Source organism: Bacteroides cellulolyticus (genome assembly GCF_025567135.1).
GTDB lineage: Bacteria > Bacteroidota > Bacteroidia > Bacteroidales > Bacteroidaceae > Phocaeicola > Phocaeicola cellulolyticus.
This window is the reverse complement of the sequence record NZ_JAOQJJ010000002.1, coordinates 230,685-346,027: the sequence shown is the minus strand read 5'-3', so window position 1 is coordinate 346,027 and position 115,343 is coordinate 230,685. Positions and strand designations below refer to the sequence as shown.

The 115,343-nt window shown below is 39.3% G+C and carries 92 protein-coding genes and 2 tRNA genes (2 of these 94 cut by a window edge); 32 read left to right on the top strand and 62 right to left on the bottom strand.

Annotated elements, in window-relative coordinates; translation table 11 throughout:
• The 18 genes from OCV82_RS04635 to OCV82_RS04550 all read right to left on the bottom strand — a co-directional run.
• Positions 1-735 carry the 5' portion of a sialate O-acetylesterase gene (locus tag OCV82_RS04635; RefSeq protein WP_262542952.1) on the bottom strand. The gene continues 594 nt to the left of window position 1, outside the view, so only the first 735 of its 1,329 coding nucleotides appear in the window; its start codon is at positions 733-735; its stop codon lies beyond the left edge, outside the window.
• A gap of 114 nt (positions 736-849) precedes the next feature.
• Positions 850-2,682: an amylo-alpha-1,6-glucosidase gene (locus OCV82_RS04630; protein ID WP_154043340.1), complete on the bottom strand. Its 1,833-nt coding sequence runs from the start codon at positions 2,680-2,682 to the stop codon at positions 850-852.
• Positions 2,683-2,708: 26 nt separating this feature from the next.
• Complete coding sequence (locus OCV82_RS04625; protein WP_154043339.1) at positions 2,709-3,695, bottom strand: aldose epimerase family protein; 987 nt, start codon at positions 3,693-3,695, stop codon at positions 2,709-2,711.
• Between the two features lie 37 nt (positions 3,696-3,732).
• Entirely contained in the window at positions 3,733-5,274 is a 1,542-nt protein-coding gene (locus tag OCV82_RS04620; RefSeq protein ID WP_154043338.1) for a GH39 family glycosyl hydrolase, read from the bottom strand.
• A 1-nt stretch (position 5,275) separates the two neighbouring features.
• Positions 5,276-7,087 carry a DUF4962 domain-containing protein gene (locus OCV82_RS04615; RefSeq protein ID WP_154043337.1) on the bottom strand — a complete coding sequence of 604 codons (1,812 nt, stop codon included), beginning with the start codon at positions 7,085-7,087 and terminating at the stop codon, positions 5,276-5,278.
• 20 nt (positions 7,088-7,107) lie between these two features.
• On the bottom strand, positions 7,108-8,778 hold the full coding sequence (locus OCV82_RS04610) for a heparinase II/III domain-containing protein (protein WP_262542951.1): 1,671 nt from the start codon (positions 8,776-8,778) through the stop codon (positions 7,108-7,110).
• 113 nt (positions 8,779-8,891) lie between these two features.
• Positions 8,892-10,763 (bottom strand): heparinase II/III domain-containing protein, encoded by a 1,872-nt coding sequence (locus tag OCV82_RS04605; protein ID WP_262542950.1) that lies wholly within the window; start codon positions 10,761-10,763, stop codon positions 8,892-8,894.
• Positions 10,764-10,856: 93 nt separating this feature from the next.
• Positions 10,857-12,674 carry a RagB/SusD family nutrient uptake outer membrane protein gene (locus OCV82_RS04600; protein ID WP_154043334.1) on the bottom strand — a complete coding sequence of 606 codons (1,818 nt, stop codon included), beginning with the start codon at positions 12,672-12,674 and terminating at the stop codon, positions 10,857-10,859.
• A gap of 19 nt (positions 12,675-12,693) precedes the next feature.
• Positions 12,694-16,218, bottom strand: a complete 3,525-nt coding sequence (locus OCV82_RS04595) for a TonB-dependent receptor (protein ID WP_154043333.1) — start codon at positions 16,216-16,218, stop codon at positions 12,694-12,696.
• A 234-nt stretch (positions 16,219-16,452) separates the two neighbouring features.
• Positions 16,453-17,478, bottom strand: a complete 1,026-nt coding sequence (locus tag OCV82_RS04590) for a FecR family protein (RefSeq protein WP_154043332.1) — start codon at positions 17,476-17,478, stop codon at positions 16,453-16,455.
• Between the two features lie 72 nt (positions 17,479-17,550).
• Positions 17,551-18,144, bottom strand: coding sequence for an RNA polymerase sigma-70 factor (locus OCV82_RS04585; protein WP_154043331.1), 594 nt, complete (start codon positions 18,142-18,144; stop codon positions 17,551-17,553).
• Positions 18,145-18,276: 132 nt separating this feature from the next.
• Positions 18,277-19,722: a group II intron reverse transcriptase/maturase gene (ltrA, locus tag OCV82_RS04580; protein ID WP_154043330.1), complete on the bottom strand. Its 1,446-nt coding sequence runs from the start codon at positions 19,720-19,722 to the stop codon at positions 18,277-18,279.
• 494 nt (positions 19,723-20,216) lie between these two features.
• Positions 20,217-22,799, bottom strand: a complete 2,583-nt coding sequence (locus tag OCV82_RS04575) for a beta-mannosidase (protein ID WP_154043329.1) — start codon at positions 22,797-22,799, stop codon at positions 20,217-20,219.
• A gap of 43 nt (positions 22,800-22,842) precedes the next feature.
• Positions 22,843-23,715, bottom strand: coding sequence for a helix-turn-helix domain-containing protein (locus OCV82_RS04570; protein WP_154043328.1), 873 nt, complete (start codon positions 23,713-23,715; stop codon positions 22,843-22,845).
• A 152-nt stretch (positions 23,716-23,867) separates the two neighbouring features.
• A complete protein-coding gene (locus OCV82_RS04565; protein ID WP_154043327.1) occupies positions 23,868-25,499 on the bottom strand; it encodes an MFS transporter in 1,632 nt (543 codons plus the stop codon).
• Positions 25,500-25,502: 3 nt separating this feature from the next.
• Positions 25,503-26,594 carry an HlyD family secretion protein gene (locus tag OCV82_RS04560; RefSeq protein ID WP_154043326.1) on the bottom strand — a complete coding sequence of 364 codons (1,092 nt, stop codon included), beginning with the start codon at positions 26,592-26,594 and terminating at the stop codon, positions 25,503-25,505.
• Between the two features lie 105 nt (positions 26,595-26,699).
• Positions 26,700-28,022: a TolC family protein gene (locus OCV82_RS04555; RefSeq protein WP_154043325.1), complete on the bottom strand. Its 1,323-nt coding sequence runs from the start codon at positions 28,020-28,022 to the stop codon at positions 26,700-26,702.
• Between the two features lie 260 nt (positions 28,023-28,282).
• Complete coding sequence (locus tag OCV82_RS04550) at positions 28,283-30,493, bottom strand: heavy metal translocating P-type ATPase (protein ID WP_394802647.1); 2,211 nt, start codon at positions 30,491-30,493, stop codon at positions 28,283-28,285.
• A gap of 157 nt (positions 30,494-30,650) precedes the next feature.
• Here OCV82_RS04550 and OCV82_RS04545 point away from each other — a divergent pair, with 157 nt between their 5' ends.
• Entirely contained in the window at positions 30,651-31,823 is a 1,173-nt protein-coding gene (locus OCV82_RS04545) for an iron-containing alcohol dehydrogenase (RefSeq protein ID WP_154043323.1), read from the top strand.
• 87 nt (positions 31,824-31,910) lie between these two features.
• Entirely contained in the window at positions 31,911-33,443 is a 1,533-nt protein-coding gene (locus tag OCV82_RS04540) for a carbon-nitrogen hydrolase family protein (protein ID WP_154043322.1), read from the top strand.
• A 50-nt stretch (positions 33,444-33,493) separates the two neighbouring features.
• Here the strand turns inward: OCV82_RS04540 and OCV82_RS04535 are convergent, their stop codons facing one another.
• Positions 33,494-33,940: an acyl-CoA thioesterase gene (locus OCV82_RS04535; protein WP_154043321.1), complete on the bottom strand. Its 447-nt coding sequence runs from the start codon at positions 33,938-33,940 to the stop codon at positions 33,494-33,496.
• A gap of 127 nt (positions 33,941-34,067) precedes the next feature.
• On the opposite strand from OCV82_RS04535, the gene OCV82_RS04530 reads away from it, so the two are divergent.
• Entirely contained in the window at positions 34,068-35,354 is a 1,287-nt protein-coding gene (locus OCV82_RS04530) for an O-acetylhomoserine aminocarboxypropyltransferase/cysteine synthase family protein (RefSeq protein WP_154043320.1), read from the top strand.
• 100 nt (positions 35,355-35,454) lie between these two features.
• Here the strand turns inward: OCV82_RS04530 and OCV82_RS04525 are convergent, their stop codons facing one another.
• The 4 genes from OCV82_RS04525 to OCV82_RS04510 form a co-directional block, all read right to left on the bottom strand.
• Positions 35,455-35,979, bottom strand: coding sequence for a hypothetical protein (locus OCV82_RS04525; RefSeq protein WP_154043319.1), 525 nt, complete (start codon positions 35,977-35,979; stop codon positions 35,455-35,457).
• 125 nt (positions 35,980-36,104) lie between these two features.
• Complete coding sequence (locus OCV82_RS04520; RefSeq protein ID WP_154043318.1) at positions 36,105-36,536, bottom strand: hypothetical protein; 432 nt, start codon at positions 36,534-36,536, stop codon at positions 36,105-36,107.
• Positions 36,537-36,650: 114 nt separating this feature from the next.
• Entirely contained in the window at positions 36,651-36,815 is a 165-nt protein-coding gene (gene rd / locus OCV82_RS04515) for a rubredoxin (protein WP_154043317.1), read from the bottom strand.
• Between the two features lie 82 nt (positions 36,816-36,897).
• Positions 36,898-37,602 (bottom strand): SIR2 family NAD-dependent protein deacylase, encoded by a 705-nt coding sequence (locus tag OCV82_RS04510; protein ID WP_154043316.1) that lies wholly within the window; start codon positions 37,600-37,602, stop codon positions 36,898-36,900.
• A 131-nt stretch (positions 37,603-37,733) separates the two neighbouring features.
• Between OCV82_RS04510 and OCV82_RS04505 the strand changes: the two genes are divergently transcribed.
• A complete protein-coding gene (locus OCV82_RS04505) occupies positions 37,734-38,318 on the top strand; it encodes an FKBP-type peptidyl-prolyl cis-trans isomerase (RefSeq protein WP_154043315.1) in 585 nt (194 codons plus the stop codon).
• Positions 38,319-38,368: 50 nt separating this feature from the next.
• On the top strand, positions 38,369-39,235 hold the full coding sequence (locus OCV82_RS04500) for an FKBP-type peptidyl-prolyl cis-trans isomerase (RefSeq protein WP_154043314.1): 867 nt from the start codon (positions 38,369-38,371) through the stop codon (positions 39,233-39,235).
• Positions 39,236-39,309: 74 nt separating this feature from the next.
• Here OCV82_RS04500 and OCV82_RS04495 read toward each other — a convergent pair whose 3' ends face one another.
• Positions 39,310-41,004 (bottom strand): Na/Pi cotransporter family protein, encoded by a 1,695-nt coding sequence (locus OCV82_RS04495; protein ID WP_154043313.1) that lies wholly within the window; start codon positions 41,002-41,004, stop codon positions 39,310-39,312.
• A 90-nt stretch (positions 41,005-41,094) separates the two neighbouring features.
• Here OCV82_RS04495 and OCV82_RS04490 point away from each other — a divergent pair, with 90 nt between their 5' ends.
• Positions 41,095-42,759 carry a nucleoside kinase gene (locus OCV82_RS04490; RefSeq protein WP_154043312.1) on the top strand — a complete coding sequence of 555 codons (1,665 nt, stop codon included), beginning with the start codon at positions 41,095-41,097 and terminating at the stop codon, positions 42,757-42,759.
• 125 nt (positions 42,760-42,884) lie between these two features.
• On the opposite strand, the gene OCV82_RS04485 is transcribed toward OCV82_RS04490, so the two are convergent.
• From OCV82_RS04485 to OCV82_RS04470, 4 genes are all read right to left on the bottom strand, one after another.
• On the bottom strand, positions 42,885-43,250 hold the full coding sequence (locus tag OCV82_RS04485; protein WP_154043311.1) for a helix-turn-helix domain-containing protein: 366 nt from the start codon (positions 43,248-43,250) through the stop codon (positions 42,885-42,887).
• Between the two features lies 1 nt (position 43,251).
• A complete protein-coding gene (locus tag OCV82_RS04480; protein ID WP_154043310.1) occupies positions 43,252-43,545 on the bottom strand; it encodes a type II toxin-antitoxin system HigB family toxin in 294 nt (97 codons plus the stop codon).
• A 139-nt stretch (positions 43,546-43,684) separates the two neighbouring features.
• A tRNA-Met gene (locus OCV82_RS04475) sits at positions 43,685-43,758 on the bottom strand.
• Positions 43,759-43,817: 59 nt separating this feature from the next.
• Positions 43,818-43,891, bottom strand: a tRNA-Met gene (locus OCV82_RS04470).
• 304 nt (positions 43,892-44,195) lie between these two features.
• On the opposite strand from OCV82_RS04470, the gene OCV82_RS04465 reads away from it, so the two are divergent.
• The 5 genes from OCV82_RS04465 (at position 44,196) to OCV82_RS04445 (ending at position 49,828) form a co-directional block, all read left to right on the top strand.
• The gene (locus OCV82_RS04465; protein WP_154043309.1) at positions 44,196-44,579 is read left to right on the top strand and encodes an START-like domain-containing protein; all 384 of its coding nucleotides are present in this window, start codon (positions 44,196-44,198) and stop codon (positions 44,577-44,579) included.
• 84 nt (positions 44,580-44,663) lie between these two features.
• Positions 44,664-46,562: an LptF/LptG family permease gene (locus OCV82_RS04460; RefSeq protein ID WP_154043365.1), complete on the top strand. Its 1,899-nt coding sequence runs from the start codon at positions 44,664-44,666 to the stop codon at positions 46,560-46,562.
• A gap of 11 nt (positions 46,563-46,573) precedes the next feature.
• Positions 46,574-47,788 (top strand): bifunctional 3,4-dihydroxy-2-butanone-4-phosphate synthase/GTP cyclohydrolase II, encoded by a 1,215-nt coding sequence (locus OCV82_RS04455; protein WP_154043308.1) that lies wholly within the window; start codon positions 46,574-46,576, stop codon positions 47,786-47,788.
• An 18-nt stretch (positions 47,789-47,806) separates the two neighbouring features.
• Entirely contained in the window at positions 47,807-48,520 is a 714-nt protein-coding gene (locus tag OCV82_RS04450; RefSeq protein ID WP_154043307.1) for a Bax inhibitor-1/YccA family protein, read from the top strand.
• Between the two features lie 114 nt (positions 48,521-48,634).
• Entirely contained in the window at positions 48,635-49,828 is a 1,194-nt protein-coding gene (locus tag OCV82_RS04445) for a pyridoxal phosphate-dependent aminotransferase (RefSeq protein WP_154043306.1), read from the top strand.
• 160 nt (positions 49,829-49,988) lie between these two features.
• On the opposite strand, the gene OCV82_RS04440 is transcribed toward OCV82_RS04445, so the two are convergent.
• Both OCV82_RS04440 and OCV82_RS04435 read right to left on the bottom strand, forming a co-directional pair.
• On the bottom strand, positions 49,989-50,156 hold the full coding sequence (locus OCV82_RS04440; RefSeq protein WP_154043305.1) for a DUF362 domain-containing protein: 168 nt from the start codon (positions 50,154-50,156) through the stop codon (positions 49,989-49,991).
• Positions 50,157-50,276: 120 nt separating this feature from the next.
• Positions 50,277-53,240: a glycoside hydrolase family 3 N-terminal domain-containing protein gene (locus OCV82_RS04435; RefSeq protein WP_154043304.1), complete on the bottom strand. Its 2,964-nt coding sequence runs from the start codon at positions 53,238-53,240 to the stop codon at positions 50,277-50,279.
• Positions 53,241-53,452: 212 nt separating this feature from the next.
• Between OCV82_RS04435 and rplS the strand changes: the two genes are divergently transcribed.
• A complete protein-coding gene (gene rplS, locus OCV82_RS04430; RefSeq protein ID WP_022352866.1) occupies positions 53,453-53,806 on the top strand; it encodes a 50S ribosomal protein L19 in 354 nt (117 codons plus the stop codon).
• 72 nt (positions 53,807-53,878) lie between these two features.
• On the opposite strand, the gene OCV82_RS04425 is transcribed toward rplS, so the two are convergent.
• The 5 genes from OCV82_RS04425 to OCV82_RS04405 all read right to left on the bottom strand — a co-directional run bounded on the left by OCV82_RS04425 (position 53,879) and on the right by OCV82_RS04405 (position 58,286).
• Positions 53,879-54,382 (bottom strand): RNA polymerase sigma factor, encoded by a 504-nt coding sequence (locus OCV82_RS04425; RefSeq protein ID WP_154043303.1) that lies wholly within the window; start codon positions 54,380-54,382, stop codon positions 53,879-53,881.
• Between the two features lie 143 nt (positions 54,383-54,525).
• Positions 54,526-54,999, bottom strand: coding sequence for a CYTH domain-containing protein (locus OCV82_RS04420; protein ID WP_154043302.1), 474 nt, complete (start codon positions 54,997-54,999; stop codon positions 54,526-54,528).
• 87 nt (positions 55,000-55,086) lie between these two features.
• On the bottom strand, positions 55,087-55,227 hold the full coding sequence (locus tag OCV82_RS04415; protein WP_204393864.1) for a hypothetical protein: 141 nt from the start codon (positions 55,225-55,227) through the stop codon (positions 55,087-55,089).
• Between the two features lie 84 nt (positions 55,228-55,311).
• Positions 55,312-56,427 carry a peptide chain release factor 2 gene (gene prfB / locus OCV82_RS04410; protein ID WP_154043301.1) on the bottom strand — a complete coding sequence of 372 codons (1,116 nt, stop codon included), beginning with the start codon at positions 56,425-56,427 and terminating at the stop codon, positions 55,312-55,314.
• A 53-nt stretch (positions 56,428-56,480) separates the two neighbouring features.
• On the bottom strand, positions 56,481-58,286 hold the full coding sequence (locus OCV82_RS04405) for an AMP-dependent synthetase/ligase (protein ID WP_154043300.1): 1,806 nt from the start codon (positions 58,284-58,286) through the stop codon (positions 56,481-56,483).
• Between the two features lie 122 nt (positions 58,287-58,408).
• Between OCV82_RS04405 and OCV82_RS04400 the strand changes: the two genes are divergently transcribed.
• Complete coding sequence (locus tag OCV82_RS04400) at positions 58,409-59,473, top strand: M20 family metallo-hydrolase (protein WP_154043364.1); 1,065 nt, start codon at positions 58,409-58,411, stop codon at positions 59,471-59,473.
• 24 nt (positions 59,474-59,497) lie between these two features.
• Here OCV82_RS04400 and OCV82_RS04395 read toward each other — a convergent pair whose 3' ends face one another.
• The 3 genes from OCV82_RS04395 to OCV82_RS04385 all read right to left on the bottom strand — a co-directional run bounded on the left by OCV82_RS04395 (position 59,498) and on the right by OCV82_RS04385 (position 63,695).
• Positions 59,498-60,049: a beta-class carbonic anhydrase gene (locus OCV82_RS04395; protein WP_154043299.1), complete on the bottom strand. Its 552-nt coding sequence runs from the start codon at positions 60,047-60,049 to the stop codon at positions 59,498-59,500.
• A 118-nt stretch (positions 60,050-60,167) separates the two neighbouring features.
• Entirely contained in the window at positions 60,168-62,576 is a 2,409-nt protein-coding gene (locus tag OCV82_RS04390) for a glycoside hydrolase family 95 protein (protein ID WP_154043298.1), read from the bottom strand.
• A 30-nt stretch (positions 62,577-62,606) separates the two neighbouring features.
• Positions 62,607-63,695: a glycoside hydrolase family protein gene (locus tag OCV82_RS04385; protein WP_394802646.1), complete on the bottom strand. Its 1,089-nt coding sequence runs from the start codon at positions 63,693-63,695 to the stop codon at positions 62,607-62,609.
• A gap of 239 nt (positions 63,696-63,934) precedes the next feature.
• Here OCV82_RS04385 and OCV82_RS04380 point away from each other — a divergent pair, with 239 nt between their 5' ends.
• Positions 63,935-65,113 (top strand): phosphoribosylaminoimidazolecarboxamide formyltransferase, encoded by a 1,179-nt coding sequence (locus tag OCV82_RS04380; RefSeq protein ID WP_154043296.1) that lies wholly within the window; start codon positions 63,935-63,937, stop codon positions 65,111-65,113.
• Between the two features lie 93 nt (positions 65,114-65,206).
• Here OCV82_RS04380 and OCV82_RS04375 read toward each other — a convergent pair whose 3' ends face one another.
• The 8 genes from OCV82_RS04375 to hpt all read right to left on the bottom strand — a co-directional run bounded on the left by OCV82_RS04375 (position 65,207) and on the right by hpt (position 70,962).
• Positions 65,207-65,851 (bottom strand): porin family protein, encoded by a 645-nt coding sequence (locus tag OCV82_RS04375; protein ID WP_154043295.1) that lies wholly within the window; start codon positions 65,849-65,851, stop codon positions 65,207-65,209.
• Between the two features lie 162 nt (positions 65,852-66,013).
• Positions 66,014-66,532, bottom strand: a complete 519-nt coding sequence (locus OCV82_RS04370) for an outer membrane beta-barrel protein (protein ID WP_154043294.1) — start codon at positions 66,530-66,532, stop codon at positions 66,014-66,016.
• 121 nt (positions 66,533-66,653) lie between these two features.
• Positions 66,654-66,845, bottom strand: a complete 192-nt coding sequence (locus OCV82_RS04365; protein WP_154043293.1) for a hypothetical protein — start codon at positions 66,843-66,845, stop codon at positions 66,654-66,656.
• 50 nt (positions 66,846-66,895) lie between these two features.
• Positions 66,896-67,558 carry a B3/B4 domain-containing protein gene (locus OCV82_RS04360; RefSeq protein ID WP_154043363.1) on the bottom strand — a complete coding sequence of 221 codons (663 nt, stop codon included), beginning with the start codon at positions 67,556-67,558 and terminating at the stop codon, positions 66,896-66,898.
• Between the two features lie 68 nt (positions 67,559-67,626).
• The gene (gene pgeF, locus OCV82_RS04355; RefSeq protein ID WP_154043292.1) at positions 67,627-68,436 is read right to left on the bottom strand and encodes a peptidoglycan editing factor PgeF; all 810 of its coding nucleotides are present in this window, start codon (positions 68,434-68,436) and stop codon (positions 67,627-67,629) included.
• Positions 68,436-69,617 (bottom strand): GTPase ObgE, encoded by a 1,182-nt coding sequence (gene obgE, locus OCV82_RS04350; RefSeq protein ID WP_154043291.1) that lies wholly within the window; start codon positions 69,615-69,617, stop codon positions 68,436-68,438. The genes pgeF and obgE overlap by 1 nt, the downstream gene beginning before the upstream one ends.
• A gap of 129 nt (positions 69,618-69,746) precedes the next feature.
• Positions 69,747-70,316 carry an adenylate kinase gene (locus OCV82_RS04345; RefSeq protein ID WP_154043290.1) on the bottom strand — a complete coding sequence of 190 codons (570 nt, stop codon included), beginning with the start codon at positions 70,314-70,316 and terminating at the stop codon, positions 69,747-69,749.
• A gap of 106 nt (positions 70,317-70,422) precedes the next feature.
• A complete protein-coding gene (gene hpt, locus OCV82_RS04340; protein ID WP_154043289.1) occupies positions 70,423-70,962 on the bottom strand; it encodes a hypoxanthine phosphoribosyltransferase in 540 nt (179 codons plus the stop codon).
• 156 nt (positions 70,963-71,118) lie between these two features.
• Here hpt and OCV82_RS04335 point away from each other — a divergent pair, with 156 nt between their 5' ends.
• The 3 genes from OCV82_RS04335 (at position 71,119) to OCV82_RS04325 (ending at position 74,368) form a co-directional block, all read left to right on the top strand.
• A complete protein-coding gene (locus OCV82_RS04335; protein WP_154043288.1) occupies positions 71,119-72,636 on the top strand; it encodes an NAD(P)H-hydrate dehydratase in 1,518 nt (505 codons plus the stop codon).
• A 19-nt stretch (positions 72,637-72,655) separates the two neighbouring features.
• Positions 72,656-73,720, top strand: coding sequence for a DUF4831 family protein (locus OCV82_RS04330; RefSeq protein WP_154043287.1), 1,065 nt, complete (start codon positions 72,656-72,658; stop codon positions 73,718-73,720).
• 90 nt (positions 73,721-73,810) lie between these two features.
• Positions 73,811-74,368 carry a DUF3332 domain-containing protein gene (locus OCV82_RS04325; RefSeq protein WP_154043286.1) on the top strand — a complete coding sequence of 186 codons (558 nt, stop codon included), beginning with the start codon at positions 73,811-73,813 and terminating at the stop codon, positions 74,366-74,368.
• A gap of 95 nt (positions 74,369-74,463) precedes the next feature.
• On the opposite strand, the gene OCV82_RS04320 is transcribed toward OCV82_RS04325, so the two are convergent.
• Positions 74,464-74,775 carry a hypothetical protein gene (locus OCV82_RS04320; protein ID WP_154043285.1) on the bottom strand — a complete coding sequence of 104 codons (312 nt, stop codon included), beginning with the start codon at positions 74,773-74,775 and terminating at the stop codon, positions 74,464-74,466.
• 81 nt (positions 74,776-74,856) lie between these two features.
• Positions 74,857-77,658: a TonB-dependent receptor gene (locus tag OCV82_RS04315; protein ID WP_154043284.1), complete on the bottom strand. Its 2,802-nt coding sequence runs from the start codon at positions 77,656-77,658 to the stop codon at positions 74,857-74,859.
• A 186-nt stretch (positions 77,659-77,844) separates the two neighbouring features.
• Between OCV82_RS04315 and OCV82_RS04310 the strand changes: the two genes are divergently transcribed.
• Together OCV82_RS04310 and OCV82_RS04305 are read left to right on the top strand one after the other, a co-directional pair.
• Positions 77,845-78,891, top strand: coding sequence for a sensor histidine kinase (locus OCV82_RS04310; protein ID WP_262542931.1), 1,047 nt, complete (start codon positions 77,845-77,847; stop codon positions 78,889-78,891).
• A gap of 2 nt (positions 78,892-78,893) precedes the next feature.
• Positions 78,894-79,607: a LytR/AlgR family response regulator transcription factor gene (locus OCV82_RS04305; RefSeq protein ID WP_262542928.1), complete on the top strand. Its 714-nt coding sequence runs from the start codon at positions 78,894-78,896 to the stop codon at positions 79,605-79,607.
• A gap of 7 nt (positions 79,608-79,614) precedes the next feature.
• On the opposite strand, the gene OCV82_RS04300 is transcribed toward OCV82_RS04305, so the two are convergent.
• Positions 79,615-80,193 (bottom strand): Crp/Fnr family transcriptional regulator, encoded by a 579-nt coding sequence (locus tag OCV82_RS04300; protein ID WP_154043282.1) that lies wholly within the window; start codon positions 80,191-80,193, stop codon positions 79,615-79,617.
• 52 nt (positions 80,194-80,245) lie between these two features.
• Complete coding sequence (locus OCV82_RS04295) at positions 80,246-81,586, bottom strand: MATE family efflux transporter (protein ID WP_154043281.1); 1,341 nt, start codon at positions 81,584-81,586, stop codon at positions 80,246-80,248.
• Positions 81,587-81,797: 211 nt separating this feature from the next.
• Here OCV82_RS04295 and OCV82_RS04290 point away from each other — a divergent pair, with 211 nt between their 5' ends.
• From OCV82_RS04290 to OCV82_RS04260, 7 genes are all read left to right on the top strand, one after another.
• Positions 81,798-82,223: a PaaI family thioesterase gene (locus tag OCV82_RS04290; RefSeq protein WP_235340805.1), complete on the top strand. Its 426-nt coding sequence runs from the start codon at positions 81,798-81,800 to the stop codon at positions 82,221-82,223.
• Positions 82,220-83,335: an isochorismate synthase gene (locus OCV82_RS04285; RefSeq protein ID WP_154043280.1), complete on the top strand. Its 1,116-nt coding sequence runs from the start codon at positions 82,220-82,222 to the stop codon at positions 83,333-83,335. Before OCV82_RS04290 ends, OCV82_RS04285 begins: the two co-directional genes overlap by 4 nt.
• 49 nt (positions 83,336-83,384) lie before the next feature.
• Complete coding sequence (gene menD, locus OCV82_RS04280; protein ID WP_154043279.1) at positions 83,385-85,049, top strand: 2-succinyl-5-enolpyruvyl-6-hydroxy-3-cyclohexene-1-carboxylic-acid synthase; 1,665 nt, start codon at positions 83,385-83,387, stop codon at positions 85,047-85,049.
• Positions 85,050-85,056: 7 nt separating this feature from the next.
• Positions 85,057-85,878: a 1,4-dihydroxy-2-naphthoyl-CoA synthase gene (menB, locus tag OCV82_RS04275; RefSeq protein ID WP_154043278.1), complete on the top strand. Its 822-nt coding sequence runs from the start codon at positions 85,057-85,059 to the stop codon at positions 85,876-85,878.
• A gap of 169 nt (positions 85,879-86,047) precedes the next feature.
• Positions 86,048-87,091 carry an o-succinylbenzoate synthase gene (locus tag OCV82_RS04270; protein WP_154043277.1) on the top strand — a complete coding sequence of 348 codons (1,044 nt, stop codon included), beginning with the start codon at positions 86,048-86,050 and terminating at the stop codon, positions 87,089-87,091.
• A gap of 8 nt (positions 87,092-87,099) precedes the next feature.
• Positions 87,100-88,167: an AMP-binding protein gene (locus tag OCV82_RS04265; protein WP_154043276.1), complete on the top strand. Its 1,068-nt coding sequence runs from the start codon at positions 87,100-87,102 to the stop codon at positions 88,165-88,167.
• A 196-nt stretch (positions 88,168-88,363) separates the two neighbouring features.
• Positions 88,364-90,502 carry a cation:proton antiporter domain-containing protein gene (locus tag OCV82_RS04260; protein ID WP_154043275.1) on the top strand — a complete coding sequence of 713 codons (2,139 nt, stop codon included), beginning with the start codon at positions 88,364-88,366 and terminating at the stop codon, positions 90,500-90,502.
• Between the two features lie 95 nt (positions 90,503-90,597).
• Here the strand turns inward: OCV82_RS04260 and OCV82_RS04255 are convergent, their stop codons facing one another.
• From OCV82_RS04255 to OCV82_RS04245, 3 genes are all read right to left on the bottom strand, one after another.
• Positions 90,598-92,949 (bottom strand): family 20 glycosylhydrolase, encoded by a 2,352-nt coding sequence (locus OCV82_RS04255; protein ID WP_154043274.1) that lies wholly within the window; start codon positions 92,947-92,949, stop codon positions 90,598-90,600.
• Positions 92,950-92,982: 33 nt separating this feature from the next.
• Positions 92,983-93,981, bottom strand: coding sequence for a metallophosphoesterase family protein (locus tag OCV82_RS04250; RefSeq protein ID WP_154043273.1), 999 nt, complete (start codon positions 93,979-93,981; stop codon positions 92,983-92,985).
• 125 nt (positions 93,982-94,106) lie between these two features.
• The gene (locus OCV82_RS04245; protein ID WP_154043272.1) at positions 94,107-94,649 is read right to left on the bottom strand and encodes a methylated-DNA--[protein]-cysteine S-methyltransferase; all 543 of its coding nucleotides are present in this window, start codon (positions 94,647-94,649) and stop codon (positions 94,107-94,109) included.
• 109 nt (positions 94,650-94,758) lie between these two features.
• On the opposite strand from OCV82_RS04245, the gene OCV82_RS04240 reads away from it, so the two are divergent.
• Together OCV82_RS04240 and OCV82_RS04235 are read left to right on the top strand one after the other, a co-directional pair.
• Complete coding sequence (locus OCV82_RS04240) at positions 94,759-96,561, top strand: MutS family DNA mismatch repair protein (RefSeq protein ID WP_154043271.1); 1,803 nt, start codon at positions 94,759-94,761, stop codon at positions 96,559-96,561.
• A gap of 67 nt (positions 96,562-96,628) precedes the next feature.
• Positions 96,629-96,817 (top strand): DUF6722 family protein, encoded by a 189-nt coding sequence (locus OCV82_RS04235; RefSeq protein ID WP_154043270.1) that lies wholly within the window; start codon positions 96,629-96,631, stop codon positions 96,815-96,817.
• 130 nt (positions 96,818-96,947) lie between these two features.
• Here OCV82_RS04235 and OCV82_RS04230 read toward each other — a convergent pair whose 3' ends face one another.
• Complete coding sequence (locus OCV82_RS04230) at positions 96,948-97,253, bottom strand: GNAT family N-acetyltransferase (protein ID WP_154043269.1); 306 nt, start codon at positions 97,251-97,253, stop codon at positions 96,948-96,950.
• Positions 97,254-97,626: 373 nt separating this feature from the next.
• On the opposite strand from OCV82_RS04230, the gene OCV82_RS04225 reads away from it, so the two are divergent.
• The 3 genes from OCV82_RS04225 to OCV82_RS04215 all read left to right on the top strand — a co-directional run bounded on the left by OCV82_RS04225 (position 97,627) and on the right by OCV82_RS04215 (position 102,317).
• Entirely contained in the window at positions 97,627-98,733 is a 1,107-nt protein-coding gene (locus tag OCV82_RS04225; RefSeq protein ID WP_262542918.1) for a DUF3575 domain-containing protein, read from the top strand.
• The gene (locus OCV82_RS04220; RefSeq protein WP_154043267.1) at positions 98,730-99,803 is read left to right on the top strand and encodes a DUF5119 domain-containing protein; all 1,074 of its coding nucleotides are present in this window, start codon (positions 98,730-98,732) and stop codon (positions 99,801-99,803) included. Before OCV82_RS04225 ends, OCV82_RS04220 begins: the two co-directional genes overlap by 4 nt.
• Positions 99,804-99,866: 63 nt before the next feature.
• The gene (locus OCV82_RS04215; protein WP_154043266.1) at positions 99,867-102,317 is read left to right on the top strand and encodes a glycosyl hydrolase family 18 protein; all 2,451 of its coding nucleotides are present in this window, start codon (positions 99,867-99,869) and stop codon (positions 102,315-102,317) included.
• Between the two features lie 96 nt (positions 102,318-102,413).
• On the opposite strand, the gene OCV82_RS04210 is transcribed toward OCV82_RS04215, so the two are convergent.
• The 8 genes from OCV82_RS04210 to OCV82_RS04175 all read right to left on the bottom strand — a co-directional run bounded on the left by OCV82_RS04210 (position 102,414) and on the right by OCV82_RS04175 (position 112,406).
• Entirely contained in the window at positions 102,414-105,806 is a 3,393-nt protein-coding gene (locus OCV82_RS04210; protein WP_154043265.1) for an ATP-binding protein, read from the bottom strand.
• The gene (locus OCV82_RS04205) at positions 105,790-106,368 is read right to left on the bottom strand and encodes a DUF4194 domain-containing protein (RefSeq protein ID WP_154043264.1); all 579 of its coding nucleotides are present in this window, start codon (positions 106,366-106,368) and stop codon (positions 105,790-105,792) included. The genes OCV82_RS04210 and OCV82_RS04205 overlap by 17 nt, the downstream gene beginning before the upstream one ends.
• Positions 106,365-107,825: a DUF3375 domain-containing protein gene (locus OCV82_RS04200; RefSeq protein WP_154043263.1), complete on the bottom strand. Its 1,461-nt coding sequence runs from the start codon at positions 107,823-107,825 to the stop codon at positions 106,365-106,367. The genes OCV82_RS04205 and OCV82_RS04200 overlap by 4 nt, the downstream gene beginning before the upstream one ends.
• 285 nt (positions 107,826-108,110) lie before the next feature.
• Positions 108,111-108,419, bottom strand: coding sequence for a hypothetical protein (locus OCV82_RS04195; RefSeq protein WP_154043262.1), 309 nt, complete (start codon positions 108,417-108,419; stop codon positions 108,111-108,113).
• A gap of 273 nt (positions 108,420-108,692) precedes the next feature.
• Positions 108,693-110,261, bottom strand: coding sequence for a peptide chain release factor 3 (locus OCV82_RS04190; RefSeq protein ID WP_154043261.1), 1,569 nt, complete (start codon positions 110,259-110,261; stop codon positions 108,693-108,695).
• A gap of 85 nt (positions 110,262-110,346) precedes the next feature.
• Positions 110,347-111,204, bottom strand: coding sequence for a dTDP-4-dehydrorhamnose reductase (rfbD, locus tag OCV82_RS04185; protein ID WP_154043260.1), 858 nt, complete (start codon positions 111,202-111,204; stop codon positions 110,347-110,349).
• Complete coding sequence (locus tag OCV82_RS04180) at positions 111,201-111,743, bottom strand: DUF4924 family protein (RefSeq protein ID WP_154043259.1); 543 nt, start codon at positions 111,741-111,743, stop codon at positions 111,201-111,203. Before OCV82_RS04180 ends, rfbD begins: the two co-directional genes overlap by 4 nt.
• A gap of 3 nt (positions 111,744-111,746) precedes the next feature.
• A complete protein-coding gene (locus OCV82_RS04175) occupies positions 111,747-112,406 on the bottom strand; it encodes a LysE family translocator (RefSeq protein WP_154043258.1) in 660 nt (219 codons plus the stop codon).
• 158 nt (positions 112,407-112,564) lie between these two features.
• Here OCV82_RS04175 and purL point away from each other — a divergent pair, with 158 nt between their 5' ends.
• Positions 112,565-115,343 carry the 5' portion of a phosphoribosylformylglycinamidine synthase gene (purL, locus tag OCV82_RS04170; protein ID WP_154043257.1) on the top strand. Its footprint extends 926 nt past the window's final position, so 2,779 of the gene's 3,705 nt are visible here — the first part of the coding sequence; its start codon is at positions 112,565-112,567; its stop codon lies beyond the right edge, outside the window.

Genomic DNA, 115,343 nt, shown 5'->3' with positions numbered 1-115,343 from the left:
AAGGGATTCATATTGAACAGCATCATATCTGTTAGATTCTCCTTGATACCATATCACTCCTTTAAAAGTATACTTCTTTATTGGATTGATCATTCCGTTATAGAGCATAGAGGCTACAGAATGAGGATTCTTTACTTCAGAATTATCTGTCAAATGATTTTGTGAAATTTCCGGATATTGTTTAAGAACTTCGGAATCCATCCACGACTGTATAGCAGAACCACCCCAACTTGAATTTACCAATCCTACAGGCACATTCAAAGAGCGCTGTAACTGAAGCCCGAAAAAATATGCAGTCGCACTAAAGTTTGCTACATTCTCGGGAACATTAATCATCCATTCTCCAGGACAATCTTCAAGTGATACCTTTGAAGGGTTTCTCTTAACAGTAAAAAGACGTATAGGAGTTGATGCTGTAGCATCAGCTATCACTTCAGAAGAATGCTCAACAGGCTGTCCGAAAAAACCTTTCATTGGCATTTCCATATTTGACTGTCCGGAGCATAACCACACTTCTCCTAAAAAAATATCATTAAGTTCTACAGTATCACCATCATTTATGACAATTTTATAAGGTCCGCCAGCCTTCGCTGTCTCAATTATTATTTCCCATTTTCCTTCAGAATCTGATTTCGTTTTGTAAACCTTATCATTCCATGATGTAGATACCTTTATATCCGTTTTCTTACTTGATGTACCCCATAACTTAACTCTTGTCTGTTGTTGCAATACCATATTATCTGAAATTATAGATGGTAATTTCACTTTTGCAATTAATGCAACACAAAAAACAGAATATAATAGAAACAATAAAAATCTTTTCTTTTCCATAAATTATATCATAAAAATTTATTTTAAATACTCATGAGCTAAAACCAGGAAAACACTGGACGTCCACGTATAACTGACATCTCTTAATGCTTCTCCGGTTAATGCATCAAAATTTTCAGCAAACCCTGATTTCATACATGTATCACAGAAACGTTTTGCTATTTCTTTTGCCAGTCCTACCTCTCCGCATTGTTTCAATCCGTCTATTACTATCAGTGTAGTAGGAGCCCATATGGGACCTCTCCAATAGCCGTCAGATTCATAAAGTAAACTTTTGGGACTTTCAGATGCTAAGCCATAAGGAGTAAGTAAGAAACCTTCCTTTTTCAAATCCGAAATCATTTTCTCACGTATATCTTTGGGCAGCCTTTTTCCTAAAACTATAGGTAAATAACTCATTAGACTTTGACTGTTTGGATTAACCTCATGAGTACCTGTTCTACGAGTTATAAATTTCTCTCCATTCCAAAATTCTTTTATGAGTCTATCAAGCATTGTTTTGCTGCATTCATTCCATTTCTTTGCCGCTAAACTATCAGATAACTTTTCTGCCAAATTTGACAGGACTTCCATTTGTAATACCAAAAAAGCTGCCAGATCAGGACCTTCCGCAGGCATTCCAACATCAAAACAAGTACCGTTATCCCAACCCGAATCCATTCCATGATAATATTGTGGAAGTCCATTTCCATCATCATCACGACAATTCAACCAGTAGTTGGTCCAGTTTGACAATTTATTATAGACTTCTTCCAGTTTATCTTTTTCAGGAACATATTGTTGTAACAATAATGATAAGGTCCATCCATGAATTGGAGGTTTCTTAACTGTCCATAATTTATTGTTTGCGCCAATATAATCAGGTAAAGCCCCGGTCCGATTATCCTGATGGTCAAACATAATCATAAATTGATCCCATGATAATTTGGGATGACTGTAACTTAATCCCAATGCATTAAAGCAATGGTCCCAACTCCATATATAAAGCATAAATCCTTTAGACATAGACATTCCATATCTGGTGATATTTCCTCTTGGTTCATACATACAGGACCAACTCATATAACTTGCCAGTTTACGTCCTTCTTCATATTCAGGACTTACAGATGCTATCTTGTTTTCCCATTCACTATATTCTTTTTTCAATCTATCCAGAATTATCTCTTTTGATGTTGTATAGTGTTTAGGAATCCAATCACCGAAATATTGTTCAACAACAACTTCTATCTTCCTTTTACTGTCCTTTTTCAATAAAAAGCAATTATTATTGTAGCTCAATATGCCTGATTTTACTGTAATTGCTATTCCTTTATCACGGACTATAAATGTATTATTATATTGTCCATTCAAATGGAATACATCTTCTTGAAAAGGAAATGAATATGCGTTACCCTCATATCTACCTGAAAATTGTAAATCTAGATTATCTGAGCATATATGAAGAACTTGAGGAGATTCAAAAAAGATGCTTATATTTCCGTCTTTCGTCTTACCTCTTAATTCGATTGGAGTTGCTGTATAATGTACTTTTTCATGTTTATTATTGACATTTACCGGATTTATCTGAAACAAAAGTTTATCCGCCTCTCTGCCTTTTGTCAAATCTGTCAATATAAGAGAATCTGTACCCAATACATCATCATAACTACATAAGAGAGACATGTGTGAACCAAAACAGCTAAAAGGATTTTTATACAGATTAAAAGTAAAATCCGATGTTTTGGATATAGCAGCCGATACCTGTAAATTATTGTCACATGAAAATGAATTAATATGGCTGTTTTTACTTGATAATCTTCCGCAAAAAGCTACCATTAAAAATATGGTTCCAAAAACAACTTCTTTTTTCATATTATAATTTTAAAAAATATGTTCAATCACTTAATAGGAATAAATGAATATTCAAAAGACCATGAAAAATCTTTTTCCGGCAAAACTTCTACCATAATCCAATGCTCGGGACAATATGCATTCTGCCAGAACCAAAGTCCTATTGAAACTACAGGTTCCGAAGATGCCACTGTTACAGACATGTTCGTTCTTGAATTAAATAAAGTGAAATTGCCAATGGGTGGTTCCAAATCAAGATTACCGCAACAACGCTTAAAATCATCTAATGGATGATTTACATATAATTCGTTATGTCCGAATATCATTCTTTCCTTATTAACCCATTCAATATTCTCTGGTATCGAAATTTTACTGTTCAAGAAACGTAAAACCATATCAGAGTCAGTCTTTCTGTAATTAAATTGGAAAAAATTATGAGAAAACATTCTGGTCTTAATAACTTTCTTCCCTTTATTTTCCAGTCTATGATTTACTATTAATTTATTACCTTCCAGTTTGTATTCACGTGTCAGGATATAATGATAACCGATATCTGTTTTCAAAGAATGAATTACTTGAATACTATTATTATCAAAATGTAATGTTCTCTCTCCTGCATCTATTATATCATAATATTTTGCAGGGTCATATTCGGAATCACCATCTTTTTTCAATAGTCCAACACCTATCTTTACAAAATATCCGTTATTCGTTTTATCATCATATCCCTGTGGATCATTAAATTCTTCAGCAAGTCCTGTTCCTGTATTAGGTATCAGGGGATCGTGATTTCCAACCGGCGGTCTTCCACTATATCCTCTCCAATCCTGTAAAAACAAACAATCCTTATACTCAATCTGTGCCAACATGCTTCCCCAATCAAATTTTGAAGATCTGTAATAACCTTTATTATTATCTGGCAACAGATACGTAATTTTCATATCACCATTATATAAAACATGAGTTGGATATGTATCTGCAAATACTAACATCGAATTTATCAATGTAACGAATATAAAGACGAACTTTTTCATATCCGTTTTTTTTATTGTTATAAAAACACAAAATGAATTACATTACAGACAATTTGATAAAATACATCATATTGGAACGCCAATCAAGATCAAGTTCAAACAATCCATTATTCAATTCTACACTAAATACTTCAGGTTTTATTCTTGACACTTCCTTCAAAGCCTCAATTTGTTGTAAACTCAACTGAGAAGGTCTTCCCATATCTATATATGTCGAATTTGCATCACAATGTCTATACCCAACTTTATAAATATAAAGTATATATTTACCATCTCTGACTCCATCAAGCTTTAATTGAATTTTACCCTTTGATGTATCGGGCCTGTCTTTTATAAAATAACTTCTGTTAGTATCAAACTTTTCAAATTCAGGCATTGTAAAATCATAAATTAAAGCTGCATAGTTTCCTTTTTCATCTTTTGTTATCCAAGATGATTTGTCTGAATTCTGGATTTCAGATTTGTATAACTTATTTAAAAATGAATATGCATAAAAAGTAGGTTTCTTTATACTATGCCAATTTACCAGACCAAATCCACCATGGAACGCGTCTCCTACAGTACCGGCTTCTTCAAATATATCAGTAAAAGTCCAATATGACATTGAAGTAACATAATCTTGACTCTTTCTCAATGTATTCAAAATATATGTTGCATTTTGATAGGTATCATGTATAAGGTCATGACTGGAAAAAGAACTGCTAAACTCGGTATAATGAAGTTCCATATCTTTTTTCCCTAATTCTGTCATTGCATTCCTTACTTTGGATACATCTTTTACCATACAGTCATAATCAGAATTGAGTCCCAATTTTTTTACTCCATACTCATCGAAAAAACCTTTCAAACCATAGGTATGAGTAGAAATAAAGTCCAATGGTATTGTATTTTTATCACAAAATTTTATCATATCCTCTACCCAGGCATTACCAGCGGTAGCAGGTCCTCCAACTTTTAGTTTATCCGAAACCTTTTTTACCGCAGTCGCAGCTATTTTATACATTTCGAAATAATCATCCTGGGTTCCTGTAAAAAAGCCTTTATGGTTAGGCTCATTCCAGATTTCAAAATACCATTTCTTTACTTCATCTATTCCATATCTGTCAACAAAATGCTTGACAACCTCATATATTAACGAAGCATACTTCTCTTTATTAGATGGAGGGGTCTTATTACCTTTCCACCAAAAAACAGTCTCCTCGCCTGATTTTAAAGCATCCGGCATAAAACTCAGTTCCACAAAGGGTCTGACGTCTATACTTAACAGGAAATCATAAAGTGCATCTATATAATGAAAATTATAAACAGGTTTTCCATTCTTTTCTTTATACACTCCCATATCATCGTGCAGAAGTCCATGAAAACGGATATATCTAAATCCGCATTCTTTTTTAATTTCTGCCAATTGTTTCTGCCATTCCGCTCTTAAGCCTTCATGCGCCCTTCCTGCTCCTACACAAAAATTATAATATCTGGATATTGGGGTTGATTTATTTACATCAACATCTATTACTCTAATGTTTTCTGAATGAATTAAAGTTGTTAATGTAAGTACAATGAATAAAAAAAATATTCTCATATCATTCTTTATCTTTTAGTTCAACATTGAAAATATTTTTAGAGTTAGAAGGCAATTTACATTTGAATCCAACCCTTAATGTACCTGGATTATCCTGATCATAATAATGAACAGGCTTATTATCCCAAATATTCATTTCAACAGGTAATTCTGAGTGAACAGTCATAATCATCTCTTTACCATCCTTTTTCAATAAGATTTGATTCTTATTTAATATCGTCGCTTCAGCCGGAGTAACCATTACCCACATTACATCAGCTACAGAGTCATTAGTTTCAATTACATCTTCAATATTAAGTACATCATCTTTGTCAAGGGTTATTTTTCTTATTGAACTTTTGACACTTTGAGAGAAAATTGAACTCAAGTCCACTTTTGCTCCTTTCAAATTATCTTTCATGTAAGTCTCCACAATTGGAGGATTCCCGTCAACCAAATGATGTTTCCCGTTTATGGTTAAAGTTGAATGTCCTGTATTGCCGTAACGGAATACATCCCATCTTTGGCCATTTTGAGATGAGTTCCATAAATCAACACCTTCCTTTTCTAAAGAATAATAAGACTGGAGTCCCAGTTCCATTGACCATCTTACACCATTCTTTTCAAAAACGAATGATCCTGCATCCATATGCCCGTGTGGAGCTTTTGCTGAACCACCGACTATACCTAAATAAGTATCATCCGGATTATCCCAACCGCTTCTATAGACATACAAAGGTTTTATTCCACGGCTAAACCAAAAATTACCAGAAGGCTTTTTTATTTCATCAATTGCTATATCTTTCGCATTTATCAAAATATTAGGTAAAAGCCTATCTTTTGATAAATGATTCTTTTTTTCATTTAATTTAGGTAATTCAAACCACAACAAAGAGCTATCACCTATTTTTTTAGCAAACCAGAACAATGCCTGATTAATTCCTACAGAGGAGCCAGCATCAGAATAATTATAGCACTTTCCTGAAGGAGCCAATGTATATAACAAGAAATATGCCGATTTCATAAAGTTTTTATCTTTAGTCAGACCATAATCTGTACCTAATGCAGATTCTAATGCAGAAATCATTATAGCCTCATATCCAGTACCATATCCCCAATATGCAGAACCCTCCTGATATGCACCGTCAGGACCATATGCTTCCATAGCCAATGGAACACTTTCTACAGATGATTTTATAATTTTCTGTGACAATTTCGGATTTTTTTCATAAATGGCTAATGCTCCCATTACCAGACCAGCATTACATACCTGATTCCAGTTATTCGTCCTTTTATAGAAACCATTATATCTGTCGTCTTTAGCAGGAGTAAAGCCTTTCTCTATAATAGCTTTTTCTATCAAATCCAAAGTTTCTTTTGAAAGAGCATCATATAGCCAATCGTAACCTATAGAAACAGCCATTAACATATCTGCGACATCTAAAAAATGTTGCGGATTCCAATCTTTGAATTTACATACAGTTATTAATTCCTTTTCTGCTCTTTTCAAATATCTCTCATTATTTGTCAATCTATAAGCATATGAAAGATAAAAAACACGTTGAAAAGCTAAATTAGATTTAGCCAGTAGTCTTTTTCCCTGTAAAACATGTTCTACAGGAGGCTCATTTATAGCCTTATTACAATAATCTATAATCGCATTATGTACTAAAGCCATATTAACATCCTCATTAATCATTTTTTCTATTTTTTTTTCTTCATCTGCCTTTAATAGTAAACGCGGATGAGAAGCTATATTATCTTGAGAAAAAACATTAACAGATGATACTATAGTAATAATTGTCAGTAATAATCTTTGTAAAAGCATATTCATATCATATAATAGTTAAACAATCATTCTTTTACAGTAACTTTAAATTTAAATATATCATTTGATGACAAATCAGCCGTAAAACCAACTCTTACAGTTCCTGGGTTATCCTGATCATAATGATGGACAGGTTTATTATCCCATATTTTCAGATTAATATCTATAGGCGCTTCAACGTGAAATCTCATCTTTTTTCCATTTTTAGATAATTCTATTATATTATCCTTTATTATTTTAGCCTGAGCAGATGTAACCATTGTCCACATTATTTCTGCATTATTGTCATTTGTTTGAATTTCATCAATAATATTTAAATCATCATTTCTATCAAGATATACACTTCGTAAGACATTATTTACATCATCACCATACAACGATGTCATATCTATTTTAGCGCCTTTATAATCTGATTTTTGGTAAGTTTCAATAAATTCAGGATTGCCTGTTACCAAATGTTTTTTACCATTTATAGTGATTGTAGTATGACCTGTATTTCCCAAACGGAATACATCCCAACGTTGACCATTTTGTGAGCTATTCCATAAATCAACACCTTCTTTTTCCAATGTATAATATGATTGAAGTCCAAGATCTATAGCCCACCTTTCACCTTTTTTTTCATATACAAAAGATCCGGAATCCATATGTCCATGTGGTATTGATGGTGAACCTGCAACCACACCTAAATAAGAATCGGTTTTATTAGACCAACCACTTCTATATATAAATACTGGTTTAATGCCTTTTCCTGAAAAAAATTTTCCTTTTGGCTCTTTTAAATTAGCTAAATCAATATCTTTAGAAAAAATTAAAATATTTGGCAATAAACGATCTATATCATTGCCAGTATATTTATTCAATCTTTTCAAATAATAACATTCATACCATAGCAATGATGTATCTTTGTTTTTTGATGCAAACCAATACATAGCCTGATTCAAATCAATTTTTCTACCAGAATCACAAAAATTATAACACCATCCAGATGGAGCAGTCATATATAACATAAAATAAGGTGACTTCAAGAAACCATAATTGTCAGACAATCCAAAGTCTGTCCCTAAAGCACTCTCCATTGCAGCCAACATAGTAACTTGAAATCCTGTTCCATATCCCCAATAAGAGAATCCTTCCGGATATATTCCATCAGGAGAATAACTCTCCATAGCCAAAGGAACAGTCTTAACAGCTTTATCTATTATATAATCTGACTTTTCTTTTTCTTCTTCATATATAGCTAAAGCAGCTAAAACCAAACCTGCATTACAAACTTGATTCCAATTATTTGTTCTATCATAGAAACCTCCTATCTCTGCAGTATTAAAAGCTTTCTCAACTATCGCTTTTCTTAACTTCATTTTAACATTTTCAGATAAGTAATCGTAAAGCCAATCATAGCCTATTGCTACAGCCATTGCCATTTCACCAACATCTAAATAATGAGAAGGATTCCAATCCTGAAAATTACACACAGCTAGCAACTCTTGTTTTGCACGCTCTGCATACTTTATATTTTTTGTCATTCTATAAGAATATGATAGAAAATATATTCGTTGTAATGCAATTCTAGAAACAGCCAACAAACGTTTACCCTGCTTTATCCTATTAACAGGAGACTCGCCAATAGTTTTATCAGAATATTTTATTATATAATCATGAACTGTTTTCATCTGTTCATGCTCAATTATCATCATCTTTATTCTGTTTTCTTCGTCTCTTTTCAATAAAAGTCTAGGATGACTTTCTATTGGAAATAAATTATTCACAAAACAAACGAAAATAAATAAAAAAATAAATCTAAACATAGTTATTTAATAGTTTCCAATAAAACTTTAAATTCATAATTTGTATTAATTGCAGCTTCATCTATTTCAAATCCAACTCTACAAGTTCCAGGATTATCTTGATCATAATCATGCAATTCATTAGTATCTGTTTTATTATTTCCCCAAATCATTAACTTATAATCTACTTTAGGAGTGATATTAACTGTTAAAGACATTTCATGACCATTTTTAAACAATACTATACCGTTTCCATCAATCCTAGCATCTGTTTGAGAAACCATTTGCCATCTTATTTTTGCATGCTTGCTATTTGTTAAGACACTATCAATAACAATTAAGTCGTTATTACGATTTAAAATTATTTTTCTAATAGCTTTATTTAAGTTATTTGAGAAAAGAGAAGACAAATCTAATTTTGCACCTTTTTCTTCTGCTGTCTCGAATGTCTGAATTATTTGGGGAGCTCCATTTACATTTGGCTTGTCATCATTTATTATTAAAGTAGAATGTCCTCTATTCCCTAAACGAAATACATCCCAACGCTGCCCTGTTTGTGAATAATTCCACAAATCAACACCTTTGCTCTCTAGAGTTGAATATGATTGAAGCCCTAATTCATGAGCCCACCTAACCTGATTTTTCTCAAATAAAAATGATCCTGCATCCATATGTCCATGTGAAACATTTGCAGCACCACCTACAATTCCCAAATAAACATCATCTTTACTATTCCATCCACCCCTATATATATAAATAGGTTTAACCCCTTCACTAATCCAATAATTACGTTTAGGACTAGACATATTATTTAGATCTATATTTTTTGAAAAAATCAACACATTTGGCAATAATCTATCTACATCATTTTTCAAATATTTGTCCAGATTCAGCAAATGAGAATATTCATGAAATAATAATGATTCATCTTTTAATTTGGAAGCAAACCAAAACATTGCAGACTCTAAATTAACCCCCGTTCCAGAATCTCCATAATTATAACAAAATCCTGTAGGAGTCATCATAAGTAACATAAAATAGGGTGAATGCATAAAATTAATATTATTACACATTCCATAGTCATTAGATAAAGCAGTTAGAAGCGCCTCTATCATAGTTACTTGGAAACCAGTTCCACCACCCCAATAAGTATATCCTTCAGGATAGGCTCCATCTGGTTCAAAGACTTTCATTCCATAATTATTAATAGATTCCAAACTTTTATTTATTGTTTCCTGGGCCATTTGCGGTTGATCCTCATAAATAGCCAAGGCACCTATTATTAATCCAGAATTACAAAATTGGTTCCAATTTGATTCTGAATTATAAAACCAACTATTCTTTGTATTTCTTGCCGGTAATATACCTTTTTCTATTATAGCGTTTCTAATTTTTTTTCTTATTTCATCTGGTAAATAATCATATAACCAATCATATCCGATTGCAACTCCAGTTATCATTTCCGCAATATCCAAAAAATGTTGAGGATTCCAATCTTTAAAATTACATACAGACAATAACTCTTTTTTTGCACGTTCGGCATATTTTTTATCTTCTGTCATCCTATACGTATATGACAAAAAATAAATACGTCTCAATGCTTCCCTAGAAACCGCTAAAAGCCTTTTACCTTCCAAAACTCTCTCTACAGGCTCTAAATCTAATATTTTATCTGATGAATTCAATATATATTGATGTACATTATTAAATTCTTCAGAATTATTTATTAATTGCTTTATATTTTTCTCTTCCCCTTCTTTTAACAATATTCTTGGATGTGAGACTATTTTAACTGTATCTATATCCTGTTTATCACCATTATTATTAAACGTATCATCATTACATGACATACTTAAAATTATAAAGAAAAAAAGAAAAAAATTAAAAACCTTCATATACATATTACTATAAAAAAAACAATTAAAAAGTCCTATAATAAAACAAAGGCTACAAATAAATTATTTATAGCCTTTGTTTTATTATAAAATTTAATAAGCCCACCCTTCTCTTCTTGTAAGATTTGGATTCTTTTGAATTTCAGTCAAAGGAGCGGACCAAGGCCACATATAATCCTCATAATACCAACGTTCTTGAACGATATCACCCCACCAAGATTTACCTCCATTCTCATTCTTTCCTTGAAATTTTGATTCTTTTAACGTACCCCATCTTATTTCATCAAAGAAATTAATAGCCTCAACAGGAAATTCTACCCTTTTCTCATAACGTATCCTTTCAAGCATATCATCCTTACCATTAACTCCATTAGGTCCAGAACCTCCATTAGTTAAAGATGGCATATTAGCACGACTACGAACTTGATTTACCAAATTTATAGCGCCATCAATATCATTCAACTCTGTTAATGCCTCTGCCAACTGTAATAATACATCAGTATATCTAATTAAAGGCCAATCTGTTTCACAATGATCTCTGTCTACTATTGCTCCCTTTTCAAACTCATTATACTTTTTATACATATAAAAAGCAGATGTTCTCTTGTCAAGCCACAAATCACCTCCATCACCACCTTGAGAAATAGCAGGCCATCTTAGCTCTTTACCTTTCTGAACATTATTATTATTATAGTTAGGTTTATAACAATCTATTGGTTCATAAGGAGTTGCAATAGTCTGTTTCAAGCGTGGATCTCTATTATCATATGCTTTTTTAATACGCTCTTCATTACCATCATTCAAATAATACTTATCATATACATCCTGTCCAATTCTATTTATTACTGCTTTTTTCCATTTAGGATCCAAAGTTTCCAGCCCATTTCTACAGAAGAAAACCTCCCTCTGTTTTACTGTTAGTTTATTCCAATCTTCTAACCCTGGAACTTCCTCCCAATTAAATTTACTACCATCACTATTTTGATAATAGTCAACAAAATCAACAGAAGGTTTTATCTCAGTCCAACTATCATAATTATCACGAGCACCTACCATATGTACAATATTATCACAAAATCCAGTCTCAGCATCAAACTGAACGGTAAAGATCATTTCTGGATTTTTTTCATTTTTTTTCGTGAAAAGATCTATATATTTTCCTTGATATAAACTATAACCACAATCTTTCACTTTATTAAAGTCTTTAACTGCTTCGGAATACATTTTTTTCCACATATAAACCATTCCTCTTAAAGCATAAGCAGCACCTTTTGACGGACGACCATAATTTTCTTTTAATGTATTATCTGGGAAATTCTCATTTTCAATACAAAACTTCAGATCATCTAAGACATAGTTCCACACCTCTTCTGCTGAAGATTGTCCTTTTGTACACTCTGCATTAGATATAGGCTCTAAATAAACTGGAACTCCTTGATACAACATATTTAGACGATGATATGACCATGCTCTCAAAAAACGAGCCTCACAATAATATCTTTCAAGCGTATTCTTGTCTAAACCTGCTTTATGAAGATTTGCTATAGCATCATTACATGCATGAATTATGGTATAGCAGAACTGCCATTCCCTTTTAATTTGAAAATCATTAGCACCCTTAGTTGCATTAGTCAACAAAGTTGAAGGACTACTATTTGAATAATAAGCTGTTTGAAAGCTCAAAGATTCTATCCCTTGTCTATTTAAGCCAGATTCTTGACGCCCAAGCTGCGTATTGCCTAAATCCCTACAATAGAATTCATCCATCAAACCATTCATACCTCTTTGGGCTAAATCAGGTGAAGTCCACATCGTTCCACTAGAAATTTGATTATGAGGATTTAAGTCCAAATCTACACACGAACTAAACACACTACAATAAATTGTAGCCATTAATAAATATTTTTTCATATATAACCTCCTAGTTTAATTAAAATGACGCCTGCAGGCCAAAAGTAACTTGAGTCATCAAAGGATATTTAATATCAACACCAGCTTCAGGATCTTGTCCTGGATAATTTGTTATTGTAAGAATATTATCCATTGAAACGAACAAACGAAGTTTACTCAAAAGAATTTTATTTATATACCTTTTAGGTAATGAATAACCCAATTGAATATTTTTCAATTTTAAATAATCTCCACGATACTCATACCAGGTACTTGTAATTGTATTATCATAACCCGTACCAAAAGTATATCTTGGATATTTACCATTAATATTCGTTCTAGGATCATCTGGTTTATCCGGATCATAGAAATAATGATCATCGGCTACATGAAGTGCCAAAGCCTGACCATGTGAAGCTATAGATCTGTTCCATACATTATTCCAATTTAAATGAAAACCTAATGCAGCAACCCATAACATAGAAAAGTCTATACCTTTCCATTCAAATGAAGCATTCAGTCCAGCATTTACAGCAGGAATATTTGAATGACCAGTAAAAGCAAAATCATTTCCATCTCCATAATTACCATCTCCATTTATATCTTGGTAAATTAAATCTCCATACCATAGTTTATCTTTACCAACTGAATTCTTGCCATTAAATTTATAACCAGCATCCATCATTGCTTTAACCCATTCCATATCAGCTTCAGTTCTTATCATTCCATCCTTTGGACCAGCATTAGGATCAACAGTTCCTTCTCCTGAATATCCTGCACCTGTACCATTGTACGGAAATCTCATTGAAGTCTCTCCTAATTCATGGCCTTCACAAATAAGACCACCAAATCCCCCCTGTGTTACTTCACCTTTATTTGTAAAATATTGATCCTTATTACCATCTTTATCATATGTCCAATATTCCTCTAATTTTCCCTTAAATTTCATTACCTTATTTTTATTGAAACCCCAATTAGTTGTAACAGAGAAAGAAAAATCTTCACCAATTTTATCATTATATGTTAAACTAAACTCAATTCCTCTATTTCTTATCTCTGCTAAATTCTGAGTAGATGCTCCAATAGTACCCATAGTTAAATACAAAGAAGGCTTATACAAAATACCATCAGTATATTTATTATAAACATCTAATGATCCAGATAATTTATTTCCCCATAATCCAAAATCTATACCTAAATTTGTAGTAGTTGTTCTTTCCCATTGAAGCAATGAATTCGACAACGTTGTTTGTGCTATACCTTTAACTGGATTACCTCCAATTACAACATTCACAGGAGAATAAAGAGCCTGCCAATCATAATTTCCAGAAGCATTATTACCCATTTGTCCCCACGAAGCACGAATCTTTAAATTGGATAGATTACTAAACTTTTTCATAAAATTCTCTTCAGAAATTCTCCAACCAGCAGATAATGAAGGGAAATAACCATATCTACTTTCTTTTGCAAACCTAGAAGAGCCATCTATTCTCAAATTTGCCTCAAATAAATAACGGTCCTTAAATACATAATTAGCACGACCAAAATAAGAACGTAAAGCCCACTCACCAAAACCGCTTCCAGAATTTATCAACAACTCATAAGTTGACAATTCATTAAGAGTCCAATCTGTTGCTCCTTGTTTCTGCACATTAAAATTACTTGACTCATAATGAGTTGTTGTATATCCAAACAAAACTCCTAAATCATGATCTGAATTATTAAAATCAGTATTATATCTAGCCAACAGTTCAGTATTTACTGTTAATGATTTATTAGTAGAATTTGTAATTTTAGCATTTTCCAAAGAAGTGGTAGAATGAACTTCATTTGTATTGTAATTCCAATCACCATTAGGACGACCATAGCTAGATTTATAACCGAAACCAGCTACCATATTTGCTTTAGCTTCAATTGACAATCCTTTAAATGGAGTTATAGCACCATAAAATGTTCCATTAATATTATAATTCTTATCATAACCATCAGAACCATACATAGAACGCATAATATTGTTAGCACCAATAGATTCTTCTGCTTCATTAGCAATCATACCCCATTTATTAGGTTCACCAACATATATTCCAGGAGTAGTAATATATAAATACTTAAATGCATTATCAATATTAGCCATTCCTTTATCCTTATATTGTCCAAAAATACGTGTTCCTACTTTTAGCCAATTGAAAGGATTAGCCTCAACATTTGCGCGAAAATTCATTTTTTTAATTCCTGAATTAACACCATAAGCAGAAATCACTCCTCTATTATCTAAATATCCAGCAGACACTAAATATCTTACTTTTTTACTTCCTCCAGAAATAGACAAATTATGCTCTTGTGAGAATCCTGTAGAAAATAATTCATCAAACCAATTGGTGTTAGGGTACACCATATAATTCGGTAATCCATTATCCGCTAATCCATAAGGATTTTGCGCTGCTTCAGCCCATTTTTCTATATTATAATCAGAAAATATTCTATTTGTTCCTATATTATCACAAGCCTCATTTACAAGTGACATATATCTTGAATAATCATTTACAGTTTCAATATTAGTATATGCCTTCTGAACTATACCTGAAAAGCTATAATTCACCGTAGTCTTTTCCTCTGAACCATTTTTTGTTGTTACAAGTATAACACCATTAGCTGCACGAGATCCATAAATAGCTGTTGATCCTGCATCTTTTAATACAGAAATAGAAGCTATATCATTAGGATTTAAAGAGCCTAAATCACATTCCATACCATCAACAATAACCAAAGGAGCGTTGGAATTCAATGATGTATTACCGCGTACACGAATAGTAGCATTATCATCACCTGGTCGTCCTGATCCTTGAGTAACCTGAAGGCCAGCAGACATACCTGCCAGTGATGTACCAACATTAATAATAGGTCTCTTATCTACTTGTGAAGCATAATCTATAGACGATACTGCACCGGTAAGATTTACTTTCTTTTGTACTCCATATCCAACTACAACAACTTCCTCAAGTAATTCTGAATCTTCTTTCATTTTAACAGATAAAAGCTTACCAGAAGTAGCCTTAATGGTTTGTGTCTGGTAACCGACATACGAAATTTCAAGTTCCCCATTACGTGATACATTCAAAGAGAAATTTCCATCAAAATCACTTACCGTACCATTGGTCGTTCCTTTCTCTAATATAGTTGCTCCAATAATTGGTTCTCCGTTATTATCGGTTATTTTTCCAATGACTTTATTATCCTCACTTTTTAACTGTTTAACCACCGGCTGTGTTTTCCTTAAAACAATCTTTTTACCCTGAATTTCATAGTCTAGACCTTGCTGTCCCTTTAATATCTGTTTAATTACCTCCTCAATTGATGCATCACTTACTGATACCGATACACGCTTACTAGTATTTACATCTTTTGATGAAAATACAAATGAATATCCTGTGTCTTTCTTTACGCGCTCCATTGCCTCTTTCACTGTTACATTATTGATTTTCAGTGATATATCTTGAGAATATGCAGATAAATTTAGGCAAAGCGCTGCCGAGGCTACTAACATAGCCTTACTGAAATATCTCATAATTAAATGGTTTTAGATTTAAACTTTTATAATTTATTTTTCTGAATGGTATAGAATTGCTAGATTTGCAATCTATAATTGATGGTGTCTTTCATAAGGTATCTGATTTTATTGAGGAGGATGTGGCCGCATTCTCCTTTATTTTTTACAGACACCCAAATTTATTAACTGGTAGATGTCGTCATAGGCTATAATATTTTTAGGTTATACATAAAGTTAATAATTCTCCAAATATCAATATACTACATACCTATTGTTTTCGTATTTATATTTCATTCTGTTAGTTGATGATATTGTTTCCAATATTTTCTCAATTGAATTGCCTACAATCCTGAAACTGCCATAAAAACGTTGATTTTTCAACGAATCGGCAACTTCTATTTTTACATTAAAACTTCTGGATAATTGTTTGGCTATATCTTCCAATAACAGTTCATCAAAATACAACTCATCTTTTGTCCATAAATTGGAATTGGATGTATTTATCTTGGTTTTTACCATACGGCCTGTTTCTTTAGAAAGAATTACTTTCTCATTAGGCGACATATATACATCTGCAGAAGCAACCAACTCATTTCTCAACTTCACCTTTCCTTCAAGAAGGTTTACTACGACTTCTTCATCATCTTCATAATTTCTGAAATTAAATTTAGTACCCAAAACTGTCAAATCCAATTCTTTTGTACTTATTTCAAATGGTACCTCCTCATTCCTCTTAACCTCAAAATAACCTTCTCCTTCAAGAGTCAGATCTCTATTATCAACACCAAACCCCTGTGAGTAGGTAATTTTTGAACCGGCGTTAAGCCAAACCAATGTACCGTCAGGAAGATAAAGTTTGGTACGTGCCCCCATTGGCGCTTCTACCACTATATCAGAAAATCCGCTCTTGACAGTTTCCATACCACCCCAATAACCGGCAAGTGGAAGTAATATAATAAGTATTGCTGCTGCCACACGATAGAAGATCTTCAAGCTGCGCGATTTTGTAAAACGTTGCTTCTGTTCTTCTGCTATAGTAGCTTTTTCAATGCGGTTCTTAAATCTTTCGAAAGCTTTTTCCTTATCGAAAGGAGTTACACTTCCTGCCACTCCTGATGAAAACCATATTTCTATCTTGTTTCTTACATAAAGACTATTCTCTGACGACTCCTTACTCCAGGCAACAAGAGTCTTCAAAGACTGAGTATCTATATTTCCTGTAAGGTACATAGATATCAGATTATCTATTTCTTCTTTATGTATTTCTTTTCTTTCCATATATTTTATTGGTGGCTTTATAGGTTAGACAAAATAATAGATTTATAGGGTAGTGGAAAAATGAACTTTTTTTCATTTTTCTATAAAAATATATATCAGAATGAGTTTTAGATATTCCGCAAGATGAGTATTAAGGTATGCTAATGCGTTCTTAATGTGATATTTAACCGTATTAACAGAGATATTCAATTCTTGAGCGATTTCTTCATATTTTTTTTGTTCGAAACGGCTTTTCTTGAAAACTTTACGACATTCATCGGGCAATGAATTGATACAATGCATCAACTCATCTTCCAATTCCTGTTCTATCAGGGTTCCCAAAGGATGATTTTCATCGGCAAAAAGTGTATCGAGAAATTCCAGATTATCATCAGAGAGATAGGTGGAAAAGCTATGTTCTGTACGGTGTGACAATGAATTCAGTTCGTTAAGACAACGGTTGCGTACAGATTTCATCAAATATGCGCGGATAGTATGTGTGATTTCAATATCCGCACGGTGTTCCCAAAGATAGAAAATGGCATCATCCACTATCTCTTCGGCCAAAGAAGTATCATTTAATATCTGATTTGCAAAGCGACATAGGAGTGTATAATAGCGGTCAAATATATGTTTGAACGCCTTTTCATCTCCTTGTCTAAGTCTTTCCAAAATCAGTTCTTCCATAATATTAAAAATTTTTAATCAGACAAATGTACAAAAAATGTTTTACCATTAACCATCAAAAGAAAAAAAATCGAGTAGGAGGTAAACACTAATCATAGGTGTTTATCTCCTATTTTCGTGTTTACCGACCTCTCACACCACCGTACGTGCCGTTCGGCATACGGCGGTTCCTATTTTTGGGTGCCATTCGAGATACGAACCCATTAAGGTGGAATATCCTACTTTTCTCAAGCTATCGTTATTTATCGCCACTTTCAGTATAGGACTATCAGCAATACGCCAATAACCTTTGCGAGTGTTACCCCATTCACATGCCTTGTATTTTTCTATACCACATTTAATGAGGTTTGCCACCTTGGTCTTAGGTTTCTTCCAAGCTTTCCATATACACATGCGTATTCTACGTCTTAACCACTCATCAATATCAAGAAGAAAACGTTTCATATCGGCAAGATGATAATATCCAATCCATCCTCGTATGTAATCTTTCAGTTTCTGTTTCCTCTTGACGTATCCCCAACCATTGCTACGATTCGTCAGCTCTTTGAGTCTAGATTTCATCTTAGCTTTGGATTTCGGGTGTACTGTAAGGCGACATTTGCCTTTCGTTACATAAAAGGAATAACCGAGATATTTCACTCCTTGAACATACGATACTACAGTCTTTTCTTTATTGACTTTAAGATATAGAGTTTCCTCTATAAATCGGGTTATGGACTCTTTGACTCTTCTTGCTGCCCTTTTGGATTTGCAGAATATCATTGAGTCATCGGCATAGCGCACAAAAGGATGTCCTCTGCGTTCGAGTTCCTTGTCCAACTCATTGAGCATGATATTGCTCAGTAATGGACTTAGTGGTCCTCCTTGGGGAGTTCCTTCCTCGCTCATCTCGAACAGACCTTTGTTAACTACACCACTTCGGAGATATTTGTGTATTAGACTGACAACTCTGCCGTCTTTAATAGTGCGGCTGAGGATTTCTATGAGTTTGCTATGATTAACGGTATCAAAGAAGCGTTCAAGGTCAAGGTCTACTACGTATGTGTAGCCTTCGTTGATTATCTCTTGAGCTCCTCTTACCGCGTCATGGCAGCCTCTTCTCGGACGGAAGCCGTAACTTCTACTGGAGATTTGTTTCTCATAGATAGGGCTCAGAACCTGGTTAATGGCTTGTTGCACCAAACGGTCTACCACCGTGGGGATGCCTAATAGGCGCATCTTGCCGTTATCCTTGGGGATTTCTACCCTTTTGACTGGGTTAGGACGGTAAGAATCGTCCATTAAGGAACGGATAAGTAAATCCTTATGGGGCTTGAGCCATGGGAGCAACTGTTCACATGACATCTTGTCGATACCCCCACTACCCTTGTTTCCAATCACTGCCTTATAGGCTCGATTAAGATTCGAAGGACTCAGGATTTGCTCGAGAAGGTGTTCCTTGTCGAATGGTACTTCCACGATGTTGTCTTCACACATCCACATGAAAGTCTGCACTCCCTCATACCATTCGGTTTCCGACCTATCTATTTGAGGGCAGTCATTAACTTCGGATAATGTTTTCTGCATTCGTTCTTTCATTAGGTATGTTTCAATTACTATCGTTTAATTATTAGGTTCAGTCCTTCACAAAACTATCGACACGTTTGCTACTGTGACCTCTGCTGACTTCTCACGGCAAGCTTTACTCCGCTGATTTCGTTTTTTTCTATTCTCATGCGTCCGTGAGACCTCCTCGGATAAGGGTATTAACTTTCAATCTTATGTCTGCTTCATTTACACCAACCGTTCCGAATAGCTATAGGGCTTTGGTTTGTATAGCAACCTTACCCACGGTTTTATGCCTTATATGAAGTTTCTGTTCGTCAGACCAGATGTTTGCCGCCAGCTTCCTTCAGATTCCAACTCGCGATGGACACCCTTGCTATTGGCTGTATGATTCCCGCTATTAGGGCTCATTGGGGACTTGCACCCGTTAGCTAATACTCATGCCGAGCGTACTATAAAAAAATTAGGATATGCACAAATAGCACATCCTAATTTTAAAATCAATATATATCTATATGTTTTTTGAATTAATTATAACTATCTACCAAAGAAATAACCTTCAACTGTTCCTTGAATACAGACAGAGACAAATCTGTCTTAACATTAATTGTTACTTCCTTACCTGGCAACAAATCAAAATAGTTATCTTCAAAGAAATTATCTATTCCGGACAGTGACATGAATACTCCACGGGCAAAGACATCTGATTTCAAAGTAACATCATATCCGCCTTCTGCCTTCTTAGCACTCCAAGAAATATTAGCTTTCTCATAATTCATATCTTTCTGTTCGGCTGCATAAGCTACATTGGTATAAGTTTTATCTTTAGTCTCGAATTCTGTATAAATTATCACATCATTCTTTGACTTGCCTCCCAATACATCATTAATTGCTGATTCAAATACAAGCTCAGAACCGTTTACTGGAGTTTTCAATGACATTGACTTATCATAAACCACATTGCCTTTCATATCCATCACCTTGAGAGAGAATTTTCCGCTTACTGCTTTCAGATAATCAGATACAAGATGAACTGTAAGTTTTTCATTCAAAACAACTGGAGAAACAAGTATCATATCGTAAGCTTTCTTTGCAAAATAATGCTGAGCTTTCCAGCGTCCATAATAGTCACGGCTTGCCCATGAAGCTACAGGCCAACAGTCATTGTGCTGCCAGAACAAAGAACCCATGCAGTAAGGCATATCCCTACGGTGTGCTTCCATTGCTGTCTTTATGGCATCGCCCTGAAGAATCATACCTACATACAGGAAGTGTTCGAAATCCTTAGGTTCATTATAGCTCTTGAGCATATATTCCTTTATACGGTTGTTGGCAAATGAACCGCCGCGCTGATGCGACATCATTACTTCCGAATTAATATCATGGTCTCTCTTTTCAGGAGCATAAAGTTTCACTGATTCATATTCAGGGAACGACTGGAATCCGTATTCAGAGAAGAAACGGCTGCGCTCTGTATTATATTGTGATATAGGATGATTTCCATGCCATACTCCCCAGTAATGAGAATCACCGTTCACTCCGTCTGATTTTCCTTCAGGATAAGCCATTGGCGATGAGCCTCTATATCCAGTTCCGCTTCCATACTCTTCTACAACTTCAGGAAGAAGCTTAAAATAAAGTTCGTAGAAATCGTTCCATAGACTGTCGGCATATCCGTTGCCCATAGCCTCGTATTTGCGCTTCCAACCCCATCCGAACCATGCATCCAGATTTTCATTGTTACCGCACCACAGGGCAATACATGGATGATTTCTCAAACGGCGAACATTGTCTATAGCCTCCTGACGTACATTTTCCATAAAAGCGTCATCACCCGGATATAGCGAGCAGGCAAACATAAAGTCCTGCCAAACCAGAATACCGTGTTCGTCGCATAAATCATAGAAGATGTCATTTTCATAGATACCTCCTCCCCAAATACGAAGCATGTTCATATTAGCATTCTTGGCATCCAATATTGTACGTTCGTACTTTTCATCAGTCACTCTTGGAAGGAAGTTATCGCTAGGAATATAATTGGCTCCTTTCATAAAGACCGGCTTTCCGTTTAACTCAAAGTATAGAGTTGTTCCTGCCTCATCTTTATCTTCCACCACTCTCAATGATCTGATACCTATTCTATCATCAACCGAATCCTTAGTTCCGTCACTCATTGCCACTGTAGTGGTAAAATCATACAAGTACGGATTACCCAATCCGTTTGTCCACCAAAGCTTTGGATTCTTTATGGTGTAATCCAAAGTGACCTTATTCATACCCTTTACAAGATCAACCTTTTTCTGGGATACCACCTTCCCGTCGGCTTTTACAGATACAACAGCTCCGGAAGCATCATCATCGGAAATAATTTCTACTACTGAAGAGAGTCTGGCAGAACCTGAATTTACTTTATTCTGTATAAGCTGTACGTTTTCTATCCTTACATCATTCCATGCTTCAAGATAAACAGGTCTCCATATACCAGAAGTAACCAATCGTGGCCCCCAGTCCCAACCGTAATGATAGCCTGCCTTACGGGCAAAAATACCGATTTTTCTGTCCAGCAGGCCTCCGTTTTCTGACTGGTCATTTCCGGACTCCAACTGATAAGGAAGAGCTTCCCATTTTGGCATATCTATTTTTATAGGTGAATGGAAATAGACTCTTAATTTATTGTCGCCTTTCTTCAGTATTCCTTTTACATCGACGCTCCATTCCCTGAACATATTGTCGGCTTTAAGAATCAATGAGTCGTTTAGATATACATCGGCGTATGTGTCAAGGCCTTTAAACACAAGACACTGATTTGATGAGTTCAAGACCTTATCTTCTCCGATAATAACAGTTTCGTATATCCAGTCTTCCTTATCCACCCATTGAACAGCCCTTTCATTCAATCTGAAAAAAGGATCGTCTATTATCGCATTGTCCATCAAATCGGTATGAACAACTCCAGGCACAGTGGCATTGTACCAGTTATTCAGTCTTGCCTGTCGGAATTTCCAGCCTTCATTAATATTCTGTCGATAAACATCGGCATACAGGTAATTACCTGAAACGGCAGCCTGAAGGATTAAAGCTGCAAATAATTTTTTTCCTATAAATTTCATAGTATTATATGTTTTAATAAATGATTTTTGGATATTAAAAAACTCACTCTCCTCTCTCCCTATACTTCTGAGGAGACATCCCTACCTGCTTCTTGAAGAATGTTCCGAAACTGGAAGGATTAGGGAAATTAAACTCATCGGATATTTCCTGCACTGTTTTGTTCGTACTGTCAAGCATTGCCATCGATTTACGGATTATAGCTTTGAATACCAATTCCTGAACGGTATATCCACAGACGGCTTTCGAAAGTCCGGAAAGATACTTCGGAGAAAGAAACAGTTTGTCGGCATAGAACTCAACTCCGCGTTCTGACATGAAATAACGGTCGATAAGTTGGATGAGACGGAGAAATATTTCCGTACGTCTTGCTCCTACAGAATTTTCGGAAAGGAATCTCTTCTGAAATACGGAACAAAGACGATATGTAAGAGACAATAAAAGAAGGCGCTTTTCGTAAACAGGGAAAAAGTCATCCTGTTCCGGCTGTTCTGTTCCGATGAGTGATATATATCCTGCCACATCATCTTCATCGCCGGTATTCCATACACAATGTGTTTCCGGCGACATCTGCGAGTAGAGGTGCACGGAATAAACCATATTCCCGAGAACATCACGTATTGGCGACACCTTATATATAATAATACTTACTTCCAGATTTTCAGACTGACCGGTTATTCGAAAAAAAGAACCTTCATGGATGAAAACGGTCTCACCCGTTTGTGCCGCATAACATTTACCGGAAAGATTAAAATCAAACTTACCGGTATGGCATACAATCAGACCTATACCGAAATTGACGAATCCCTTTTTCATACTTTCCGGAAAATCAAAAACCGGTCCGCCCGATGAACATACATCAGACTGACCGGATATTTTTTCTTCCAGCTTTATTAATCTTTCAGAACTGTTTATCATAAGCCTTTTATTAGTTGACAAGGTATCAGTTACGAGTTGACAAGGTTTCCTTTCATATATAAAAACCTTTGTATTAACTTGTCAACTGAAGCCTTGTATCTAAACAACGGCTAAGTTAGTAAAATTACCGGACTTAGCGGAAAAAATTCACGCTAAGCCGATAATTTCCTCTTGCGATATGGATAAACAAGAACGAAAAGCATAGAAATCATACATCCATAGAATGTCCAGCCTGACATTTCCTTCACAGCCGAGAGTGTAGCCTGAACCTGTACCTTACCCTTTGTTGATATGGCAGCCATGTTCTCTGCTTCGGTTTCACTCTTACCCTGATAGAGCATTCCTCGCACTGTCTGGTCGTAAGAAGCTGCATTCTGTGCTTCTACCCTATCTACGTCATGTGCGAAACGTGTGATGTAATGTTGCTGGCGATGCTGAAGCACATTGGTATAAAGTGAAGTACCAATACATGGTCCTAAAATCATACGTACAGAAAGCATTATGCAAATCCAAGTGGACATATATTTGTACGGCATACGCTGATTGGCATGTACAGCAGCAAGAGAATATAACAGCATCATCCCTGTAGAACGGATTATCACCGGATATTTCATCCTTTCATACAATCCTGCTGTCTGTACTTCGAAATACATGAACAGTGCCGACATTCCTATCAGAAGAAAGCCCATTCCGAAAAGGTATTTCAGTTTCACTCCTTTTGAACCCAATACTATGGCTATTACCGCTCCTATGAAATATCCCAATATGCTCCAGTTGCCTAGGGCGGCATTCTGCCAGTTGTCAATCTTCATGCCTACTCCGGTGAAGACATTTACAAACATGGAACTGGTGTTGAATATCATCAGCAGAAGAAAGAGTACAAAACCCATATTGATGGTACGCAAACGGAACACTTCCATCATGAAATACGGCGAACGTCCGGAAGATTCCATATAGAAGAAGGCTGCACCGAACACCACGGCAAGCACAGTGGAACGGACTATTGTAGGATCGGAATACCAGTCGAGAGTCTTGCCGTAAACCAATACATAGACTATACACGTCATCATAGCGCTGAAAACTGCTACACTTCCGAACTTGCGGAAATTGATAGGGAAACGTCGGCTGTTATAGCTATGATAAGGCATTGTCACCATTATAATAAGTATGGCTGCAAGTGTCATTCCCATCATGTAGTAATACACATCCTGCCACTGATATTCGTATGCCAGCCATGCTGTGAGCGATGTTCCTATCTGTCCGAGTATCATGAAGAAGAGGTAGATAATAGGCATACTCTTGCTTTTTTCTGCATCAAGGGCATCCCAACCTTCTTCCGTGGTCGGTTCCATTCCGGGAGTGATATTCCTTGTAGCTTCCATTCCGAAAGCGTATTTTATCAGGGTAAAGAGATTCACCATCATAAGCACCATACGGAGGAAACCCATGATAAGGCTGCACAATGCAAGAAGGAAGATACTGTCGGTGACAGCACACACATAACTGAGGATGTACAAAAGTGAAAACCCCACCACGCACATCATCTTTTCACGACGGATACATACCAGCTGATAGAAGAATGGAGCGAAGGCTGCCATACCTATTGAGGTGACGAACCCCACGAACTGGATATGTTCCGACTGGATTCCCAGTCCGCTTGTCATCTCACCGCTGTTGGCAGTATATACTCCACCAACAGTCAGTATCGGGATGAAAAGCAGTATCAGCAGGATTATACCTACAGGTTTGGGAACCCAATTATAGAATGGATAATTCTTTGACATAGATTATAATTTTGCTTTCACAATAACCATCATTCCGGCAGCAAGACGTTCATTGTCTTCCTTGCTCAGCCCTTCGAAATCTATTCTTACAGGAACACGCTGACGTATCTTCACAAAGTTTCCGGCTGAATTGTCGGTTGGAACGAGTGAGTATTTTGAACCTGTGGCACCGGATATGGCTGTAATCTTTCCTTTGAATTCCTTGTCGCTGATAGCATCTACCGTAAGTGTAACCTCCTGACCTATATGAAGGTTTTCCACCTGTGTTTCCTTATAGTTGGCTATCACCCATTTCTGTGTATCAGGCAATATATAGGTTATGGTCTGTCCGGCAGAGATGAACTGTCCTTCCTCTATTGCGCGGCGTCCCAACTGTCCGTCGCATGGTGCTGTAACTACTGTGTATGAAAGATTGAGTCTTGCCATTTCGAGTGCAGCCTGTGCGCGCTGTATGGCAGCTTCCATGTTCTGACGACGGGTTGATACTTCGTTCACTCCCGACATTGCTGCTTCCTGCTGACGTTTCAAAGCCACGAGTTTTTTCTTAGTTGCCTCATATTCTGTCTCTATTTGCTCGAGTTGGATAGGTGTGGCAGCATTTCTCTGAAGAAGGTTTTCGTAACGTTTGCGATCTTTGTCCAGTTTAGCCAGACGGATTTCCACTTCGGAGATTGAAGCCTCATAAACCGAAGCGGAAGCCTTTGTGGTCTGGAGTGTCTGACCTATAACTGATGCTCCTGCCATGGCATCTTTCAGTGCAGCCTCCGCTTCCATCACACGGATACGGTATTCACGGTCGTCGAGAACCATCAGTGTGTCGCCTTTCTTCACAGTCTGATGTTCTGTGAAATACACCTTTTTTATATATCCCGAAGCACGGAGATTTACCGGCGAAATGTATTGTTCTATCTGTGCGTCATTGCTTGTTTCGTTAAGTTTGTAGCTGAAGAACATTACTCCAATCTGATAAAGCCCTATCAAGAGGATTATAATTCCGAATGTACTTGCCAGCATCTGACGGCGGCGTTGTTTTCTGAGTTTTGCAGCTTGTTGCTCAAGTGTATTTTTCTTTATATCAAGTTCTTTTGTTTCCATATCGTTTTTTATTTGAAGTTATTTATATAGGTGACAAGTTAACGAGTTGACAAGTTAACAAGGAGAGAACCTTCTAACAACTTGTAACTGAAACCTTGTTTACTATTATTTTAATAATGTCTCAAGTTTTCCTGTAAGTTTCAGCATCGTAAGATTATTCACGCGGTAGTTATAATGTGCTGTCACATAGTTGTTCTGTGCCTCACTCATACGCATTTCGTCCTGAAGTACTTCTGTCATTGACGCCACTCCTTCACGGTAGCGGTCGGAAGTCACTTCGTAAACGTCTTCAGCCAACAGGTAGTTATCTTTTTGTTTAGTGAAATTGCGACGGCTGTTCATAAGGTCGTTCGTGGCATTCAGATACTGAGTTCTGAAACTTTTCAAAGCGTTTTCGTACGACAGTTTCGCATTTTCAATGTCAAGTTTCGCCTTTCTTATCTTCGAACGTTTGTCAAGTCCGTCGAATATCGGCACTCTTAATGTCAGACCTATACCTGATGAGTTATACCATTTGCTTGACGGTCCGTCATGAAACCAGTTCTTCGCCTTATCAGTGAATGCTGAATACATGAAACTTCCGGTAAGCGACAACGAAGGAATATATCCCTGCGAAATCATTTTCTTCTGTTTCTCAGCCAGCGTACTTTGTTTCTTAAGCAATTCCAGTTCCGGCTGACCTTCGTACAGACCGCTCATTTCTACAGGAATGATGCTTTCAGTATCCACCGGAGTGAGTGTGATGTCTGTTTCAGCAGGATAGTCTATCACATATTTCAGCATGTTGATTTGTTGTGTGAGCATTGCCACGGCATTATCATACTGCACCTGAAGGTTTTCGAGATTGATATTTACACGCTTCACATCCACTTCCATTGCCATACCATTGTCGAAGAAAGCAGTAGTGATATCCCTCAGTTCTTCCAGACGGGTGATGTTTTCTTTCACTATGGAAATCTGCTCGGCTGTACTCTGGCCCAGATAATACATCTTTGTGATTTGCATTATCAGATCCTCGCGTGCCTTGTCGTAAGACAGGGTGTTTATTTCGTCCATCATCTTGGTAACCGACATGGCTGTATAGATGGTCTGGTTGTAGAGAGGCATCTGAAGTTGCAGTCCTGCCGACGCGTTATACTGCAACGTCTTTGTCACGTTGTAAGGATTACCGTATGCCGAGCCGTCGGTAACTGAAACGGGAGGGTTAAAATTGTCGTTGAATGATGCCACAGCATTGATTTGTGGTAGAAGCTTGGAACGGTTCTCCGAAATGCTGTGCTTTCCTTTGATAATTTCGTTGCGCTTGGACTGCAGTGTGAGGTTATTCTCAATACCTATCTGCAGACATTCTTCCAGCGTCAACACCTGCTGCGCTCCAAGAGGAAAAAGCGAACAGGCAAAAGCAAAATTGAGTAATAGTCTTTTCATATCGTTTTTCTTGTTTATCCGGCGCAAAGTTAGGATGTTACGCTCAGATAATCGCTACGATATTTTCGCTTTGACTGTTCATATTTTCCCTTTAAAACGGAACTGTCAGATGGTAATTTAATATACACTAAAAATCAATGCAATCAAGCCTCAAAAAAAAACGTGCGCACATTCGATTCAAAACGGACGCACGTTCGACCTGAAATGGACGCACGTTTTACCTGAAACTTGCGCACGTTTTTTTAATGGTCAAAAATAGGTTATAATTTAGCTTTTTTCAATCGCAAACTGTTAGTAACAACACTTACACTGCTCATCGCCATGGCAGCACTGGCTATCATCGGATTTAAAAGAAAACCGTTTATAGGATATAGGACACCTGCCGCTACAGGGACACCTATTAAATTATATATAAACGCCCAGAACAGGTTCTGGCGGATAGTACGCACAGTATGACGCGAAAGGCTTATAGTGTCTGCAATCTTCTCCAGATTAGATGAAATGATAGTCACCTTTGCAACATCCATGGCGATATCGCTACCTTTACCCATGGCAATACTCAAATCAGCCTCAGCAAGGGCGGCACTGTCGTTTATACCGTCGCCTGCCATTGCCACTACCCTGCCCTGAGAACGGAGTGTCCTGATAAACTCAGCCTTCTGCTGTGGAGTGACTTCCGACTTATAGTCGTCCACTCCCGACAATCCTGCCATATAACGTGCAGGAGCATCGGCATCTCCGGTAAGCATTACTACTTTTATACCCATACTCTTCAGTCTGGATATTGCCGCAGCGGACGATTCTTTCATCTTGTCTGTTATGGCACACAGGCACAATACCTTTTCATTATCGGCAAACCATATCACTGTCTTACCCTGCGCGGCAAGTGTTGATGCTTTTTCTTCCATATCAGAAGGTATAACAATTCCGCAGGATGAAATCAAACGTCTGTTTCCTGCAATATATGTTTTCCCGTCGCTAATACCTTTTACTCCCTGACCTGTTATGCTTTCAAAACCTGTAATTTCAGCCGGCTCTGTTCCTATACTTTGAACAACAGCCATAGCCAACGGGTGTTCTGAGTGTTTCTCCAGTCCGCACAATATACTTTTGGCATCATCTGTCCCGTTTACCCACATCCAGTCTGTAACCACCGGTTTGCCTTCGGTGATAGTTCCTGTTTTGTCAAGGACCACAGTATCAACATTGCGGGCTATCTCCAGACTGTCGGCATCCTTAATCAGTATTCCCATCTCGGCTCCCTTTCCTATACCCACCATAATGGCCGTTGGTGTGGCAAGTCCCAAAGCACACGGACAGGCTACAACCAGCACTGTAACAGCAGCTAGAAAACCATGGGTAAGTCCACTTTCGGAATCCAGAGATACCCAAAGAACGAATGAGAGTAAAGCTATTGATATGATAATAGGGACGAATATTCCTGCCACTTTATCTACAAGTTTCTGGACGGGTGCCTTGCTTCCCTGAGCATCCTGAACCATTTTTATGATTTGAGCCAGAACAGTCTCACTGCCTACCTTCTCTGCCAAAAATCTGAAACTTCCCTTCTGGTTGATAGTTCCGGCATAAACCTTTGAGCCTTTCTCTTTCAGTACGGCAACAGGTTCGCCGCTCAACATACTTTCGTCAACGTATGACGAGCCTAAAACCACAGTACCATCTACTGCTATACGCTCACCTGGCTTCACCACTACTGTATCACCAACCATAAGCATGTCAATATCTGTCTCCATCTCCGTACCGTTCCGCATCACTGTCACCTTTTTAGGCTGGAGTCCCATAAGTTTCTTTATCGCTTCGGCTGTATTTCCCTTTGCCCTATCCTCCAATGTACGTCCCAAAAGGATAAAGGCTACTATCATAGATGCCGCTTCGAAATATACATGAGGAATTATTCCGTGACGTAGAAGATAGTCCGGAAAGAACATATTGAACAGACTGAAAAGAAAGGATATACCAGTGCTCAATGCTACGAGTGTATCCATATTTGCGCCACCTTTCGTGAGGAGTTTGAAGGCATTGACGAAAAATCCATTTCCCAGTCCGAAGACAACTACAGCGGAAAGTACTGCCATTATATGTGAGGCATATGGCATATCGTGAAAGAACATTGCTATCACCGATACGGGAAGAGCAAGAAGTATGGCCAGAAGAGTCTTTATCTTCAATATCTTGTAATGACTCTTGCGTGCTTCTTCAGCTTCTTTCTGCACCTCTTTCTTTTCTTCAATAATAAGGTCGAAGCCTATTTTACGGACAGCTTCCTTCAATTGTTCCGGAGTGCATTCGTCAGGATTGTACTCCACAGTAGCCATTGCAGCCGCAAGATTAACAGATGCGCTTATTATTCCGGGTTGCTTGTTCAATGTCTTGTCAACACGGGCCGAACATCCTGCACAACTCATTCCAACTACTGGAAAACTCTTTTTTACGGTTTTCATTGTTTCTATCATTTTTTATACGGATGCAAAGGTATTGATTTTTAAAGACATTATCAGAACGACAGACAGAGTCATGAAATGAATAGTATTTTTTAACTATTAGCATGACCTATTATCAACGGAATTGCTTAATTTTGAAAATACGAACTTTAAAACTATAGACATTATGAATACTAATCCAGTTTTCAGTCTGAACATTCCTACCAAACTGATGTTCGGATGTGGCGAAATAAAGAATCTTGCCACTGAGCAACTTCCAGGAAAGAAAGCCATGATTGTTATCTCAGCAGGTTCATCAATGCGCAAATACGGTTATTTGGACAAGGTTATAGAACTGCTTAAAGAAAACGATGTGGATTCAATAGTATATGACAAGATACTTCCTAACCCTATAAAAGACCATGTGATGGAAGGGGCAGCCATTTGCCGCGAAATGAAGTGTGACATGCTTATCGGACTTGGAGGCGGAAGTTCAATCGATTCTGCAAAAGCCATAGCAGTAATGGCATGCAACGATGGCGATTACTGGGATTACATCCAGAGCGGTTCTGGTAAAGGACGTCCTGTAAAAGGTGCATTGCCTGTCATCGCCATACCTACAACAGCCGGTACAGGTACAGAGGTTGACCCGTGGACTGTAATAACAAATACAGAAAAAACAGAGAAAATAGGTTTCGGATGTCAATACACTTTCCCTAAACTGTCAATAGTGGATCCTGAAATGATGCTTTCAGTTCCACCACAGCTGACTGCATATCAGGGATTCGACGCTTTCTTCCATGCTTCGGAAGGATTTATTGCAAACTGCGCTACACCTATCAGCGACCTTTATGCACTGGAAGCCGTGAGACTTCTCTATAAATATCTGCCTGTTGCAGTAAAAGACGGACGCAATCTTAAGGCAAGAGCCAAAGTGGCTTGGGGTAGCACTCTAGCCGGACTGGTGGAAGCTACATCAAGATGTGTGTCGCAACATGCATTGGAACATGCCATGAGTGCAAAATATCCTGAACTTCCACACGGTGCAGGACTTATCGCACTGAGTGATGCTTATTTCGAGACATTCAAGAATGACTGCATGAAACGCTATATGAAAATGGCGGAAGTAATGACTCAGAAAAAGAGTAACAGACCGAGCGACTTCCTAGAAGCACTTGCTCTGATGAAAAAAGAATGCGGAATGGACAACCTGAAGCTTAGCGACTGGGGCATGAAACCGGAAGATCTGCCTGACATGGTTACCAACGCAAGAGACATAGCCGGAGGATTCTACCGCTTCGATGTCCGCCCACTTACAGACGAGGAAGTTCTGGAAATATATAAGAAATCGTACAAATAAAAAAAACTTTCACAATATCTCCAATACCGATTATGGGATTGGAGATATTTTCATTATTGAGGAAAAGATATATCATAACATAAAACAATGGACTCACTAAAAATCAACAAAGTACAGATCAGAAATCTACAAATCGAAGATTATGACCAGCTGGCACAATCGTTCACACGTGTTTACTCCGACGGAAGCGACGTTTTCTGGACACACAAACAAATAGAAAAACTTATAAAGATTTTCCCGGAAGGACAGATAGTTACAGTGGTAGATGAAAAGATTGTGGGATGCGCCCTGTCAATAATAGTAAACTATGACGACGTAAAGAACGACCACACTTACGCTCAGGTGACAGGTAAGGAGACATTCAACACTCACAATCCGAAAGGAAACATCCTTTACGGTATAGAGGTGTTCATTCATCCGCAATACAGAGGACTGCGACTGGCACGACGTATGTACGAATATCGCAAGGAATTGTGCGAGGAACTGAACCTGAAAGCCATCATGTTTGGCGGTAGAATACCGAACTATCACAAATATGCCGACAAGATGCGTCCTAAGGAATACATAGACAAGGTAAGACAAAAAGAAATCTATGACCCTGTACTGACATTCCAGCTATCAAACGATTTCCACGTGCGCAAGGTTATGCGTAACTATCTTCCAAACGATGAGGAATCAAGACACTATGCATGTCTGCTGCAATGGGACAATATCTATTATCAGCCGCCTACACAGGAATATATCAGTCCAAAGACTTCAGTGCGTGTGGGACTGGTGCAATGGCAGATGCGTTCATACAACACACTTGACGATTTGTTCGAACAGGTAGAATTCTTTGTTGACGCTGTATCCGACTACAAGAGTGACTTCATTCTTTTCCCTGAATACTTCAACGCCCCATTGATGGCACATTTCAACAATGAAGCGGAATCGGAAGCAATACGTGGTCTTGCCGCCTATACCGACGAAATACGCGAACGCTTTATAAAACTGGCTATCAGCTATAATATCAATATCATCACAGGAAGTATGCCTCAGATAAAAGAGGACGGACGACTGTATAATGTAGGTTTTCTGTGCCGACGTGACGGTACGACAGAAATGTACGAAAAAATCCACGTCACTCCGGATGAGACAAAGAGCTGGGGACTTACCGGAGGACGTTCCATCAAGACATTTGAAACCGACTGTGCAAAAATCGGTGTACTGATATGTTACGATGTGGAATTCCCTGAACTATCGCGTATTATGGCAGATCAGGGTATGCAGATTCTATTCGTTCCTTTCATGACCGACACACAGAACGCATATAGCCGAGTTAAAGTATGCGCTCATGCCAGAGCAATAGAAAACGAATGTTTCGTCGTAATAGCGGGAAGTGTAGGTAACCTGCCACGTGTACATAACATGGACATACAGTATGCACAATCAGGGGTATTTACTCCTTGCGACTTCACATTCCCTACCGACGGTAAACGTGCCGAGGCTACTCCGAACACAGAAATGATTCTCGTATCTGATGTAGATCTTGACCTATTGAATGAGCTACACACCTACGGTAGTGTAAGAAACCTGAAAGACAGACGAAATGATTTGTATGAGGTGAAGGTTAAGAAATGAAATTAAAAAAAACAAACCGCTATAATCTTCAGACTATAACGGTTTGTTTTTTATTTCTTTGACAACTCCTCAAGAGTTTTCCCTTCATAATCACATATCGCTTTCTTATAAATCATAGGAATTGGAACAGGTTCCTTGGAAGTCACATCATAACCGACAAGCACTGTCAGACATTGACATTTCAATACACCGCTTGACTTGTTTACCGCACGCTGAAGCAATGTCAAACTTTTATTACCCAAATGAACTACTGTGGTTTCAATAATAAGTTCATCGGAAAAAAATACCGGAGCCATGAAGTCTGCATTTATATTTGCCACAACAACCGCAAATTTATTCCAGTCATGCAAATCGCCAAACACATCCTTGAAATAGGTAGTTTTTGCAAGGTCATATAAAGAGAAATACACAGAATTGTTCATGTGTCCGAACTGGTCAACATCACTGAACCGGATTTGAGCCGGTATTACATGCTTAAAATAGATTTCATCTTCCATACAAATATTCTTATTAGGTTATAATGTTCAAATATAATTCTTTTTTTTGTCATTCGTCCACTAATTGACGGAAATATTAGTAATTTTGCCGTCAATAAAATAAATATTCAATAAAAAATAAAACATTATGGAAAATAAACTCAGTAGAGAAACTCTATGCGTACAGGCCGGATGGCAACCTAAAAAAGGTGAACCGAGAGTATTGCCTATATATCAGTCAACAACTTTCAAATATGAAACAAGCGAACAGATGGCACGTTTATTCGATTTGGAAGAGTCCGGTTATTTCTATACTAGACTTCAGAATCCTACCAACGATGCTGTAGCTTCAAAAATAGCAGTTCTGGAAGGTGGTGTAGGTGCTATGCTTACTTCTTCAGGACAGGCTGCCAATTTCTACGCCGTATTCAATATCTGTGAAGCAGGAGATCACTTTGTATGCTCTTCTACTATCTACGGTGGAACATTCAACCTCTTTGCCGTTACAATGAAAAAACTTGGTATAGAATGTACTTTCGTTGATGCTGACGCCAGTGAAGAGAAAATATCAAAGGCTTTCCGTCCTAACACAAAATGTCTGTTTGGAGAAACTATTTCAAACCCAAGTATCAATGTTCTGGATATTGAAAAATTTGCACGTATAGCTCACAGCCATGGTGTTCCTCTGATTGTGGACAATACTTTTGCAACTCCTATCAACTGCCGCCCATTCGAATGGGGAGCTGATATCGTCACTCACTCTACAACAAAATACATGGACGGACACGCTACTTGTGTGGGAGGTGCCGTAGTGGATAGCGGTAACTTCGATTGGGAAGCAAATGCCGACAAATTCCCTGGACTTACAAAACCAGATGAATCTTACCATGGACTTGTTTACACAAAAGCATTCGGTAAAATGGCATATATCACTAAGGCTACAGTCCAGCTGATGCGTGATCTGGGTTCAATACAATCACCGGAAAATGCATTTCTGCTTAATTTGGGATTGGAGACTCTGCATCTGCGTATGCCTCGCCACTGCGAGAACGCTCAGAAAATAGCTGAATGGCTTGAAGCCAACCCTAAGGTAAAATGGGTTAACTATTGCGGACTGAAGAGTAGCAAATATTATGAATTGGGTCAGAAATATATGCCTAACGGTTCATGTGGAGTGATTGCTTTCGGACTGAACGGCAGCCGTGAGGAAGCTATAGAATTCATGGACAACCTGAAGATGATCTGTATCGTAACACACGTGGCAGATGCACGTACTTGTGTGCTTCATCCGGCAAGTCATACACACCGTCAGTTAAGCGATGAACAACTGATTGAAGCCGGTGTGGCTCCTGACCTGATACGTCTTTCTGTCGGTATAGAAAATGTAAATGATATTATATCCGACCTTGAACAGGCTATGGAAAAGGTAAAATAAATTATCATAAAAATAAAAGAACTTCCAAGACGATACAGTCAATTGTATCGCTTAGGAAGTTCTATATAATAATCAAGAAGTTTAGATATTAAGAAAAGTATCAGAACATTTTCTTCTCAGCACAGCAGATAAACTCATCAGCAGTCATATCCTTATAATAAAAAACGTCTGTCACAGGCTGATAAATATAGGATGAGAATTGAAACAGCTGTACAGCTGCAAATTTACGGTCTTTTGAATACATGTAATCCATTCTGATTCCTCCAGTATTTCCACTCCTTACTGTTTTTTCTCCAGAAAAGTTATTACTTTCCAATACAGACTTCAGACTACGGAAATCTGCCGCTTCGTAAAATTCACTTTTTACGGCTATACGACTTTGTGTGGGTGTATAAAACCAGCTATGACTTTTCCAGAAAAGACGAAAAACACCTACTAACAATAATGCGGCACCTATTGTCATAACAAGCATGCTTATTGAAGATGATTCATTTCCTTCCATAATGGATACATAAAAAGCTGCTCCACCTATCAAAATCAAAATAACTGAAAATATGATTGAACGTATGTCTGTACGACGTGAAACATGATCGTGTACATTTGAAAACAATGAATTTGAGTCCATAAAATTTATTTGTCTGATTTTCTAATGAATTAATTATACATAAAATGAATTTCGGAAAGGCACTAACCTTCCTTTAGGATGATACAAACCATCCAATAACAATGAATAAAGAGACAAAAATAGGACTAAATAAGAATATGACACAGCTGGTATAAATACATGATGTGACTACCAGTCATGCCAATACGAAATTTGCTAGAGTTAAGATTTTCGGTTATAACACTCAGATGCTGAATATACTCAGCTATCATCCGGACCGCGTATTTTGCCCAATATACTGAAGTATTGTATATCTGCCTTGCCGTCAACTTGACCATAACGCGGATGTTGACTGCCAGACTTCCTAACTGACTTACATCAGCCGCCAGCATTTCCGTATGTCTGATGTTATAATCAGACAGAAGAAATTTATGAATATTATAATACTCCCTGCATTCCTCTTCTGCTATATTTTCAGATTCATGCCGGCTATTATCAACAGCAGGAGTACAAGAAGTAGTTATGAAGAAAAAACTTCCCCATAAGAAAAGAAACAATATATTTATAAACTTCTTCAATATAGTTATTATTTTACGGCTGTAAAGTTAAGAAAAGATTGGAAGTTAACAAAAAAAATCTCCATAACGGAAAAGTTCCGGAATGGAGATAAATATTTTGTTGGATTATAAGTTTTAATCTTCTACTACCTGAAAATCTTCTTTACCAACACCGCATACAGGACAAACCCAATCTTCTGGAATATCCTCAAATGCTGTACCTGGAGCTATTCCGTTATCTGGATCACCTGTTTCAGGATCATAAACCCAATCACAAACTGTGCAAATGTACTTTTTCATAACGCTTTCTAATTTAAAATAAATGTTAGTCTATTGTTTCAATACTAATTACAAAACAAATGTAATTATAAAAATGTTCACGTCATAATTTATTTAGCAATATTTTTCTTAAATCTTCCATTCCGGCAGAAGCACCTTTAGATATTACGTGTATCTTACGCCCCGATGTTATATTCACCGGATTAGGATCTATCAGATAAACAGGAACGGAAGGATTTACATAATTGAGCAATCCGGCAGCCGGATATACATTCATCGATGTTCCTATTATGACAAAAATATCCGCTTTTTCCACATAGTCTATAGCTGTTTCTATCATAGGGACAGACTCGCCGAACCATACAATGAACGGTCGTAACTGAGAACCGTCATCGGCCAAATCACCGATTTTAACTTCGAAGTTTTCAGGAGCAAGTTCCTTTATATATTTAGGATTGTTTGGCTCACGGCTTGATGTTACTTTTGTAAGTTCTCCGTGCAAATGAATGACGTTTGTGCTTCCTGCACGTTCATGCAGATTGTCAACGTTTTGAGTTACAACAGTTATGTCAAAATCTTTTTCCAACTCAGCCAGAATTTTATGTCCTAAATTAGGTTCCACTTCCAACAACTGCTTGCGTCTGTCATTATAAAAATCTATTACCAGTTTAGGATTTGCGGCATATCCTTCAGGAGTAGCCACTTGCTCTACCGGATACTTTTCCCATAGTCCACCAGAATCTCTGAAAGTACTTATTCCACTCTCGGCACTCATACCCGCGCCTGTCAATACAACTATTTTTTTCATGTTTATCTGTACTTTTTATATGTTGTCACCACAAAAATAAGAAAAATTATCACTCAAAGTTCCTCTGTTTCAAAGAAAAAAGATACCTTTGCCATCCGAATAAATTATTATAATAATATATAACAAAATTCATGGATAAATTCAGTTATGCCATTGGTCTGGGGATAGGCCAAAACTTGTGGAGCATGGGTGCCCGCAACATTCAGGTAAAAGATTTCGCACAGGCAATAAAAGACGTGCTCGAGGGGAACAAAACAGCTATTACTCACGATGAAGCCCGCGAAATAGTAAACAAGTTTTTCACTGAACTTGAAGAAAAAGTAAATTCTGAAAATATAGAAAAAGGCAAGGCCTTCCTTGAAGAAAACAAGAATAAAGAAAACATCGTTACATTGCCAAGCGGATTACAGTACGAAGTAATCAAAGAAGGAAACGGCAAAAAGCCAAAAGCTACTGATAGAGTACGTTGCCATTACGAAGGTACACTTATCGACGGTACACTGTTCGACAGTTCTATCAAGCGCGGTGAGCCTGCTGTATTCGGTGTAAATCAGGTTATTCAAGGATGGGTAGAAGCATTGCAGCTTATGTCAGAAGGTTCAAAATGGAAACTTTACATTCCATCAGAACTGGGTTACGGTGCACACGGTGCAGGCGAAATGATTCCTCCACACAGTACACTGATTTTCGAAGTAGAACTTCTGGAAGTTCTTTAACGGGTAAAAAAACAACAGAATATTAATATCTAAAAAATTAAAAAGTCAAAATGAAAAAAAGTACAGCTTTAATGGTATTGGCTGCTGCAGCCGGACTTGCTTCATGCGGTCAAAGCGGTACTCCTAAAGCAAACATGAAAAGTGACATCGACACACTTTCATACATGGTGGGAGTAAGCAATTCTCAAGGTTTAAAAGATTATGTAGTTGGTCGTCTTGGTGTTGACACTACCTATATGGCAGACTTCATCAAAGGTATCAAAGAAGGTATGAAAAATACTTCTGACAAAGAAAAAGCATATATGGCAGGTATGCAGATTGGCCAGCAGGTAAGTGGTGATATGTACGAAGCAATCAACAACCAGCTGTTTGCAGGCGATTCTACTACAACAATGAGCAAAGAAAACTTCCTGGCAGGTTTCATTGCTGCTGTAGAAGAAAACAGCCTTGTTGCTCCTGACTCAGCTTCTATGTATGTACGTACAAAATCAGAAGAAATCAAGACTAAAGCTCTTGAAGCTAAATATGGCGAATACAAGAAGGAAAACGAAGAATTCCTTGCCAACAACAAGAGCAAAGATGGTATCAAGGTTACTGAAAGCGGACTTCAGTACAGAATCATAAAAGAAGGTAAAGGTGAAATCCCTACTAAAACTTCTCGCGTGAAAGTTCACTACAAAGGTACAATGATCGACGGTACAGAATTCGACAGCTCATACGAACGTAAAGAGCCTACTACATTCCGTGCAGACCAGGTTATCAAGGGTTGGACAGAAGCTCTTACTATGATGCCTGTAGGTTCTAAATGGGAACTTTATATTCCACAGGAACTTGGTTACGGTTCTCGTGAAGCTGGTAAAATCAAACCTTTCTCTACTTTGATTTTCGAAGTTGAACTTATCAGCATTGAGAAATAATCATCAATCAATAGCATAAAAAAATCCGGTAGAATTTATCTACCGGATTTTTTTATATCATATCTCAAGCAACATCATGCTTTCTTTTCCTTGATGTCAGTGTGTGCCTCAACAACATTCACAACATAGTCACCCAGCTTTTCACACTCGGCTATAATATCCATGTAATGAACACCCATCTGATAATCATACTCTTTATTATTAACGTCAACCACATTCTGACCCTTCAATCTGTTTCTATAATTGTTTATCTCATTTTCCAGATTGAATGAGCAATTAACATCCACTGTGTGGTGTGTATCTTCAACCAGTTTTATCATCTGCGACAAAGCCTGATCAGTAAGATTCATCATCTGATGTATATGGTCATACTGTGCACCGGTAAAGTCATCATTGCCACGATTTTTGCGGTTAATGGTACGTGCAATATTGTAACAGCTGTCACCAATACTTTCTATTTCCGTAACTTCACGGAGCATACCCATTATCTGCACCTTACTTTCGGAACTCAATCTTCCTTCGGATACCTGATTAAGATATTTTGCAATCTCCAGCTCCATATTATCGCTGATATTTTCGTATTTCTCTATTCGGCTGAACAGTTTGTTGAATTCCGATTCATTTTTGACATGCAACAAGTCGCGTACCATACCGAACATACGCTGAATACGTTCTGCAAAAAGATTGATTTCTTTTCTAGCCTGAAGAATAGACAATTCGGCTGTGGATAACATACCTCCGGAAATGAACTGCAAACGATATTCTTCTTCCTGCTCCTTTTGAGGAATAATCCAACAAACAGTTTTCTCTATAAAATTAACAAACCATATAAGTATGAGAACGTTACATATATTAAAACATGTATGGAATGCCGATAGTTTGAATGAAACGGCCACACCCCCTGCCTCAGACACATTCATAAAATCGGATACTATCCATTCCACCATTGAAAGGAACGGTCTGAACAATATCAACACCCAGACAACACCGAATATATTAAACATCAAATGTGCCATAGCCGCTCTCCTGGCCTGCGTATTTGCAGTCAAAGCAGCCAGATTTGCAGTTATTGTAGTACCTATATTTTCGCCAAGCACCAAAGCCGCTCCAAGTTCGAAACTAATCCATCCGTTGGCACACATAATCAATGTTATAGCCATTGTTGCAGCCGAAGCCTGAACTATCATTGTAAGTATGGTACCTATCAGAACAAACAACAGTACAGAAATGAAGCCCATATCAGTATAATTCTGCACAAAAGCCAGCATATCAGGATTATGACTCAAATCCGGCGCATTTGTTTTTAAGAGATTGAGCCCCATAAACAAAAATGCAAATCCGAAAATAAATTCACCAACCGACTTGCGAGAACTTTTCTGAGAAAACAGCAAAGGAATACCGAATGCCAGCAGAGGAAGTGAAAAAGCGGATATATCTACTTTAAATCCTAACGCAGATATTATCCATGCAGTAACCGTAGTACCGATATTCGCACCCATGATAACACCTATAGACTGGGCCAGTTCAAGAAGACCGGCATTAACAAAACTGACAACCATCACCGTAGTAGCCGAAGAAGACTGTATCAATGCTGTGATAAGCATACCAGTCAGGACTCCTGTTACACGATTGGTTGTCATCGCAGTTAAAATACTTCGCAAGCGGTCACCTGCAAATTTCTGCAAACCTTCGCTCATAATCTTCATTCCGTAAAGGAACAAAGCCAAAGAGCCTAGCAACTTTAAAAAATCATAAAAAGAATATTCCATCTGTTATTATTTAGGCTAGATATAGGCAATCTGGATATAATTGAGTAAATTGACTGCCAGTTCATCCAATTAGTAATACATGTTACAATTATGTTACAAATATATTGCAAAAATAACAAAGAAACAAGAGAATTTCCAGAAGGGACATCTCTTATAGACATTTATAGGGAACTTGGCTTGAATATGCCATACGGACCGGTAAGCGCAAAGGTAAATAACAAGGTAGAAAATCTAAATTTCCGGGTATATTACAACAAGGACGTTGAATTCCTCGACATAACAAGCGCGTCAGGCATGAGAACATACGTACGTTCGTTATGTTTCATACTAGTAAAAGCCGTTGACGACCTTTATCCATGCGGAACAATATCCCTGGAACACCCTGTTTCGAAGGGATACTTCTGCAAATTACACATTGACAGAACCATCGGACTTGACGATGTTTCACGCATCAAGAAAAGAATGCAGGAAATTATCAACGAGGATTTACCCATCACACGCTATGAACAAAGAACGGAAGATGTGATAAAGATTTTCCAGGAAAGAGGCATGACAGACAAAGTAAAACTCCTGTCAACATCCGGAAAACTGTATTCATTCTACTATAGACTTGGAGATACACTGGACTGTTACTACAGCAGCCTTGTGCCTAGCACCGGATACATAAAGAAATTCGATATCGTAAAGTATTACGACGGACTGTTGCTGCAGATACCAAATAAAAACAATCCTGAGAAAATAGAAGAACTCATAAAACAGGAAAAAATGCTAGAAGTTTTCCAGGAGCATCACAGATGGAATGAGATTCTTGGAATAAGTACTGTAGGCGATTTCAACATAGCATGCAATGAAGGACATGCCATCGATCTTATAAACGTTTCGGAAGCTCTCCAGGAAAGAAAAATTGTAAAAATTGCAGATGAAATAGCCGCAAGACAGGTAGGCGAGAACAGAGTAAAGATAATACTTATATCAGGACCTTCATCATCAGGGAAAACAACGTTCAGCAAACGATTGAGTATCCAACTCATGACAAACGGACTGAAACCATATCCTATATCTCTTGATGACTATTTTGTAAACAGAGACAATACTCCACTTGACGAAAACGGTAACCACGATTTCGAATCACTATACGCCGTGGATCTTCCTTTCTTCAAAAAACAACTGGACACATTACTTGAGGGAGGAGAAGTGGAACTGCCTAAATTCAATTTCTCAAGTGGAATGAGAGAGAGCAGCGGTATAAAATTCAGATTAGAGGATAACATGATCCTGATACTTGAGGGAATACATGCCCTTAATCCTGAACTTACACCAAATATTCCAGCTGAAAACAAATATAAGATATATGTATCAGCACTTACAACAATTCTGCTTGACAAACATAATTACATTCCAACAACAGACAACAGATTACTACGCAGAATAATCCGTGACTCAAAATATCGTGGAAGTTCTGCCGAATCGACAATAGCCCGTTGGCCTAGTGTCCGTGCCGGCGAGGAGAAATGGATTTTCCCATATCAGGAAAATGCAGATGCCATGTTCAATTCCGCATTGCTTTTCGAACTTGCAGTAATCAAGGATCACATTGAACCTATACTAAGAAAAGTACCGAACAAATGTCCGGAATACTCAGAAGCACACCGCCTGCTGCACTTCCTAAGCTATTTTGTATCAATACAAGATACTGAACTCCCTCCTACATCATTATTGAGAGAATTCCTGGGTGGAAGCAGTTTCGTTTACTAACACAATAAAAAAGACATTTAAGAAACTCTTAAATGTCTTTTTTATTGTAGCGGAAACCGAGATTGAACCGGTGAACTCATTATTATATTATAAAACGAATATCACACATTATTTTCCTGTTTATTCTATACCCCAAGCACTATATTTGCATCAATATTGAGCTTTTTACTAATATCACGAGCAACCTTCAAAGTCGGTTCGCAACGACCGGTCAAATAGTCGCTGACACGTGATGGGCTAACTCCAAGAAGCTCTGAAAGTTTCGCCTGATTAAGTCCCATTTCATACATACGCAACTTTATAACATCTATCAATGAAGGAGACTTTATCGGGTAATGTTCATCTTCATACTCCGATACAAGTTCAGACAATAAATCAAGCTCTATCAAGTTCTTGTCAGTAAGTGGTGTATTCTCATCAGTCAAAGGCAGAAGTTCTTCTATTCTTTCCATTGCTGCCCTATAAGCTGTTTCATTCTGAATCTTTGCCATACTATATATTTTTTGCATCTATCAAATCATATTCCGCATGAGTACCTATAAATCTAATCAGTACCGTTTTTATTGTAAACTTAACAACCACTATCAAGCGATGGTTGTTTCCTCTTATATTGAATACATAATGCTGGTTACCTACACTGTCAACGCTGTTAAACATCTTCTTTATATCAGAAAAGCATGTCCACTCTGCTTTTCTCACTTTCTGGAACCAGTCCTCAAGTGCAGTTTCTGCATCAGGGTGTTCTGTATAGTATTCAACGATTTTACTTCTTGCTATGATTCTCATAACCAATTGAGTTTGTACAAAAATATATATTATATTTTGAAATACAAAACATTCTACCGAAATTCAATAGAAGTATATAAAATGATAGTATATAAACAAAAAAGACATCTAAGAAATTGTATTCTTAAATGCCTTACAGTAGCGGGAACCGGGATTGAACCGGTGACCTCATGATTATGAATCATGCGCTCTAACCAGCTGAGCTATCCCGCCATTATTCATTAAAAAACCGCCAGGCGTGGAAGCCACCCAACGGCTAAATCGTTAAATTGTAGCGGGAACCGGGATTGAACCGGTGACCTCATGATTATGAATCATGCGCTCTAACCAGCTGAGCTATCCCGCCATTGTTTCTCGATTGCGGGTGCAAAGGTATGACCTTTTTCTGAAACATACAAATTTTTACCTCATTTTTTATTCAATTTTTTATTCAAAAAGTTCAAAAAATGTTCAGATATAAAACGTGCGCACACTTAATCCAAAACTTGCGCCCGTTTTGATTAAAATGAACGCACGTTTCAGGTCGAACGTGCGCACGTTCTGAGACTATGTTTTATAATATAAAAAAAATTACCCCAATAGTCGAAAAATTTACTTTAATTTGCCAACAATTAAAAAATCATAATTGACGAAAAACATAATCAATAGACATGAAAAGAAAACTAAAAATAGAATATCCCTTAAATCCTACATCAGGAATTATTATATGGAATGCAATCAGTACTCCGGCAGGACTTGAAAGATGGTTTGCCGATAAAGTTACAAAGAACGGAAAAACATACACTTTCAGATGGGGAAAAACGGAAAGCAGAGATGCCGACATCACAAACACCAGATCTGAATATTTCATAAGATTCCACTGGAAGGATGATGAAGAGCCCAAATCATTTTTCGAATTCAAGATATTATTCAACGAACTAACATCAGACCATATACTTGAAGTGACCGACTTTGCCGACCCAGAAGATGAAGAAGACACAATAAACTTATGGAATTCACAAATTGATGTACTGAAAAGGGTTTTTGGTGTATAGGCAGTAATAATTAAAAATATACAAAACATTACCCCCCTATCCATATTTTATGCTATTTTTGCATCATAATATAAAATGATGGGAATACTACGTATAAAAAAACTAGATATATTCGTTCTAAAGAGTTTTACACTGCTCTTTGCCGGAACATTTTTTATATGCCTGTTCATCTTCATGATGCAATTCTTATGGAAATATGTTGACGAACTGGTAGGGAAAGGACTTGAGCTGAACGTATTGGCTCAATTCTTTATTCTTTCTGCACTTACACTTATCCCTCTTTCATTACCTTTGGCAATACTTCTTGCTGCCCTCATGACATTCGGTAATTTTGGGGAAAGATACGAATTGCTGTCAATGAAAGCAGCCGGTATTCCGCTGTTGAGAATTATGCGTCCGCTGGCTTTCCTATGTATAATACTGGGCTTTACATCATTTTATTTCCAGAATGTCATAGGTCCTAAGGCACAGAAAGAGCTGTGGACACTCCTTGTCTCAATGAAACAAAAATCGCCTGAAGTAGATATTCCAGAAAGAGTATTTTACTCTGATATTGAAGGATATAATATATATGTAAACAAAAAAGACAGGGACACAGGTATCCTGAAAGATGTATTGATATATAATTTTTCCGACGGTTTCGAAAATGCACGTATCATCTGGGCAGAAGAGGGCAAGCTTGAGCTTACTGCCGACAAGAAGCACCTGTATCTGCACCTGTACAACGGAGAACTGTTCGAAAATCTGAAATCACAGAACATTGATTCTAAAAACGTACCGTACAGAAGAGAGACATTCACCGAAAAACATACTCTTATAGATTTCGATGCTGAATTCAACATGGTGGACGGAAGCTTCCTAAACAGAAGATCGGACATTAAAAACATGATGGAAATCACAGCCACAATAGATTCGCTCACTGCTTATACAGACAGTGTGGGAAGGGCTATGCATAATGAAATCATGTCAACCACATATAAAACGACTGATTTAAGCAAGTCCGATTCCATAAAAATAAAAGAAGAAAATCTCACTTATATTAATACAGACAGTCTGTACCGCTCGTTAAGTTCGGACGACAAATTGAAGACTCTTACTTCTACAGAAAGAAGAATGTCGTCTTTAAGTTCCGACTGGAGCATGAAATCGTTTGTCACACAAGACAATGACAAAAGTATCCGTTCGCACAGATCGGACTGGCATAAAAAGATAACACTTTCCTTCGCATGTGTATTCTTCTTTTTCATCGGAGCTCCGCTTGGAGCAATCATAAGAAAGGGAGGTCTGGGAATGCCGGTTGTCATATCCGTATTGATATTTATTCTTTATTATATAATAGACTCTGGAGCCACCCGTGTAGCAAAGAGTGGAGAGATGAATATTATTCTTGGAACATGGATGAGCAGCCTGGTGCTTGCACCTATGGGAATTTTCCTTACATACAAATCTAACAAGGATTCTGTGGTATTCAACATTGATGTATATAAGGCATTCTTCAGAAAAATATTCGGTCTGAGACAATCAAGACATATATTCAGGAAAGAGGTTATCATATATAGCCCTGACTATCAGAAGGTATGCGAAAAACTGGACAAGATATGCCTGGAATGTGAAAACTATTCCAGCACACACAAACTATTAGGTCCTCCTAACTATTACAAAGTGTTTACCAACCATACACACGATGACCATATAAAGGAGATAAGCCAGGAAATAGAGAACGTGGTAGAGGAACTTTCAAACTCTAAAGATGCGATTATACTAAACAATTTAAATAACTATCCGTTCTTATTTATAAAGGCACATAAGAGCGTATCCGACAAAATATGGCTCAACCTGATACTTGGAATTATAGTTCCTGCAGGAATCGTAATCTGGTTAAACATATGGAAACACAGAGTGATACTTGACAAGGATCTGAAAACAATTATAAAAACAAGTAGAGACATACAGGAAAGAATAAAAACTAACATAATACAATAGCAATAAAAATTATGAGCGAAATCAAACTGAACACAATCGAAGAGGCAATAGAAGACTTCCGTAAAGGTGAAATCGTCATTGTAGTTGACGACGAAGACCGCGAGAACGAAGGTGATATGATAATTGCAGCAGAGCTTATCACACCGGAGAAAGTAAACTTCATGCTTAAACATGCCAGAGGTGTTTTATGTGCACCTATCACAATATCAAGATGCGACGAGCTTGACTTGCCTAGACAAGTTTCCAACAACACTTCAATACTTGGAACTCCATTCACAGTTACAATAGACAAGCTGGAAGGCTGTACAACCGGTGTTTCAGCAGCGGACAGAGCAGCAACAATACGTGCACTGGCAGACCCTGAATCAAAACCGGAAACATTCGGAAGACCTGGACATATAAATCCTCTATATGCTCAGGACAAAGGTGTACTCCGCAGAGCCGGACATACAGAAGCTTCAATAGACCTGGCTCGTCTTGCGGGATTATATCCTGCGGCAGCACTTATGGAAGTAATGAACGAAGACGGAACAATGGCACGCCTGCCGGAACTAAGAAAAATTGCAGACGAATTCGGATTCAAACTTATTTCCATAGCAGATCTTATAGCTTACCGTCTGAAACAGGAATCATTGGTAGAAAAAGGTGTAGAAGTAGATATGCCTACAGAACACGGACATTTCAGACTGATTCCTTTCCGTCAGAAGAGCAATGGCCTGGAACATGTAGCACTGATAAAAGGTAATTTCACTCCTGACGAACCTGTATTGGTAAGAGTTCATTCATCATGTGCCACAGGTGATATCTTCGGTTCAATGAGATGTGACTGCGGCGAACAGCTTCACAAAGCGATGGAACTCATCGACAAAGAAGGTAAAGGGGCAGTAATCTACCTTAATCAGGAAGGAAGAGGAATAGGACTGATGGAAAAGATGAAAGCCTACAAGCTTCAGGAAGAAGGTATGGACACTGTAGATGCAAATATCTGTCTGGGACATCAGGCTGACGAACGCGACTATGGAGTGGGAGCACAGATTTTGAGAGAAGTAGGCATAACCAAGATGCGTCTTCTGACAAATAATCCAGTCAAGAGAGTGGGTCTTGAAGCTTACGGACTTGAAATAGTGGAAAACGTACCAATAGAAGTTACCCCGAACAAGTTCAACGAAAAGTATCTGCATACCAAAAAAGAACGTATGGGACACACACTTCATTTCAACAAATAAACCAAATATAGAATAATTATGAATATACTTGAAACCAAAGACCTTGTAAAAGGTACTTACGAATCAAAAGTAGCGCAAAACGCTTTAATGCGCAGCGTTTATACATGGATGACACTGGCACTTGCCATAACAGGACTTACAGCCATGTATATGGCAAAATCAATGACTATCCTGAATATCATGACACAGAATTCAATGATGTTCTGGGGAATACTTATAGCCGAAGTAGTACTGGTAATGTACATGACCGCCAGAATAAACAAAATCAGCTTCACTACGGCTACCCTGTTATTCATTGCCTACTCAGTACTTAACGGAATGACAATGTCAATTCTGTTTCTGGTATATACAATGAGTTCCATAGCAACGACTTTCTTCGTGACAGCGGGAACATTCGGAGCAATGGCAATATTCGGGTATGTAACTAAAAAAGACCTGACACGTATCGGCAATCTGTGCATTATGGGTGTTATAGGTATCATAATCGCATCATTGGTAAATATATTCCTACATAACTCCATGATGGACATGATAATATCTTATGTAGGAGTCCTTCTTTTTGTGGGACTTACAGCATACGATGCACAAAAAATTAAACATCTTCTTAGCGGTGATGATATAGAAGTGAACGAGTCAACGCAGAAAATTGCACTTTTAGGTGCACTTACACTTTATTTGGACTTCATAAACCTATTCATCTACCTACTCAGAATATTGGGAGACAGAAAGTAAACCAAATGCCGCTTTATGCGGCATTTTTTATATTTTCAAAGTTATTTCTTTTGCGTATTTCACAAGAAATAGCTTATTTTGCAGAATAATTCAACATTTAAACAAGGACTAACAATGAACCAACTTTCAGATCGTTTGAACAGCCTGTCGCCATCGGCTACATTGGCTATGTCGCAAAAAAGCAGCGAATTAAAAGCTCAGGGTATTGACGTAATCAATCTAAGTGTAGGTGAACCTGATTTCAATACACCGGATCACATCAAAGAAGCAGCAAAACAGGCTATTGATGACAATTTCTCACGTTATTCACCAGTTCCGGGATATCCGGCTCTACGTAACGCTATTGTAGAGAAATTGAAGAAAGAAAACGGACTTGAATATACAGCAGCACAAATCAGTTGTGCAAACGGTGCAAAACAGTCTGTCTGCAACACTATCATGGCCCTTATCAACAAAGGTGACGAGGTTATCGTTCCTGCACCATACTGGGTTAGCTATCCTGAAATGGTAAAATTGGCAGAAGGTACTCCTGTCATCGTAAGCGCAGGTATAGATCAGGACTTCAAGATCACTCCTGAACAGCTTGAAGCTACTATCACTCCTAAAACACGTGCACTTATCTTATGTTCTCCTTCTAACCCAACAGGTTCTGTTTATACAAAAGAAGAATTGGCTGGTTTGGCAGCAGTGCTTGCAAAACACGAACGTGTAATTGTTATTGCTGACGAAATATACGAACACATCAACTACATCGGAAAGCACGAAAGTATCGCACAGTTTGCAGAAATCAAAGACCGTGTGGTTATCGTAAACGGTGTTTCTAAAGCTTATGCAATGACTGGATGGCGTATTGGTTTCATTGCCGGTCCGGAATGGATTGTAAAAGGTGTAAACAAACTGCAAGGACAATATACCTCAGGTCCATGCTCTGTATCACAGAAAGCAGCAGAAGCAGCATACACAGGTACACAGGCTCCTGTAGAAGAAATGCGTAAGGCATTCGAACGTCGTCGTGACCTGATTGTGAAACTGGCAAAAGAAATCCCGGGATTCGAAGTAAACACTCCACAAGGAGCATTCTATCTGTTCCCTAAATGTGATTCTTTCTTCGGTAAGAAAGACGGCGACAGAGTGATAAACAACTCTGACGACCTTGCAATGTATCTTCTTGAAGTAGGTCACGTGGCATGCGTGGGAGGTACATCATTCGGTGCTCCTGAATGTATCCGTATGAGCTATGCTACTTCTGACGAAAACATAGTAGAATCAATGCGCAGAATTAAAGAGACATTGGCTCGTCTGAAATAATCTGAATTCTATATAAATATTAGAGGCTGTTTCAAAATTAAATTTGGGATAGCCTCTATTTTTATATTTCATCAATAAATCCGCTCCCAACAAGACACGAAAAAAGGCTACCCCTAATTGGAGCAGCCTAAATTCGTTGTCATAAATCGACGACCGGATATTATCCCTGATGAATAGCTTCAGAAGGACAAACATCAGCGCAAGTACCACATTCTGTACAAGCATCTGGATTGATTGAATATTTGTCACCTTCAGAAATTGCACCTACTGGGCATTCATCGATACAAGTACCGCAAGCGATACAATCGTCACTAATTACGTAAGCCATTGTTGTAAAAAAATTAAGTTATTATTAGTACTAATTGTTTATGCAAAGTTAGTATTTTTACTTAGAATTGTAACATCCACATTACAGAAAGTGGGTAATTTGTACAATGTCTAAATAAAGTCATTTCATTATAGCCTGATATATTGCCTGTTGTATTGCAGGACGTATTTTCAGCTTCATTAGATTTTTCCTGTCGCACGGATTTGGATAAATCCTATTGCAAAGGAACACAAAAACCAAATCATTGTCAGGGTCAGCCCAAGCACATGTTCCGGTGAAACCTGTATGCCCGAATACTGATGCAGGCGTTTCAGGTGCACAATATCCATTACCAGGTTTATCAGCATCAGGCTTGTCAAAGCCTAAACCTCTTCTGCTGTTTTTTGACTTCATGGTTATAAATAGCTCACAAGTGGCTCTTGTTAGATATCTCCTATCTCCCATTACACCTTTATCAAGTAACATCTGGTAGATGGTAGCCACGTCTTTAGCTGTAGAAAACAACCCCGCATTTCCAGAAACACCGCCCATCATAGCAGCAGCTTCGTCATGCACATATCCATGAACAGGACCTTTTCTCAGAAAATCCTCTTTCACCGTAGGTACAATATCATCCTTACCATATCTCTGCAATGGATTATATAATGTATGTACCAGTCCCATAGGTTTATAGAAGTTTTCCTCAAGATATTTGTCCATTGGCATTCCGGAAATATTCTCTACAGCCTCTTTCAGAAGCATAAAGTTCAAACAGCTGTATCTGTAAGAATGTCCTTTAAGGCTTGCATCGGCTATTTCCTTCAGTATTACATTCTTGAATTCAGGCTTGATGTAAATACCGTCAGACAATTTCAATGTATATCCGGCACTATCTTTTTCAGATACCCATTCCGGAAGGAATTCAAAATTCGTACAGACATAAAGAGCATTGCCAACCTTTATTTTATGATTGGCATCTTTATATTTCTTATACATTCCACCCTTACAACTCTTAGGATCTATCGCTTTCTTATAGAAAGGCAAATATGCCGGCAATCCTGATTCATGGTAAAGCAACTGCTGGATTGTTATACTCTCTTTATCAGTTGACTTCAATTCCGGCACATAATCTGAAATTTTATCAGTAAGATTGATTTTTCCTTCATCATAAAGCTTCATTACCGCCAGTAAAGTGGCCGTTGTTTTTGTAAGCGAAGCCAGATCGTACAAATCATTTTCCCTCACTTCCCTATCAGACTCATAAGTATGATTGCCAAAACATTTATTATAGACCTGATATCCATTCTTCCACACTAAGACATGGCAACCAGGATAAGCACCTTCCTTTATTCCATATTCTGCTATGCTGTCTATACGAGAAAGAACTTTAGAATCCATACCGAATTCCTCAGGCTTGTATCGTCTTGGCTTATCCGGATCGACAATAACTCCTGAGCCTGCCTTATATTCATCATTAAGATCGACAGACAAACGGCCATCCACCCTCTGATTTCCAATCAACATACCGGCAACAAACTTCTGTATATACTTCTCGTCCGAATGTGCCAACACTACAGCCGAAGATTGCGCCACTACATCATTCAGTTTCTGTAAAACCTTGTGCGAATTGAAACAAACCAATATGGTAGGTTTTCCTTTGGCCAACTCAAGAAGCACTTTTCTATATTTTTCTACTTTTGATGTATATACCGCAACTATTACTCTCTGGGCAGGAGTTATTCTGTTTCTCAAGCTCTGCAACGAATCAAGATTGGCATGCAGCCATGTAACAGGGTAAGTATCGTTTATTTCATTGAAAAAAGGATATGTTTCAGACAATGTATTCGAAACATTCAAGACCACAGTACCTGAGAGAGTCAAATCCAACGGTAACATCTCGTCGGAATCCTTAACTACAGTAACAGCTGATTTTTTGATACGGCCAATCAAATCATTAGTATAAGCCTTGTTTATGCGGGACATAACGCCATTCTTCTCTATTGAAGGACGTTTGTTCAAGCCGAAAGCGTATTTATAAGTCAATACCTTGCGACACTTTTCATTTATTTCTTCTTCAGTTATTTTTCCTTCTTTTACGGCTTTCAGTACGCCATCAAGTTCTCTTTTAAGATTTCTTGGTGCAAGAACCATATCATTTCCTGCAGCCAAAGCCTGAGCGGACACATAAGGATTATTGGATATTCCTTTCATTTCAAGAGCATCAGTAAACACAAGACCTTTGAAATGCATTTTCTCCTTCAACAACTCTGTTACAACAGCTTGTGAAACGGAAGCCGCTTTATTGTCCATCAAAGGTATATTCAGATGTCCTACCATAATTCCGCCTACTCCTGCTTCTATAGCCTTACGGAATGGATATAACTCTATACTGTCAAGTCTTTCCTGACTGAAAGGCAAAACAGGCAAAGCCTTGTGAGAATCGACTTCCGTATCACCATGTCCGGGGAAATGCTTGCATACGGCAAGAATTCCGCCATCTTCCAATCCCTTGGAGTATGCCAGGGCTTTATTGGCTACCTGTTCCCTATCACTTCCGAATGAACGTGTATTTATTACCGGATTCTTAGGATTATTGTCAATATCTGCCACAGGTGCAAAATTTATATGCACACCTATTTCTTTCAACTCTCTGGCCACTTCCTTTCCATATTCATATATCAGCGTATCATTCTGAATGCATCCCAACACCCTGTTTCTTGGGAACGAAGGAGTACCTTTCAAACGCATTGCAAGGCCCCATTCTCCATCGAAAGTTATGAGCAATGGTATATTGGCCATACTTTGGGCATAGTTTGTAAGCTCTACCTGCTTGTCTATATCTCCGCCAGAGAACAACAATCCTCCTATGCCATATTCTTTTACGGCATCTTCTATATTCTTTTTATTCTGTTGAGTGGTGTATGGAGCAACAGTATGAATAAACAGCTGCCCTATCTTCTGTTTCAAAGTCAATGACTCCAACTTGCTTTCAACCCAATAGCGGCATGCCTTCTCACTATCTATATTTTTATATACAAAATCAGTCTGTGCATGTAGATTTATCGACAACACAATCAGCAAACATGCCAATAAGATTTTCTTCATATTCTTTATTTATTAATTGCCTATATTACTGCGAAAATAAATAAAAAACATAAATCATACAAGAAATAGGGCCAAGTATGAAAAAAAAGGTATAAAGAATTTGCAATGTGCTAGAAAAGAAGTACCTTTGCACCGCTTTCGCGCAATCGCTGTCATGAAGAGTTACTTGATATGTTGCGTTGTAACGATAAACAATTTAATTTATAAAAACAATGGATTTAATTAAAATTGCAGAAGAAGCATTTGCTACTGGCAAACAGCATCCTTCATTCAAAGCTGGTGATACTATCACAGTAGCATACCGTATCGTTGAAGGTAGCAAGGAACGCGTTCAGTTGTATCGCGGTGTTGTTATCAAAATTTCTGGTCATGGTGAAAAGAAACGTTTCACTGTACGTAAGATGTCTGGTACAGTTGGTGTAGAACGTATCTTCCCATTGGAGTCTCCAGCTATCGACAGCATCACTGTCAACAAAGTCGGTAAAGTACGTCGTGCTAAATTGTACTACTTACGTGCTCTTACTGGTAAGAAGGCTAGAATTCAGGAAAAACGCGCTAACGCATAATCTTGAAAACTATTTTCCTTACATAAAAAAAGGTCTGCAATTGCAGACCTTTTTTTATTATATAAAGTTTTATTATCTGAAATCCTTGAGTTCTTCCTGAAGTTTCTGTCTGGTGAAGAAAATTCTACTCTTAACCGTACCTAAAGGCAAATTAAGTTTCTCCGCTATTTCACGATATTTAAATCCGGCTACGAACATTGAAAAAGGAACTTTATATTCACTTGGCAGAGAATTTACTATACGTCTCATTTCCTTAAGGTCGTATGCTCCTTCTGTAGAATCACCTTCAAGATCAAATCCCTTATTTATAAAATATGAGTTATCTGTCTGATCTACGTAAGTCTGGTCACGTAATGTCTTTCTATAATTATTAATAAAGATATTACGCATTATGGTGTAGATCCATCCCTTGAAATTTGTTTCTTCAGTATATTTCTCCTCATTGTCCAACGCCTTGAGAGATGTCTCCTGAAGCAAATCATTCGCATCTTCATAATCGGCAGTAAGTTTGTAAGCAAAGTTCAAAAGGTCAGATTGCACGTTTAGCAGGTTCTGGGCAAAAGTACTTGTTTTCATATTCTTGTTTGTTTGTCTGTTTCTATAATTGCTTGATTTTCACAGTGCAAATATATATAGAACAGAATATGGGCATACCCGTAAATCAAACAATCAAAGGGGGGAAAACAGTTTTTACCCTATAATATGATAGTTTTCAGGTACTATTTCCAGTCTTTAAACGGACATTTCATCAGGAAAGAATTGTAATATTTCACCTGTCCTGTTACTTCCTCTCCCAAAAAAGGAGGAATTTCATATTCCTCATCAACACTACCCAACTCTACTTCAGCCACCACTAGTCCTTCGTTGTCTCCATAAAACTCATCTATCTCAAAAGTATGTTTTCCAAACTCTACAAGATACCTCGTCTTATCTATCATTCCCGGCAAACAAAGTTTCATCAGTTCGCGTGCTTCATCAATAGGAATTTCATGTTCCCACTCGTATCTGCTAAGACCATTGTCCGATGATGCTCCTTTGATGGTCAGATATCCTTTTTCATTCCTTATCCTGACTCTAACAGTTCTTCCCCTGTCACTGCATATATATCCTTGAACAATCCTTGAGGACGATACAGCCATATCCTTATACGAGGAATCATTTACCAAGAATTTTCGTTCTATCTCCTGTGACATATAATTATTGAATTTGTGTTTATAAATAGAACAAAGGCTGCCGGATATTGTTCATATCCGACAGCCTTTATTTATACTTTAGAAAAATCAAGATGCTACACTATATGCAATTGCCAGCAGTACTCCCAATACAAATATAGAAATACATACTATTTTGAACACTTTGTCAGCCTTTTCCTCTTGACGTTTCTCGTAATTCTGTCTCTTAATGTTATGTTTCTGGCTCATAGCAAATATTTTTATTGTTAATTACCCCAAAATTACTATTTAATTGATAAATACCAAAAACAGAACACAAAAAATTATAAGAAATCAAATTTCACTGTCCGAGAACTCCATCAGATATGCTTTTATAAAGCCATCTATCTTACCATCCATAACACCATTCACATCTGATGTCTGATAGTTTGTACGATGGTCTTTTACACGACGGTCATCGAATACATAACTTCTTATCTGCGAGCCCCACTCTATCTTCTTCTTTCCGGCTTCTACCTTAGCCTGTTCTTCCATACGGTGCTGGAGTTCTTTATCATAAAGAATAGAACGCAACTGTCGCATAGCGTTTTCCTTATTCTTAGGCTGGTCTCGAGTCTCAGTGTTTTCAATAAGGATTTCTTCCTCTTCACCCGTATAAGGATCTTTATACTGATAGCGCAAACGAACTCCGGATTCAACCTTATTTACGTTCTGACCTCCTGCGCCACCACTTCGGAATGTATCCCATGAAATACGTGCAGGCTCAATGGTAACTTCAATAGAATCGTCAACCAAAGGAGTAACGAAAACCGAAGCGAACGAAGTCATACGCTTACCCTGAGCGTTATATGGAGACACTCTCACCAGACGATGAACACCGTTTTCTCCCTTCAGATAACCGTATGCATATGGACCTTCGATATTCATAGTCACAGTTTTGATACCGGCTTCGTCGCCTTCCTGAAGGTTTGCTACAGAAAGTTTATAACCATTACTTTCCGCCCAACGCATATACATACGCATAAGCATTGACGACCAGTCCTGACTTTCAGTACCCCCTGCACCTGAATTTATTTTCAGTACGCAATCCATTTGGTCAGCTTCCGAACGAAGCATGTTCTTCAGTTCAAGCTCTTCAACAGCTGTCTGAGCCTTATTATAAGCTTCATCAACTTCCTGTTCTGTCACCAATTCATCCTTGAAGAAATCAAATGACAGTTCAAGTTCGTCAACAAGAGTTTTAACCTCCTTATATCCATCAATCCAAGCCTGAAGCCCTTTAACCTTTTTCATTTGTGCTTCAGCCTTCTTTGCATCATCCCAGAAGCCCGGAGCCTGTGTGCGGAGCTGTTCTTCCTCCACCTGAACCTGTTTGTTTTCAATATCCAAATAGCGGTAAAGAGCCTCTGTACGTTCCTTTAAATCCTTGAGTTGTTCTATTGTAATCATCTTATTTCTTTTTTGCGGCTACAAAGTTAGTCAAAAAACACAAAATGACCAAGTTACTCCTCATACATCTTCTCTATCTGAGCTGCATAATTCTTCATCAATACAGGTCTCTTTATTTTCAATGTATTTGTCAGCTCACCCTTTTCCATACTGAAAGGTTCAGGCAGCAAAGTAAATTTCTTTATCTGTTCATAATGGGCAAATTCCTGTTGAAGCGTATCTATGCGCATACGGAACAGATCCTGGATTTCCTGTTTCGCAAGCAAATCCTTCATATCTGAATATTTAATTCCCTTGCTTTCAGCATATGCCTTGACCTGCGAATATTCAGGAACAATCAAAGCAGAAACATATTTTCTCTGATCTGCTATAATTGAAATCTGGTCAATATACTTATCAACCACCAGTTTTGTTTCAATAGCCTGAGGAGCAATATATTTGCCATTAGATGTCTTGAACAAATCCTTGATACGGTCCGTCAAATACAGACGGCCATCCTCAATATATCCTGCATCACCGGTATGGAACCATCCGTCAGGTGTAAATGCGTCCTTTGTTATAGCTTCCTTTTTGTAATAGCCTTTGGTTACAGTCTCACCTTTTACGAGAATCTCATTATTTTCGCCAATCTTTATCTCCACACCTGGTAATACCCTGCCAACAGATCCTATTTTAAAATCATCAATCCACTGGCAAGTAACAGTAGCTGTAGTCTCTGTCAGTCCATAACCTGCAATCATGTTTATGCCTACCGATCTTACAAATTCCTCTACTTTAGGCGGAATAGCAGCTCCTGCAGTCGGGAAGAAGTTTCCATTCTCTATACCTATAGTCTTCTTTAACAAGCTATATATTGTCTTCTCATAGAACTTGTATTTAAGTTTCAATATAGGAGAAGGCTCCTTGCCATTCATCAGACAATTGATGTTGTATTCTTTTCCCACCTTCAAAGCATCCAGCATCAGTTTCTTCTTGACACCGGTAGTCTCGTTTATCTTTTCCATTACGCCTGCATATACCTTTTCCCAGAAACGAGGCACACTACACATAGCAGTAGGACGTATCTCCTTAATGGTTTTCTGTATATCGGCAGGACGAAGATTTATACACAATGTACATCCCATATCAATACAAAGATATGACCATGCACGCTCAAATATATGAGTAAAAGGCAGGAAGTTCATTATTACATCATTATCCGAAAGAGTCTTCAGACGTCCGTAATGCGCCTTTATACCGAATTCGAAACAAGAATGATGCAACATTACACCTTTAGATTCACCCGTAGTGCCCGAAGTATATAAAATATTTGCCAGATCCTGAGGAGAAGAAGCCTCTATACGTTTGTCAACTATCTCCTGCAAAGATTCATCCTTACCTTTTTCCAGAAATTCATCAAAATATATGGAATTAGTATCTCCCGGAAGACGTTTTACGTTAGGATCAAATATAATAATCTGTTTTAAAGACCTGCACAAACCCTGCACACGGCGTGCCACTTCATACTGATACTGTTCGCCAACGAAAAGATACCTTATAGAAGCATCCTGCACGATATAATGTACCTGTGCTTCAGAACTTGTGGCATATAGGGGTATTGTCACAACTCTTGTAGCATAAGCTCCGAAATCAACATAGAAACATTCTGGCATATTCTGAGAAAAGACCCCCACGTTCTCCTGTTCATTGATGCCCAATGCCACCATAGCACGTGAAGCATATTTTACTTTTTCTGCAAATTTGTTCCATGAAACTGAAATCCACGAAGATATGGAATAATCACGATACTTGAGAGCTACCCTCTCACCATATTTCTTTGCCTGGCGGAAAACAAGGTCCGACAAAAATGATTTGCCCATTTTATATACTTATTTAGAATTCTTAATACGCAAAGTTAATTATATTTTTCTATTTTACCACAAATCTGTTACGATATATTAAAATAAAACATATCTTTGCCATAAAATATCAGAATAATATGATGACAGATACCAGTTATTACACATCGGAAGCTGTAACGCTGCTTCAAGCTCTGATAGGGATACCATCCATAAGCAGGGAAGAAGATGCAGCAGCCGACTTCCTGCAAACTTATATTGAAGAGTCCGGCATCATGACAGGACGTATGGGAAACAATGTTTGGTGCATAAGTCCAATGTTCGACACTTCAAGACCAACAATTCTATTAAACTCCCATATCGATACAGTAAAACCAGTCAACGGATGGCGTAAACAACCATTCACACCTAAGATAGACAATGGAAAGCTGTTTGGATTGGGAAGTAACGATGCAGGCGCATCATTGGTTTCCCTTTTTCAGGTTTACAAACACTTGAGTGCTACAGAACAGAAATACAACCTTATTTTTCTGGCATCTTGTGAAGAAGAGGTTTCAGGCAAAAACGGCATCGAAAGTGTACTTCCACAATTACCTCCAATAACACTTGGCATAGTGGGCGAACCCACAGAAATGAATCCTGCCATAGCAGAAAAAGGTCTTATGGTTCTTGATGTTACCGCACAAGGACGTTCTGGACATGCCGCACGTGAAGAAGGCGACAATGCAATCTACAAGATTCTTCCGGATATAGAATGGTTCCGTACTCACAAATTCGAAAAAGAATCGTCCTTATTAGGTCCTGTAAAAATGACCGTGACACAAATCAATGCCGGAACACAACACAATGTCATACCGGATACTTGCAGCATAGTGGTTGACATACGCAGCAATGAGTGTTACTCCAACGAAACTCTTTTCGAGGAAATAAAGAAGAACATCAGCAGTGAGGTAAAAGCAAGATCCTTCAGATTGAACTCATCAAGTATCTCACCTGAGCATCCTATAGTGAAACGTGCCATTGCGCTAGGTAAAACTCCATTCGGTTCACCTACTCTTTCAGATCAGGCACTAATGCCTTTCACATCAATAAAGATCGGTCCGGGAAAATCATCACGTTCGCATACTGCCGATGAATACATAATGATTAATGAGATAGAAGAGGCTATAAGCCTTTATATAAAACTGTTAGACGGGTTGGAGCTATAATCTCCAACCCTTTTTTATCACAAATCAGTCAGCTTCCACTTCAACAAGGTTTCCAGTCACAGAATTAATAATAAATCCTCTGACCTTTATACCGTCTGCCGGCATCAACGGATGATGTCGCACTATATGGACACTCTTCCTTACAGCATACTCAGTATCGTCAAAACCGCTTAACCATGAACGCAGATTTACATCACAGTATTCCATCATCTCTATATGATCCTGCGACACTCCACGAGCACGCATGTGCGAAAGCATCTCATCGCTATCCATATGCTGCACACCGCAGTCTGTATGCCCTATAATCATTATCTCTTCTACACCAAGTTCGTAGATTGCCACCAAAAGGCTTCGCATGGCACTACCAAACGGATGGGTAATTGTACCTCCGGCATTCTTTATAATCTTTACGTCACCGTTTTTCAGTCCCAATGCGGCAGGAAGCAGCTCAATAAGGCGCGTATCCATACATGTCACAATAGCAATCTTCTTGTCAGGATACTTGGTAGTAAGAAATTTCTCATATCCTTTTGTTTCAACAAAAGATTTGTTGTATTCAAGCAATTCGTCTATCATAATCAATCTATTAATAAAATTTCTTGTGCAAAATTACATCAAAAAATATCAAAAATAAAAAGCAAGAGTAAATATCTGACATATACAGAATCTACTCTTGCCTTATTATAAATTTTTATCACATACGTTCTAAAATATACTCACCTCCTGCTTGGGTATCAATGTCATACTCATATATCTTATACAATATAGGATATTCAGCATCCAGTCCTTCAGCTATCAACGGTTTCTTTATATCAGCATTCTGATAATACCGGTTAGTATTCTCACCTTCAGCTTCAGTCAATCCTTTTCCCTTTAAAGGAATGTACGAACGTATTCTCAGTTTTCCACCCAAACCTGATTTTATTCTGGCAGCGAGCAATTCACCACCTTTCCATTTCATATCTACGGTAAATCCTCCTCTGGCTTTAAGTCCTGTCACCTTTCCACTCCTCCATTCATCTGGCAAAGCAGGCAACAAGTGCAAGGCTTCGTCATGACTCTGCATAAGCATCTCAGCCACACCAGCCGTATATCCGAAGTTACCGTCAATCTGAAATGGTGGATGGGCATCGAACAAATTCGGATAAGTACGTCCTGCAAACAAGTTTCTTATTATCCTATACGCATGATTACCGTCAAGCAGACGTGCCCATAAGTTTATCTTCCATCCTATAGACCATCCTGTGGCCTCATCTCCTCTTTGCAACAAAGTATTCTTAGCAGCCTGAAACAACAACGGATTTTTATAAGGAGAAATCTGATTACCCGGATACAAGCCGAATGCATGAGATATATGCCTGTGCTTATCGTTCGGATTATCTACATCCTCAAGCCACTCCTGCAACTGATTATATTTACCTATCTGCATAGGAGCAAGCATATCTATCATACTCTGTAATTTATTTATATATTCAGGATCCTTATCCAATAATCGGGATGCATCCCGAGTGTTACACAACAGTTCAAACACAATCTGATTGTCCATAGTACAACCCGCAATTGTAGATGCCGAGTTTCTGTTTTCTCCGTCAGGGCCATGTTCCGGTGAATTTGAAGGACATGTAACCATCCACCCATATACAGGATGCCTAACTAGAAAATCCATAAAGAAATCGGCAGAACCTTTCAATACATCATAATATTTTTCAAGAAAGTCCATATCACCGGTATATAAATAATGTTGCCACAAGTGCTGGCACAGCCATGCTCCACCATTTGGCCACATTCCCCAAAACGCACCGTCCACCACTCCTGTAGAACGCCATAAATCGGTATTATGATGTAGCACCCACCCGTTACATCCATACATCACCTTGGCAGTTTCCCTACCAGTTTCCGAAAGTTCCTGCAACATCGTGAATAACGGCTCATGGCACTCACTAAGGTTAGTAATCTCTGCAGGCCAATAGTTCATTTGCAGATTTATATTCACTGTATATTTACTGTCCCACGGTGCAACTACGTCATTGTTCCATATTCCCTGAAGATTTGCAGGCTGCCCTCCAGGCAATGACGACGAGACAAGCAGATAACGTCCATATTGAAACAACAGTACAGCCAGTCCAGCATCATTTCTCTCATTAAATTTCTTTATTCTCAGGTCTGTTGGTTCGTTTGAGAAGTCATCAGATGAAATTTCCAGATTTACCCTGCCGAACAAACTCCTATACTTTTCAATATGCTCATCCTTTGCATTCTCATAATCTTTCTTCACAGCTGCATTCAGATAATCAGACGCTTTCTTATATCCGTTACCGCTTATATCTTTATAATTTACAAAGTTTGTTGCCGACGATATATAAAGAATGACATTATCTGCATTTTCCACCTTCATCTTATCATCTTCGAAAGATAATTTTCCTCCGGTATTAACAGCCTTGACGAAAGTCTCATCAAAAAGTTTTCCTTTCACTCCTTCATGGTCATTACCTTTAGCTTTCAGATAAAGACATTTGTTCCTTACAGAGACCTTATGTTCCAAAGGACAGTCAAATGACATGGAAAATGATAATTTACCGGCTGCAGAACTTGAAATTCTCATGATTATGACATTATCTACCATAGAAGAAAACAGTTCCCTCTTATATGTCACTCCATCAACTTTATAACTTACAGAAGCTATAGCATTTTCTATATCAAGTTCACGATAATATTCCGTAGCATTTTCATGTCCCGTGAAATTAATCTTCAGGCTACCGATAGTCTGATATGGCATTCCATTCCTCGTAGTAAGAAAGTTTTTGTTAACCAAGTCCTGCGCCTCACCATATTTACCTTCAAATACAAGTTTCCTGACTTCTGGCAATACATTCAGTGCATCCGGATTATCATTTCTGTATGGCGATCCTCCCCAAAACGTTTCCTCATTAATTTGGAGTTCTTCCGTTTCAGTACCACCGTAAACCATTACTCCCAATCTGGAGTTTCCCAATGGCAACGCCTCTGTCCACTCTGAAGCAGGTTTGTTATACCATAGTTTAAGATTTCCGGCAGATGTAAATGCCGAAAAGACTAACAATACAGACAAAATTAAAAATCTCATAGTATTCTTATTATGAAACAATTATACTTTTTACTTTATTGGAATACACATGTTCCACGAACGTGTAGCATTTTCAAACCCACCGGGACCATCCATCGTAGCAAAAAATACATACATAGGCTTTCCGTTCTCAAAATAGATGAAAGGACGCTCTAGCTGTCCCTGTTTTTCTATACTGCCATCTTCCCATTCCACTGTCAAAGAATATGCTTTCGGGTCTTTGTCTATTACCCAGTTCACGCCATCTGAAGAATGTGCCATGGCACCTCCTCCCTTTTCTCCGGTAAACTTGCCTACATGGTCTTTAAATATAATATGATATCCTTTTTCATCTTTCCATAAAAAAGGATCCTCTGCTTCACCCTGACCATCAACATGGAATATAGGTTGTTTGTCATTCAACACTTCGTACGGACCTTCTATATTTTTTGCATAAGCCACACCCAAAGCCATTGACGAATGTTTGTCTTCTTTAGTGTAATGACGTCCCTTGAAAATCATCAGGACAGAACCATCCTCCTGTATTACAGGAGACGGATTTGAAGCAAGAAAACTGTAGAAAGTATTCGGTTCTGTCTTCAGTATAGGCTCATTCATTCTTTTCCAAGGTCCATACGGACTTTCAGCCACAGCCAGTCCTATTCTCTTGTTTGCCCTGCCCACAATACACCATTTACTGTCAAGTGTAAGTTCATCATAGGTAGGTTCTTCAAAAGGATGTGTAGAACCCATATAGATAAGGTAGTATTTATTATTATAATAGAAGATACGAGGATTATGCGTAGATTTTCCATCCCAGTATTGGGCACCACGCGGCGGCAAAGCTACATCTGAAAAAGTATATGGTCCCTGAATACTGTCTGCCACAGCATGTACTATTTCCGAAGCAACCATCCATCCAGGATGAAAAGGCAATGACTTTGGAAAACGTGACACATACATGTGATACTTACCGTCAGGCGATTTAACTACCGAACTTCCCCACACCCAATAGCCTTCCATCTGGAAAGCAGGAACCTTGGATGCTTTTCCAAGATTATGAAACAGACTGTTATGCGAATTACGCTTCAACTCCAAAAGATTGTCCAGTTTCTGAGAATAGACACTTGAAGAAGCCATGAAAATTGACAAGAAAAATAGAATAATTGATTTCTTCATAATTGTTTTTTATATAATAGAAATTTGTTAACGACATGCGAATATAAGTATTTTTCACATTATACGATTGTTTGGAACATATAAATCATATCATACTAACGGAGTCTATTTCCTGGAGTCAAAAAAATTGCAGTGGCCACACTAGGAAAACAGCAGACAAAACAGTATTTTTGTAACAGAATTCATAAACAAGAAAAATTATGGCTAAAGAACTTGAACTGAAATACGGATGCAATCCTAACCAGAAACCTGCACGTATTTTCATGAAAGAAGGGGAACTGCCTATTGAGGTCCTGAACGGACGCCCCGGTTACATCAACTTCCTTGATGCGCTGAACGGATGGCAGCTAGTAAAAGAACTGAAAGAAGCTACAGGAATGCCTGCTGCTACATCATTCAAGCATGTCAGCCCTGCCGGTGCTGCTATCGGTCTTGAACTTGACGAAACTATGAAGAAAATATACTTCGTCGATGGTCTTCCTCTTTCTCCGCTTGCTAATGCTTACGTACGTGCCCGCGGTGCAGACCGTATGTCTTCTTACGGCGACTTTATTGCTCTGAGCGACATCTGCGATGAAGAGACAGCCCGTTTCATCAACCGCGAAGTATCCGACGGTGTTATCGCTCCGGGATATACAGATGCTGCTTTGGAAATACTGAAAGCAAAACGTAAAGGTACTTATAATGTAATCAAGATTGACCCTAACTACGTTCCTGCCCCTATCGAGACAAAAGAAGTGTTCGGTGTAACTTTCGAACAGGGAAGAAACGAAATCAAGCTGAACGGCGACGATTTGTTCCAGAACATCCCTACTCAGAACAAGAACTTTACAGATGCTGCAAAGCGTGACCTTATGATTGCGCTTATCACTCTGAAATATACTCAGTCAAACTCTGTATGCTACGTCAAGGACGGACAGGCTATCGGTATTGGTGCCGGACAGCAGAGCCGTATCCACTGTACACGTCTTGCCGGAAACAAGGCAGACATCTGGTATCTGCGCCAGCATCCGAAAGTACTGAACTTGCCATGGGTTGAAAAAATCCGCCGTGCAGACCGCGACAACACTATCGACATCTACATCAGCGAAGACCACGACGATGTATTGGCTGACGGAGTATGGCAGCAGTTCTTCACAGAAAAACCTGAAGTATTGACACGCGAAGAAAAACGTGCATGGCTTGACACACTGAAAGGTGTAGCTCTTGGTTCAGATGCGTTCTTCCCATTCGGCGACAATATCGAACGTGCTCACAAGAGTGGTGTGGAATTCATTGCACAGGCAGGTGGCTCTGTACGCGATGACCATGTTATCGAAACTTGCGACAAATACGGCATTGCAATGGCATTCACAGGCATTCGTCTGTTCCACCATTAATATCATGCCTGATATATATATATGAAAAAAACTCCTGACAGAAACTTCCGAAAAAAAGCGACTGTCAGGAGTTTTTTTTTATTTATATACTTATCAGAATTTATACCCCAATGTAAAATACATGGAAAAATTATACGGTGATGCATCTGGAGCTATCTTGCAGAATCCAAAATCTGCATCAAGTCCTACAGTCCAGTCTTTAAAATCAAGACCTACTCCAGTCTGGACTCCGGCATCAAATCTATTATACCCGTCAGCAATATATTTTCCACCTAAATATAAATCATCAAAAGTTGGCCATGACATGGTAAGTGCATCAATATTAGTCTCCGACTTACCTGATATACCATATGCAATATACGGACCTACAGTGAACACCATATCAAACTTTGATGTAGCCCCAACATGGAATGCAGCCAAAAGAGGCATCTGGAAATAATTCTGATTGGCATGTACTTTTGAAAGGACATTCTCACCGGTAACAAAATTATTGTACATTTTATAGCTTGCACCTTTTGATGTCCAGTTCAATCCGGTCTGAAAAGAAACAAGCCAATTCAACGGGATATCCAAAGTCACTCCTACTTTCGGGTTAAACAAAGGCTTGCTTCCATCTGCATTCTTACCCATCCATGCCGACATACCGGCACCTACTTCCATACCCCATTGTACTTTATTTTGTGCAACTGCCGGAAAAAATGACAGCATACATAACATAGCAACTAACAGTTTCTTCATAATATTCCTTTTTATATTTTATCAGTAAAGACAAAATTAAAGAATTTAATGATATATCCTACAAAATAGGAGATAAAAAAACGACAGTTCATTTTAATCAAGGGAACAATACGTCTCGATTAAAATGAACTGTCGTTTTTTAAACGTATGAATTGCTATTTTTTAGAATGCGTATTCTATACCGATTGAGATTGCTTCGCCATCAGCATATACTCCGAAACCATCCTTTAAACTATTTCTATAGTCTTGACGGAATCCTGCAAAACCAACTTTAGTTATGAAGCTAAAATTGTCATTAAGCTTTACTGCCAAACCAGGTTTAACACCAAGTTCAAATCCAGCATCTGCATCACTGTGAGCAACTTTGTTGACAGAAACGCCAAATCCCATATCAAGGAACAAACGTACAATATCATTCTCATAATAAGAGAAACGTGCGTAAGGCGCAATAGCAAAAGCTGTAGTTGAAGGACCTTCACCTCCAGCAACATCAAGTATCAGTTGTCCACCAACAGCCCATTTCCCATTCAACTCATATCCGAAATCAGGACTGATAGAGAAAGAAGTTCTCTCTGCATCAGTATCTCTCCATAAACCGATTCCACCACCAACATACATTTCCTGTGCGTAAGCAGTAACTACTGCAAACAACACGAATAAAGTCATTAATACTTTTTTCATAATTCTCATTTTTTAGTTGTTAAACTATTCAGTTTTTATTTAAAAACAAATTTCGGGAAAATATGTTATAAAAATAACATTAGATTGACAAATTTAATCAATACATTAAAAACAGAACAGTTTATCCGTTTTTATGACGATTTGCTCTGCGACGACGTATCTCTGCTTTCATCTTTGCAGCTCCGGAATTATGAAGTCCGGTAATATAGGTTTTCTTTTTCGCCTTAGTCTTAACCTTCTCTTCTTTTTTTGCTGCAGGAGATTTTGCTCCCTTGAAGATTATACCTTCTGTCAATATCTTTTCTATATCCATAATCTTGTATTTATATATGTATAACCAATAAAAAGATTAAATGTTCATTCTTAACTGAAATAAATGATTTCTATCTCCGTTGCTTCGGCAAATTCTTTAAGCAAATCGACCATAAAACCTACGGCCTCTTCCAGTCCCTCCTTTCCGCTATAAGCATTCATTATAGCAAGAAGTCTGGTTGTACCGGCAGTTATCTTTGTGCGTTCGTTATCACTTGTGGGAGTTCCTACCCCTCCAACAGCATCACGATATACCGGCATACCTTCAATGTTCAGTTCACCTCTGCCTATACCTTCGTAAGGCTCGCCTGCCTTACCTATACCAAGAACCAGCTCATCGCCTTGTATCTTATCAAGATCAAAACCTCCTATGGAATGTCCGCAATTTATGGAAGCCAGATTGATAAGATCTACCAAAGTATCTATCTGATATAATGGAATACCACGAAGGATACGACGGCACAATGCTTCGGACGACGGACGATAACGGCTAGGGTCCTTACCACATTTCTTGTATGCCTGACGTGTTGCCTGTATCGACGGCATGTCCTTTATGGAATCTGTGGTGTATTTAGAACGGTAAAGTTCTGTAAACTCGTCTATGCGTTTCCACAACTGTTCATTATAACCGGAATTCTTTACTCTGGCAAAAACTGCAGCTCCCTGAAAACCCGGCCAAGCCTGTTTCAGTTCGTCTGAAACAACAATATTTATCTTTCTATTTTCCATAAACGCTTTCAAAATTGTTTTATACTTTTACACAGAAATATATGGTGTAACAATTATTCATCTTTCAGAATTATCCCCGAAATAATCCTGCCTGAATTTATTCCTAACCTGCGGGCAGAAAAGAAATCTTCGTTTGCGGTATATGTACATATTCCGCTCACTTCTATATTATCCGGATTTACTCCGGCTGAAATAAGCTGTATTCTGTTTGCTTCCCAAAGATCAATATGCCATTTTGAGTATCTCCGTGATATGACATTCATATCAAATCCGGCATCTTGAAAAGCCTGATAAACCTCATCGCCTACCTCAAAAGACTGCAAAGAAATGCCCGGACCTATAACTGCTACTACATCTTGCATCCGCGTTCCATATTCTTCATGCATCTTTCTCAGAGTTTTCTCCACTATACGTGCCACCGTACCGCGCCATCCGGCATGTATTGCCGCAATTGCCTTATTACGTATATCATAGCAAAGCACAGGGATACAGTCGGCAGTGGATATACACAGACATACACCTTTAAGATTGGTTATAACGGCATCCACGCCTTCAATCATATTTTTCCTTACAGTCTCATCTGAATTCAGGTAGTTGCTGTCTATTGTACGTATCTCCGTAGAATGTATCTGATGCGGTATCACGAATGTATTTGGGCGGAACGGCATTATATCAGCCAGCAGGCTTCTATTCCGTTCTACATTTTCCGGATTGTCACCGCAATAATGATTGCAGTTGAAAGATGAATACTGTCCGGTGCTATATCCGCCATGTCGAGTGGTAGAGAAACAAAAAATGTCAGCATACGATTCGTTCAAACCGTACACTAACATTCTTTTATCTGTTGAAAATAAGTTATTCATTATTTTTCGGGTTCGTCATCCCAATCTTCTTCTTCATATTCATATTCGAAATCATCGTCAGCATCATCCTCATATTCATATTCAAAGTCTTCATCCTCTCCCATATCCTGAAGTTCCTGCTGAAGTTTTGAAACATCTTTCGAACGATGTACGATTGCATCACGTCTTACAGCCTCAAGCTGATTGCTTTCCTTGTTAAGCTCTGCCCAAAGGATATCTTTAAGCTGCTGAATTCCCATATTCGCCACAGAAGATATAAACACATGAGGAACACCTTCAGGCAATGTCGGTTCAAGCATGCTGATAAGCTCATCGTCTAGCATATCGCATTTTGTTATGGCCAGAACACGCTGCTTGTCGAGCATTTCAGGATTGAACGTTGCAAGCTCATTCAGCAATATTTCATACTCTTTGCGTATATCATCTGTATCACCAGGCACCATGAAAAGCAAAAGTGAGTTACGCTCTATGTGGCGCAGGAAACGAAGTCCGAGTCCTTTACCCTCGCTTGCTCCTTCTATTATACCCGGTATATCTGCCATAACGAATGATTTTCCGTCACGATATGACACTATACCCAAATTAGGCTCAAGTGTTGTAAACGGATAATTGGCAATCTTAGGACGTGCTGCAGATACAGTGGAAAGCAAAGTTGATTTTCCGGCATTTGGAAAACCTACAAGACCTACATCGGCAAGCAGTTTCAATTCCAGTATCACCGTCATTTCCTGCATCGGCTCACCCGGCTGTGCAAATCGTGGAGCCTGACGTGTAGCTGTACGGAAATGCCAGTTACCCAAGCCTCCGCGTCCGCCTTTCAGCAAAATTACTTCCTGACCGTGGTCTGTTATATCGCACACATACTCTCCGGTCTCAGCATTGTAAACCACAGTACCGCACGGCACTTCTATCACCTTGTCGGCACCGTCTTTACCGAAGCTTTTGTTTTTGGAGCCATTACCTCCATGCTCGGCAAACACGTGACGTTCATATTTCAGGTGAAGCAACGTCCAGTAATTGCGGTTACCACGCAGAATTACATGACCTCCTCTACCACCGTCGCCCCCGTCGGGACCACCGTTTGGCACATACTTTTCGCGACGCATATGTACAGAGCCGCGACCTCCCTTACCGGAGCGGCAGTAGATTTTTACATAATCAACAAAATTCGATTCAGCCATATTTTTTTGTTTAGAAGTTAGAGAAGTTAGATTGGAAAGTTAGAGAAGTTAAGTTGGAAAGTTAAAGAAGTTAAGTTGAAAGACAACATAACTTCTTTAACTCCTTTACCTTCTTTACCTTCTTATAAATTAAAGTTTGTCAATTGCAGTACAGATGTCAGCAAAGATACCGTCCATAGTTCCAAGACCGTTGATGTGCTGATATTTGCCATCGTTCTTGTACCAGTCGATAAGCGGAGCTGTCTGAGAGTGGTAAACTACAAGACGTTTCTTGATTGTTTCTTCATTGTCATCAGCACGTCCTGATTCCTGACCACGCTTGATAAGACGAGTCATCAGCTCATCTTCCGGAACTTCAAGATCCAGCATGATAGAAACTTCCTGACCACGAACTTTAAGCATTTCCTTCAAAGCTTCTGCCTGAGCGATAGTACGTGGGAAACCGTCGAAGATTACACCTTTGCTATCTTTGAAGCTATCGAATACACTTGCAAGGATATCAATCATCAATGCGTCAGGAATAAGCTGACCGTTATCGATATATCCTTTTGCAGTTTTACCAAGTTCTGTTCCGTTCTTGATTTCAGCACGCAAAACGTCGCCTGTTGAAATGTGGTTCAAACCATACTTTTCTACTATACGTGCACTCTGAGTTCCTTTACCTGATCCAGGAGCACCAAAAATTACGATGTTCAACATTTTGTTTAAGTTTTTGAGTTTATATAAGTTTTTATCAGTTGACGAGTTGACAAGGTTACCATCCGGACGGGAACCTTCTATTAACTTGTAACTAAAGCCTTGTTCACTATTCATTGACTACAGTGTATATATCTCGATAATTACGTCCCTTTCCGTCGTAATCAAGACCGTAGCCTACTATAAAATCATTAGGAATATTCATTGCCACATAATCAATATCCAGTTTTACCTGCAACTTGTCAGGTTTTACCAGCAATGTAGCTATACGTATATCCTTTGGATTTTTTGAACGTAATGTTTCCACGAGACGTTGCATAGTGAAACCAGTGTCTATAATATCTTCAACTATAACAACAGTCCTTCCCTCTATATTTTCATTCAGACCGACCAGTTCTTTCACCTTCCCTGTAGAAGATGTTCCTGCATATGAAGCCAGTTTCACAAACGAAATCTCGCATGGAAGACTGATACGCTTCATCAAATCGGCTGTAAACATGAACGAACCGTTCAAAACACTGAGAAACAGCGGTTCTGTTCCTTCCAAATCACGATTAATCTCATCTGCTACACGCGATACTTCTTTCAATATCTTATCTTCAGTAATAAATGTAGTAAACGACTTGTCTTTTATCCGAATAGTACTCATAGAATTATGCAAAATTAAAATTGCGGACAAATTTACGCAATTTTCGACAAATGTCAACACTACCTTTTAAGTATTTAAGTATATTTTGAAGATTAAATAGCGTATAGTTCGTATGTTTTTACTACTTTTACCAACAAAATACCATTTTAAGAAGTAATGAAAATTTTAAGTTGCGCACAACAGAAAGAAGCCGATGCTTACACTATAGAGCACGATTCTATATTATCCATCAATCTAATGGAAAAGGCCGCAAGCCTGATAACAGATGCTATATGCAGAAGATGGAACAAATCACACAGGATAGTTGTATTTGCCGGTCCGGGCAACAACGGGGGCGACGCTGTAGCTGTGGCCCGCATGTTACACTTGAAGAACTATCAGGTACAAGTAGTACTATTCAATATTAAAGGTAACCTGTCGGAAGATTGCCTCACAAACATCAAGAGACTTCAGGAATGCGGATTTACAAATTATACAGAAGTAAGCACACAATTTGACCCGCCGAAACTTTCGGCAGACGACATTGTAATCGACGGCCTCTTCGGCACAGGACTGAACATGCCTTTAAGCGGAGGCTTTGCTGCCGTGGTGCAATATATTAATGCCTCTCCTGCCAAAGTTGTATCTATAGACATTCCATCCGGAATGATGGGCGAGGACAACACAAGAAACATACGTCAGAACATTATCAAAGCTAATCTTACGCTTACAATAAACCTGCCAAAACTGTCATTTCTTTTTGCTGAAAACGAAGACTTGATTGGAGAGCTTGAAGTTCTTGACATCGGTATCAACAAAGAATTTTCAAAACAGGCAGAAAGCAGCAATTACATAATAGAGGAGAAAGAGGTAGCCGAAATAGTCAGACCAAGAAAGAAATTTGCACATAAAGGCAATTTCGGACATGCGCTGATAATTGCTGGTTCATACGGAATGGGAGGTGCAGCAGTACTGTCTGCCAAAAGTTGTTTGAGATGTGGTACAGGACTACTTACAGTACATACACCTGTATGCAACCACCTTCTTTTACAGGCAAGCGTTCCTGAAGCAATGGCACAGGACGACATGGACGACAGATTCTTTGCCGAAGTGATAGATCTGGACAGCTATCAGGCACTCGGTATAGGCCCTGGACTGGGACAGGAAGAGTTTACGGCACAAGCTATAATCAACCAATTAAAAGAATGTTATATACCAGCCGTAATAGATGCCGATGCAATAAATGCTTTAAGTACTTACAGAAACCAACTGAACTGCGTACCAAAAGGTTCTATCCTTACACCACATGTAAAAGAGCTTGAAAGACTCGTAGGAAGATGCAGCAACAGCTTCGAAAGAATACAAAAAGCTAAAGATCTGGCATCATATCTGCAAATATACATAATACTTAAAGGGGCATGGAGCGTTGTCATAACTCCGGAAGGAGAATGTCACTTCAACCCGACAGGCAATCCTGGCATGGCAACAGGAGGCAGCGGCGATGTTCTGACCGGTATATTGACATCACTTCTTGCACAAGGATATTCCTCTAAAGAAGCATGTCTTTTGGGAGTATATCTGCATGGAATAGCAGGAGATATAGCTGCAGAGAAATTTGGAGAAATAAGTATGAATGCATCCGACATTATCAATTCATTACCGGAAGCATGGAAACAACTTTCAAACAAAAGATAAAAAACAAAAACTATAGCTTATGAACAAAAAAGGAATTATGGCATTGGCTTTAGTTACAGCCTATGCTTTTGGCGCTAACGCACAGAATGTTGACTATTATACTCCCGGAGAAGGAGAAGGTATTGCATTTTTCTTACCTAAAACAGCTGTAGAAGTAAATGTCATTGCAACAAAGGTGAAATATACTCCTGGTGACTTCTGTCAATACGCTAACAGGTATTTAAGAATAAACAATGTTACATCCGAGCCGTCAACTGACTGGGAAATAAAAAAAATAGAAGTACGCCCCGTAGGAATACCAGACTCTACCAAAGCTTATATAATGAAACTCAGTGATAAAAGTGTCATGTCAAACATTGAGATTACAGATAACGGCATTATCAAGGCTATAAACACTTCTGCACCAGACACAGAAAAGGCCGAATACATACTGGAAAAGCCTCAACGTCCCGATGACGGAAGAAAATACATGACAGAAGAAATCCTTACTGCCGGTTCTACCGCTAAAATGGCGGAACTCACGGCTAAAGAAATATACAACATACGTGAAAGCAAGAACCTTATTCTAAGAGGACAGGCAGACGCCATGCCAAAGGACGGCGCCTCGCTTAAACTGATAATGGACAATCTGGAAAAACAGGAAAAAGCATTGGTGCAGATGTTCACAGGAATAAAGACCAGAGAAGACAAGCTCTTTACTGCCGTCATCCTGCCTGAAGGGAATAACACCGAAAGTGTTGTAATGAGATTTTCACAAAAGCTGGGAATACTGTCGTCAGACAATCTGGCAGGAGAACCTATGTATATAAAAATTGAAAACAGCAATCCTGTACAAGCATCTGTTATGGACAGCGAAGAAGGCAAGAAGAAAAAAGGCCCTAAAGGCATACTATACAATATCCCTGCAAAAGCTAATGTAAGTATAACATTCAAAGGAAAGACATTATTTGAAGACAATAATATGATGTTTGCACAGTTCGGAAATACAGAACTGCTGGTAAACGGACTTTTTAATAAGAAAGTAAACACACGTGTTATCTTCGATACTGTTACGGGAGGGATACAAAAAATCGACAAAGATTAATTAAATTAGAATATTGATAAAAGATTTGTTTTTTAGAAAAAATAGTCTAACTTTGCGTATAGTATTAGTACAACTATTTATACGTAGATTATGAAAAAACTAAAAATTAAAGTAGCATGCGCTTTACTAGGTGGAAGCCTGCTATTCTCTTCGTGTATCGGTTCTTTCGCATTATGGAACCAATTAAAAGACTGGAACCAAGGTATCGGTAACAAATTTGTAAACGAATTAGTCTTTTTGGCATTCAATATAATTCCCGTTTATGGTGTTGCATACTTTGCTGACGTTGTAGTCCTCAACTCCATTGAATTCTGGAGCGGATCAAACCCTCTAGCTGACGTTGGTACTACAAAAACAGTAAAAGGCGAAAATGGGGAATACCTCATCAGAACAAACGAGAACGGATACAGCATCTCTAAAAAGGGAGAAGACGTTTCTATCGACTTGGTTTACAATCAGGAAAACCGTACATGGAATGCATTGTGTGACGGTGAATCATACGAACTTATGACAATGAACGAAGACGGAACAATAACAGTGAAACTGCAGGACGGAAACACTGTAACAGTTCTTCCTGACCAGCAAGGTCTGGCTTCAGTACGCGCTCTCAGCGGCTCACAAACTACTCTGTTTACAGCCGCAAGATAATATCTCGTTTAAATTGTACACAAAAACTTTCAGGCATCATAAAAATAGTGTTTTTTATGATGCCTGTTTTTATTTTGAGCATGTAATATCAATTGTTATTTTGTTCTCTTTCTCTTTTCAGACTTCATTTTTTCAAACTTAGCCTTCTGATCGTCAGTCAATAATGAAGAAATCTTGGAGTTCAATTCATCCATCTTTGCCTTTCTCTCCTCACGCAACACTTTCTGATTGAAAAAATCTTTATATAAATCTGTTATCTGTTTTTCCTGTTCATCTGTCAGGTCCAGCTTTTTATCCAAATTCTCTACTACCTGTTCCGGAGTTCTTTTTTCTCCACCTTTACGTTGTGCATCTATTGTCTGGAAGCACATAACAGCCATTAAGGCCAAAAATAAAATCTTTTTCATACTGTTTAAATTTTGATTTATAAATATATAATTATCTTGTTTAAAAGGCTTTGCAAGAGTTTTGCAAAAGCCTTCCTGTCATTATCGGATTGTATATACAAAACTTACCATTGCATACGGTTTAAGCACATTGCTGCTTATATAGTCGTAATAGTTGCTTCCAGTGCTGTGCGTGAATGCCTGGTTCTGCTTCAGGATATCGAAAGCCTCAACCTTTATTTCCGCCGCGTTGTTCTTCAGGAATTTCTTTCCCAATGACACATTCCATAGGAAATAATCTTCATTACCGGTATCAAGTCCTGTATAACCTATATAATTGAATGTACTGCGGAATGTCAATCCCCAGAAGAATGTCCATCCCAATTTGGCTGCGGCGTTATGAGTGATATAATCACCTGTACCGCTGGCTGTGTTTAATGAACTGTATATCTTGTTTATTCCAGTCGAGTAGGAAGCAGTAAAGTCCAGATTCTGACTGATATTGCTACCTATAATCACTTTCGGGATGATGTTCAGTTCGTTTGTCTTACTCTTCTCACCGTTGAAAATGGTAGGAACATTAGAATAGTTAGCCGATACACTGAAATTGATGTTACTGCGAATCAAGTCGAACGGGAAACCGTATGTAATCATTGACTGCAGACTGTAATATCCGTCCATATTTACAGGTTTGGTGAACTGCGAACCTTTATTCAGAGTAACATTATCTGAAATCTGTATATCTTCTTTAGCTATAAATGTACTGTCCGCCACATAACCTAGTTTCGCTGTACCTCCAATCATTGCTATGAATGTATGTCCTGTCTTGGTGGTACGGATGTATCTAAGATTTGCCGTATGCGAAATCTGCTGATCCAAGTCAGGATTACCCGTCGAAAGGAAGAGAGGATTTGAGTTATCGACTACACTCTGAAGATCAGTAACAGATGGAGAAGACGAACTGCTTCTGTATCTCAGCATAAACGAATTTGTTCTGTCTAACGAATATCTTAAATTGAACGAAGGCAGGAATGAAAAATAATTGTTATTCATTCTGTCCGGACTAGGATATATAAGATCACCCGACAATTCCGACCACTGCACATCTGCTCCAATCATGGCATTCAGCTTTCCTGCATGATAACGAAGACCTACATTACCGGCATGAGTTGTATATCCAGTCTGATATACACTTGACAGACTTTCATCCAACTGATCATAAAGATCTGTCACAGACGATTTCATATAAGTTTTCCTGTCTGAATCCGAATCCGAATATGAAAACTTATACCCTAACTGCAATTGCATATGGTCAGTCAGTTTTTCAGTATAACTAAGATTTGAACGGAAACTGTACTGCTTGTTCATTGTATTCTTGTACTGACTGTACTCTTCTGTCTGAGGTGTACCCGACACCATATTTAATGTATTCAGGTAGTCTGTATAAGTACCACCTTCAGTATTACTCATTTTACCGTTCATCATAAGCGACAATGTTCTGCCTTCAACAGGAAAGCGATGACGTAAAATAATATCAGCACCAAGATTATACGCATCAGTACCACCATTAGTATTGGTATGTGTCTCAGTATCGGTCTGTCCGCTTATCATATTCTGTCCGTCAAGCACTGATACATTATCATTATTCTGAAAGCTCAATGTAGGACGGAACTGAAGCGATGTTCTGTCCGAGATTTTATAATCAAGTTTCATATTGAAACGGTGATTCCAGTTCTCCATTGTCTTTTCCTGATATTCGTCGTATGTCATACCTGGAAGCACTGATTCAAAATATTCGCGCTCAGTCTGCTGCTGAGTAAGGTTTTCAGACTGGTTGAAGAAATAACTTCCTGTAATATTAACCTTTTCACCCCATTTGTCAACATAGTTAAGTCCGACACCGTTTGTAGAAGTGATACCTCCCATACTGCCAACCATAAAATCAGAAGTGTTGCCACCTCCTCCGGAACCGCCACGGCCTCCTCCGCCGCCACCGCCACGTCTTCCGCGACCACCACCTTTGGCTGATGACGACATAACTCCGGCAAGGTCTTCCTGAGAGAAATTCTGCTGATTGACATTATTAGACATTCCAAGAACTGAAATCCTTCGGTCATCATTGAAGAAGTTTATATTACCGTTCACCTTATATCTGTCTTCTGTACCATAACCGGCAGACACCTCACCGAAAGTACCCTGACGATATCCACCCTTTGTTATGATATTGATGGTCTTTACTTCCTCTCCATCGTCAAAACCGGTAAATTCGGCCTGTTCGCTCTTTTTATCAAACACCTCAATGCTTGCTATGACGTCAGAAGGCAAGTTTTTTATTGCAAGATTTACGTCACCTTCGAAAAACTCTTTTCCATCTACCAATATTTTTTTCACATCTTCACCTTGTGCCTGTATTGTTCCTCCTTCAACAACTATACCGGGCATTTTCGACAACAGATCCTCTGCTGAACTTCCTTGCATCACCTTGAAAGCTTCGGCATTATAGAACAGACTGTCACCTTTCTGTTCGGCACGTGTGGCACGTCCCTGTACAGACACTTCACCAAGCATCAAAGCGTTCTCATCGAGTTTAAAAGTAATAATATAGCTGTCTTTCTTGTCAGTGACTTTCAATCTTTTCTCGTCTGATTTATAACCGACGTATGTAACTTCAAGCACATAACTGTCATACGATACGGATTTAAATAAAAACTTTCCATCAAGATCAGTAGAAGTATATTTCTTCGCATCCCTATCCGAAGATGGTGCTATACTTACAGTAGCCGAAGGCAACGGCTCTCCGGTATTCTTGTCTGTCACGGTTCCGCTCACCGTAACCCTCCCCTGTGCCACCAACATCAGCGGCACTAACAATAAAGCAATAGATATAAAAAGTTTCAGTCTCATATAATGTTAAATTTTTCGTTTCTGATACAAAGCTACTCAAGAATAAGCTACAAAAAACGCCTCCAGACGAATGCAGTGGCGAACGACACACTTCAAGTGGTAAACGACAAACTCCGATTTTTAACATTTCATTTATTCGCTTTTTCGGCATATTTATTTTACTTTTGCATTATAACTCTATACAATATGAACAACAAGTACTTACCTATAGGCATTGACCTATTTTTCTGTATCATACTACTCCCCGCCATGATGATGATGCTTCCTGTTGACAAATGGCTGGAAAGTAATTCACTCTTCGTTATTACTCTGATAGTATGGCTTTATGCCGTATATTTCTGTATCAAGCAAATCAGTGTCCCTATGGCACTTAAAGACAGAAAACATCTGCTTATAGCAATAGCTGTTTTATTAGGCACAATATTCATTACATGGCTTATCACACAGTACCAGATGGATTTTCCTTTCAGAGGCCACAAACCGAGAATGGACAAATTCATAAAAAAGGCAATGAACATAACGAGAATAAAGCAACATCAGCAAGGTACATGGTTCATGTATCTGGTAACAGTATGTTTCAGCATAGCCGTAGGTCTTCTGACAGAACTGTACAAGCAGATTATGGCAAGACAAGCAAGCGAATTCGAGAAAAAGAAAGCCGAACTGGCACTATACAAGGCACAGATTAATCCGCATTTCCTTTTCAACACCTTGAACACCCTATACGGACTGATGATAACCCAAAGCCAGAAGGTAGAAACAGCCTTCATGCAGTTCATAGATCTGATAAAATATATGTACACAAAGGCAACACAGGACACTGTAAATATTGAGGAAGAAGCCGAATATATCGGCCAGTACATAGAATTACAAAAGAACCGCATAGACGAAAAACGTACACATATATACTATTCATATTCAGCCGACGAATCTGCAAAAAATACCAGGATTGCACCGATGATACTTATAACTTTCATCGAGAATGCACTGAAATATGGAGCATCGTCGCACATAGAAAGCGACATCATAATAAGCCTGAAAGTAAACAATGACACACTGACGCTGTTCACAGAAAACCATACAGTGAACCCAAAACCGGAAAACAAGGAACCCGGAATAGGTATATCCAACTGCAAGAAAAGACTTGAGCTTTTATATCCTGGTAAACACAATCTGGAAATAAGCAATACAAACGGAATTTTCACCGTAAACCTTATCTTAAAACTGAAATGAGCATGAAGTGTATAGCAATAGACGACGAGCCGGTAGCTTTGAGTATTATAGAACAGTTCTGCAAACGCTGCGGCGACCTTGAAGTAACATCATATACAGACCCTATAACAGGACTGGAAAAAGTAAAGTCCTCCAAACCGGATATAGTATTCCTCGACATAGAAATGGGAGGAATAAACGGTATTGACATAGCACGCGAACTTCCGGCAGGCATATATCTTATATTCACAACCGCATACGCCGAATATGCCGTTGACGGATTCGAGCTGAATGCTATAGACTATCTTCACAAACCATTCTCATACTCCCGTTTCGAAAAGGCTATAGAAAGGGTACGCAGGATGAAAAAACTGGAAAGCCTTTCCGCCGCCCCAGTACTTACGGAAGAGGAAGAGATAACACTGAAGGTGGAATACAAGAACGTAAAAATAAAAATAGCCTCGATAGAATATATCGAAGCTATGGACAATTATATCAAGATTTATCTCACTGATGATGACAGGCCTGTTCTTTCGCAAACCAGCATGAAATCAATCATGGAAATGCTTCCCGAAGACAGATTCATGCGTATACATAAGTCGTATATAGTTCCATTGCACAAAGTGGCAAATTATACCCGCCGCCAACTCACACTCTATCACCGTGCAGTGGAAATACCAATCGGCCGTGTATATGCTGATGAGTTCATAAACCGTGTAGGCGAAATGAAATCGTAATGATATTCTATTTTTCTTTTGCCAATTCGGCTCTAATACGGCTCAACGACTGCGGAGTGATGAACAGATAGGATGCTATATATTTCAAAGGCACATGCTTCAACAGCATAGGATCGCGTTTCAACAGATCGAGATATCTTTCTTTAGCCTGTGGAATAGAACCTGTTGCGACAATACGTTCTTCTGCAACCAGAAAGTCCTGTTCCACAAGTTTCCTTCCCAAGTTTGCACTCTCTATCGAAGAATTGAGAAACACCTCCATATTATGTTTGCTTATTCTGTAAAGCGTACTGTCGGTAATGGCTTCTACGTAGATAGGCGACGGACGGTTTGCCATATATCCCCAACTGGAGAAAACGGTCTCACCTGTTATTGCAAACCATACAGACAGTTCCTCCCCATCGCGAAGAATATATCCACGCCATATTCCTTCCTTAATAAGATAATACGAACTGTTTGTCTCCCCAGCACGAACAAGGAAATCACCTTTCCGGAAACAAACTTCTTCCATATTATCAACAAGTTTCATACACTCCTTTTCTGTAGCACTGTATCTCTTGCAAAAAGCATCAATAAACTGCCTCATGAAATATCACTAATTAAATTCACTGATGCAAAAATAAACATAACTTTCAAGACTATCTCTTTCTTCTGCAATAAATGGTAATGACAAACAGGAAAGTGACAAACTCCGCAGCAGGCACAGAAAGCCATATTCCCGGCACACCAAGAAATTCAGGCATAATCCAAAAACATACCAAAATAAGGATATATCCACGCAATAAGGTTACAGCCATGGCAGGACGATCGCGTTCCACACTTTGAAAATATCCTATTGAAACCATATTTATTCCGAAAAATATAAATCCGGAAGCAAACAGAGGAAGTCCGCTTTCGGCTATACTGTATGCCGGATATGCGGGATCTATAAACATGGAAACAATTTGAGGAGAAAAAATCTCAGTCAAAACAATGACAACCACACCGAAACCTACAGCCGAAAAGAGAGCCAGCCTAAACGCGTGATTTACCCTGACATTATTACCCTGACCGAAATTATAGCTCAGTATCGGTTGTGCAGATTGGGCTATCGCATTATATACCATGAATATTATCGGGAAGAAATAACAGGCTATGCTGTATGCAGCCACACCGTCCTCGCCAGTGTAGCGCATAAACACATAGTTACCTACAAACATCATTGTAGCGATTGCGCCTTCACATAAAAAAGTAGATAACCCAAGACGACACATATATCCCACATTCCGTGCAGTAAGCATAAGACTCTTCCGACTGAGTTTCACCCGCACCAAATGTATGACATTTTTCCTGTTAAAAAGATATATCAGAATCATAGCCGCACCTACTATATATCCAAGACTCGTTGCCAGGGCAGCCCCGAACATTCCCCAACCTAATACAAAAATAAAGACATAATCCAGAACTATATTGATGACAGCCGGTATGATATTACAGAACATGGCATAATTGGGAGAACCGTCAAGACGGACAAAAAACATTCCTGAACTAAGCATTGCACTGAACACCAGGAATGGGATAAACCAGTTCATATACTCCACAGCCAAGGGCAAAAGCCTTTGCGAACTGCCAAGCAACAATGCCACCTCCTCAAGATTCAGCATTATAGCCAAAGCATAAAGTATTAGCAGCAATGACGATACCACCACAGCCTGAGTCACGTTTATACGTGCCACCTTGATTTTACCGTGCGACAAATGTATAGACGCCACCACCGAAGCACCTATACCGAACATCAGTGCCACACCGGTATTTATCAGAAACAGCGGAGCCGTGATATTAACGGCCGCCAGTGCATCGCTGCCTATACCCTTTCCAACAAAAATTCCGTCTGTTATGATAAATATGGCAGAAAACACCATTCCCATCACCGTAGGTATCAGAAGTTTAACGAACAACTTCGATACATCCATTTTTCCAAAGTCAATACTATCTTTCATACTATCATTTTTATCAAGGCGCAAAGTTACCCCAAAGAGTTGTTCTGAAAATTAACATATGATAAAAAACCAAGCCTGAAATATCTGTAGGCAAATTATATTTACAAAAGACATTTCTTATAAAGAGACAAGGCTATAATTAAGATTTACAACATACTTCCATAAATCACTTTTTTTATTAACTTTGCATTCGGATAAAAACTGAAAGAATATGCAAGACTGCGAAAACTTGGCAAATGCTATTCCCGATTTAAAAGGCTCTATGGGAGAACATCTTGGTATAGAGTTTACCAGTATGGAAGAAGGGAAAGTTACAGCCATCATGCCTGTTGACCACCGCACATGCCAACCCTTCGGCATACTGAACGGAGGGGCATCACTTGCTCTAGCGGAAATAATGGCAGGTCACGGTTCAGTGCCGTTATGCTCACCCAATGAAATGCCGTGCGGCATTCAGGTAAGCGCGAACCATGTAGGAATGGTTAAAGTGGAAAAAGGAGCGTATGTTAAAGCCACCGGCACACTGATACACCGCGGAAGAACAACACACATATGGAACATAGACATAACAACCCCAGAAGGGAAACTGGTATCCACAGCCAGAATAGTTAATCAAATAGTGAAAAAACGGATATGAACAAACCTGATTCACAAATACATAAACTTATTGACAGAATGACTTGCAGCGACAAGTCGTTCGCCATTTATCGCCTTCCGTGGACAGATACACCTATTTTAGTAATGCAGGATGGCGTAGAAAACCACGTATTCGCAAACCTAAAGGAGCTTAATGGAGAAAAGGGATTCGTCATATCTCCTTTCCGTTTTACTGAAGACCATCCAGGAGTAATAATCAGACCTGACGTTACAGCTTCCGGCTGGGACGAAATAACAGAGAAGATTTCAAATGTTGTTATCGAAGAACGCCCTTCCGACCATACTACATCATCTGAAATATCGCAGACAGAACCAGACCTGAAAAAAACATATATCGAAACTTTTTCCAGATTTATAGGTCCTCTGAAAAACAAGACTTTCAGCAAACTTGTGCTTTCGCGAAATGCCGGATATACACTAAGTGACAATTTCTCTCCTTTAGAAGCTTTCATCACAGCCTGCAACAGTTACCCACGCATGATGATTTCGCTGTCGCACACACCGGTAAGCGGCACATGGATAGGCAGTACCCCCGAAATAATCCTCAGCGGCGAGGGGAATACATGGAATACGGTGGCTCTGGCAGGTACAATGCCTATGCAGGGCGAAGTAATGCCAACCGAGTGGCATAAAAAGGAACAAGACGAACAGGCCTTCGTAAGCGAATATATCAACAAAGTAATAAAGAAATTCAGCAGTAAAATTGCCATAAAAGGTCCTTATACTACACGTGCCGGACAACTTGTCCACTTGAGAACCGATTTCCAGTTCGGACTGAAAAAAACTTCAGAACTAGGCAATCTACTTGATGCATTGCATCCAACTCCTGCAGTATGCGGACTTCCAAAAGACAAGGCATACGATTTCATAATCGAAAACGAAGGTTACGACAGGAAATACTATTCCGGAATTATAGGATGGCTGGATCCGAACGGACATACAACACTTTATGTAAATCTTCGCTGTCTGAATGTAAGCGGCAATTACGCAACTTTATACGCCGGAGGAGGAATCCTTCCTTCATCTGACTCCAATTCGGAATGGGAAGAGACGCAGCATAAAATGAAGACTATAAAGTTAGTTATCAGTTGATAGAACCAACAACTCATAATTTTTAATTATTAATTTTTAATTTCCCAAAGTGTACACCGATAAGAAAAGCATACTACAACTGGCTGCCCTGCTTAAAGCACATGGGATAAGGAAGATAGTACTTTGCCCCGGTAGCCGTAACATACCTATTGTGCAGACACTTGCCAATATACCTGAGTTCACCTGCTATCCCGTAACCGACGAACGCAGTGCAGGATTCTTTGCACTTGGACTTGCCCTCCACGGAGGAAGCCCGGCAGCTATCTGTTGTACTTCGGGTACAGCCCTGCTGAACATTCATCCGGCAGTGGCAGAAGCTTTCTATCAGCAAGTTCCGCTGGTGGTAATATCTGCCGACCGTCCTGCAGCATGGATAGGTCAGATGGACGGACAGACATTGCCTCAGCCTGGAGTTTTCGGAAATCTTGTAAAGAAATCCGTCAACCTGCCGGAAGTAAACACCGACGAGGACGAATGGTACTGCAACCGCCTGATCAACGAAGCTCTTCTAGAACTTAACCATCACGGGAAAGGCCCTGTTCATATCAATGTACCGGTCAGCGATCCTTTCTTCCTCCTTCCTGTAAACGAGCTGCCGAATGCAAGAGTCATCACCAGATATCAGGGACTTAGCGTTTACGACAAGGACTACGAACCGCTTATCGAACGCCTGAACAAATATCAGCGCAGAATGATGGTAGTAGGTCAGATGAACCTGATTTACCTGTTCGACAAGAAATATACCAAATCGCTTTATAAGCATTTCGCATGGTTCTCCGAGAATATAAGCAACCGCACCATACCGGGAATGCCTATCAAAAACATTGAACCGCTTCTCTGCTCGATGGACTTCGAGGCACAGAAGAAGATGCGTCCGGAACTGCTCATCACATACGGAGGACATATCATATCAAAGCGTCTGAAGAAATTCCTTCGCCGACACCCGCCTGTAGAACACTGGCATGTATCTGCCGACGGTGAAGTGATGGATCTCTACGGCTCTCTTACTACCATAATAGAGATGGACCCGTTTGAGTTCCTCGAAAAGATTTCATCACGCATGGAAAACCGCACTCCGGAATATCCGCGCCAGTGGGAAGCACTGTCGAAAGCCATACCTCAGGCTGAATTCGAATATTCGGAGATGAGTGCCATAGGAAAGGTTATAACAGGACTGCCGGCACCATGTTCACTGCACCTTGCCAACAGCTCGGCTGTGAGATACGCACAGCTTTTCGACGTACCTCAGGATGTAGAGATTCTCTCAAACAGAGGAACAAACGGTATAGAAGGTTCACTGTCAACAGCCATAGGCTATGCCACTGCATCGGACAAGCTGAACTTCATCATCATAGGCGACCTGAGTTTCTTCTACGACATGAATGCCTTGTGGAACAATAACTACGGTTCGAACATCCGCATTCTTCTCCTCAACAACAGCGGTGGAGAGATTTTCCACGCACTGCCGGGACTGGAACTGCACGACAATGCACGCCGTTTCGTGACAGCCACACACACTGCATCGGCAAAGGCATGGGCTGAAGACCGCGGTTTAGAATATCTGTCAGCTCATAATGAAGAAGAGTTGAACAGCGCCACTGCACGTTTCCTTGAACCGTCCGTAACAAACCGTCCTATGCTGCTCGAAGTATTTACAGAGAAAGAAAAGGACATAGAACTGCTTAAAAAGTATTATCACAATCTGAAAAAATAATTACATCATGGAAAAAAGAGAATGGAAAACCATAAAGGAATATCAGGATATTCTTTTCGACTTCTATAACGGAATAGCAAAAATCACTATCAACCGTCCGCGATACAGAAATGCATTCACTCCTACAACTACATCCGAGATAAGCGATGCATTGCTTATCTGCCGCGAATGTCAGGACATTAATGTAGTAGTACTGACCGGTGCCGGCGACAAAGCATTCTGTTCAGGCGGCGACATGCATGTGAAAGGCCACGGAGGATACATCGGAACAGATGGTGTTCCACGCCTCAACGTGCTAGACGTACAGAAGCAGATACGTTCCATTCCTAAACCTGTGATAGCGATGGTAAACGGTTATGCTATAGGTGGCGGACACGTTCTTCACGTGGTTTGCGACTTGTCAATAGCATCAGAAAACGCCATCTTTGGACAGACAGGCCCGCGTGTAGGTAGCTTCGATGCCGGTTTCGGTTCTTCATATCTGGCTCGCGTGGTAGGTCAGAAAAAGGCTCGCGAAATATGGTTCCTCTGCCGTCAGTATTCTGCACAGGAAGCCCTTGAAATGGGACTTGTAAATAAAGTTGTTCCTTTCGACCGTCTGGAAGACGAGGTTGTGGAATGGGCAGAAACAATGATGCAACACAGCCCGCTTGCACTGCGTATGATAAAGGCTGGTCTGAATGCCGAACTCGACGGTCAGGCAGGAATACAGGAACTGGCTGGAGATGCCACAATGCTGTATTACATGACCGAAGAAGCACAGGAAGGCGGAAAGGCATTCCTAGAAAAGCGTAAACCGGACTGGAGCAAATTCCCTAAAATGCCGTAATTCAAGAAAAAAAGATGAGACATCATTATCTCCACACGGACGTGTGGAGTACTCAACACGAGCGTGTGGAGATCTTGACACGGGCGTGTGGAGAACTCGACACGAACGTGTGGAGAACCAGACATACATTTGTTTCTCCAACTCATACAGCCCTTTTATATAGAAATCTATGATTAAATCAGAAATAATTCCTTACGAACTCCACTTCAAGCAACCTGCAGGTACATCACGCGGAGTATATACCACCCGCAAAGTATGGTATGTCCGACTTACGGATACAGAAACCGGTAAATCGGGATTAGGCGAGTGCGCCCCACTTCCCAACCTGAGTTGTGACGATATTCCTGAATACGAAGATGTGCTGCATTGCCATTGCCTGCAAGTAGAGAAAACCGGTTCCATTGATTATAAGAGCCTGCGTCCATACCCTTCGATGCTGTTCGGTCTGGAAACAGCATTTTATCATCTACATGCCGGTAGCCTTGCTTTCTGGGACACACCATTCTCGCGTGGAGAAGAGGGAATTACCATAAACGGCCTTATATGGATGGGCAGTTTCGATGAAATGTATGCCCGTATCCGAGAAAAGATGAGTGCCGGATTCCGCTGCATAAAACTGAAAATCGGCGCCATAGATTTCGACAAGGAATTGCAGTTGATAGAATTTATCCGAAGCCATTTCGACAAGGATGAAATAGAACTCCGCGTGGATGCCAACGGAGCATTCAAACCGTCCGACGCAATGTCCAGACTTGAAGCACTGAGCAAGTTCGACCTTCATTCCATAGAACAGCCAATACGTCAGGGACAATGGGAAGAAATGGCAAAACTATGTGCCACTACCCCACTACCTATTGCTCTCGACGAAGAACTGATAGGAGTAAATACTGAAAGCGAAAAGATTCGCCTTCTGGAAACTATCCGTCCACAATACATTATTCTGAAACCGTCACTGCATGGCGGAATTGCCGGTTCAAAAGAATGGATACGACTGGCAAAGGAAAGAAATATCGGCTATTGGATAACATCAGCACTGGAATCCAACATCGGATTGAACGCCATAGCACAATGGACTGCTACCCAGGAACATATCTTACAACAGGGACTCGGCACAGGACAGCTGTTTACCGACAATATTGAGTCTCCGCTGTGTATTAAGGGAGAGAGATTGTGGTTTGATGCGAAAAAGAATTCTGCAAACTTCAAAATTTAATAATAATAATGCACCAACACATCACCATAAACGGAAAGACTTATACAGCTGAAGAAGCACCACTACTTAAAGACCGATTCGCATCAGAATACGGTGAAGACAGTTTCATGGCATCACTTGGCGGATTCCTTGCCGAATGGTACAACGAAAGTCCACTACTGAAAGTACACACTTCCGGCTCTACCGGCACTCCAAAAGAACTATGGGTAGAGAAGGAAAGAATGATGAACAGCGCACGCCTTACTGTATCATTCCTGGGACTAAAGGCTGGTGACAGTGCATTACTATGTATGCCCCTACCATACATAGCCGGAAAAATGGTGGTAGTGCGCAGCATAATAACAGGCCTCAACCTTATGGTGGTTACTCCATGCGGACGCCCTTTGCAGAACATAACAGAAATACCGGACTTCGCAGCCATGATACCGATGCAGGTATTCAACTCACTGCAACACCCGGAAGACAGAGAAAAACTGATGCAGATCCGTCACCTCATAATCGGTGGAGGAGCAATAGACAAGAACATGGCAGAGGAACTGAAATCTTTCCCCAACGCAGTATGGAGTACATACGGAATGACTGAAACACTCTCGCATATCGCACTGCGACGCCTTAATGGCAGTGATGCGTCGGAATGGTACACACCTTTCGACAATGTATCACTTAACCTTTCAGATGAAGGAACACTTATCATCTCTGCTCCATCAGTAAACCCTGAAACTTTAATCACAAACGATATAGTAGAATTCAACGACAAAGGTCAGTTCCGAATACTCGGACGCAAGGATAATACTATCAACACCGGAGGAGTGAAAGTACAGATAGAACAAGTGGAAGAAAAACTTAGTCACTACCTGCCGGAAGGTTCATATATGATAACCTCCTTACCGGATGCCAAGTTCGGCGAGAAAATAGTAATGTTAGTATCAAGCGAAATGAATACTGACGATGCGATAAACAACCTCCCACATTACTGGCGTCCGAAACATATCATCCTTATCCCGGAACTTCCGCTTACAGGAACTGGAAAGCCTGACAGGGCTAAGGCGAAGGCTATTGCGGCGGGAATGATATAAGACAATTAATGAGTATTTTACATCTCAATCATAATACAAAACTAATTTCTTCCATATAAAGTAACTGAATTTTATCACGTAATGCCGACTGATGAAGTTCTGTCATATTTTTCTATCCCGAAACGTCATTCTGTATTCATTATTTACTATCTTTGTTTCATTACCAAAATTATTGTAATAATTAATAAACTTTACCATGGAAGAATTTGCATTTCTGCAACCTTTGCTGCTCACTATAACAGGATTGATTATAGGGGCACTACTTAAATCATTACTAAAACACAGTCGTTTTCCCTACACAGTAGGATTGTTCGCCATCGGACTTCTGGTAGGAATACTGAACCGTACGGGAATATTCAATTCATTGCCTCAAATAACGGAAGCTGTAGATAGTGTGGCGGATATAAATCCCGACCTTATACTGTATCTTTTCCTTCCTATACTTATATTCGATGCAGCATACGAGCTGAATATGCATATCTTCAAAAAAACACTGGCGAACGCTACCCTGCTTGCTGCACCGGGACTTGTCATCTGCATGATTCTCACCGGAGTGCTGATGGTTGGAATAGGTCTGGTTATACCTGGATACGAAAACTGGACATGGGCATTTGCCCTGATGTTCGGAGCATTGATCAGTGCTACCGACCCTGTTGCTGTAGTTGCTCTGCTTCACGAACTGAAAACCAGCAAACGCTTTTCTACACTTGTAGATGCCGAATCATTGCTCAATGATGGTACCGGTATCGTATGCTTCATGCTGTTCTTCGGAGTATATGCCGCAACAGGCGGTTCGGACAGTTCACCGGTTATGGAATTCATAAAGGTGATAAGCATAAGTACCATACTGGGATATTTCCTTGCACGTGTAGTGATATGGTTCATTACTAGAATAAACTCCGAAGAGATGATACAGAACAGTGTGATCATCCTTTCGGCATACGTCACTTTCATCATTTCACAATTCTATCTTGGTGTTTCCGGAGTCATAGCACTTGTCGCATTCGGTCTTACCGTTACATACACAGGTAAACCAAGATTGAAACCGCAGGTAAACAACTTCATGGAACATTTCTGGGAACTTGCAACATATATAGCAAACACACTTATTTTCATCATAGTGGGTATTGTAATATCAGAAAAAGTAACCTTCTCATGGAGTGCGTTCGGAGTACTCATATTGATATATATTTTCCTCAATCTGTTCCGCTACGCGATGATTTCGATGCTATATCCTGTAATGAAAAGAATGGGCTACGGACTGACAAAACGCGAATCGGTAATACTTACATGGGGAGGATTACGTGGCGCGCTTGCCATGACTTTAGCGTTGATGGTATCATATACCGAAGCGATACCGGAAGATATCAGAAACCAGATTTTGTTTTTCACTGCTGGTATAGTTACACTGACTCTTTGTATAAACGCCACAACAATGCGCTGGCTGCTCAACAGGCTTGGACTGATCAGTGTTCCTTCGGCAAGAGTAAAACTGGATTACAATATCCACAAGCATATCAGAGAAAACTCTGAGAAATATTTGGAAAGGCTGAAAGCAAGAGACCATCTGACTGGAGCAAACTGGATAAAAGTTGAACACTATATGGCATCAGCTCCGGTAGCCCCAATAGTGGAAGCTAAAGACAAAGATGTAATATCGGAAATACGTCTGAAAGTCCTTGATAGAGAGAAAGCCACATGTAAAGCCATCTACGAAGAAGGTATCATATCCGAAACCGCTTTCCGCAGATTAATGAACTCACTGGACGAACTGTACGACCACGATGGGAAATATACTCTGGACTACAGAAACTCCATCTTCAAATTCTGCGACCGCAGCAGTACGATCAATGCTCTGAGAAAAACTCCAGTAATACACGACTGGATAAGTTTCTATTTCCGCGAGCGCATCACTGTGGTCTATGATTTGGGACGTGGTTTCATCATTCTTCAGAAAGAGAATTTGAAGTTGATTGACGAACTGAAGACTTCCAACCTTCTCGACGATGAGCAGAAAGCCGTATTGCCAACACTGAAATCGGAAATAGAGAATAATATCTCACGTATGGATGTAGTTATAAGCACTCTGGCTGAAGAGTTTCCTAAAGCTTACGGACATGCCCTTACGCTGAAGTCCATACGTATGTTGCTAAGCAACGAGAAACGTACTGTCAAGCAGATGATAAACAACGGTATCATAAGCGAGAAGGACGCTGAACCTCTGATTGAAAACATAGAGGAACGTGCAGATGAAGTCAACTCGTTCAGCCATACCATTCCGGCATCGATACTCCGCTGGATGTTCTTCGTTAGAAAAAAGAAAGAATGGAAATAATAGATAAGACGTAGAAATAAAATAAAGGCTGTTTCTTTTGTGATGGTATATTACACAAGAAACAGCCTTTATTATTTTATATCATTTCATTAATATCAATGAAACAAGCTTTCAGGTTTTATCTTTTTGAATGATTCCTCATCAGACTTTCTGATATTGATGCTTCCGTCATTCCAGTGTGTAGGATAACCTCCGTAAGAGTTACCAAGGAACACTACCTTGAATTCGTGAAGTCCGGCAGAAAGAGCTACAGACTTATTTGTAGGACAGAAATGTTTGACAAATCCTCCATTATTGATAAGTTTCTTACCGTCAATCCATACTTCTTCAAGATCAGAAGAGAAGAAATAAACACCATCGGCCGGAATATCAACATATCCTGTAGCAATAGCGGAATACTGCTTGAAACCTCTCATGGTTTCTTCAGAGAACTTTCTGTAAGTAATAAGTTCGCGTGTATCCTTAATGACTTTCTTGTCCGCTACTTTCATACCAGATTTTTCTAATTCCGCCATATTCAGATATGTTCCGTCAATAACTTCCATATTAAGTCCCGGAGTTTTCTTTTCTACAGTGGCAGCAGGAGAAAGAGTCTGTTTTTCTACTGTCACAGTGCGAACCCTACTCATCTTGTTAGAAGGAAGAACAGAAGCAATCTTCACTGTAGCATTTTCAGTGAAATCAAGCGGTGCATTATAAACTGTAGAGTTGATTGTAGGTTCAGTACCATCGAGTGTATAAACCATTTTTACAGGTCTGTTGGTTGTAAATGTCAACGATACATTGTCTGTAAAAGCAACAAAATCACATGATCCGTTCGGTTGTTCCGGCATAGGAATATAATAGTTTATTCCATGTCCGTCAAGACGCACGCAAGCATTGTCTATACGTCTGATAAAATCATTATAATCTTTCTGTTCTGTAGCTGTCCATCCAGTTTCTGCTATGGCTAAAGCACGCGGGAAGGTACGGTATTCCCTTATATCATTTGTATAAAGATATTCACTCCATACATTGCCCTGAAGACCTTTGATAAAGTTTTCCTTACCCATGGCAACAAGTGTATCAGGCACAGGATTATAGCTATATGTCTTTTCCAGTGGAGAGAAACCGCCGATTGCAACAGGACCTATTTTACAGTCTCCCTGATAATAGTCAAGATACAGGCCATTTGAGCCAGGAGTCATAATTACATCATGATTTGTCAAAGCTGCAGCAATACCACCTTCTTCGCCACGCCATGACATGACAGTTGCAGTTGGTGACAGACCTCCTTCAAGAATTTCGTCCCATCCGATAATCTTCTTTCCATATTTGGTCGCTACTTTTTCCATGCGCTGTACGAAATAGCTTTGCAGACGTTCTTCAGCTGTATGGTTCTTGTCGGCAAACAGTTTTTCTTCACGTATTCTCTTCTGACACAACGGACATGTTTTCCAACTCGTCTTAGGACATTCATCACCACCTATATGAAGATATTCTCCAGGGAACAAGGCGGCAACCTCAGCGATAACATCTTCAAGGAACTGGAAAGGAAGCTCCTTACCGGCGCACATCACCACGTGTTCCACTCCCCATACTGTACGTGGAGTGATAGACTGTCCTTTGCATGAAAGCTCAGGATATGCGGAAATGGCTGCGAGTTCATGTCCTGGCAATTCTATTTCAGGAACAACTGTGATAAATCTGTCCGAAGCATATTTCACTATTTCCTTTACTTCTTCCTGAGTATAATAGCCTCCATATTCTGTTCCGTCTGCTTCAATTCGTTTTGATGCCACTTCAGCCAGTTTAGGATACTTCTTAATCTCGATTCTCCATCCCTGGTCCTCAGTCAGATGCCAGTGCATACGGTTCATCTTGAAGAGAGCCATTACATCCAACTGTTTCTTAATCTCATCTACAGTCATGAAATGACGGCAAGGATCAATCATCAGACCTCTGTATTCGAACTTAGGTTCGTCTGTAATGTTTACAGCCTGTGCCACCCAAGGAACGTTCTTTACTACAGCAGGACTTTCAATCTCTGCCGGAAGAAGTTGCATGAACGACTGCATTCCATAGAAAAGTCCCTGAGCTGTTTTTGCCTTTACAAGTACTGATTCCGGAGTAACATTCAATGTATATCCCTCGTCATCCATAGAGGCAGAAGGGTCAAGTTCCAGACGGATACATCCGTTTTCCTTAACCTGAATGTCAAAACCTGTTGCACGGTTGATTTTTGAGATGAAATATTCGGCAACAGTCTTTTCGTCCTGACCTGCGGCATGAACAGACATGCCGTCCTTCAGTTTGAAACTTCCATTACCTACTTCCAGAGAAAGAGGCTTTGGTATAATATTTATACCTTCGTTATAGGACTTGATTTCTGTGGCCGAATTACCACACGAAATCATAATACCAGCTGTAAACACTGTACAGATAGCTTTTAGACAGCTTTTTTTCATAAAAAATTAAATTTAAATTAACGATATGGGTAATTACATATTTTTGTTTTTATCTTTGATAAAATCGTCCGGGCAAACGACTTTGTTAATTCTTTCACCTTTTTCCAAAGTTATCCATGTAGTAAAATACCCGCTGTTTTCTGTCAATTCTATAACTCTGGCACCATTTGACAAATGATTATAAACTGTGTTTCCTCCACTGTATCTTCCGTATGCCAATAATATATTGTTCCAATATACGGCATAATCATTGTCATGGTCATGTCCTACAAATATTCCTTTTACATCCCCATTTTCCTTCATGGCAGCAAACATTCCGGAATTCAGTTTCGGTGAACACGCCTGTTCCATTCGTGTACCGACCATAACAGCATTCTGATCTTCAACGGCATAAGAATATTCAGGAAGAGGTATATGGAAGAAAGCGAACGACTGCACTGGTTTGCCTCCATTGGCTGCTGTAAACTTATTGCTATTTTCACGGTACCACGAAATCTGGTCAAATTTTATAAACCCATATCCCTTGACACCCTCAATTGTAGAATATGAATTAGAATCCATACAATAAAGAATAGCTGCATCTCTGGCAGAGTCATTAGACTTTACGGTCAATATATAATTAGAGAAACCGGAAATACCTTCTGCTGTAGATGTAAGATTATATTCATACGAAGATGCAATTTCAAGCAACTGTTTACGTGTCATTCCCTGCTCATCATCATGATTACCAAAAGTAATTCCAAAAGGGATTTTAAAATCTGAAATCAGGGAAAGTACCTCACGAAAACCTTCCTCTGCAGGTTTACCGTAAATAACATCTCCGGTTATTATAACCAGATCTGGTTTTTCTGATGTTAAAACTTCCCTTATTCTTTGTAAAGATACTTGCGAACGGGCATCCTGATAAACATTATGTACATCGGTGAGCTGTACAATCTTGAATTTTCCTTCCTGATTGAACTTTAAAACATTTTGAGCCTTTATACAAAAAGTAGTACATAAAAGGCATAATAATACACACAAAAATTTCATTATTACTAGATTTAAGAGCTAATATTTATCCAATGTGCAAAGTAAACAAATAAAACCACAAAATACAATAAGACATTTATAATTTATGCTTTTTCTTTACTTTATAACATGAATGAAAATTTAATTCAAGGCATATCCCCCTCCCATTCCAAAAGTATCTTTTTCTTTTCTATTCCCCAATAATAACCGCCAATTCCTCCATCAGAACGCAATACCCTATGACAAGGAACTAGTATAGCCACCGGATTTCGTCCTATGGCTGTTCCTACAGCACGCAAAGCGCGTGGATTATTTATAGCTTTTGCAATATCACTATAAGTGGAAGTATTCCCAAAAGGAATCTCAAGCAAGGCTCTCCATACCTTTATCTGAAAATCCGTACCGTAAAGATGTAAAACAATTTCATCTGAAGACAGTCTTTCACATTTATCAAAAAAGCGCAAAGCCTGGTTGTGAAACTCCGTAGAATGTATCTGTTGATAAGATTTTGCAAACCTTTTGCAAAGTAATTGCAAAGCCTCGTCACGGTTGTCGGCTAATTCAATACAACATATTCCACGAACTGTTGACGCAATCAGTATTTCTCCTACCGGCGTATTGTAAAATCCATAATCAATATTCAGATTACGGAACTCGCAGTCTGTCATTCTTTCTATTCTAAACCTCATTTATTAACCTAGATTTATATTACATCACAAAATAAATGAAATCCGCCGCATAAAACAAACAGACTTTCAAAACTTTATTATCTTCGCAGGCAAAACAAAAACAAGAATCATGAAACCGCAGGAATGGTATAACAACAATCTATCGGACACTAAACAGAGTCTGAACAAGGTAAACAAAACCATATTATATATAAGTATTATAAGGATACTGCTCTTCGTAGGCTGTATATCGACTGTCATCGCATTATGGAGCCACAGCATACAGACTATCATAACAGGAGCCTGTTGTACACTTGTCCCTTTCCTTATAATGATAAAGGTACACAGCCGTTTCTTCATTCGCAGACAATGGCTGGAAGTAAAGGCTGAAATTCTAAACAAGGAATTAAAAGGACTTAACAATGATTATTCAGAATTTGATGAGGGCAAGGAGTTTGCCGATACAGAACATCTTTATTCATTCGACCTTGATATCTTCGGCCGCAAATCACTATTCCAGGCAATAAACCGTACATGTACGTACATAGGAAAAACTACTTTGGCGGAATGGATGAAAAAACATTTACGCAAAAAAGAAAACATAGAAGAAAGACAGGAATGTGTAAGAGATTTGGCAGAAAGAAATGACTTCAGAATGAATTTCGCTATCACAGGTCTTATAAACAGAAGTGAAAACAACGATGACAGCGACATCCGCAAATGGGCAGAAACGGAAAGTTCTCTCACAAAATCTACTTGGGCGAAAGCATTGATATGGCTGGTTCCATCCATAAATATAATACTGTTGGTATGCGGACTGGCGGACATAATCTCCATGTCATGGTTCGGACTTGCTTTTTCATTTTTCGTAATACTCAGTTTCAGTGTTATTAAGCGTGCCACTGCACTTCAGGAAGAGTATGGCAAAAAACTTAAGACACTAAGCACATATGCCCGCCTGATAACATTGACACAAAACGAGGAATGGAATGCCAGAGGAATAAAGGATATAATAAAAAGACTTGAGATAGACGGAAAATCTCCTGCCGAAGCCCTAAAGGCACTGACTAAAGAACTGGACAGACTAGACTTGCGTAATAATCAGATTATGTATGTAATACTCGAAGGAAGCATGTTCTTCCAGTTGCGCCAGATGATACGTATCGAGGCATGGAAAGACCGGTACGGAAAATACCTCTCAGGATGGCTGGAGGCAGTAGGAGAACTGGACGCACTCTGTTCGCTCGGAACATTTGCCTACAATCATCCCGGATATCAGTATGCTGAAATCACAGATACTCCATTCTGTTATGAGGCTGAAGAGCTGGGACATCCGCTGATGCCTAAGGAGCAATGCGTAAAAAATGATGCACTGATTCCTTCAAGACCTTATTTCCTCATTATCACAGGTGCCAACATGGTGGGAAAAAGTACATACCTGAGAACAATAGGCGTGAACTATCTGCTGGCATGTATCGGTGCACCGTCGTGCTGTAAAAAAATGAAAATCTATCCGGCACAGCTGATAACAAGTCTGCGTACATCAGACTCGCTGAGCGATAACGAATCTTATTTCTTTGCAGAACTCAAACGTCTGAAAAGAATCATTGACATGCTCAACAGGGGCGACGAGCTGTTCATCATCCTCGATGAGATTCTTAAAGGAACAAATTCTACGGACAAGCAAAAAGGTTCGTTCAGCCTTATACGCCAGTTTATGACTCTAAAGGCAAACGGTATTATTGCCACTCACGATTTGCTGCTCGGTGAACTGGTAAAATATTTCCCTGACCAGATAAGGAACTACTGTTTCGAAGCGGACATAAAAAACAATGAGCTATACTTCAGTTACAAGATACGTGAAGGTATAGCCCAAAATATGAATGCATGCTTCCTTATGAAGAAGATGGGGATTGTGATAGAAGATAATTAACTATTACACAAAGAATTTGCAAAGTTGACAGATGTTTTTTATTTTTGTCTTTATATATAAATACATTATGTGGAAAGAGAAGTTAGGAGCCTATCTTATAGATGTCTCAAAATATGTGTTGACAGGTATAGTAATAGCATCTTTATTTAAAGATTTGGGCGAAAGCAAACTATTAATATATGTCTTAGGTTTATTAGTAGCTTGCTCAACACTCTTAGCGGGTTTAGTATTAAGTAATAAGAAGGAGGAAAAATAATGGAAGCAGTATTTGTTTTATCAGCAATAGGACTACCATGCGTAATATTCCTGATATGGTGTCTTACACCTCCGGGAAAGAAATGGTTAAAATCAAACCATATGATTTAAATAATGTATTGCGCAATCGTTCAGATTGCGCAAGTACCCTTACCACCATAATCACAACTAACATCGCCCTGATATTCCGGATGACGCTGCAACCACACTACGGCATAAGCACATGTAGCGACCGGTTTCAGACATTTACAGCGTGCATAATCGTATGCAGCCTTTACAAGGGCTGATGCTATTCCGCGTCCGCCTATTTCTTCGGACACTATGGTGTGGCGGATATCAAGACCGCCGTCTTCTGTCAGCTGATAAGCTACATGAGCGGTATAACCGTCCACTTCCACCTTGAACTGTTTTTTTGCTTCGTCGTGTACAATTTCCATAAGCTATAAATTTTAGTCAGATTAACTTTAAATTTCGAGTAATACAAAGTTATAAAATTCATCGCTATTATACTGTAATTAGACGCTTTTTATCGAAAAACAAACGATAAATAAGCCATAATAGCAAATATTGGAAACAAAATAGCTATTTTTAAACACTATACACACCTTTCTACTACTACTTTTGCGCAAAAGAAATCAATTAATTATAAAAAGAATACTTAAATCACATTTATAGTATCTTTTATAATTACACAAAAACGGGCTAACTAAAACTTTGTAACCATATTGTTCAAGATGTTCCACATTTTAAATGTAAAGACATCGGAACTACAATCAATACTGTGATATGATAATACACCGTCTAAAAATAATGATTTTTATAATTGCACTAGTAAGAATATCAATACTAGTCTGCAACGCACATTCCATCACAACAGACGAAAACACTATATCAGAAAAAGATTCAGTCATTCTATTCAGATTCATACCTGGAAACAAGATTTTCTACTCTCCATTCAAAGGTAATGAAGAAGCCATAACATACACCGTACAGCTTATAAACCAGCACCGTAAAGATATTGAAGCAGGACGAGCTCATTTATTGATACGTGGCTTTTGTGGTTCATTTCCTACATTTAGAGAAAACCTGGCAGCAGCAAAAGAGCGTAGTAATCATGTAAAGTCCTGGTTTATAATACATAACGGTATGAAAGAAGAGTATTATCTTACAAAAAACAGCACCAGCAGTTATAAGAACATGAAAGATGTTGTGGCCTTGATAGGAATAAACTTTGTTGAAGGGTACACTCCTGAAAAGACACAGTATGACAACAAATCATATATAGCAGATACAAACAAAATAAATGACAGTTTTCAGAGATTACAGCCATTCAGAAAACTATATGAAAATCAGCCTGAAATTATTCTAACAGAAATTCCTCAAAAAAAATATAAGGACAAACGATGGTATCTGAAAACAAACATTATATATGATTGTGCAATTATGCCATCATTAGAGATAGAATACCGTATCGACAGAAAATGGTCGGTAGGAGTTGAAGGCAATATGGCTTGGTGGCACAATGACAACAAACACAAATACTATCAACTAGCCACCATACTGCCGGAAATACGTTACTGGATACACAGAAAAAACAATCTTCACGGACATTATGCAGGTCTGTTTGGAGGAGGAGGTTGGTACGACCTGGAAAATGGCAATACAGGATATAGAGGCGAAGGAGGAATGATATGTATAAGCTACGGATATATGTTTCCTATAGGTAAAAACCTTGCATTCGAAGCAGGTATAGGTGCCGGTTTTATGACTACAAAATACGATCAATATATTCCTATTGACAAACACTACGTTTATGAACAGACCAACCGCTTCAATTATTTTGGTCCGTTAAAAATAAAATTTGCTTTGGTGTGGAACATAGGCTGGGGCACTGTCAAGAAAGGAGGTAAATCATGACACTATACCATAAAACTATAAAAAACTATCCGGATATACTGTATTGTATTTTCCTCATTCTTTTCATTAATATGATGCTGAGTTCATGCCGGAAAGAGTTGTGTTTCAACCATGAGGAACATGCTTTGTCTGCAAATGCCGATGTTCAACTACAATGGATGCAGGAATGGGAAAATCCGTATAAGGCAGGAACAGATGGATTTGACTGGAAACGAATATGGAGAAAAGAAAACTGGCCAGGCAGTTACGAAGACTATAAGCCAAATGTATCAAAAGGTATCCGTACGCAAATACATACAGGAGGTTCCCGACCGATAACAAACAATCTGAAAAATTCAGGAGGGATACTACCTATACCTCAGGGAGAACATGAACTGTTATTCTACAGTAACGACACAGAATATATTGTATTCAGCAATACCGATAACCCGGTAACAGCTACAGCCGGTACGCGTATTCGCACAAGATCCGGCTACAAGGCTCCTGAAGGATATGAACATGAGCAGACCGTCAATCCACCGGATATGCTTTATGCCTCATATATACCTGAATACAAAGCTGATTTGTCTATCGAGACAGAACATCTGCCTGTAACGATGTTTCCACGTACATATACCTACCTGATACGCTACAAGTTCAAGTCAGGTCTGGAATATGTGTCCCGTGCAAAAGGGGCACTTACAGGCATGGCAAACAAGACTTATTTACACGACGGGCACACAGACAACGCAACCGCTACACTACTTTTTGACTGCAAAATAGACGAACTAGGCTGTAATGCAAAAGTTATGTCGTTTGGTGTACCAAATTTTGCTTACAAATCAAATGAATACACAGATGATGCCGAGAAACTGCATTTCGTGCTAAATCTTGAAGTTATACTGAAAAACGGTAAACACCTTAATTACTATCTTGACGTCAGTAAATACATGCGTGTACAACCGCGTGGCGGCATACTGCTTTTTCCGGACATAGAAGTTAGTGATAAGGACGGCAACGAAAGTTCAGGTAATTTTGATATAGATATAGGAGACTGGGAAGACACAATAGACATACCATTACCAATATAATGAACATATATTTTTATAATACCAAATAATAACTTTAAGTTTTACCTTTTAACTATTTTTATCGTGAAAAAGAATTTATTTTTGATGGGTATGGCTGCAATGACTTTGGCAAGTTGTACCAACGAAGTGCTGAAAGTGGCAGACATGCACACAATTGGTTTCGATGCATTTGTAGGCAATACGACAAGAGCTGTAACAGAAGTGAAAACATTGAATAATTTCTATGTTTTCGGGAAATACTGTACAGACAATACGTCTTTTGACGGTCAAATTTTCAACAATGAACTTAATACCAGCACCTATTACTGGCATACGGGAAATTACTACCGCTTCGGTGCTTATGCAGACGGCGAAGCTGGACAAATCATAGATGCCAGCTACGACGCCACATCACAAAAACTGACTTTTCCTAATTATACACCTAGTGACGACAAGGATCTGGTTGCTGCAGTAAGTTCAGCAGATGCAGTCTCCGGCATACCTTCTACCCCTGTTTCATTATCATTCAGCCACATGCTGAGCCAGGTCGGCTTCACTTTTAATACAGAACTAAAAAATTATACACTGGCTATACGAGATATAAAAATCAAGAAAGCTATAAAAACTGCAACAGGTATCTACGAGGATGGTAACATCAAATGGGATGGTAATGCAGAAGCAGATGTAGCCTATACTTATGATGACATTGCAAATCTGGCAGGCGAAACATCAAGCAAGGCTTCGCAATTCAAGCTTGTAATTCCACAGCAACTTCCTACTGACGAAACATCAAAAGTAACAGTTTCATTTACAGCCAGCATATCTGGAGGCGGCATGTCACAAGAAGCAACAAAATCATTTGAATTAGAACTGGCATCACCAGGTGAAGGAGGATGGAAACCTGGATTCCGTTACAACTACACCGCGACAATCAACGGTGACAATATAACCAACATGGAAATTATTGAGTTCAAACCTGAAATAGATAACTGGGAAGACGGCAACACTACTGAAATTGCTCCTCAAAAGATTATCAGTTCATACGTCAGACCAAACTTCTATGAAACCGATCGCGTCTATACAGAAAGTATGAATGCATGTAATGACCTGATATTCATGACAGCAAGCCCATACGCAAACGGTGACATTTATTTTGAAACTCCTGATAACACAGCTACTTTCACAGAAAGTGGTGTTACAGCAACTGATGAATTCAACGGAAAGAAAGGGGTTATGCATTTTGACGGAACAGGAGAAATGAACGCAGGACACGGTCTTCTGAACTCTGCGACAAAAGGTGTCAACCAGTTTACATTTGCTACATGGATATATCTAGACGAATGGACTTCTGGTGCAACTCTCTTTTCCAAGGCAGCAAGTAGCGGAAACAACAGGACTTCACTTACACTTGGCGAGACAGAAGGTAATTTAATTTTCAGAATAAACGACCAGACAGCAACACTCAGCAACAGTAATATAGTACCAGGGAAATGGATACACATAGCTATGACATATGGCAATAAAGGTACTTTGCGCCTATATGTAAACGGTGATGACGCATCTGCAACAAGTGGTACTATTAGCGTAAACGAACTTCCTTTCATGCAGACAGAAACTAAATTAGGTAAAGGTCTGAAGGGATATATCGACGAAGCTTATTTCAACTTCCTACCTCTTGGAGGCGGAGACATCAGAACTATAATGAATGCCGAAGGAAAACTATCATATAAAAGCTGGAATATTTGCAAGACTCAGGCCTATTGGACATTCGACAAAGAAAATCCTGGAAAGGATAATCATACATGGGTCACTATTCTGAATGATTTACGTACCAAACTTAATCCTGGAATAAAATTACGTATCGGTATAGCATCTGGTGGATGGCAAGTCATGTGTGATTCTCCAGCCGCCAGACAAAAGTTTGCCAATAACGTGAAAAATGTATTGGAAACATATAATCTTGATGGTGTAGATCTGGATTTTGAATGGCCTGCAAACAACGAAGGTGCTTTCAACACATACAATCAGACAGTTATAGCTGTAAGAAGCGCTATCGGCTACGATTATACATTCAGCGTTTCATTACATCCAGTTTCATATAAGATGTCACTAGAAGCAGCCAAAGTTGTAGATTTCATCTCAATACAGGCATACGGTCCATCACCAAACCGTTTCCCAATATCACAGTTCAAAGCTGATGCACAAGCTGTACTGGCCTGGGGATTCCCTAAAGATAAAATTGTAATGGGAGTACCTTTCTATGGAGTTACTAAAGATGGCACAAAAAGTACTGAAGCTTATTGGAACTTTGTGCAAAACAATCTTGTAACCTCAACGTCTCAAAACGAAGTGACTTACAAAGGAAAATTATTCATATATGATGGAGCAGATGCCATACGTGAGAAGACAAGATATACTATGGAACAAGGCATGGCAGGTATGATGAGCTGGGACCTTGCAACAGATGTCACACTCAGCCATGAATATTCATTATTGAAAGCTATGTTAAAGGAAATACCTGCACAGCCACAATAAATTTTCAGTAAAGAATATACAATATAAAACTGTGTCCGCAAGCAAGTCAGATTTTGCTTGCGAACACAGTTTTTTAGTTTTATAAAAAATGAATCATCAGAACAATGTTCCCGGATTCTTTTCTGCCCTCCACTGCTCTATAGGCATACTGTAAAGCCATGAGGTCTTTTCTTCCTTACGCTCTACGAAATACACATACGAGATGTCATTCTCTACGATATGTATATTATCGTTAGGAGTAACCACAAGGAGCTGCAGATGAAGCTGCTTGCAAAGGTCTATCAGATAGCGTGCCTTATCCTCGTCCTGCGCCTTGAAAGCTTCGTCGATGGCAATGAAACGGAATGAATTGTCCTGCATTCCGCTCTTTGTCAAACCGAACTGGTATGCAATGGCAGAACCGAGGATGGTATAAGTGAGCTGCGCTTTCTCTCCTCCCGACAAGTGTCCCATGTTTTCGTATGTTGTTTCCTTATTTCCTGTATTACGGTTGAATTCCTCTGCCTTATAAGTGAACCATGAACGCACATCCATCACTCTGTTTCTCCAGTCCTCATTTTCCAGACGTTCCATAAACGGCTGGATATGGTCGCGGAAATGTATCTTACGCCCGTCTATCGTAGAATTGATTTTCTGCACATTAGGCATAGCCTCATCCATCAGACGGCGGAACTCTCTGACTTCTTCATTTATCCTGGTCTGCATAACCAACTGAATATAGGTAGCCGGCTGCTTGCGGTAATCAATACCATGAAGTGATTCGTTCAGCATACGTATATTGTCATCTATCGCACTCTTCCAGTTGATGAAGAACATACGGAAATCACCCACCTTGTCGGTAAGCGTTTTCTGCAGATAATTGTCGAACTGCTTTTCATATTTCGGCAGGTTTTCCCTCTGCAGACGGTACAACATTTCCTGATACTCGTCTATAAGGTCGATATTGTCAGCATCAGGCAAGGCATTAACGTCCGAACGCCAGTCCTTGAACTTCTCTGTAATATATTCCGAAGGATATTTGAAATCACGGATATGGTTCTTCGCCTTGTCTTCCGCCTCACGCTTCTTATTAAACAGTTTATTACGTTCGCGGTCATTACGGCTGATGAATGACTTGTATTCCTTATCAAGATCTTCGTATGTACAGTTCTTCAGTTCTTCATAAGCCTGCTCAAAGTCGGAAAGAAGAATAGAACGCATTGATGAAATAGCCTTCTGACATTCTTCCATCTCATTTTTCGTTTCCTTTATATTGGATTTTATATCCGAAATCTGGCTCACCTTGTCGCGTATCTCTTCCAGCGAAATCTTACGTATTGCCTGACGTACCTGCTCCAACTGTTTCTGAAGAGCCTGTATGGTATTATTGTTCTTTTCCAATTCAGCCTTGTCGGAAAGTTTCTCCTGCAGACGTGTGGCGTATTCTTTCCAGTTTACGGCATCGAAGTCCTTAAACATATCCACCAGTTTCTTGCTCATGTCGTAGTCATACTGGAATTTCTGTTTCTCGGAATTTATATCATTCAGCTTGGCCATCAGCTCTATGTCTTTCTCCTGAAGTTCCTTTATCTCATGTTGAAGCAGGGATATCTTGTCCTGATTATCCCATCCGAGGATATAATTTGCCTTGCTCACTACCTGAGGACGGTCGTCCTTCTCATGCCTGTCATGTGAGAACTTAATAAGCCCCTCACGCGTAACAGCCTTCTCCTGATAGCGTTCGAACTCCTCAAGATTTTCCACGCACGCATAGTTGTATTTATTGAATATGGTATCGCGTATCCACTCCTCATATTCAGAGTCGGGACGTATTTCAATCTTGTCGAGCAGTCTGGCATCGTCAGCTGTAAATGTTTCCATACCTGCAAGCGAGTTGTAAGTACGATAGCGGTAATAAGTAATCCTTCCTTTCAGATCGTTGGAATTCAAGAACTTGTTTACCTCATGATAATACTGGTCAGGCACAAGCAGATGCAGGGCAAAGTTGTGAAGGATTTTCTCAATGGCACCCTCCCACTCCATTTCGGCAGGATTTACCCTTATCAGCTCACCGATGAAAGGTATCTCATCCTTTGTGGCTCCGGTATGTTCGAGTATCATTTCGCGTATCTCCGACTCACGTCCTGAAATATTGTTCTTGTTCTTCTTAAGAGATTCGATGGTCTTGATATACTCATCTATTCTTTGACCTATTTCTTTTCTTTCATTTTCGAAAGTTATAGTCTCTCTGATTTTCTGCTCTATACCGGCATTCATGCTTTCCAGACGTCCTGACACAGAGTCACGCTGACTTATGAAAGTATCCTTGTCGGGGTCAGTAGTGAGCGACAACACAGATGCCACCGAGTTATATTCATCCATACGAGACACGCGCTCATCACGGAGTTCTTCCAGGCGCTTGATCTCCTGCTCCATTTCCTTTATCTTCATGCCCACTTCATCATTCTCTATGGCAAGGGCTATGGAACGTTCGTCCTGACGCATTCTGTCTTCGTCGTCACGAAGTTTCTTTTCCTCTTTTTCAAGACGTTCCTGCTCCTGTTCCAAAGAATCCACACGTTCCTTACCCAGTTCTATAGTCTTACGGGCAAACCAGTAATCAATGCTTTCCCTGTCCATGGAAAGTTGCTTGATTTTCTGGGCATATTCTTTTATCTCGTCTGCATATTCTGATATAGGTGTAAGTAACTCAATCTGTTTTCCAGCCTTTTCGATATTGGTCTTTGCCTCCATCAGAGTCTTGAAGCTGTCTTTAAGCATTATATACTGCGACTCAGCATGCTGCTCTTCAAGCATATTGGTACGGATAAAATCATCGAGGTCGTCTAGTACCTTCACACCCACTATCTGATTGAACAATGAAAGAGCCTTGACGGAACGCATACCGAAAAGCTGTGTGATACGGTCGGCATAGCCTACAGGTCCTTCGAAGAATTCCACCATCGTGCGGTTCCCCTTATGCGAGCTTTCCAGACGCCGGCGCCACATACCCTTTCCGTCGAACGGTTGGAAGTCAGTCTTTATATCCAGTTCGCAATGAGCCAGACCGAAGGTACGTCTTAACTCTCCGCCCGAAAACCAACGTACCTGAAACACCGTAACCACACGGGTATCGGTATTGGTAAAAGTGGCAAGAAGCACAGAGTATGCCGAATGGTCGCGCAATGACTGTGTGCTTGCACCGCTTTCGCCTTCGCGCTGAATATTTCCATAATTACCAAGAACGTATGTCTCCTCTGTTCGGTTACCTTTCTTCTCCACTCCCGACGACTGGTTATAGAACCTGTCCTTCTTGGCAGGTACCATCAGAGTGAGTAGAGCATCTATTATGGTACTCTTTCCCGAAGCGTTTGCTCCCGTAAGCAGGGCATTGTTTCCCTGGGGCTCCATGCGGAAAATCCTTTCGTGAAATGTTCCCCAGTTGTATATCTCCATGTATTTCAAACGAAATCCCGACGTATCGGAACCGGTACTAAACAGACTCAACATATTCTTGCAGTTTATCCTTAAATTCTTGTAGTTTGTCCAATGTTACTTTCTCTTTAATTATTCTGTGAATCTGGTATGTATTCACATTGTCTCGCTTTATCAGTTTCAGATATCCCAGCGACACTATACGGTTGATATATGTGTCTATCTCGCTGAGTAACTTCACTCTGTTGAAACGCTCCGGAAGGAATATCTCTATTCGCTCCTTCAACTCGTCGGCACTGACAAAACGCTCTGTAGCATACAGTTCGTCCATATTGCTATCGAACTCTTCAAGCATCTGCCTTAAGATAATCAGAATCACCGATATTTCGAAACCAAGCTGCTGGCGAGGAATAAGTCCTGTGGTCCTATCCTCATCATCCACTATCTGCTTGATATATGCAAAACCTTCATCGCGCTTCACTATCAGCTCTATACCAATATTTGCGAGATACTTGTTTATCTCCGACTGATAGTTAAGGATGTCCTCCCATGCGTTCGTGTCTGTTACCTCTACGGGACCTTTAAGCAGGCGTACTACGGTACGTCCGTAAGGTGCTATTATAGAATCTATATTCATTTTAAGATAATAATTTCCGGTATTACTATTGATTTCTTCAACTCGCTGTTAAACGGTATTGTTTGTGTACGGTCGGCATTAATGGTATGTCTGAATCCGCGTATCACACTGATATATCCGAACAGCTCTGCCAGTCCTTTTTCCAGTCCTCCACTCTCCTCTACCACGTCGGACAGAGAAACCTGCTTGCGACGCTTCAATGAATCGTGAATTCTTTGTTTGAGTATCGAACGATCCACTCCATGACTTACAAAAAGCTTGTCGGCATGTTCTGCCTCGGCAATGTCCGCACTTGCTATTTCTATCACATTGTTATAGTTCACATCGTCAGTCTTTTCAAGAGTAAGCTTTCTCTCTATCGGCATGGATATTTCCGGTATAGTCTCCAGTTCGAGCGACACATCGGGTTTTATATTCTGGCTTGCCAACTGAAGTAGTACCGACTGTATATCCTGAATAACACGTTTCGATGCAGCCGACTGAGAATTATTGTTTTCGCAGATGATACGGCTCAACTTTTCAGCCATCTTGTCGTTTGCCTGATATACTTTCTTTCCGCTGTTATAAAGATACTGCTTCATATTTTTCAGGAACATATCTTCCTGACGGATCTGCGACGGATCGATGGAATGATACAAATCGTCAACCATATTATCCCATGCGTCCTGCATGGATGGTGTCATAAGGAAATCCCAAAAAGCATAGAAACTTTTTCCCTGCGAACTCTGCTGAAGCTTGTCAAGTGCATCGAACGTATATCCAAGGATATCACCTTTCGAAACGTCTCCCTCGGCATGTTTCTGATATATGGATTTTGTAATGGACTTGAAATTGTCTTCCACTTCCTTGAAATCGGAAAGAAGTTCCTTTGCCGTACGGGTAATGTCTCGGAAACGTGGAAGTACCTGATAGTCTTCATAGACCATTGCCGACTCGCCTGCTCTAAGACTCTGGATCTGATGCTCTATCTCCAACTTTTTCTGCTCAAGCATTCGGATACGTTCTTCAGGATCCTCGTTGGTAAACTCAACAAGTTCCTTTATCTGTCCGTAAAGGTTCATAAACTTCGACTCCGTTCCCACAAATTCATCCTTCTTCAAACTGAGAAGCCAGTCTATCACCTTGCTGGAATACGACGAAAGCTCATAGAACACCTCGCCGCTTTCTTCCTGATAATTGCGGAGAAAACCTTTGTCCGTCCATTTCTGAATATACTTGTATGCTTTCTCATCGTATGAGTCGAACACATTTATATCGTTCTCCTCATCCTTTTCCAGATTAATGGAAGAAAGATAATCTGAAAGTCGCATTTTCAGTGAATCATATGCCACAGGCTCTCTGTGCTTATAGAATGTTTCGTACAGAAACAATACAATAATCTCCCTGTTGCGCAAACGCAAAAGTTCCGCGCATGGGGAATCGTTCAATATATCGGACAATAGCTGGGTTTCGGACATGTTTTTTTATTCGAAATAAGTTATCATACAAAGTTAGCTATAAAATCCGACACTGCAATGAGAGCTACCCAAAAAGCATATTTTAAGCGTGCGCACGTTTCACTTAAAACGGGCGTTCATTCGAAACAAAGCGTGCGCACGCTTTAGATCAAATGTGCGCACGCTTTTTTCAGTGCTTTCTAAAAGGAAATAAACAGCAAAAAATTCTATTAAAAAAGATGAGACAATTTAATTCACATCACAAAAAAGTTCATCAATCAAAACTGATTTATAACTCTACCAAGGTTATTCAAGTACTTCGCCTTTTTCATTGAACAAAACAACACCTTCTTCACCTTCGGCATCAACCAGAGTTACCTGATAAACAGCTGTTCCGTCTTCTGAAACTTCAACTGCTGCAGATTTAACAGTAAAGTCCTTATAACTTTTTGCCAATACTTCCTGAACTGCCTTAGGAAGATCCTTGATTTCTATAGGTTTAAAATCGTTTACATTTGTTACTACAGTAACTTCAGGTGATGAAAAACTTGAAGCGAATGCAACTGTTGTTCCTAATCCCATTACCAATGCTAATGCAAAAAATACTTTTTTCATAATTCAATAGTTTTAAATGTTAGACAATTAGTTTAGTTTTCGTAGAATTAAGTGCAAAGTGCATGCCAAAAAGTTTACACCACATATAACAAATTAATAACCAATACATTAAATCAAAATTCAGATTTTCAGATTTTAAACCGGAATAAATATAGATGTGTAATTTTATACACAATATTGTGGAATAGGATTGTTTATGGGTAAAAATTACTCACAAGAACGGATATAAAAAAAGCCGCTTTTGAAGCGGCTTTTTTTATATTAAAATTTTAATCAGAATTCAGAAGTAAAGTGGAACTTGATGTGTTTGAAATCCATCTGTGCCATCTGCAGTACATATCCACTGTCTGTCAGGAACACATCTCTTCCATCACGGTCTTTTGCCATATACTGGTATTTACGTTTCTTGAATGCCTCAAGCTCTTCCGGATCATCACTTTCTATCCAGCAAGCCTTATAAAGACTTACAGGCTCCCAACGACATTTGGCATTATATTCATTTTCCAAACGATACTGGATTACCTCAAACTGCAACTGACCTACAGTACCAATAATCTTGCGGCCGTTGAACTGGTTGACAAAAAGCTGTGCCACACCTTCGTCCATAAGCTGGTCGATACCCTTGTTGAGCTGTTTTGTCTTCATCGGATCGGCATTCTCTATATATTTGAACATCTCAGGAGAGAAGCTTGGGAGACCTTTGAAATGAAGGTTTTCACCTTCAGTCAGTGTGTCACCAATCTTGAATGTTCCGTTGTCCGGCAAACCGATGATATCTCCTGCCCAAGCCTCATCCACTGTAGTCTTACGCTGTGCCATGAACTGTGTAGGCGAAGAGAAACGCATTGTCTTGTTGTGACGTACATGCAGATAAGGGGTGTTACGGGTAAACTTGCCTGAACATACCTTACAGAATGCCACACAAGAACGGTGGTTAGGGTCGATATTGGCCGTTATCTTGAAAATAAATCCTGTAAACTTAGGCTCATCCGGATTTACAGTACGTTCTACAGCTGTAACAGGACGAGGACTAGGAGCAATCTCTACGAAGCAGTCGAGCAATTCCTGAACACCGAAGTTGTTGAGCGCAGAACCGAAGAACACAGGAGCTACATCACCTTTAAGATATTCTTCTACATTGAATTCAGGATATACTCCATCAATCAGTTCAAGCTCGCCGCGGAGTTTGTCTGCAAGATCATGACCTATATGATTGTCCAGTTCCTCTGTATTGATATCTACCTCTACCTTCTCTGTTACAACCTGCTTAGAAGGCTGGAAAAGGTTCAGTTTCTGTTCATATATATTATATACACCGCGGAAACGTGGTCCACTCTCGATAGGCCATGTAAGAGGACGTACCTGGATAACAAGTTCTTCTTCAAGCTCGTCAAGCAAATCGAACGGGTCCTTGGCTTCGCGGTCCATCTTGTTGACAAAGATGATAACCGGAGTGTTACGCATACGGCACACTTCCATCAGTTTTCTTGTCTGGGTTTCCACACCTTTCGCACCATCAACAACGATGATTACACTATCCACAGCAGTAAGTGTACGGTAAGTGTCTTCGGCAAAGTCCTGGTGACCCGGAGTATCAAGGATATTAACCTTATAGTCGTTATAGTCGAACTCCATCACAGATGTGGTTACGGAAATACCACGCTGCTTTTCGATGTCCATCCAGTCGGATGTAGCTGTTTTCTTGATTTTGTTTGATTTTACCGCACCGGCTACCTGAATCTGACCTCCGAAAAGCAAGAGTTTTTCTGTCAACGATGTCTTTCCGGCATCAGGATGGGCGATAATGGCAAACGTACGTCTTCTTTCTATTTCCTGATTCATATATTATTTAGTTGTTAGTCGTTGGTTGTCAGTTGTTAGATCTAAAAACTAAGAACTAATATCTAACAACTCGTCTTTTAAATCTTTATTTCATTAATATCTCCATACATTCCTTGAGACTGTCCATCCAATATGGTATCTCTATCCCGTAAGTCTCCTTAATCTTGGTCTTGTCAAGCACAGAATAATGAGGACGTGTAGCCTTTGTAGGATAATCCTCTGTATGAAGCGGTTTAACATTGCATCCCTGAATGCCTGCAATAGCATGAATTGCCTTGGTAAAATCATACCATGAGCATACACCTTCGTTGCTGAAATGATATACTCCAGGAACTATTCCCTTGTTTATGGCTGCAAATATTGCCACAGCTAGGTCGCGGGCATATGTAGGAGTTCCTATCTGGTCGAATATAACGCCCAATGTATCTCTTTCCCTTCCCAGACGCATCATTGTCTTTACGAAATTATTTCCGAAAGAAGAATACAGCCATGCGGTCCTTATAACCATTGTTTCAGGACAATACTTGAATGCTTCCTGTTCTCCGCCAAGTTTGGTCACACCGTAAACAGAGTTTGGGCATGTCTCTTCATCCTCACGGTATGGAATATGTGCCGTTCCGTCGAATACATAATCGGTTGACACCTGAATAAGGTATCCGTTTCTTGCTTTTGCAGCCTTGGCAAGGAAGCCTGGAGCCTGCTGGTTAAGCATCCTACAAAGTTCAACATTATCTTCTGCCTTATCCACTGCAGTATATGCCGCACAATTGACAATAATATCTATATTGTTCGACATTGCATAATTCATTACAGCCTGCTCATTGCAAATGTCAAGTTCTGCCACATCAGTGAAAAAGTATCTGTACTGTAGATATGATTCCGACAGGATACGCATTTCATTTCCAAGCTGACCGTTGGCGCCTGTCACGAGTATATTTTTCATAACTCCAATTCTCCTTTCTTATCTTTTATATAATAATCGGCAAGAATAGCCAGAAGGTCGCTTATCACTTTAATGGCTTTCTGTGTTTCCTCGCTTATTTCCTTTTTCTGAAGTTTCAGCATAAGTACGCCATACATGGCATCAAAACATGTTTCCAGCTCCGGAACATCCTTATCCGCACCTTTTGCCCTAAGTTCTACAATAAAAGGAAGGGCCTTATAATATGCTGCACTATAATATGGATATTTAGGAGAGCGGAGCAATTGCAAATGCAGGTCTGTAAGCCAGACTATTATATTCTTGTTTATCTGGACATGACCTTTCTCCATCACACCCTCGTCGTGCATCATGTTTGCAAGATCCTTATACCATTGGAACAGTGTCGCTTTCTGTTCTTCCGACACAGGATATGGATCGACTATATCCTTCTTTATCCTGTCCATATCAAAATGATACGCACGAAGCAAATCTTCTATCTGCCACATATAAAGCAGATATTCAGCTATATTCTGCTGTTTTAACTGTTGAGATATATACATATATCAATATAATGAATTTCCTAATAATGCCAAAACCAAGCCTACTATAGAGGCTACTATTACAATGATACCAATAACACGGTTTAAAATCCAAATGCCACGGACATTGAAATGATTACGAACTTTATTAACGAAATATGTAATGCTGAACCACCATGTCAGAGCACCTAACACGATAGCCAGATATCCAACCAACTGAAAACCGACAGGACTTCCTGGCATGACAAATGAAAATCTTGCAAAAAGACCTACAAAAAGAAATATAATCAGAGGATTGGATAATGTAACAAAAAATGCTGTGATGAAATTATGAAGATATGAACCGCGTTTACCGGAAACCGGACGCAAAGCTTTTACAGGGTTACTTCTGAATGTATAGATACCGAAAGCCAGAAGCATTATACTACCTACTATCTGCAACAAAGTCTGGTGCTTGATAATAAGCTCATCCATAAAGCTCATGCCGTAACCCGTTATCAATGAATAGCCTATATCGCTCAATGCAGCGCCAAGACCAGTTACAAAACCGAACCAACGTCCCTTATTCAGTGTTCGCTGAATACAAAGAACGCCAACGGGTCCGAGTGGTGCCGAAACCACTACCCCAATAACAAAACCCTTTACCAATAAATCCAGTATAGTAACTTGCTCTAACCAATTCATAGTGCAAAGATGTGACTTTTTTGCGAAAGTACCTATAATTCATGTAGATTTTCTTTCGTAAAAACAGGCTTTTATGTACCTTTGCAACATATTATATATGTTTTTTATTTGTTTTACAATTACAGAATGTCTTTAAACTCAAAAACAATATAAATGTTATGATTCTATTTTTCAGAACCCCTAGTAAAAGCGTGATTGCTACTTCATGCAGTCAGGAATTGAATGCTGAAGACATCAAAAAGTTATGCTGGCTTTACAGTGACGCAACTGTAGAGACTGAAGATAACCTGAAAGGATGCTTCATCGGTCCACGCCGAGAAATGATTACTCCATGGAGTACGAATGCCGTAGAGATCACTCAGAACATGGGTATAAGCGGAATACGCCGTATAGAGGAATATTTCCCTGTAAAAGATGAAAACGCTGAATACGACCCTATGCTTCAGCGTATGTACAAAGGCTTGAATCAGGAAATATTTGATGTGAATATCAAACCGCAACCTATTATTTACATAGAAAACCTGGAAGAATATAACGAGCAGGAAGGTCTGGCTCTCTCACGCGAGGAAATGGACTATCTGCTTAAAGTGGAAAAAGACCTGGGACGCAAGCTTACCGACTCAGAGGTGTTCGGTTTCGCACAAATCAACTCAGAACACTGCCGTCACAAAATATTCGGTGGTACTTTCATCATCGACGGACAGGAAATGGAATCATCACTCTTCCAGATGATCAAGAAAACAACAAACGAAAATCCTAACAAGATTATTTCAGCATATAAGGATAATGTAGCATTCGCTGAAGGTCCTGTTGTGGAACAGTTCGCTCCGAAAGATCACTCTACTTCTGATTATTTCGTAATCAAAGATATCAAGACTGTTATCTCACTGAAAGCTGAGACTCATAACTTCCCTACTACTGTAGAACCGTTCAACGGTGCATCAACTGGTACAGGTGGTGAAATCCGCGACCGTATGGGTGGTGGTAAAGGTTCATGGCCTATCGCCGGTACAGCCGTTTACATGACTTCTTATCCTCGTTCGGAAGAAGGACGCGAATGGGAAAACATTCTTCCTGTACGCCAGTGGTTGTATCAGACTCCGGAACAGATTCTTATCAAGGCTTCAAACGGTGCTTCTGACTTCGGTAACAAGTTCGGTCAGCCGCTTATCTGTGGTTCTGTACTTACATTCGAACATCAGGAAAACAACGAAAAGTATGCTTACGACAAGGTTATCATGCTTGCCGGTGGTGTAGGTTACGGTACTCAGCGTGACTGCTTGAAGGGTAGCCCTGAAGCTGGTAACGAAGTTGTGGTTCTTGGTGGTGACAACTATCGTATCGGTCTTGGTGGTGGTTCTGTATCTTCTGTTGAGACAGGACGTTATTCTTCTGGAATCGAGCTTAACGCCGTACAGCGTGCAAACGCGGAAATGCAGAAACGTGCTTACAACGTGGTTCGTTCACTTTGTGAAGAAGATGAAAACCCTATCGTTTCTATCCACGACCACGGTTCGGCAGGTCACGTGAACTGTCTGTCTGAGCTTGTAGAAGATTGCGGTGGTCTTATCCACATGGACAAGCTTCCTATCGGTGACGAAACTCTTTCTGCTAAGGAAATCATCGCAAACGAATCTCAGGAACGTATGGGATTGCTTATCGATGAAAAGGCTATTGACCACGTAAGAAAGATTGCTGAACGCGAACGTGCTCCTATGTACGTTGTAGGTGAAACTACAGGCGACCACCGTTTCGTATTCGAACAGGCTGACGGCGTCCGTCCATTCGACCTGGCTGTTGACCAAATGTTCGGTTCTTCTCCTAAGACATATATGGTTGACAAGACCGTAGAACGTAAATATGAAAATGTATCATACGATGCGGCAAAACTGAACGAATACGTTAGAACTGTTCTTCAGCTTGAAGCTGTAGCTTGTAAGGACTGGTTGACAAATAAGGTTGACCGTTCGGTAACAGGTAAGATTGCACGTCAGCAGTGTCAGGGTGAACTTCAGTTGCCATTGAGTGACTGTGGTGTGGTAGCTCTCGACTATCGTGGAAATGCCGGTATCGCAACAGCTATCGGTCACGCTCCTCAGGCTGCACTTGCAGATCCTGCTGCAGGTTCTGTTCTTGCCGTTTCTGAAGCTCTGACAAACCTTGTATGGGCTCCTTTGGCAGACGGTATGGACAGCATTTCTCTTTCTGCCAACTGGATGTGGCCTTGCCGCTCACAGGAAGGTGAAGATGCAAGACTTTATACAGCTGTGAAGGCTTTGTCTGACTTCTGCTGCTCACTTCAGATAAACGTTCCTACAGGTAAGGACTCATTGTCAATGACTCAGAAATATCCTAACGGAGAAAAGATTATCAGCCCGGGAACAGTAATCGTTTCTGCAGGTGGTGAAGTAAGCGACGTGAAGAAGGTGGTTTCTCCTGTTATGGTTAATAAGGAAAAATCTACATTCTATCATATAGACTTCAGTTTCGACCAGTTGCGTCTTGGAGGTTCTGCTTTTGCTCAAAGCCTCAACAAGGTAGGTAGCGATGTTCCTACAGTACAGAACCCAGAATACTTCCGCGATGCATTCCTCGCAGTTCAGGAACTTATCAACAAGGGACTGATTCTTGCAGGTCACGATATTTCTGCCGGTGGTCTTATCACTACATTGCTTGAAATGTGTTTCGCTAACACAGAAGGCGGTATGGAAATCGAACTTGACAAGATTAAATGTGATGATATTGTCAAGATTCTGTTTGCAGAAAATCCGGGTATCGTTATACAGGTAGCAGATAAGAACAAAGCTGAAGTCAAGAAGATTCTTGAAGATGCAGGCGTTGGCTTCGTGAAACTTGGTAAACCGACAGAAGAACGTCATATCCTCGTTTCTAAGGATGGTGCAACTTACCAGTTCGGTATCGACTATCTGCGCGACG

Bases quoted from the DNA above. Each gene is read 5' to 3' on its own strand.
- OCV82_RS04630 (WP_154043340.1), bottom strand. From the start codon at position 2,682: ATGAAAAAAGAAGTTGTTTTTGGAACCATATTTTTAATGGTAGCTTTT.
- OCV82_RS04625 (WP_154043339.1), bottom strand. From the start codon at position 3,695: ATGAAAAAGTTCGTCTTTATATTCGTTACATTGATAAATTCGATGTTA.
- OCV82_RS04620 (WP_154043338.1), bottom strand. From the start codon at position 5,274: ATGAGAATATTTTTTTTATTCATTGTACTTACATTAACAACTTTAATT.
- OCV82_RS04615 (WP_154043337.1), bottom strand. From the start codon at position 7,087: ATGAATATGCTTTTACAAAGATTATTACTGACAATTATTACTATAGTA.
- OCV82_RS04610 (WP_262542951.1), bottom strand. From the start codon at position 8,778: ATGATGATAATTGAGCATGAACAGATGAAAACAGTTCATGATTATATA.
- OCV82_RS04605 (WP_262542950.1), bottom strand. From the start codon at position 10,763: ATGAAGGTTTTTAATTTTTTTCTTTTTTTCTTTATAATTTTAAGTATG.
- OCV82_RS04600 (WP_154043334.1), bottom strand. From the start codon at position 12,674: ATGAAAAAATATTTATTAATGGCTACAATTTATTGTAGTGTGTTTAGT.
- OCV82_RS04595 (WP_154043333.1), bottom strand. From the start codon at position 16,218: ATGAGATATTTCAGTAAGGCTATGTTAGTAGCCTCGGCAGCGCTTTGC.
- OCV82_RS04590 (WP_154043332.1), bottom strand. From the start codon at position 17,478: ATGGAAAGAAAAGAAATACATAAAGAAGAAATAGATAATCTGATATCT.
- OCV82_RS04585 (WP_154043331.1), bottom strand. From the start codon at position 18,144: ATGGAAGAACTGATTTTGGAAAGACTTAGACAAGGAGATGAAAAGGCG.
- ltrA (WP_154043330.1), bottom strand. From the start codon at position 19,722: ATGAAAGAACGAATGCAGAAAACATTATCCGAAGTTAATGACTGCCCT.
- OCV82_RS04575 (WP_154043329.1), bottom strand. From the start codon at position 22,799: ATGAAATTTATAGGAAAAAAATTATTTGCAGCTTTAATCCTTCAGGCT.
- OCV82_RS04570 (WP_154043328.1), bottom strand. From the start codon at position 23,715: ATGATAAACAGTTCTGAAAGATTAATAAAGCTGGAAGAAAAAATATCC.
- OCV82_RS04565 (WP_154043327.1), bottom strand. From the start codon at position 25,499: ATGTCAAAGAATTATCCATTCTATAATTGGGTTCCCAAACCTGTAGGT.
- OCV82_RS04560 (WP_154043326.1), bottom strand. From the start codon at position 26,594: ATGGAAACAAAAGAACTTGATATAAAGAAAAATACACTTGAGCAACAA.
- OCV82_RS04555 (WP_154043325.1), bottom strand. From the start codon at position 28,022: ATGAAAAGACTATTACTCAATTTTGCTTTTGCCTGTTCGCTTTTTCCT.
- OCV82_RS04545 (WP_154043323.1), top strand. From the start codon at position 30,651: ATGAATACTAATCCAGTTTTCAGTCTGAACATTCCTACCAAACTGATG.
- OCV82_RS04540 (WP_154043322.1), top strand. From the start codon at position 31,911: ATGGACTCACTAAAAATCAACAAAGTACAGATCAGAAATCTACAAATC.
- OCV82_RS04535 (WP_154043321.1), bottom strand. From the start codon at position 33,940: ATGGAAGATGAAATCTATTTTAAGCATGTAATACCGGCTCAAATCCGG.
- OCV82_RS04530 (WP_154043320.1), top strand. From the start codon at position 34,068: ATGGAAAATAAACTCAGTAGAGAAACTCTATGCGTACAGGCCGGATGG.
- OCV82_RS04525 (WP_154043319.1), bottom strand. From the start codon at position 35,979: ATGGACTCAAATTCATTGTTTTCAAATGTACACGATCATGTTTCACGT.
- rd (WP_154043317.1), bottom strand. From the start codon at position 36,815: ATGAAAAAGTACATTTGCACAGTTTGTGATTGGGTTTATGATCCTGAA.
- OCV82_RS04510 (WP_154043316.1), bottom strand. From the start codon at position 37,602: ATGAAAAAAATAGTTGTATTGACAGGCGCGGGTATGAGTGCCGAGAGT.
- OCV82_RS04505 (WP_154043315.1), top strand. From the start codon at position 37,734: ATGGATAAATTCAGTTATGCCATTGGTCTGGGGATAGGCCAAAACTTG.
- OCV82_RS04500 (WP_154043314.1), top strand. From the start codon at position 38,369: ATGAAAAAAAGTACAGCTTTAATGGTATTGGCTGCTGCAGCCGGACTT.
- OCV82_RS04495 (WP_154043313.1), bottom strand. From the start codon at position 41,004: ATGGAATATTCTTTTTATGATTTTTTAAAGTTGCTAGGCTCTTTGGCT.
- OCV82_RS04490 (WP_154043312.1), top strand. From the start codon at position 41,095: ATGTTACAAATATATTGCAAAAATAACAAAGAAACAAGAGAATTTCCA.
- OCV82_RS04485 (WP_154043311.1), bottom strand. From the start codon at position 43,250: ATGGCAAAGATTCAGAATGAAACAGCTTATAGGGCAGCAATGGAAAGA.
- OCV82_RS04480 (WP_154043310.1), bottom strand. From the start codon at position 43,545: ATGAGAATCATAGCAAGAAGTAAAATCGTTGAATACTATACAGAACAC.
- OCV82_RS04465 (WP_154043309.1), top strand. From the start codon at position 44,196: ATGAAAAGAAAACTAAAAATAGAATATCCCTTAAATCCTACATCAGGA.
- OCV82_RS04455 (WP_154043308.1), top strand. From the start codon at position 46,574: ATGAGCGAAATCAAACTGAACACAATCGAAGAGGCAATAGAAGACTTC.
- OCV82_RS04450 (WP_154043307.1), top strand. From the start codon at position 47,807: ATGAATATACTTGAAACCAAAGACCTTGTAAAAGGTACTTACGAATCA.
- OCV82_RS04445 (WP_154043306.1), top strand. From the start codon at position 48,635: ATGAACCAACTTTCAGATCGTTTGAACAGCCTGTCGCCATCGGCTACA.
- OCV82_RS04440 (WP_154043305.1), bottom strand. From the start codon at position 50,156: ATGGCTTACGTAATTAGTGACGATTGTATCGCTTGCGGTACTTGTATC.
- OCV82_RS04435 (WP_154043304.1), bottom strand. From the start codon at position 53,240: ATGAAGAAAATCTTATTGGCATGTTTGCTGATTGTGTTGTCGATAAAT.
- rplS (WP_022352866.1), top strand. From the start codon at position 53,453: ATGGATTTAATTAAAATTGCAGAAGAAGCATTTGCTACTGGCAAACAG.
- OCV82_RS04425 (WP_154043303.1), bottom strand. From the start codon at position 54,382: ATGAAAACAAGTACTTTTGCCCAGAACCTGCTAAACGTGCAATCTGAC.
- OCV82_RS04420 (WP_154043302.1), bottom strand. From the start codon at position 54,999: ATGTCACAGGAGATAGAACGAAAATTCTTGGTAAATGATTCCTCGTAT.
- OCV82_RS04415 (WP_204393864.1), bottom strand. From the start codon at position 55,227: ATGAGCCAGAAACATAACATTAAGAGACAGAATTACGAGAAACGTCAA.
- prfB (WP_154043301.1), bottom strand. From the start codon at position 56,427: ATGATTACAATAGAACAACTCAAGGATTTAAAGGAACGTACAGAGGCT.
- OCV82_RS04405 (WP_154043300.1), bottom strand. From the start codon at position 58,286: ATGGGCAAATCATTTTTGTCGGACCTTGTTTTCCGCCAGGCAAAGAAA.
- OCV82_RS04400 (WP_154043364.1), top strand. From the start codon at position 58,409: ATGACAGATACCAGTTATTACACATCGGAAGCTGTAACGCTGCTTCAA.
- OCV82_RS04395 (WP_154043299.1), bottom strand. From the start codon at position 60,049: ATGATAGACGAATTGCTTGAATACAACAAATCTTTTGTTGAAACAAAA.
- OCV82_RS04390 (WP_154043298.1), bottom strand. From the start codon at position 62,576: ATGAGATTTTTAATTTTGTCTGTATTGTTAGTCTTTTCGGCATTTACA.
- OCV82_RS04385 (WP_394802646.1), bottom strand. From the start codon at position 63,695: ATGGCTTCTTCAAGTGTCTATTCTCAGAAACTGGACAATCTTTTGGAG.
- OCV82_RS04380 (WP_154043296.1), top strand. From the start codon at position 63,935: ATGGCTAAAGAACTTGAACTGAAATACGGATGCAATCCTAACCAGAAA.
- OCV82_RS04375 (WP_154043295.1), bottom strand. From the start codon at position 65,851: ATGAAGAAACTGTTAGTTGCTATGTTATGTATGCTGTCATTTTTTCCG.
- OCV82_RS04370 (WP_154043294.1), bottom strand. From the start codon at position 66,532: ATGAAAAAAGTATTAATGACTTTATTCGTGTTGTTTGCAGTAGTTACT.
- OCV82_RS04365 (WP_154043293.1), bottom strand. From the start codon at position 66,845: ATGGATATAGAAAAGATATTGACAGAAGGTATAATCTTCAAGGGAGCA.
- pgeF (WP_154043292.1), bottom strand. From the start codon at position 68,436: ATGAATAACTTATTTTCAACAGATAAAAGAATGTTAGTGTACGGTTTG.
- obgE (WP_154043291.1), bottom strand. From the start codon at position 69,617: ATGGCTGAATCGAATTTTGTTGATTATGTAAAAATCTACTGCCGCTCC.
- OCV82_RS04345 (WP_154043290.1), bottom strand. From the start codon at position 70,316: ATGTTGAACATCGTAATTTTTGGTGCTCCTGGATCAGGTAAAGGAACT.
- hpt (WP_154043289.1), bottom strand. From the start codon at position 70,962: ATGAGTACTATTCGGATAAAAGACAAGTCGTTTACTACATTTATTACT.
- OCV82_RS04335 (WP_154043288.1), top strand. From the start codon at position 71,119: ATGAAAATTTTAAGTTGCGCACAACAGAAAGAAGCCGATGCTTACACT.
- OCV82_RS04330 (WP_154043287.1), top strand. From the start codon at position 72,656: ATGAACAAAAAAGGAATTATGGCATTGGCTTTAGTTACAGCCTATGCT.
- OCV82_RS04325 (WP_154043286.1), top strand. From the start codon at position 73,811: ATGAAAAAACTAAAAATTAAAGTAGCATGCGCTTTACTAGGTGGAAGC.
- OCV82_RS04320 (WP_154043285.1), bottom strand. From the start codon at position 74,775: ATGAAAAAGATTTTATTTTTGGCCTTAATGGCTGTTATGTGCTTCCAG.
- OCV82_RS04315 (WP_154043284.1), bottom strand. From the start codon at position 77,658: ATGAGACTGAAACTTTTTATATCTATTGCTTTATTGTTAGTGCCGCTG.
- OCV82_RS04310 (WP_262542931.1), top strand. From the start codon at position 77,845: ATGAACAACAAGTACTTACCTATAGGCATTGACCTATTTTTCTGTATC.
- OCV82_RS04305 (WP_262542928.1), top strand. From the start codon at position 78,894: ATGAAGTGTATAGCAATAGACGACGAGCCGGTAGCTTTGAGTATTATA.
- OCV82_RS04300 (WP_154043282.1), bottom strand. From the start codon at position 80,193: ATGAGGCAGTTTATTGATGCTTTTTGCAAGAGATACAGTGCTACAGAA.
- OCV82_RS04295 (WP_154043281.1), bottom strand. From the start codon at position 81,586: ATGAAAGATAGTATTGACTTTGGAAAAATGGATGTATCGAAGTTGTTC.
- OCV82_RS04290 (WP_235340805.1), top strand. From the start codon at position 81,798: ATGCAAGACTGCGAAAACTTGGCAAATGCTATTCCCGATTTAAAAGGC.
- OCV82_RS04285 (WP_154043280.1), top strand. From the start codon at position 82,220: ATGAACAAACCTGATTCACAAATACATAAACTTATTGACAGAATGACT.
- menB (WP_154043278.1), top strand. From the start codon at position 85,057: ATGGAAAAAAGAGAATGGAAAACCATAAAGGAATATCAGGATATTCTT.
- OCV82_RS04270 (WP_154043277.1), top strand. From the start codon at position 86,048: ATGATTAAATCAGAAATAATTCCTTACGAACTCCACTTCAAGCAACCT.
- OCV82_RS04265 (WP_154043276.1), top strand. From the start codon at position 87,100: ATGCACCAACACATCACCATAAACGGAAAGACTTATACAGCTGAAGAA.
- OCV82_RS04260 (WP_154043275.1), top strand. From the start codon at position 88,364: ATGGAAGAATTTGCATTTCTGCAACCTTTGCTGCTCACTATAACAGGA.
- OCV82_RS04255 (WP_154043274.1), bottom strand. From the start codon at position 92,949: ATGAAAAAAAGCTGTCTAAAAGCTATCTGTACAGTGTTTACAGCTGGT.
- OCV82_RS04250 (WP_154043273.1), bottom strand. From the start codon at position 93,981: ATGAAATTTTTGTGTGTATTATTATGCCTTTTATGTACTACTTTTTGT.
- OCV82_RS04245 (WP_154043272.1), bottom strand. From the start codon at position 94,649: ATGAGGTTTAGAATAGAAAGAATGACAGACTGCGAGTTCCGTAATCTG.
- OCV82_RS04240 (WP_154043271.1), top strand. From the start codon at position 94,759: ATGAAACCGCAGGAATGGTATAACAACAATCTATCGGACACTAAACAG.
- OCV82_RS04235 (WP_154043270.1), top strand. From the start codon at position 96,629: ATGTGGAAAGAGAAGTTAGGAGCCTATCTTATAGATGTCTCAAAATAT.
- OCV82_RS04230 (WP_154043269.1), bottom strand. From the start codon at position 97,253: ATGGAAATTGTACACGACGAAGCAAAAAAACAGTTCAAGGTGGAAGTG.
- OCV82_RS04225 (WP_262542918.1), top strand. From the start codon at position 97,627: ATGATTTTTATAATTGCACTAGTAAGAATATCAATACTAGTCTGCAAC.
- OCV82_RS04220 (WP_154043267.1), top strand. From the start codon at position 98,730: ATGACACTATACCATAAAACTATAAAAAACTATCCGGATATACTGTAT.
- OCV82_RS04210 (WP_154043265.1), bottom strand. From the start codon at position 105,806: ATGTTGAGTCTGTTTAGTACCGGTTCCGATACGTCGGGATTTCGTTTG.
- OCV82_RS04205 (WP_154043264.1), bottom strand. From the start codon at position 106,368: ATGAATATAGATTCTATAATAGCACCTTACGGACGTACCGTAGTACGC.
- OCV82_RS04200 (WP_154043263.1), bottom strand. From the start codon at position 107,825: ATGTCCGAAACCCAGCTATTGTCCGATATATTGAACGATTCCCCATGC.
- OCV82_RS04195 (WP_154043262.1), bottom strand. From the start codon at position 108,419: ATGAAAAAAGTATTTTTTGCATTAGCATTGGTAATGGGATTAGGAACA.
- OCV82_RS04190 (WP_154043261.1), bottom strand. From the start codon at position 110,261: ATGAATCAGGAAATAGAAAGAAGACGTACGTTTGCCATTATCGCCCAT.
- rfbD (WP_154043260.1), bottom strand. From the start codon at position 111,204: ATGAAAAATATACTCGTGACAGGCGCCAACGGTCAGCTTGGAAATGAA.
- OCV82_RS04180 (WP_154043259.1), bottom strand. From the start codon at position 111,743: ATGTATATATCTCAACAGTTAAAACAGCAGAATATAGCTGAATATCTG.
- OCV82_RS04175 (WP_154043258.1), bottom strand. From the start codon at position 112,406: ATGAATTGGTTAGAGCAAGTTACTATACTGGATTTATTGGTAAAGGGT.